Raw genomic sequence first — 110,846 nt, forward strand, 5'->3', positions numbered from 1 at the left:
CGCTGAACACCGGCAGCAGCCCTCCGCACGTGCTCAGCGGCAGGGACACCGGCTCGACGATCTCGTCGTTGAAGATGATCACATCGCCGATCAGCGGGGCCGGGCCGCTCTTCGCGGGGGCCTCGTCCCCCGCGTACGCGCCGGGGCAGCCGAGCAGCGCCGACGCCACCGCCGCCAGCCCCGCGACGACCGCGTGTCCGACCCGCATCACTCCCCCCGCCATGCCCATTGCCGGGCCCACCGGCGAGCCCACCGGCGCGCCGCTAGGCGGCCAGGCGCTCCTGCGACGTCGCGGCGGACTGCTCCCCGTCGCCCGTGCCATGCTGCGGACGCCCGCCCTCCATCATCCGGTCGATCATGGCGAGCGCGATCGCGGAGACGACGAAGGTCAGGTGGATCAGGGTTTTCCATATGAGCTCCCGGTCGGTGATGGTGGGTTTCGCGGCGTTGATGAAGATCTGGAGGAGATGGATGGAGGAGATGCCGATGATCGCCATGGCCAGCTTGACCTTCAGCACGTTGGCGTTGACGTGCGAGAGCCATTGGGGCTGGTCGGGATGTCCTTCGATGCGCAGCCGCGAGACGAACGTCTCGTAGCCGCCGATGATGACCATGATGAGCAGGTTCGAGATCATCACCACGTCCACGAGCCCGAGGACGATCAGCATGACGGTGGTCTCCGCGGGCGTGCCGCCGAAGCCCAGCTGGATCAGGTGGAGCAACTCCATCATGAAGCGCCAGACGTAGACGACCTGCGCGACGATCAGTCCCAGGTAGAGCGGCACCTGGATCCACCGGCTGAAGAACATGAAGTAGCCGACCCGTCGGAGCGGTGTCCGTGGCCCGGTCGGCGTCTCGGCCACGGACAGCTGCGCTACCCGCACTAGGACGTCAGGACGTTGATGTGCTGGATGTAGGTCTGGATGTCGACGAGCTGACGGTCGCTTGTGCCGAGCTCGTCGAGGATGAACGGCGGCGCGCCGGCGGCCAGCGCCAACGCGGCGGCGGCGGTCAGGACTCGGACCTTCAACGGAACTCCTTGCTGCGGCTCTTCGTGCACCCGCTGGTGGCGCGAACGGTTGGCTGGGACCGGGCGGCGTCCGGCGTGCGGCCGCCGCCCGTTACCGGTGTCGAGGGGTGGTCCCGTGCCGGAAGCCCGCGTGGTCAGGGAGCGAGGCAGTTCGTCGCGGGGAGCTCGGGCGGCGCGAGCAGGGACGCCGGGTCCATGGCGGCGGCCGGATCCACCACCCCGAGCGCGGCGTTGGGGGTCTCGGCCAGGCAGGCGAGGGTGACGACGGGATCGACGACGGCGTGTGCCGCAGGGGCGGAGAGCAGGGTCAGGCCGCCGGCGACGAGCGCGGTGACGGCGATCCGACGGGGGGCGCAACGCATGTGACCTCCTGGGTGACGGTGTTGGACAACCGTCGATTAGCTACCCAGAGTAATGGCTCGGTAACACTCCGTCTAAGAAAGTTGTTCGCGAGGCCGCGTTGACCCAGGCTCACCGGCGGGGGACAGCGGGTCCGCCATGATCCAGCGGTCCTGCGCGGCCATCACCTCGTCGGCGTGGTCGGCGGCCCACTCGCCGAACGCCTCGATCGGGCCCAGCAGCGTACGGCCCAGGTCGGTCAGCTCGTACTCCACCCTCGGCGGGGCCTCGGCGTAGGTGTGGCGCGTCACCAGCCCGTTGTACTCCAGGCGGCGCAGCGTCTCGGTCAGCACCTTGCTGCTGATGCCGCCGATCTCCGTACGCAGCCGTCCCGGCCGGCGCGGGCCGTGCCGCAGCGCCCACATGACGACCGCGTTCCACGTGTTGGCGAGCAGGTCGAAGGCCAGCCGGGTCTGGCAGTCGGCGAGGAACAACGCGGGCCTTCCGATAGGAACCGAATGGTGTGCGACGGACTTCCTACAGTCCTGCTGTCAAGTAAAGCCCCTCATTCGGAGGACGGAACATGCGGATCGGGATCCTGGGCGCGGGCAACATGGCGGACGCGCTGGGCACGCAGTGGGCGGCGGCGGGACACGAGGTGATGGTCAGCGGGCGGGACCCGGGCAGGAGCGCGGAGCGCGCGGCCCACATGACCGCCCAGGCAGCCGGGACGGGCGGCGTTCCGGCAGGGGGAGTTTCTGGAGAGGTGCGGAGTGGGAGTTTCGCGGAGGTGGCCGGGTTCGGGGACGTCGTGGTGGTGGCCGTCAGGGAGGCGGGGCTGGTCGACACGCTCCGGGCCGCCAGCCCGGCACTGCGCGGCAAGCCGCTCATCGACGTGACGAACGGCGCCGCGCCCGACCGGTATGACCCCACGCGTCCCCTCGCCCACCTGATCGCCGACCTCACCGGCGGGCATGTCGTGAAGGGCTTCAACCTGTGCCACGTGGACGTCTGGCGGCTCACGCCTCCGGTCTTCGACGGCCGCCCGCTGGCCGTACCCCTGTGCGGGGACGACCCGGCCGCCATGGACGCCGCGCGCACGCTGGTCGCCGACCTCGGCTGCACCCCCGTGAACGGCGGCGGCCTGGCGCGGGCGATGCAACTGGAGGCGACGGCGGCGTTCATGATCGGGCTGTGGTTCGGCGGCGCCGACGCCCAGGCCGTCCTGCCGCCTCTGCCCTCCTCGGGAGAGCACCAGCCGGCCTGATCGGGTACGACCGCTGATGTAGCGCGGATCGCGACCGGGGGCGGATGCGGCCACCGCCCGCCGGGCGGATCCTGAAGGCCTTTCGTCCTAGGTCAAAGGAGAGGCCAGTGGTCACCGAGGTCGCCAAGGGCAGCGGGTACGCCACCGCGTTCAAGGTCGTCACCGCGCTCAGCACGTTGTCGGTGCTCGTCCAGGCCGTGACAGCCGGGCAGCTGCTGAGCGGGGGAGCGGCGGGCGCGCACGGAATGGGCGCGACCGCGGTGCACGCGCTGGCGCTGGCCCAGCTCGTCGTCGCCGTCCTGCTGTGGCGACCGGCCCGGGGTCCGGGCTGGCCCGCGCTGGTCAGCCTGGTGATCCTGCTGCTCGGGTTCGTCCAGTCGATGCTGGGCGGGTCGGGGGCGGTGGCGGCGCACGTGCCGCTCGGGATGACGCTGTTCGGCCTCAGCGTCTGGCTCCTGGTCTGGTCCCTGCGCCGCTGACCCGACCGGGGACGGGCTACGGCCCCGGGGCCGGCAGACGGGGGCGCCGGTCCCGCGGCCGTACCGGCTGGCCGGTCGGCCGGTCGGCCGGGGCGGGGTTGGCCAGGATGGTCGCACAGGACGGGCGGTCGGCCCGGGGGCGGGGTCGGCCAGGACGATTGACTGGCCCGGGGCGGGCTCAGGACGGGTGGCGGGCCAGGTGGTCGGCGTGGCGGATCGGCTCGGGGAGGCGGTAGCGGGACGCCAGCCGCAGCACCTCGCCGGTGGCGGTGCCGAGTGAGATGCGGTGGCCCTGCGACACGTACACCGGCCTGACCCCGCGCCGCGTGCGCAGCGCCCGTCCCACGACGGCGCCCTCGTGGACGATCGGCGTCCAGGCGCCGCGTTCCTGGCCGGGAGGCTCGTGCGTCCCGACGAACGGGGTCTTGCCCACCCCCACCGACGGCAGCCCGGTCAGCACGCCCAGGTGGCAGGCCAGGCCGAAGCCGCGCGGATGGGCCAGCCCGTACCCGTCACAGACCAGCAGGTCGGGCGTCACCGTGAGCCGTTCGAGCGCCTCCACCAGCGCGGGCAGCTCTCTGAAGGCGAACAGGCCGGGCACGTAGGGGAAGGCCGCCTTCCCATGCGACACCGCCTGCTCCACCGGCTCCAGCGTCGCGCCGTCCAGCACGACCACCGCGGCCGTCACCTCGTCGTCGCCGTGATAGTGCACGTCCAGGCCCGCTACCAGCGCGAACGTATCGGGTCCCGTCAGCTCGACCTGCCCGCGGAGCCGGTCCTGGACGGCCTCCGCCTCGGCGACACTCGTGGGCCAAGAGTGAAGCTGATTCACACGCACCCGCCCTAAGGTATCTCCGTATGAGGGTGGATCCTGACGAGATCGTGGTGGCCGTCGGCCCCGGCCTGGTGGCGGACGCGGGGCTGCTCGCGGAGATCGCCGACCGCGAGTTCACCCGTCTCGGGGTGAGTGGCACGGTCGTGCACGCCCGCGACACCGCCCACCTGCTCTCGTCGGTACGGGAGCACGAGGTGGCGGTCGTCCTTCCCGGACCGGGGGAGGAGGCACGCTCATCACTCGGAGAGCCACTCGGCCCCTCGGTCGTGGTGTGGGTGGACATCGACCGGGTCGACGGGGCCACGCACATCCACGGGCGCGGGATCGCCGGCCTGGCCTGGGGAATCCGGCACGCCGTCCACCGGGCGCGTCACTCCGGCATCCGTCGCATCGCCTACGGCCCTTCGCCGGAACAGTGGGGCGACCTGTACCTCCCCACCATCAGCACCACTAGCTCGGCGGGCTCAGCGGGCACCGCCACCGCGGCCGTCGCCTTCAGCGTTGCGGCTACCGGTACCGACACCGTCGCAGACAGCGCGACCGCCGACACCAGGGCCGCCGACACTGCGGCCACCGGCGCTGCGTTTACTGGCACTGCGACCGCCGGCATCGCCGCTGCCAGCGCGGCCACCGGCATCGCCGCCCGCGCCTCCGACGGAGCGGTGCCGGTGGTGGCGTTGATTCACGGTGGCTATTGGCGTTCGATCTGGGCGGCCGACCTCATGGAGGAGCTCTGTGAGGATCTGGCCGGGCGTGGCTTCGCGGTGTGGAATCTCGAATACCGCCGCCCCGACCTGCACGGCTGGGCCGCGACCACCGCCGACATCGCCACCGGCCTGGCCACGCTGACCACCCTCCCGGCCCTGGTCGGCCAAGGGGCGGCGGTCGCGCTCGACCTGGATCGGATCGCCGTCGCCGGACACTCGGCCGGCGGGCAACTCGCGCTGCGGGCGGCGGCCGACGGATCGCGGATGGCGCTGGCCGTGTCCCTGGCGGGCGTGCTCGACCTCGTCCAGGGAGATCGCCGCAAACTCAGCGCCGGCGCGGTCGCCGCCGCCCTCGGCCAGACCTCGGCCCAGCCCGGCGACGAAGACCCCTATGCCGCCTCGTCCCCCCTCCACCGCCTCCCTCTCGGCACCCCGCAGCTCATCGTGCAAGGCCGGGACGACGATCTCGACCTGGTCGACTTCGCCCGCCGCCACGCCGCGCTGGCCCGGCAGATGGGCGACGACGTGACGTACCTGGAGCAACCGGGCGACCACTTCGACGTCATCACTTCCACCGCACCCATCTGGCACGCCACCGTCAAGGCCATCGCCGACGCCCTCGCCTAGACAGGTCCCGCGCGCCGCCGTACGAAGAGAAGATGGAGGTCACGATCGTCGGCGCCGGCCTCGTCGGCTGCCTGCTCGCCTGCTTCCTGGCCCGCCGCGGCCACCGCGTCACCCTGTACGAACGCCGCCCCGACCCCCGCGAGCACGGCCCCGACCAGGGCAGGTCGATCAACTTAGCCATCTCCGAGCGCGGCATCGACGCCCTGCGCCGCATCGGGCTCGACGGCAAGGTGCTGGGCGCGGCGCTCCCCATGGCGGGCCGGATGATGCACGCCCCCGACGGCGCCCTCACCTTCCAGCCCTACAGCGCCGACCGCACGCAGGCGATCAACTCGATCGGCCGCGCCGACCTCAACAGGGAGCTCCTGGACGCCGCCACCGCGTTGCCGGGCGTGGAGGTGCGCTTCGGGCACCGCCTGACCGGGCTGGACGAGCGGACGGGCACGCTGGAGTTCGCGCACGGGGAGCAGACCACGGCCCGGGTCGTGATCGGCGCGGACGGGGCCCGCAGCGCGGTCAGGGACCGGCTGCGACAGTTACCCGGGGTCAACTTCAGCCAGGACTACCTGGACTACGGCTACAAGGAGCTGACGATCCCGGCCAGGGACGGCGCGTTCGCCATGGACCCGGGCGCGCTGCACATCTGGCCCCGAGGCCGCTCCATGATGATCGCCCTGCCGAACCAGGACCGCTCGTTCACCTGCACCCTGTTCTGGCCGCACGGCACGCTCGACGCCCTGGACACCCCGGAGCGGATCAGGGCGTACTTCGCCGAGCACTACCGGGACGCGTTCGAGCTGATGCCCGGCCTCGTCCCGGCCTACCGGGCCAATCCGGTCGGGCATCTGGTCACCGTGCGCTGCTCGCCCTGGAACGTCAGCACCGGGCCCGTCGTGGTCGGGCTGGTCGGGGACGCCGCGCACGCCATCGTCCCCTTCTACGGGCAGGGCGCCAACTGCGGCTTCGAGGACTGCGTCGAGCTGGACCGGTGCCTGGACGAGGCGGGCGACGACTTCGCGCGGGCGCTGGCGCTGTTCGAGCGGCGCAAGACCGACACCGACGTGATCGCCCGGCTGGCGCTGGAGAACTTCGTGGAGATGCGCGACAGGGTCGGCTCGCGGGCGTTCCTGGCCGGCAAGCGCCTGGAGCACGCGCTGGAGCGGGTGCTGCCCGGCTATGTGTCCCGGTATGAGCTGGTGTCGTTCTCGACGACGCCGTACGCGCGAGTGGAGCGCCGCATCACCCGCCAGCGCCGGCTCGCGGCGGCCGGCGCCGCGCTGGTGGCGCTCGCCCTGGCGGCCCGCCTCGGCCGCGCCAGGCTCACGAAGCCCAAGCGGCGCCAACACGCGTAGCGGGGAGACACAGCGGGTGGCGGAGCGGCGGTGTCACGAAGCCCTGGCGGCGGGGGCGCGGGAGGTGACGAGGGCGGCGAAGCGGGTGGTCACCCGGTGCCAGATCGGCGTGGAGACCGGCTCGTCGGCCACCGCCCGCGCGTAGACCTCGGCCGGGTCGAACCCGTCGGCCTGCCACGTCAGCATGCGCTCGGGCACCACCTCGGGATGGAACTGCACCCCCCACGCCCGCTCGCCCACCCGGAACGCCTGGTACGGGCACGCCTCGGTCTCGGCCAGGTGGACGGCCCCGCCGGGCAGCCGGGTGACGGCGTCTTTATGGTGCTCGACGGCGGGCACCACCGGCGGCAGCCCGTGGAAGAGCGGGTCGGCGGCGGCCTCGGGCCTGATCGTGACCGGCAGGCTGCCGTTTTCCGGCGTGCCCGTGTCGCCGGTCACCTCGCCCCCGGCCACGTGGGCCAGCATCTGCCCGCCGAGGCAGATGCCCAGCAGCGGCACGCCGTCGTCCAGCGCCTGACCCATCAGCCGCCGGGCGTCGCGCAGCCACGGCGCCCGCTCGTCGTCGCCGGGCAGGTAGCCGCCACCGAGCATGATCATGGCGTCGTGGCCGAGGCGGTGGGGCAGGGGAGCGCCGTCGTGGGCGAGCACGACGTCGAGCCGGTGCCCGGCCTTCTCCAGCCAGCCGCCCACGCGGCCGGGACCTCCGCTCCTGCTGTTCTGGACGATGAGAATGTCAGCCAAGACAGGCCTCCGCCTGATGATCGGTCATGGTCATGGCAGGTTGGCCGCCCGCGCGACGTGGCGCAGCAGCAGGGCGGTGGTCACCGGGCCGACCCCGCCGGGCACGGGGGTGAGCGCGCCCGCCACCTCCGCGACCGCCGGGAAGTCGACGTCGCCGGTCAGGCCGCCCTCGTCGGTCGGGTTGGTGCCGACGTCGATCACCACCGCTCCCGGCGCGACGTGATCGGCCCCGATCAGCCCCGCCCGGCCCACTGCCGCGACCAGCACCTCGGCCTGGGCGGTGACGGCGGCCAGGTCGCGGGTGCGCGAGTGGCAGACGGTGACGGTGGCATGGCGGTCGAGCAGCAGGTGCGCCAGCGGCTTGCCGACCACCGTCGAGCGGCCGACCACCACGGCCCGCCGCCCCGCGAGCTCGACCTCGTAGTGGTCGAGCAGCGCCATCACGGCCGCCGCCGTCGCGGGCGGGAACGCGGGCAGCCCGGCGGCCAGCCGGCCGAGCGAGAGCGGGTTGGCCCCGTCGACGTCTTTACGCGGGTCGATGGCCGCGGCCAGCTCCTGGGCCGAGGCCCCTTCCGGCAGCGGCGTCTGCAGCATCACGCCGTGCACGCCGGCGTCGGCGCTCAGCCTGATCAGCGTCTCGCCGATCTGCTCGGGCGCGGCCTGCGGGCCCAGGTCGACCAGGTCGCAGGCGATGCCGACGGCGGCCGCCGCCTTGGCGATCGAGCGCACGTACCACAAACTCGCCTCGTCGGCCGTGGCCACGACGACGGCCAGGCGCGGCTGCGCGCCCGAGCCCGCCTCGGCCTGCGTCTGGGTCCTGATGGCGGCGGCCAGGTCCCGGCCGGTCAGCGTCTTCACGGCTTGATCTCCTCGCGTACCTCTGCGGTCACCCAGTCTGCCCTGGCCACGGCCGAGTCGACGCCGGACAGGCGGATGTTCAGCTCCGCGCGTAGCCGTTCGTCCTGTACGCCGCCCAGGTTGACCTCCACGTTGACCCGGCCCGTGGTGAGCGCGGCGCGGGCGGCCTCGGCGGCGGCGGCCACGTCGGTGACCACGTTGCGGTTGCAGATCGGCAGCATCAGCTCGCACAGCTCGATCACGCGCGCGGCGGCCTCGACGACCCTGGCGGGCGGCTCGGCGGCGCCGGCCAGCGCCCTGGCGATGGCGCCGCTGCGCTCCTCGCCCTTGGGCAGCCGGTAGGCGTCGGTGACCGCGGTGAACGCCGCGGCGTCCTCCTCGGCGAGCCTGAGCGAGCGCGCCCGCAGCGTGTCGGTCTCGGCGATCACGGCGACGACCGTCTCGGCGTGGGCGGTGTATTTCTCGCCGGTGGTGTAGCGGGCCACCATGCCGAGCAGGGCGGCGGCCTGCGCCGCGTGCAGGGCCGCCGTGGCGCCCCCGCCGGGCGCGGGCACCCGGTCGGCGAGTTCGGACAGGAAGTCGACGATCGTCAAGTCGCGCATGGCGGCATTCTGCCAGGCCGCCCGCGGCTCACTCGCGGTACATCGGCCGCGTGGCGTCCTCGGGCCCCTGATGCGGCGGCTGCGGCAGGTACGGAGACTGTGCCGGCGACTGGGCCGGCTCCCATGCTCCCGCGTATTCGGGCTGCGCCACGTACTCGGGGCGCTGCCTGGCCCGCCACCGCGACGGGAACATCGACGCGACCAGCAGCGCCACGCCGAGCAGCAGCTGCAGCCCCGAGTAGCTGAGCGTCAGGAAACCCGACGACAGCGAGGTGGGCAGCAGCTCGTTGGGGATCAGCCGGACGCTGGTCGTCATCTCCACGAACGGCAGGGCGCCGACGCCGGTGAACGCGAGCCCGCCGAGCAGCGAGGCCACGGGCGACAGGCGGGAGGCGATCAGGAACGCGAGCAGGATTCCCGTCGCGACGAGTGCCCCCAGCCCGATCCACGAGAGCCGGAACGACTGTGCGGCCTGGACGGACAGTTCGCCGACGCCGTACCAGAGCCCGGCGGCGACCAGGGGAGGGAGAAGCAGTCCTGCGACCACTCCCAGAGCGTGACGGGTACCGTTTGACATGACTCACCCCGTTTGTTTGGCTCTGTCCCAACCTACTCGCTGGGTCACTCCAGCGGGGGTGCCGGTCCGTAACCGGTCCTGAGTCCGGACATTTCTGAGAAATGTGTGAGAAGCCGGTCGTGGGTCTTTGCCGGGCCCACCCCCTTGGGCATCGTGGGCCGCATGAGATCCGCGATCCTGAAGACCGCACTCAGCGCTCTCGTCGTGGTCCTGCTCGGCAGTGTGCCGGCGCAGGCCGCCTCGAAGCCCGACACCTTCCCGCTGCCGAACGGGTTCCAGCCGGAGGGCATCGAGATCGGGCCGGGCCCCCACGCCTACTTCGGCTCACGCGCCACCGGCGACATCTACCGGGCCGACCTGCGCACCGGAAAGGGCTCCGTCGTCAGCAAGGGACCGGGAACGCCGTCGCTCGGGCTGAAGACCGACGGGCGCAGGCTGTTCGTGGCCGGAGGCAACGCCGGCAACGCGCGGGTGGTCGACCTGCGCACCGGACGGGTGCTCAAGTCGTACCAGTTCGCCACCGGGACGTCGTTCGTCAACGACGTCATCCTCGTCGGAGGCGCCGCCTACTTCACCGACTCCTCCAACGCGGTGCTGTACAAGCTGCGGCTCGGCCGGGGCGGCGCGCTGCCCGAGAACTTCACCACGATCCCGCTCACCGGCGCCATCCAGTACGGGACCGGCATCAACGCCAACGGCATCGCCCCGAGCCCCGACCGGCGTTCGCTGCTGATCGTGCAGTCGAACACGGGCAAGCTGTTCGAGGTGAACCCCTCCTCCGGCGCCACCACCGAGGTGAACCTGGGCGGGGAATCGCTGGTCAACGGCGACGGCCTGCTGCTGTCGGGCCGCACCCTGTACGCCGTGCTGAACCGCGACAACACGATCGCCGTCGTCGGCCTGTCGCGCGACGGCTCGTCAGGAAAGATCGTCAAGCGCCTGACCGACTCCAGGTTCGACATCCCCACGACGGTCGCCGCCTACGGCCACCGCCTCTACCTGCCCAACGCCCGCTTCAGCACCACGCCGACGCCGGACACGCCGTACGACGTGGTCGCCGTCAAACGCTGAACCGCTTTCACGTGAGGACGCGCCTGCCGGGGCGCGTCCTCACTTCTTGATCGTGTAGCGGTCGCCGTAGACCTTCCAGGTCAGCGGCGGCTTGAGGTCGAGGTTGCGGTTCTTCAGGAAGACCCGCTGCATCGTGTCGACCCGGGTCGTGTCCTCGTGGGCCTCCTCGGCCCGCATCGCCGCCTTGCGGGCGTCGAGGAACGCGTTCAGGTACGTCACCTCGTTCCCGCCACGCGCCGGCGGCCTGGCCTTGGCCATGGCCGTCTTCCTGATGCCGCCGAAGCTGAGCCGGTCGGCGCCGGGCCCGTGCATGACCATGGCGTCGTAGTAGACGAACTGGCCCAGCGCCCGCAGCCCGTCCTGCTTGGCCCGGCGGACGGCCGGGTCGAAGTAGACCCGGTCGCGCTCGTCGTTCTGGGCCCGTTGGAAGGCCGGATCCTTGGCCGCCCTGCGCCAGTCGGCGGGGAAGCGCGGGGCCAGGCCCTTCAGCGAGGCGGTGCCATTGACCCGGCGCAGCGCGGGCAGGTATTTCGCCAGCACGTTGCCGGGTTTGCGCCTGGTGTAGAGCTCGACCAGCTTCAGCATGTCGCCGGTGCCCGAGCAGAAGCCGATGATGCCGGCCGTGTAGCCGCGATCGTCCTTGATGTCCTCGATGTAGCCGTACTGGGCCTTCCAGTCGAGCGAGGAGTTCTCCGCGCTGGACACCAGCCGCATGGCGATGTCCTTCTTGTGCGCGCCGGCCAGGCCGGCCGCCGGGGCGGTGGCGGCGGGGCCGGCGGGGACGGTGCTCAGGGTGAGGGAGAGGGCCACGAGGGCGGCGGCGATCACGGAGGAGAAGCTACTCCACGGGGCGCAGGGCCGCGAGCTGCTGCTCGAACGGAACGACCTCTTCCTCGTCGTCCTGCTTGTCCCGCTTCGCACCGGGCGCGCGGTGCAGGAGCAGGCCGGCCAGCTCGTCGGCGGCGCGGCCGATGCGCTCGCCGAGCCCGTCGGTGAAGGCGTCGCGGCCGCCGCCCCAGTCCTCCGACGCCGCGTACACGGCGGTCGGGACGACCACCGCGCGCAAGTACGCGAACAGCGGCCGCAGCGCGTGCTCCAGCGCCAGCGAGTGCCGGGCGGTGCCGCCCGTGGCCGCGATGAGCACCGGCTTGCCCGTCAGCGCGGTGTTGTCCAGCACGTCGAAGAACGACTTGAACAGGCCGCTGTAGGAGCCGCTGAAGATCGGCGTGACCGCGATCAGCCCGTCGGCCTCCGTCACGGCCGCGATGGCCTCGCGCAGCCTGGCGTTCGGGAAGCCGGTGACGAAGTTGTTGGCGATGTCGACGGCCAGGTCACGCAGCTCGATCACGCGGACCTCGGCGCCGGTCGGGGCGCCGGTCTCGGTCCCGGTCCCCGTCTCGGCCCCCGTCTCGGCCCCGGTCTCGGTCGGGGTCTCCGCCGCCGTCCGGTGAATGACCGCCTCGGCCAGGCGGTCGGCGAGCAGGCGGGTGGAGGAGGGCTGGGTGAGCCCGGCCGTGACGACGGCGAGCTTCATGATGCTCCTTTCCGGAAATATCAGGATTCGAGGGCCGGGGCTAGGCGCCGACGGGCTCGGACGCGTCCTTGGCGGCGAGCAGGCGCGCGTGCGTCGGCGCGCCGGGCACCTCGGCCGGCCGGTTCTTGGCGAACTCCTTGCGCAGCACGGGCACGACCTCCTCGCCGAGCAGGTCGAGCTGCTCCAGTACGGTCTTCAGCGGCAGGCCCGCGTGGTCCATGAGGAACAGCTGGCGCTGGTAGTCGCCGAAGTACTCCCTGAACTCCAGGGTCCTGTCGATGACCTGCTGCGGGCTGCCCACCGTGAGCGGGGTCTCGGCCATGAACTCCTCCAGCGAGGGGCCGTGGCCGTAGACGGGGGCGACGTCGAAGTAGGGGCGGAACTCGCGTACCGCGTCCTGGGAGTTCTTGCGCATGAACACCTGGCCGCCCAGCCCGACCACGGCCTGCTCAGGGGTGCCGTGCCCGTAGTGGGCGTACCGCTGCCGGTAGAGGCTGATCAGGCGCATGAAGTGCTCCTTCGGCCAGAAGATGTTGTTGGCGAAGAAGCCGTCGCCGTAGTAGGCGGCCTGCTCGGCGATCTCGGGGCTGCGGATGGAGCCGTGCCAGACGAACGGCGGCACCCCGTCCAGCGGGCGCGGCGTGCTCGTGAAGCCCTGCAGCGGGGTGCGGAAGCGGCCCTCCCAGTCCACGACGTCCTCGCGCCAGAGCCGGTGCAGCAGCGCGTAGTTCTCGATGGCCAGCGGGATGCCCTGCCTGATGTCCTGGCCGAACCACGGGTAGACGGGCCCGGTGTTGCCCCGGCCCAGCATGAGGTCCACCCGGCCGTCGGCCAGGTGCTGCAGCATGGCGAAGTCCTCGGCGATCTTCACCGGGTCGTTGGTCGTGATCAGCGTCGTGGCGGTCGACAGCTGGAGGCGCTCCGTCCTGGCCGCGATGTACCCCAGCATGGTGGTGGGGGAGGACGGCACGAAGGGCGGGTTGTGGTGCTCGCCTGTCGCGAAGACGTCGAGCCCGACCTCTTCTGCCTTGAGCGCGATCGTCACCATCGCCTTGATCCGCTCGTGCTCGGCCGGGGTCCTGCCGGTGGTGGGGTCCGTGGTGACATCGCCCACGCTGAAGATGCCGAACTGCACTTTAGTCACCATCCATGACTGTTGAATCTTTGACGACTACGCTAGCGCCAAGGCGCGCCCAGGTATTCCATCATCGAGCACACCCGGCCCCGCAGGGCGGACTCGCGGTGAGCGGACGGCTTGGGGAGCAGGTGGGGCGGTCAGGAGTGGCGGGCGCGGAAGGCCGCCGCCTTGGCCCGGTTGCCGCAGCGGCGCATGTCGCACCATCGGCGCGTACGCCGATGCGAGGTGTCGAGGTAGAGCCGGGTGCAGGGAACGGCCTCGCACTCCCTGATCAGTGCCGCCTGCGGCCCGCCCAGCAGCTCGGCGGCCGAGCGGGCGGCGCTGGACAGCGCGGCGGACAGGTCGCCGCCGCGCTCCACGCCGTGCTCGCCGAGCAGCACGCTCGCCGGCGCGGGCGCGGCGAACCGGTTGAGCGTGCGCCGGTCGGCCGCCTCGAACGCCGCCCCCGTACGGGCCGCGGACGCCAGCCGGTAGATCGCCTCACGCAGCGCCACCGCCCCGGCCAGGTCGTCGTCACCGGCGGTGGGCGGGACGTCGAGCAGCCCGGCGGCGACCGTCCAGCGGGCCAGCTCCGCGGGCGTCGCCAGCAGGTCGACCCGCGCGCCCCGCCGGTCGCCGACGGTGCCGGCCAGGTCGAGCCCGAGGTTCCCGCTGACGAACGTGAAGTCCATGCCCCCATAGTAACCAGGTTGACAAGTTACTTCGGCGGCTGTCACGGTTAATAACCACTGTAGACGGTTACTTGAAGCAGGAGCAGTGGTGTGATGGCAGTGCCGACCGTGCCGACCGTGCCGACATCGACCGAAGGAGCGGGGCCGCGCCGGTACGGGCCCCGGCACCGCTGGGTCGTGCTGGCCGTGGGCGTCGGGGCGCAAGGCAGCTTCTCGGCGATGTTCTCCGGCATCCCGGTCACCGGCGTCTCGATGCGGGCGGGTTACCACCTGTCCACGGGGGCGCTCGGGCTGGCGCTGGCCTGTCTCGGGCTCGGCGTGGCCGTCTCCGACATCGTCTGGGGTCTGCTGACCGACCGGTTCGGCGACCGGCGCGTCCTGCTCACCGGCCTGACGTCCACCGGCGTCCTGCTGGTGGTGATGGCCACGGCCGTCACACCGGCGGACGGGGCCGGGACGGCGCTGCTGGCGGTGTGCCTGACGATCGCGGGCGCGCTCGGCGGCAGCGTCAACGGCGCGTCGGGGCGCGCGGTGATGACCTGGTTCGGGGAGGGGGAGCGGGGGTTCGCGATGAGCGTGCGCCAGACGGCGATCCCGGCGGGTGGCGCGGTCGGGGTGGCGCTGCTGCCGTGGCTGGCCCAGTCGTACGGCTTCCGCGCCGTCTACGCCGTTCCCGCCGCCTTCTGCCTGCTCGCCGCCGCGGCGACCTGGCGCTGGCTGCACGAACCCACTCCGCGGCCGGCCGTCCTGCCGACGACTACGACAGGACCGCGCGGCCCCTCGCCCGTTCCGCAGACCACCACCGGCCTGTCCGCCCCCGTGGCGGAGAGCGCCGTCCGGACGTCACGCGTTACGGAGAGCGCCGCCCGGACGTCGCCGGCTGCGGAGAGCGCCGTTCCGGCGTCACCCGTCGCGGAGGACCTGGGGCTCAGGTCGCCGTTGCGGCGCTGGGACGTGTGGCGGCTCGCGCTGGCCGGAGCCCTGCTCACCGTCCCCCAGTTCGCCGTGCTCACCTTCACCGCGATCTTCCTGCACGACGCCAAGGGCGCGGGCACGGCCCTGGCCGGCCTCACCGTGCTGATCGCCCAGCTGGGCGGCGGCGCGGTCCGCATCTGGACCGGCCGCCGCACCGACCGCGCGGAAGACAGCGCCTCCGCCCGCCGCGCCTGCCTGCGCCGCATCGGCGTCCTGGCCGGGATCGTGATGGCCGGGGCGGCGGTGCTCACCGACGCGCCCACCCCGATCACCGTCACCGCACTCGCCCTCGGCGGCCTGCTGGCCAACTCCTGGCACGGCGTCGCCTACACCGAGATCGCCGCCATGGCCGGCGCGGGCCGCGCGGGCACGGCCCTGGGCCTGATCGGGACCACGCTGTTCGCCATGGCCTTCCTCACCCCGCTGCTCATCCCCGTGGTGCTGGCCCACACCTCATGGGCCACGGTGTGGGGCCTGGCCGCGGCCGCCTCGCTCGCCGCCGTCCCCCTCGCGCCGGCCGCGTTCAGCGCGCGCCGGTCTCGCAGAGCGCGTTGATGTCGGCGGGGCCGAGGATCCGCTTGGGGGCGCCCCGCTCGGCCACCGTGATCATCGCCTGGCCGATCCGCTCGGTCGTGGTGATCCCCGCGCCGAACAGCCGCCGCAGCACCGGGTAGAACGGCCGCACCACCACGTAGGCCAGCCGGTAGAAGCGGGTGCGCGAGGTGACGCCGTACATCGGCTGGATGTAGCCGGGCCGGAACATGTACGCCTCCAGGGGCAGCTCCAGCAGGGCGTTCTCGGTCTCGCCCTTCACCCGCGCCCACATGGCCCGGCCGTGGGCGTCGGTGCCGACGCCGGACACGTACACGAACGTCGAGCCGGGATTGAGCCGCGCCAGCGTCCGGCCGGCCGACAGCGTGAAGTCGTACGTGATGCGCCGGTAGTCGCGCTCCTTCATGCCCGCCGACGAGACCCCGAGGCAGAAGAAGCACGCGTCGTAACCGCGCAGCTCGTCCTCGATCGCGGACAGGTCGAGCAGGTCGTCGTGGCGCAGCTCGCGCAGCTTGCCGTGGGTGACCCCCGTGACGGCCCTGCCGACCGTGAGCACGGCCGTGACCCGGTCGTCGAGCAGGCACTCCCTGAGCACCCCGCGCCCGACCATCCCGGTCGCCCCGAACAAGATCACTCGCATCTCGGCACCCCTCCAGAGCAAGCGTAAGGCGGCGCGGGATCAGGTGAGGTCACGCAGCGCTTCGCGCAGCCGGGCGCGGGCCAGCGCCGGGATGGACAGGCCGCGGGTGGAGATGCCGATCGCCCACTGCGTGCCGGGCACGACCGCGCCCGCGCAGGCCACGTCCTCCCTGAACTGCCCGTACTCCTCCACCACCTGGCCGGGGCGTAGGAGCGCCAGCTCCTCCTCGACGTCCTCGACGCTGGTGGGGGTGGCGGAGGTGAAGCGGCGCAGGCCGTACTCGGTGAGGATGCCCCGCCGGATGCGCGGCGGCAGCGACAGCAGCAGTGCCTTGCCGAGCGCGGTGGCGTGCGGGGCCGTCTCCAGGCCCGCCTGGAGGTCCTCCAGCCACGGCGAGCGCGGCCCCTCCGCCACGTCCACCACCACCAGCCGCGCGTCGGTGAGCTGCGCGAGGTAGGCGGTGTGGCCGGACTCTGCGGCGAGCTGCCGCAGCACCTCCGCCGCCCGAGGCGGGCGCTCGAACGCCTCCAGCATCTCGTGGAAGCGCTCGGCCACCTTCGAGCCGATCATGTAGTCGCCGTCGGGTCGCCGGTGCAGGTAGCCCTCGTAGCAGAGGGTGCGGACGAGATGGTAGGAGGTGGACAGGTTGAGGCCGCACCGGCGGGCTATCACCTTGACCGACAGCGGCCGGTCGGCCCGCGAGACCTCCTCCAGCACGCGCAGGGCGCGTGAGACGCTGCGGATCAGATCGCTTGGTTCATCGTCGGTCATCCTTCAAGCATGTTCGTCATTTGAAAAACGGACGCCTACCTCAGGCGGCACACCCGTCCGACGACGAGGTCATGCCGGAGATACCGCAGTAGGCCAGTCAGGCGCTGTCCGGGGTCTACGACCGGAACCTGCTACGGCTGCATGGCCTTGGTCCTGTGCACGGCCTGTAACAGCCCGACGGCCAGCAGCCCCGCCACCGTGGCCGAGCCGCCGTAGGAGACGAACGGCAGCGGCACGCCCACGACCGGCACGAGCCCCAGAGTCATGCCCACATTCATGAACGTCTGGCAGGCCAGCCACGACACCAGCGCCCCAGCCAGCACGGTCCCGTACGGCGACGCGCTGCGCCGCGCGATCGACAGCCCCCGCCACAGCAGCGCGAACACGGCCAGCACGATCAGTGCCGCGCCGGCGAACCCGAGCTCCTCGCCGGCCACGGTGAAGATGAAGTCGGTGTGCTGCTCGGGCACGAAATGCCCCGCCGTCTGCTCGCCGTTGAACAGCCCCTTACCGTAGAGGCCGCCGGAGCCGATCGCGATGCGCGCCTGGGCGGCGTTGTACCCGACGCCGCCCGGATCGGCCCCGGGGTTCGCCAGCACGAGCAGCCGCTGCACCTGGTACGGCCGTACCAGCCCGAACTGCCACGCCGCCACCGCCGCGCCCGCCGCCCCCAGAGCGAGCACCAGCAGCCACCGCTTGGGCGCCCCCGACACCAGCAGCGCCCCTGCCACCATGGCCGCGAACACCAGCATCGTGCCCAGGTCCGGCTGCAACGCGATCAGGGCGATGGGCACCGCGGCCAGCACCAGCGCCAGCAGCACCCCGCCGAACCCCGGCCGCCGCCGCCCGTCCAGCAGCTCACCCAGGGGAACGGCGAACGCCAGCGCCAGCGCCACCTTGGCGAACTCCGACGGCTGGAACTGCACCCCCGGCGCCAGCACGATCCACGAGTGGGCCCCGTTGACCCGCACCCCCAGCGGGCTCAGCACCCCGGCCAGCGACAGCAGCGCCAGCACGTACGCGAGCGGCACGTACGCCCGCAGCACCCGCAGATCCACCCGCGAGACCAGCCACATCAGCACCAGCCCGGCCCCGACGGAGACCGCCTGCCGCACCAGCAGCCCGTGGTCGCCCTCCATCCGGGTGGCCGACCACACCAGCAGCAGCCCGGTCCCGGACAGGGCGAGGGCCAGCAGCGTCAGCACCCGGTCGGGCGGGCCGAGCGACGCTGCCCACACCAGCGGCCGCCTGCCGGACATCGTGATCATTGCCGCTCCCTCAGCCCGAGAACGCCCTCCCAGATCTCGCGGGCGGCCGGGGCGGCGCCCTCCGCGCCCCTGCCGCCCTGGGACAGCACGACGACCACCGTGTACGCGGGGTCGGGGGCGAACGAGGCGAACCAGGAGGTGTCCCGGTGCCCGAACGACTCTGCCGTCCCCGTCTTCCCCGCCACGGCGATCTTCCCGAACGGGAAACCCCTGAACGCGCCTTCCGCGGTGCCTTCCCTGGGCACCTGGGCGAGGGCCTGCCGGATGAAGCGCAGAGTCCCGGGGGAGGCGGGCAGCCGGCCCGCCACCGGCGGCGTGATCGTGCGTGCCGTGGTGCCGTCGGGGCGCACGACGCGCAGGCCGACACGCGGGCTGTGCAGGGTGCCGCCGTTGGCCACGGCCGCGTACGCCCGCGCCAGCTGCAGCGGCGTGACCAGCACCCCGCCCTGCCCGATGGAGAAGTTGGCGGCGTCGCCGCCCCGCCACGCGCCGCCGCCCCGGCAGTTCTCCCCGGCGATGGTGGTCAGGTAGGCCGCCCGCGCCCGGTCGGCCAGCTCCGGGTAGCCCTTGACGGCCCGGCGGCAGCTCTCCGCGCGGGTGGCCCGCCAGTGCGCCTTCTTCGCGGCCGCGTCAGGCACCGCCCCGGCCGCCTCGCCGGGCAGGTCCACGCCGGTCGGCGCGCCGAAGCCGAACCCGCGGGCGGTCTCCTGCGGCACGCTGGAGCGGCGCTGCCACAGCTCGTCGGCCAGCCGGTAGAAGATCGTGTCGCACGACCGCACCAGCGCGCCGTGCATGGTCATCCGGCCCAGGTCGGCGCTGCCGAAGTTGCCGAAGGTACGGCCGCCGATCGGGTAGCCGGCCGGGCAGTCGTAGGTGGCGTCCAGCGCGTACCCGGCGGACGCGGCCGCCGCCACCGAGGCGACCTTCCACGTCGAGCCGGGCGCCCACTCACCCTGCACGGCCCGTGACAGCAGCGGCAGCGCCCGGTACTCCGCCGCCGTCACGCCGTCGGTCCACACGCCCGGGTCGTACGAGGGCCGCCCGGCCAGCGCGACCACCCGGCCCGTCATCGACTCCATGATCACGGCCGCGCCCGACGTGCCGCCCGTGGCCCGCAGCGCCCGGCCGAGCGCCCGCTCGGCGACGGCCTGGATCCGGGTGTCGATGCTGGTCACGAGCGTGTTCCCGGGGACGGGCGGCACCTCTCGGACGGTCCGCGTGACCCGGCCGGTGTTGTCCACGGCCACGTCCCTGCGCCCGGCCCGCCCGGCCAGTTCCCCGTCATAGACGCCTTCGAGCCCGTCGCGGCCCTCGGCGCCCTGCACGTAGCCGAGGGTGTGCGCGGCGGAGGCGCCGGACGGGTGCGCCCTGACCGGGCGCAGCTCCGTACGCACGCCGGGGAAGTCCTGCTGGCGCTCGCTGATCTGCAGCGCCGTCGGCACGCTCACGGCCTCGGCGACAGGGATCGGCTCGTACGGGGAGCCCGGCCAGCACGGGCGCGGCACCGAAGGCCCGCACAACCGCACCTTCTCCGCGATCTGCCGGTACGACCGCCCCAGCGCCTCGCCCAGCCGCGTCAGCACCTCCCGCCCGCCGTCCGGCTGATGGGCCAGCTCCACCGCGTTGACGGTGACCACCGGCCTGGTCCTGTTGGTCACCAGCGGGCGGCCCGCCACGTCGAGGATCGGGCCCCTGACCGCCGGCAGCGTCACGCTCCTGATCCGCACGTCGGCCGCCGCCCGCACGTACCGCTCGCCGCTGACCACCTGAAGGAACCACAGCCGTCCGAGCAGCGTGATCACCATGCCCGCGACGGCCAGCCGCAACACGAACAACCGCCCCCTAGACACGCCACACCACCCCTCCGGCCGGCCGACTGCCGGACGCGACCCGACACCCCTTGTCCGGCCGCCTTTCAGACACCACGCGACACCCCTCGCCCGGCCATCGTCCGCGTTCAGACATGGCGGGGCACCCTCTCGGCCGGATGCCGTCGAGCGAGCACCGCCCCGACGGCGACCCCGAGACCCACCGTCCAGGCCAGCGTCAGCGGCAGCCCGGCCACCACGGCGGGCCACGGCTCGTCCCCGAGCGCCACCGCGGCGGCGCTCTGCAGAAGCGGCCCCAGCACGGCCCCGGCCACCGCCGCCGGCAGCGGCCTGCGCTCGCGCCACCACCCCACCAGCAGCCCGGTGACCGACAGCGCCAGCGCCGCCCGCCCCACCGTGCCGTCGGCGGGCGGCGTCACGTCGGCGGCCAGCCCGGCGACCAGGCCCGCCGCACACCCCCAGACCGGCCCCCTGGCCACCGCCAGCCACACCACGGCCAGCGCCACCAGGTCAGGGCCGCCCCACGGCGACCGGTTGACCAGCAGCACCTGCAACAGCGGCGCCGCGAGCACCAACATCACCAGCCCCACGGCACACCTCTCCCTGCCGACGCGAGCGGCCACAGGGCCGCGCGCACGCGTAAGTGCGGAAGCGGCCACACCGCCGGGCGCACGCGTAAGTGCGGGAGCGACGCCCGTGCCGACCGCACGGCTCACCGCTCCGGTTCCGGCACGATGACCGTGACGAGACTGAGCGCGGAGAGTCGGGCGGCGGGGCGTACCAGCGCCGTGCGGGTGGCCGCGCCCGGCACCCGCTCGATCGCGGTGACCGCACCGACCAGCACCCCCGCCACGTACGGCCGCCCGCCGGCCGACCCCAGCGTCTCCACCTTGTCGCCGACCTGGAGTGGCGCGTCCGGGTCGAACAGGCTGAGCCGCAGCAGCCCCTCGCCCGGCAGCCCCGTCACCACCCCCAGCTCACCGCTTCCGGCCAGCCGCACCCCCACGGACGAGGCCGCGTCGGTGATCAGGGACACCGAGGCGGTGCCGGCCCCGGCCCAGGTGACCTTGCCGACCAGGCCGTCGGCGTTCAACACGGTCACGTCCCGCACGACCCCCGAGCCCGAGCCGACATCCACGGTGACCCGCGGCCCCCGCCCGAACCCCACGACATGCGCGGCCACCCCACGCGACGCGGAGACCCCGGAGATCGGACTGCTCACCGAACGGGCGCCCGCGGACACCAGCTCGGCCCGCAGCGCGGCGTTCTCCCGCTCCAGCTCCCGCAGCCGCCCGTCCCCGCCGAACGCCCTGGTCACCGTGCCGGCCGCGCTCTCCGCGCCCCCGTACACGGCCGCGCCCGCCGCCCGCAGCGACGTCAGCGGCACGAACCAGCGGTCGGTCACGACCAGCAGGACCGCGGTGCCGAGCAGGAGCAGGACGAACGTCCGCCTCACCGGCGTGACCAGTCGGGCAGCAGCACGTCACGCATGGCCTGGAACCGCTCGACGCAGCGGCCCGCGCCGAGCGCGACCGAGTACAGCGGCTTGTCCACCACCCGGATGGGCATGCCGGTGGCCTCACCCATGCGCTCGGCCAGGCCCCGTAACAAGGCGCCGCCGCCGGTCAGGACGATGCCGTTGTCCAGCAGGTCGCCGGCCAGCTCCGCCGGGCACTGGTCGAGCGTCGTCTGCACCGCGTCGATGATGGCCTGGACCTCGTTCTCGATGGCCTCGCTGATCTGCTCGGCGGTGATGGTCGCGGTTTTTGGCAGGCCGCTGACCAGGTCGCGCCCGCGTACGGGGGCGGAGGCACGCGGCTCCAGCGGGCGCGGAGCGGCGGCCGGCGCGGCGCTCCGGGGCTTCGGCCGGGACCGGAACGGGTTCCAGCCGCGCGGCGCGGGCGGCTCGGCGGCGTCCTCGTCCGGCACCTCGACCTGCGGCCCGTCCACCGGCAGCTCGCAGACGCCCACCCGGTGCCGGCCCTTCGGCTCGGGATCGGCGTCGCGGGCCGTCACGGGCGCCGGCCTGGCCATGCCGAGGTCGATCTTCAGCCGTTCGGCGGTGCGCTCGCCGAGCAGCAGCGCGTGCTCCTTCTTGATGTGGGTGATGATCGCCTCGTCCAGCTCGTCGCCGCCCACCCGCAGCGACTTGGCCACCACGACGCCGCTCATCGAGACGATGGCCACCTCCGTGGTGCCGCCGCCGATGTCGACGACCATGTTGCCGGTGGCCTCGCCGACCTTCAGCCCGGCGCCGATCGCCGCCGCCATCGGCTCCTCGATGATGTGCACCCTCCGCGCGCCCGCCTCGTACGCGGCCTCCTTGACCGCCCGCTGCTCGATCGAGGTGGTGCCGCTCGGGACCGCCACCACGATGCGGGGCTTGGCGAGGAACCTGCTGGGATGCGCCTTCTGGATGAACATGCGCAACATCCGCTCCGCCGCGTCCAGGTCCGCGATCACGCCGTCCTTGAGCGGCCTGATCGTGGCGATGTGCGGGGGAGTGCGGCCCATCATGCGCTTGGCCGGCCTGCCGACCGCGACGACGGTGTTCTTGTGCAGGTTGATCGCGATGACGGAGGGCTCGTTCAGCACGATGCCCTTCCTGCGGACGTACACGAGCGTGTTGGCCGTGCCGAGATCGACCGCTATGTCATGACCGAGAAGAGCCCATGCGAACGCCATACCGCACAGCCTTTCGACCGGGAAGGGCAGGGGGACACTACCCGCTGTGGCGCTGCCCTCCCCGATCTACCCACAAACGCGATAAATCCGTACCTGTGGTTATTTGCGCAGGTCAGCTTGGGTCGGGCACGTGCCGCGCGCCGGTCCGTACGGCGGCGCGCGGCTCCTCCCGCTGACGGGATGGGCTATCGCTCACCGCGCGGTGCGCCAGCTCTGCTCCTCCACCAGTTCGACGCTGCGCCAGCCGCTGCCGGTGCGGCGCATGCGGTGGTGGTAGTAGCCGCCCCCGTGCAGGAACCCTTCGGTACGGGCCGCGACCAGCTCGCGCGTCGGGGCCAGGGTGTCGGTGAACGGGGCGCTCACCCGGGCCTCGCCGTCCAGGAAGTCGATCCGCGCGGCGCCGATCAGGTGCAGGCGGGCCGGCCAGTGCGTCAGCACCTCGGCCAGCCAGACCTTGACCTCGTCCCGCGTGCCCTTGATGCCTCCCGACGAGCTGTAGTCGATCGACGCGTCCGGGGTGAACACCTCGTCGAGCAGGTCCCACTGACCGGAGTCGATCGCGAAGGTGTAGCGAGCCAGCAGGCCGGTGATCTCTAATCGGTCGGCGATCTCCTGAGTCTCCATGAGCTGATCGTCGCGCCAAGCGGCCCGGATGACCAGATCGTCCGCTCTTGCGAGCGATCACGAGGCCGGCGGGCGGATCCCGACGAGCTTGACGAGGAAGCGTTCGACCTGCTCCTCCAGCGGCGGCCATGGATGGTCGGGCTGGTGCAGGCGCATCGAGACGGCTCCGTGAACGGCCGCGCGCAGGTCGAGCGCGACGGTGGCGGCGTCGTCGGCGGGGGCGCGGCCGGCGTCCATGCAGCGCTGGACCGCGGCGGTGGTGCGCTCGGCCAGGTGCCGCTTGAACGGCATCTCGGCCCGCTCGTTGAGCGCGCTCTCGTGCAGCACCTTGTACAGGCCGGGATGCCGGTGCGCCCAGGCGCCCAGCACCAGAGTGCGCGCGCGGAGCCGGGCCACCGGGTCGCCCGACGCGGCCTCGGCGTCGTCGACGGCCCGGGTCAGCTCGTCGTGGCAGCGGTCGAGTACGGCGAGCACAAGGGCGTCGCGGTCGGCGAAGTGCAGGTAGACCGAGGTCGCGGCGCTGCCGACCGCGCGGGCCACGGCGCGCATCGACAGAGCCTCGTCGTCGCCGAGCTCGTCGAGCAGCCGGGTGGCGGCCTCGACGATGTCCTCCCGCAGCCGCTCGCCCTGGCCTCTCCGGTTGCGCCCGCGCGCCTGGCGGTCGCTCGACGCAGTGGTGCTCATACCCGGCATTGTATCCCGACACTCGTAGCGCTACAGTCGTAGCGCTACGGCCGTTCAGTCAAGGAGTGCGCATGCCCACCGTCGCGTCGAACAAGCAGACCGTCCTCGACTTCTACGAGGCCGCCTTCAACGAAAAGGACTTCGACACCGTCGCCAAGCTCGTCGGCGACGGCTACACCCAGCACAACCCGCTGATCGCCGACGGCGCCGACGGCCTCCAGGCGCGGCTGCGCCAGCTGAAGGAGACCTTCCCGGCGTTGCGGGTCGAGGTCAGACGCCTGCTCGCCGAGGACGATTACGTCGTCGGGCACGTGTACGCGGTCCGCGTGCCCGGACAGCGGGGCACGGCGATCATGGACATCTTCCGACTCAAGGACGGAAAGCTGGTCGAGCACTGGGACGTCATGCAGGAGATCCCGGCGGAGGCCCTGAACCGGAACGGGATGTTCTGACGGTGCCCTGTCTTGCTACCCGTGCCTGAGGCCGGTCAGCCGTGCGTCCGGGACCCGGACCGTGACCGGGGCGCAGGGGGCGCAGAAGTAGTCACGGCCGAACGCGAACTCCACGGCCCCCGGAGCCAGGTTGACCAGCAGCCGGTCGTTGTCCAGGCTCACGGTCCTCGGCACCTGCCCCTTGGGCATCAGCGGCCGCAACGCGGCGGCCAGTTGCCGCCGTCCGGCGGGGGTGAAGGCGGCGGGGACGAACAGGTCCCGCACCTCCAGCACCCGCCCCTCGGCCCGCCCGTAGGTGACGGCCCGGCCGACCTCGCCGGACAGTGCATAACGCACGGAAACGACCCCGGCATCGTTACGCACCACCGTGTAGCCCCCGGTCACGGCGCTGGTCGTCGGGGTGGTGGTGGGACCAGTCGCAGGGGTGGCCGTCGGGCCGGTAGCTGGGCCAGGGGCGCGTGAAGGATCCTCCCGGTGCCGCCGCAAGACCTCCTCGACGTGCGTGCGTACCGGAGCAACCAGCGCGGCCCCGGCCCGCGCCGCGTCGGGCCCGTCCGCGACCGCCGGGTAGGAGATCTCGACCGTGAGCCCCGGTGCCCGCGCCCGCCACGTCGCCGTCGTGATCGTGAGCGGCTCACCGGCCGGCGCCCTTCGCACCAACGGCGCCGCCGCGACCAGCAGCAGCACCGCGCCCGCGACCACGAGCACCCTGCGCCGCCCCGCCAGCAGCGGCCCCGCCACCACCCCCGCGACCGCGAACGGCCCCGCGACCAGCCCCAGCAGAAAGCCCGCCGGTGTGGCCAGCCCCGCCGCCACCCCCGCGACGACGGACGCGCCCCACACAGCCGCCCAGACCGCCCCCCGCCGCTCCCGCAGGTTCACCCTCATCAGCGACACGTAGATCAGCCCCGCGAGCAGCACCAGATAGGCCGCACACGTCAGGGTGTCGGCCACCGGCGCCACCAGAGACGGCACCGGAAACCCCAGCCCACCACCCGCCCCAAGCTCTCCACCCGTGCTGAGCCCACCGCCCCATCCGAGTCCGCCACTCGTGGCGAGTCCGCCACTCGTGGCGAGTTCGCCACCGGACCCGAGCTCGCCACTCGCGGCGAGTCCGCCACCCGACCCGAGCCCGTCGCCCGTGATGAGGCCGCGAGGCGACCCTGCTGCTCCCAGGGGGACCAACTGCACCAGCGCACCGGCCACCACCAGCGGCACCAACGCACCCGCCGTCGCCATGCCCGCGATCATCAAGCGCTCACGCCAGGAAGGCACGTGATCGCGCACCCGCTCCCGCCACGCCCGGTACCGTTCGGCCGCCTGCTCCCAGGTCTGCTCGTCCTCCAGATCCACGATCCTGGCGAACCTCGCCACCCCGACCTGCGAGTGCACGATGAACAGCAGCGCCGCGAACACCGGCACCACGAACACGGCGAACTCCACCGCCTGCGCCGCGGGCGAGATCCCCACCGGCTCCTCCCCGGTCACGACCCGCCCGATCACCCCGCCCACGGTCCAGGCCAGCGCGGTGGCCAGCGCCAGCGCCCCCACCAGCACCACGTAGGAGGAGGCGGGGAAGAGCCGGACGAGCTGCCCCCGTGCCGCGACGTAGACCAGCCCGGCCGCCGCCACCGCGAACACCGCCGCCATCGCCCACGACCACACCACCGCCGTCCCACCGAGCACCGGATCGGGCGGGGAGAGCAGCGCGAGCGCCCGCAGCATCACGGGCGTCTCGGCATCGAACGTCCGCCGCGTCAGCAGCGGGAAGCGCGACGTGACGGCCAGGCAGAAGTACGTCAGCGCGAGCGCGGCCCCCGCCACCAGCAGCGCCCACCGCCGGTCCGTGCGCACCGGATCCGGCGTGCCCGCCGCCGCCCTCCGCAGCGGCGGCACCAACTGCACCCCGACCGCGGCGAGCGCCAGCACCAGCGGCGGCAGGGCCACCTGTACGGGCTCGGCCACCAGCACCGCGCCCAGATCACCGAGGTACTCGGCGACCCAGGCCGGGTCCAGCGGCGCGGCCAGCAGCCGTTCCCGCATGCCGAGGTCGATGGCGACGACGGCCGCGTACACGACGGGCGCCACCGACGCCGAGATCCACGCCAGCACGAACGCCCGCCCCGGACGCCCCTCCACGGGTAAGCGGCGCCGCAGCATGCCCTCCACGTATCCGGCCGCGATGCTCCCCAGGATCACCGCCACCTGCGTGAAGTAGCTCAGAGACAGTGGCAGCCAGGCCATCAGGGGCTGCCGGTCCCGCACCAGCACGCTCCACACCACCGCCCACCCGGCCACCAGACACGGCAGCACCCAGGAGCGAGGGTGAAAGGCCAGACTGCGCACGAGCGTGGGAGGCCGCTTCGGGGACTCCTTCTTACGAGTGGCCGACCGGTCTTTGACCGCCGCCCCCTTGCGACCGGTGGCCGGTGTCCCCTTCCGGGTGGTAGCGGGCGCTTCCTTGGCGGGTGTCCCTTTTCGGGTGGTGGCGGGTGTCTTCTTGCCGGCGGGCGCCGGGACCTGTTCGCCGTCCGGAACGGACGATCCCTCGCTGACCGGGGCGGGCAGGAACCGGGTGGCGGCCATCGTGAGCAGCGCGGCCAGCAGGGCGGTCGCCATCCCCCACGAGGCCGCGTACCGGGCGTACTCCTCGAACGGTACGCCGTGCCCCCGCGCCCACAGCAGCACCGCCAGCACCCCGGCGGGCCCGCCCGCCAGCCCCCAGCACACGAGCAGCCCGACCCGCGACGCACCGAACCCCGACCACCGGAACGCCGCGTACGCCCCGAAAGTCAGCAACACGGCGTAGACCACCAGCGTCACCGCCGTGCCCGCCGCGAGCCCGCGCCCCAGCCCGGGGAAGACCAGCACGGACGCCACGGCCTGCCCAAGCAGGAAACCGCCGACGGGCGGGAGCGCGCACAGGCCGCAGACCCCGAGCGCGATGCCCGCGGCGGCGAGCAGGAAGGTGCGGGTCGTCTTCGCCACGCCCCGTCATGTGCCCGCCACGGAGCTCAGTGCGCATACCGGTGACCGGGAAGTGGCCACCAGGTGAGCGCTTCCGCCTATCGCCGACCCGAGTCGGCCCACGCCGAGCCGGCCTGCAAGACGAAGTCGGGCGAAAAAAACAGGGCCCCGGCTCATCAGCCGGGGCCCTGAAAGGTGGTGGACGATACTGGGATTGAACCAGTGACCTCTTCCGTGTCAGGGAAGCGCTCTCCCGCTGAGCTAATCGTCCTTGCAGAGGTGGCGACGGGATTTGAACCCGTGTGGACGGCTTTGCAGGCCGCTGCCTCGCCTCTCGGCCACGCCACCGAGCCGGAAGCTCCGAGCGGAAGACGGGATTCGAACCCGCGACCCTCACCTTGGCAAGGTGATGCTCTACCACTGAGCCACTTCCGCCTTCGCCCCGTTTCGCGGGGCGACGAGAGAACTCTAGCGAAAACTGGCCCAGTCCCCAAACTGGAATACGCGCGCCGAGGTCACGTGTGGCCGCCGTTGACGGTGATGCGCTGTCCGGTGACGAACGCGCCGCCCTCCGAGGCGAGGTACGCCACCGCCGCGGCCACGTCCTCGGGCGTGCCCATCCGGCCCAGCGGCACCTCCGCGAGGTAGCCGCTCTCGTCCAGCCCCGCGTGCCGCTCGACCGGGATCCAGCCGGGCGCGACCACGTTGACCGTGATCCCGTACGGGCCCAGCTCCTTGGCCCAGACCTCGGTGATCGCGTGCTGGGCGCCCTTGGCGGCGGTGTAAGCGGACATGCCGGGCAGTTTGCGGTCCACGATGTCGGAGCCGATCTGGATGACGCGCCCGCCGCCGCGTTCCCTCATGCCGGGCAGCACCGCCTGGACCAGCAGCGTCGGGCTCTTGACGAAGAAGGTGAGCTGGTCGAGGTGGTCCTGCCAGGTGAGCTCCGTGACCGGGACGGACGGTTGCGGGCCGGTCGCGTTGGCCACCAGGACCGACACGGGGCCGAGCCGTTCGGCGACGGCGGCGACCAGGCCGGCCACGGCGGACTCGTCGGTGACGTCGGCGGCGAACGTCTCGGCGGTGCCGCCGGCGGCGCGGATCGCGCCGGCCACCCGTTCGGCCCCGTCACGATCTTTGGAGTAGTTGACGGCGACGGCGAAACCGTCCGCGGCCAGCCGGCGGGCGATCACGGTGCCGAGGCCGCGCGAGGCGCCGGTCACGAGCGCGACATGAGACGTCATAGGACCCGACTGTAGCCAGCGGCGGGCCCCGGGCCGAGGGCGGTCCGTACGGGCAGGCTCCGGGTTCGGTGTCCGGGCGGGCTGCGTTCGGTATGGACGCGCGTGCGGGCGGGCCGGACAGGGTAAGGCGCGGACGTGGCTGAACACGATGTCATCGACCTGCTGGTGGCCCAGCACGGCCGGATCAGGGACCTGTTCGACGAAGTGGAGCGGGCGCCGGCGGACAAGGTCGGTGAGGCGTTCGACCGGCTGACGCGCCTCATGTCCGTCCACGAGACGGCCGAGGAGGAGATCGTCCACCCGTACGCGCGCAGGAAGCTCGACAACGGCCAGGGCGTCGTGGCCGACCGCCTGACCGAGGAGAACAGGGCCAAGCGCATGCTCGTCGCCCTGCACAAGGCCGGCGTGGACCATCCGCGCTTCTGGGACCGCCTGGCCGAGCTCCGCACCGCCGTGACCGCGCACGCGCGCAGCGAGGAGCGCTACGAGTTCGCCAGGCTGCGCGCCCGCACCTCCGTGGCGGAGCGCAGGGCCATGGCGGCGGCCGTACGGGCGGCGGAGTCGCTGGCGCCGTCACGCCCGCATCCCGGCACGGAGTCCCTGACCAGGAACCTGCTGATGGGCCCGCCCGCCGCGATCATGGACCGAGCGCGCGACCTGATCCGCAAGGCGCTGGGCAAACGCTGACGGCCCCAGACTAAAGCAGGTCAAAGCAGGTAAAAGCAGCACGACATCCTTCGACCGTGGGCGAAATGTCAACGTATTAGCGTGTTGAGCATGGAGTACATCGCTCGTGACGCCGACATCGCGCCCGTCGCCGCGCTGATCGCCGATCCCACGCGGGCGGCGATCCTGACGGCCCTGCTCGACGGTCGCGCCCTGGCGGCGGGGGAACTGGCCAGGATGGCCGGCGTGAGCGCGGCCACCGCCAGCGCCCATCTCGCCAGGCTGCTGGACGGCGGGCTGGTCGACGTCGTACGCCAGGGCCGCCACCGCTACTACCGCCTGTCCGGGCACGAGGTGGCCGAGGTGCTGGAGGTGCTGGCCAGGATCAGCGCCCGCCCCCCGGTACGCTCGCTGCGCCAGTCCCGGCAGGCCAGGCGGCTGGAGGAGGCCCGTACGTGCTACGACCACCTCGCGGGCCGAGCCGGCGTGGGCCTGCTCGACCGGCTCGTGGCGGGCGGCCACCTCGCGGGCGGCGACCTGACCGAGTCGGGGGAACGGCTGCTGGCGCGGCTGGGCGTGGACGTGGCGGGCGCGCGCGGATCCAGGCGGCGCTTCGCACCCGAATGCCTCGACTGGACCGAGCGCAGGGCGCACCTCGGCGGGGCGCTCGGCGCGGCGATCACGGAGGTGCTGTTCGAACGCGGGTGGTACCGGCGGGACAGCGTGCCCAGGGCCGTGACCCTCACAGAGGCGGGGGAGGAGGGGCTGGCGGAACTCTTCGGAAGTAAGGAGCTAACATCGGGTACGCCGGTTACCTGAGTGGGAGAGACGCAACATGGGCGACAACGGAGTCGTGAACGTCGGTCCTGAGCCGCTGAGCTTCGAGGACGTCATCAGGGTGGCCCGCCACGGGGCCCCCGTCCAGCTCACCGACGACGCCATCGCCGCCGTCGCGGCGGCCCGCCAGCGGGTGGACGAGCTGGCCGAGAGCCCCACGCCCGCGTACGGCATCTCGACCGGGTTCGGGGCCCTGGCCACCCGCCACATCGACCCCGCGCTGCGCACCCAGCTCCAGCGCTCGCTGGTGCGCTCCCACGCGGCCGGCAACGGCCCCGAGGTGGAGACCGAGGTGGTGCGCGCGCTCATGCTGCTGCGCCTGCACACCCTGGCCACCGGCCACACGGGCATCAGGCCGACCACGGCCAAGACCCTGGCCGCGCTGATCAGCTCGGGCATCACGCCGATCGTGCACGAGTACGGCAGCCTCGGCTGCTCCGGCGACCTGGCCCCGCTGGCGCACGTGGCGCTCACCCTCATGGGCGAGGGCGTCGTACGGGACGCCTCGGGGACCGTGCGACCGGCGGCCGAGGCGCTCAAGCAGGCCAGGATCGAGCCGGTCGAGCTGGCCGTCAAGGAGGGCCTGGCGCTGATCAACGGCACGGACGGCATGCTCGGCATGCTCATCCTGGCCATCGACGACCTCACCAGGCTCGTCAGGACCGCCGACGTGAGCGCCGCGATGAGCGTGGAGGCCCTGCTCGGCACCGACCGCGTGTTCGCCCCCGAGTTGCAGGCGCTGCGGCCGCACCCGGGCCTCGCGCTCTCCGCCGCCAACATGACCAAGGTCCTGCGCGACTCGGGCGTCATGGCCAGCCACCGCGACCCGGACAACTGCACGCGCGTGCAGGACGCGTACTCGCTGCGCTGCGCCCCCCAGGTCGCCGGGGCGGCCCGCGACACGATCGCGCACGCCGCCACCGTGGCCGGCTGGGAGCTGGCCAGCGCCGTCGACAACCCGGCCGTGCTGGACGACGGGCGGGTGGAGTCCAACGGCAACTTCCACGGCGCGCCCGTCGCGTACGTGCTGGACTTCCTCGCCGTCGTGGCCGCCGACCTGGCCTCCATGTCCGAACGCCGGACGGACCGCTTCCTGGACGTCGCCCGCAACCACGGGTTGCCCGCGTTCCTGGCCGACGACCCGGGCGTGGACTCCGGCCACATGATCGCCCAGTACACCCAGGCGGCCATCGTCTCGGAGCTGAAGCGGCTGGCCGTGCCCGCCAGCGTCGACTCCATCCCCAGCTCGGCCATGCAGGAGGACCACGTCTCCATGGGCTGGTCGGCCGCGCGCAAGCTGCGCAGGTCCGTGGACGGGCTGACCAGGGTGCTGGCCGTGGAGGTGCTCACCGCCGCCCGCGCCCTCGACCTGCGCGCGCCGCTGGAGCCGGCGCCCGCGACGGCGGCCGTGGTCAGGGCGCTGCGCGAGACCGTGCCCGCGCCGGGCCCCGACCGCTTCCTGGCCCCGGAGATCGAGTCGGCCGTGCGGCTGGTGGCCGATGGCGGCGTCGTCGCGGCGGCCGAGTCGGTCACGGGCCCGCTCGCCTGAGTGGCCGCCGATCTGCCGGGCCCGTCTCCTAGCGGCCCGGCAGGGCCACGATCAGGTCCACCTCCAGCACCAGGCCCGGCAGGAACAGCTTCGACACCTCCACCGTCGTGCTGGCCGGGGGCGTGCCGGTGATGTACTTCCGGCGCACCCGCCCGAGCGCGGCCCTGTCCTCCATGTCCGTCAGGTACGTCCGGATGAACGCCACGTCCTCGAACGTCGCCCCCTGATCGGCCAGGATGCGGGCGATGACCTGGAAGACGTACTCGGCCTGGACCTCCATGGAGCCGGGCCCGACCACCTCGCCCCGCTCGTCGAAGGCCGCCTGCCCGGAGACGTAGAGGGTGTCGCCGGCCCGGACGGCGTGCGAGTAGAAGCCGTTCGTGGCGGGAATCGTGGGCAGGTTCAGCGGCACGGCCCGCCGCCCAGGACGCTCAGGGGAAGGCTCGTCGACGGGGTCCCCGCCGACGTGGACCGCGATGGCTGTCAGGTCGCGCCCGCCCAGCCCGGCGGCCCGTGCTTCCTGCAGCCTGGCCCTCGCGGACGCGGCCATCGAGGCACCCTCCCAGGCCGCCAGCTCCAGGTCCTTGGTGGCGTGCCCGAGCGAGTACCTGGTCTCCTCCGCCGGGGTCCGCAGCCGCTCGGCCATCGCGCCGAGCGGGGTGCCCGCCAGCACGTCGAGCAGCGCGCCACGGTCCACGCCGTGCGCCCGCCCGTACGCGAGCGTCTCCGCCACCAGCACCTGCGCGGGCACGAGCGCGCTCATGACGGCGAGCTTCATGGCCGCGCCTGACCCCAGCGGCCCGGTCTCGCGTACGGAGCCGAACACCGACAGCACCTCGCGGCATCCCGCCACGTCACCGCCGGCCAGCATCGTCAGACCGCCCTCCGCGGCCGGCCCCACGCTGCCCAGCACCGGCGCGTCCACCAGCCCCACCTCCGGCGGGAGCAGCGCGCGCAGCGCGTGCACCGCCTCGGGGCCGATCGTGGACATCTCCACCACCGTCGCGCCGGGCCGCAGCCCCGGCAGCGCCGCCATCAGCACCTCGCGCACCGCCGCGGGATCGCTGAGCATGGTGATGACCAGCTCGGCCCCCTCGACCGCGTCGGCCACCGCCACGCCGTCCGCGCGCCGCCACGTCGTCACCTTGTGCCCGGCCACCATGAGCCGCCGCGCCATCGGGACGCCCATGCGTCCCTGCCCGAGAAATGCGATCTGTCCGAGAAATGCAGTCACGTGCCTCAGTGAACCCCGTCGCGAGGTATTCCACCACCGACTAGATTGCATACCAGCCATGCCTGACACGAATGCCTTTGACACCGCGGCGCTGCACCTGTTCGACGAGGTCGCGCGGAGCGGCTCGTTCACCGCCGCCGCCGAGCTGCTCGGATACACCCAGTCCGCGGTCTCCCGCCGCGTGGCCGCGCTGGAGCGCGCCGCCGGCGGGCCGCTGTTCGAGCGCCTGGCCCGGGGCGTGCGCCTCACGCCCGCCGGCGCGGCGCTGCACCGGCACGCCGTGGCCGTGCTCGACCGGCTCGACCGCGCGGGGGAGGAGCTGGCCGCCATCCACGGCGGGCGCGGCGGCACGCTGCGGGTGGGCGCGTTCGCCACGGCCAACGTCGACCTGGTGCCGGGCACGTTCAAGCGGTTCGCGAGCCGTAACCCGCGCGTGGAGCTGCGGCTGACGGAGGGGCTCAGCGCCCGCCTGATGGACCGGCTGCACGCGGGCGCCCTCGACGTGGCCGTCATCAGCGACTATCCGGCCGGCCTGCCGGCGGGAGACGCGACCACCGTGCCGCTGATCGAGGACCGGCTGTTCGTCGCCCTGCCCGCCGGGCACCGGCTGGCCGCCGAGCCGGAGGTGGACCTGTGCGACCTGGCCACCGAGACCTGGATCGAGGCCGCGCCGCGCGGCCAGCCGACGCTGCTGGTGACGGCGTGCGCGGCGGCCGGCTTCACGCCGCGCAGCGGGCTGCGGGTGGCCGAATGGTCGGGCAAGTTCGGGTTCGTCGCCGCGGGGCTCGGGGTGACGCTGGTGCCGGAGCTCGCGGCGCGGGCCGTACCGCCGGATCTGGTGCTCAAACCGCTGAAGGGTACGGCGCCCGTACGGAAGGTCTACGCGGCCCTGCCCGATCCGCCACTGCCCGCCGCGCTGGAGCTGGTCCGGATGCTGGGACAATGGAAGACGTGTACGACGGTTTCGCCTACTTAGGTCACATGCTCGCCACCGGGTTGCGCGACGTGACCTCAGACCTCGCCGCGCTCGACAGCGAGGGCTGGTGGGCCGTCGTCGTCGACTACGAGGGCAAGGTGACGTGCGCCCGGTTCGACCGGGTGCGCCGCGCACCCCTGCCCACTCCCGCCGCCCCCTGGCGTGGCCCCCGCCCCGACCAGTGGCGCAGTTCCCTCGACCGGGCCGGCTACGAGCGCGGCGTGCGCGCCATCAGGGACTACATCGAGCAGGGCGAGGTCTACCAGGCCAACCTCTGCCGGGTCCTGCGCGCGCCCGTCCCGCACGACGCCGACCCGCTCGCGCTGGCCGCCCGGCTCGCCGAAGCCCACCCGGCGTCGTACGCGGCCGTGATCCAGGTCCCCGGCCTCAGCGTGGTCTCGGCCTCGCCGGAGCTGTACCTGTCGCGCGACGGCGACGTCATCGAGTCCGGGCCCATCAAGGGCACGGCCGAGACCGTGGACGACCTGCTCGAAAAGGACTACGCCGAAAACGTCATGATCGTCGACCTCGTGCGCAACGACCTCGGCCGGGTCGCGGCCGTCGGCTCCGTCGAGGTGCCGTCGTTGTGCGCGGTCGAGGAATACCCGGGGATGGTCCATCTCGTCTCCACCGTGCGCGCCCGGCTCGCGCAGGGGGCGGGCTGGCCCGAGCTCTTCGCCGCGACTTTCCCGCCCGGATCTGTCACGGGCGCGCCGAAGTCGTCGGCTCTGCGCATCATCAATGAGCTCGAACCGGTCCCCCGGGGCCCGTACTGTGGGGCCGTGGGCTGGGTCGACGCCGACCGAGGCAGGGCGGCGCTGGCCGTAGGCATCAGGACATTCTGGATCTCGCCCTCGGCCGACGGGCAGGACGAGCTCCGGTTCGGCACGGGAGCGGGCATCACCTGGGGCAGCGACCCCGGGCGCGAGTGGTTCGAGACCGAGCTCAAAGCAGCCAGGCTGATCGCGCTGGCATCCACAGGAGGAATCTGAATGAACATCCCTGTCTGGGTCAACGGGCAAGTGATCGACCCCGGGAAGGCCACCGTCTCGGTGTTCGACCACGGGCTCATGGTCGGCGACGGCGTCTTCGAGACGATCAAGATCGTTGACGGCAAGTCGTTCGCGCTCACCCGCCACCTCGACCGGCTCACGCTCTCCGCCCAGCGCATGGACCTGCCCGACCCCGACGTCGAGGCCATCGCCGACGGCATCGACCGGCTCCTGGCCGTCGCGCCCGCCTGGTCCCTCGGGCGCATCCGCGTCACCTACACCAGCGGCCCGGGCCCGCTCGGCTCCGACCGCGGCGACCAGGGCACCACCTCCGTCGTCATCGTGGACGAGCAGAAGCCGTTCCCCGAGACGGCCAACGTCGCCGTCGTCCCGTGGCCGCGCAACGAGCGCGGCGCCCTGTCCGGCGTCAAGAGCACCTCCTACGGCGACAACGCCAAGGCGCTGCTGCACGCGAAGCGGCGCGGCGGCGGCGAGGCCATCTTCGGCAACCTGGCCGGCAACCTGTGCGAGGGCACCGGCTCCAACATCTTCATCGTCCGCGACGGCCGCCTGCTCACGCCCACCCTCGGCTCCGGCTGCCTGGCCGGCGTCACCCGGGCGCTGGTGCTCGAATGGTGCGGGGGCGAGGAGGTGGACGTGCCGCTCCAGGCCCTGTACGAGGCCGAGGAGGCGTTCCTCACCTCCACCACCCGCGACGTCCAGCCGATCAAGCTGGTCGACGACACCGAGCTGCCCGCCGCGCCCGGCCCGATCACGACCAAGGCCATGCAGGTCTTCGCCGAGCGCTCGGCCGCCGACCTCAACCCCTGACCCGCGACCACCGTGGGCCCTGCACCGGGCCCACGGTTGCTGCGTCAGTACGTCTTCTGCGTCTGAACGTTGAAGTCGTCCATCTTGACCTCCGCGGCCGGATCGGTCAGCGGATCGGTGATCTTCAGAACGTCCAGCCCCTCCAGGATGTCACTGGAGTAGATGTAGCCGTTGTAGTAGTACGCCGACCACGAGCCCGCGATGCCCCCTTCCGGGTGCGGGCCGCGCTCGAAGAACCCGATCTCCTTCGGCGCGGACGAGTCGGTGAAGTCCCAGATCGACACGCCGCCCTGATACCACGCCTGCACCATGATGTCCTTGCCCTTCACGGGCACCAGGGAGCCGTTGTGGGCCACGCAGTTCTCGTCCTCCTGCTGCGCCCTCGGGATCTTGAAGTAGCCGCGCTTCTCCAGCTTGCCGTCGACCAGGTCGTACACGGCGTTCGCGCCCTTGGTGGCCGGGGTGTTGTCGTCGCAGGTGGCCTGGCCGCCGCCGCCCAGCTCGTCGCTGAACACGACCTTCGTCCCGTCGTTGTTGAACGTCGCCGAGTGCCAGATCTGGAAGTTCTCGGTGTCGGTGAGCTGCTGGAGCACCTTCGGCTTGACCGGGTCGGCGATGTCGAGCAGCACGCCGTCACCGAAGCAGGCGGCCGCGGCCAGCTTCTTCTCCGGGTACGCGGTGATGTCGTGGCAGCCGGAGGCGAACTCGGAGTGCTGCCGGTCCGGGAAGATGTCCGGCTTCGCGATGACTTTTGCCTTCTCCGGGGACTTCATGGGAACTTCCACGATCTGGATGAGTTCGTGGGGGGCGGGGCAGGTCTCCGAGTCCGGTTCCGGGCCCGGCGACGAGACGTACACGTAGAGGCTCTCCCCGGCGGGGACCATCGTGTGGGTGTGGGAGCCGCACTCGGTCTGGACCGCGCCGACGTACTCAGGGCTCTTCTTGTCGCTGATGTCGAAGATGCGCAGGCCCTCCCACTTGCGCTGGCCTTCGCCCGAGTCGCACTCCGGGCCGCCGCGCGGCTCGTCGATCGACAGGATCAGCAGGTTCTCGTGCACCGTCACGTCGTTCTGCTGCGCCGGGCAGGCCACCTGGCTGACGACCTCCGGCTTCTCCGGGTCGCTGATGTCGTAGATCGCGAAACCGCCGAAGTTCCCGACATAGGCGTAGTCGCCCTGGAAGGCCAGATCGGTGTTGAAGTCGGCCTCCCCGTCGAACGGGGCCGCCCGCGGGATGTGGGCGACGTGCTCGACGTTCGCGCTCGTCATCACGTCACCCGTGGGCAACGCGGCGGGCGTGCTAGCCGGAGCGCTGCTCTCCTGCGGACTGGCGGACGTCGGCGTACCGGCCGCGGGTGGCTCCGCGGCGCAGGCGGAGGCCATTAACAGCGCCGTGCACAGCAACGCTCCGCGCAATGTGGCAGAGATCAACGCGCATCCCCTTTGTCTCGTAGCTCACTATGGAAGCTATGTCAGCAGGTTCGAGGCCGCGTACGGTAATCATCACAGTTATGGCGACATTTGCGCTTACTGCGTGCACACCGGAGCCACCTCGGCCCGCCGGGCCGTCACCCATAGGTACGCAGGCGCCGGTCATCGTGCCCGGCAGCCCCGGCGTTCCGGCCCGTACGGCCACACCGGGGGAGCGCGTCGGGCAGACCCCGGCCGCCACGGTCGCCTCGGACGTGCGCTTCGCGGAGGGGATGATCCCGCACCACCGGCAGGCGCTGGAGATGACCGCACTGGTGGAGGCGCGGACGACGACGCCGGCCATTCGCTCGTTCGCCCGCCAGATCGCCGCCGCCCAGACCCCGGAGATCAAGGCCATGACCACCTGGCTACGCGAACTGGGCCGCGACGCCCCCGCCGGGCACGCGCACACGATGGACCCCGGCTACGGCATGGCCACCCGGGAGCAGCTGAACGCGCTGGGCGCCGCCCAGGGAGGAGTCTTCGACCGCATGTTCCTGCAGCTCATGACCAGGCACCACGAGGGGGCGGTGAAGATGGCGGGGGAGGAACTGGCCGGGGGCCGCGACCAGCGCATGCGGCTGCTGGCCAAGGACGTCTACTCGGGGCAGAGCATCGAGATCGCCCGCATGCGCGAGGTCCTGCAATCCCTCCCGGCCTAGCGCTCGCTCATGAGAAGGGTGCTATGGCCTCGCTCAGGACGGCCACAACATATTGGTCAACTCAGCATCGAGATCCATGTAGTCGGTCTCACGCCCGGCCGGCACTTTCTCGTACGTACGGTGCAGGAACTCCGTCAGCGGGGCCAGCGGCACCTCGAACAGAGCCTGCCCGAACGGGGACGTCAAGCTGATGTGCAAGGTGCGCTCGCCGTCGGCACGTGCGGGCCACACCTGCACATCGCCGTCGCCGACACGCCTCACGATGCCCACGGTCAGCAACTCGCGGGCGAAGATCCACTCGACCGGTTCGTCGTTCCCTACGTGGAAGGCCATGCGGATGGCGTAAGGGTCGTCGGCTGTGTAACTCAGTCCGGCGAGCAGGGGGACGGTCGTACGGTCGGGGACCACAAGCCGAAGGCCAAGCTCGGCGGAGACGGTGGTGCTGTTCATCGTCAGCCAAACCTTTTCGTCGTAGGTCCCCTCTTCGGGGCTTTCACTGCTCTGACGGACTTCGTCGCGAGCTATGACGCGGAACGAAGAAACCTGTAGGAAAGATTCCGCTTCCAGGGCCTTCTGTAACGCACATCACAGCTGGACATTTAGGCATCTACCAGGCTAAACGGCATCAATCGGGTCGTATTTGCAAGGGTTTTGCGTGCTGTGGAGCCTGCCCCGGACGCGCCGCCCATGAACGTTTCTCACCAAAGATCGTGGCCGATGTCTTCCGGGACACGACGATGGTATGCCACCCGCCCGCCGTGCCGATGGGCAACCGCCGCGTTTCACCCGAATCCCTCTGACCCGACACCCTGAGCTACCCCTCCTTGATCGTCCGCCCCCCTATTGGTTTCGCCGTGGGCCCCGGAGTGCGGTATGGTTTTCCACGTCGGCACCGCAAGGCACCGACAGGGCGGGCGATTAGCTCAGCGGGAGAGCGCTTCGTTCACACCGAAGAGGTCACTGGTTCGATCCCAGTATCGCCCACCACAGGTCAAGGGCCACATCCCACCACCCGGGAGTGGCCCTTTTGATCTTTGTGCAGCAGCATTGTGCAGCAGTCCCTACGAGCCCAGGCTGTCCCCCAGACGCCTGAGAGCCATCCTGGTGGCCTCGCTCGGCACCTCGCTGTAGATGTCCATGGTTACAGCGATCTTGCTGTGGCGGAGGATCTGCATCGCCACCCGCGGGTGCACGTCGAGGGCGACTAGCAGTGAGGCGCACGTGCGGCGGGTGTCGTGAACCTTGATCGGTGGTACGCCGGCGCGCCGGCATGCAGCGTGGAAGTGCCGGTTGAAGTTGCGCGGCTCGTACGGCGTGCCGTGCTTGGTCGTCACGACCAGGGCGCCACTGCCCCACGCTTCGCCCGCCGTCGACTTGTCGGCCGCCTGCTGGTCGGCCCGGTCCTTCAACGCCAGCACGCACACGTCCGGGATCGGCAACACGGCCGCAGACCCAGGGGTCTTGGTCTCCCGGTGATGCAGCTGTCGGCCGACGCGTTGCAGCTGCCAGGCAATCGTGATTTGCCCGCCGTCCAGATCCACGTCATCCCAAGTGAGCCCGAGCGCTTCACCGCGGCGCAGGCCGAGCACCAAGATCAGGACATAGACGACGAACAGTGGATCGCGAGCCTGGCGGGCACTCTCCAGGAACTGGCGGGCTTCCTCGGCCGACCACCAGGTGCGCTTGTGCTTGCGCGGGGTGGGCAGGCGGACCGCACCGGCCACGTTCTTGGAGATGATCTCTTCAGCGATGGCGATGCTGAGCGCGGCCCGTAGCGTGTCGCGAACATCCTTGATCGTGCGTTCAGACAGCAGGCTCTTGCAGCACTTGCCCAGGGCGCAGCAGCGCGGCGTTGACCTTGCCGCGTCCTTGCCCAGGGCGCAGCATTGGCAGGTGCGGCGCAGCACGTTGAGCCATTCCCGGACATGCTTGACGGTCAGCTTGTCCACCCGTCGTTGACCGAGCCCGGGGATCAGGTAGAGCCGGGTGAACGTCTCGTACCGGGCGTAGGTGGCGGGGGAGAGGTTGGGCTCGACCACCTCGCGCAGCCAGTAGAGCAAGAAGATAGCCAAGGTGGGAGCGTTGACGGCCACCGGCCCCTTGTCCACTGCCGCCTTGAGTTCTCGCCACGCCTTACGCGTCTCGTCGTAGGTCTTGCGCTTGACATACTTGCGTTTTCTGACGCCCTCCGGGGTGGTCACCCAGACGAAGGCGCGGTAGCCGTCCGCGACGGGGTAGATAGATCCTTCTCCGTTGCCTCGCCGGCTCACATCACTCCCCTTCTGCGATCTTGTTGACGTAGTCGTCCACCCACTGCGGCAGAATGCGGCGGTGCCGGCCGTCCTTGACGCTGCGGATCTGGCCGGACAGCACCAAGAACTTGGTCTTGGTCAGGCCAAAGCCGAGCATCTCGGCGACCTCTGCCGTGCTGTGCCATCGCTTGATGATCACACTCATGAGCACATCTCCTTTCGAGCGGCAGAACCTGGTGGCGCGTTCATGGCCGCGGTGGCCAGCAGCGATTCGCCCGGGGTGTAGCCCTGGCCGGCGAAGCTCCAGTGCGCGAGCACGAGCGTGGATTCGTCGGCCAGCTCGGGGCGGGTGTCGAGGAGTTGGGCGCGGCGGTAGTCAGCGCGTTCGGCGCGGATCGCGCCGAGGGTGGTGGAGTAGGCGCGTGAGCGGGTGGAGAAGTGGCCGCGAAAGCCGAGCATGTGCGCCCACTTGCGCAGGCGCAGCCCGATCAGCTCCGGGTGCGTGTCGGGGTTGCCGAGACTCCAGGCGGTGCGGATCAGGCGTGCGGCGTGCTGGCTGGCGCCGTGCTCGTGCAGCCGCGGCAGGTCGTGCGGCCGGATTCGGCGGTCGAGGGTGCCGGACGCCTCAGCGCTCTTGGTCGCGTACTTGGCGATGTAGGCGGCCACCGCGTGCTCTGACAGCTGCCCGTCGAGGTCACCGGCAGCGAGGGGTTTGACGTCGACCTGGCGGCCCCAGACCAGCTCTCGGGTTGCCTGCCCAAGATCAGGCGCGCTCAGCTGTACCGCGGCGGCGGCCGAGCGGATCGCAGCGTCGAGCAGGCCGAGCGTGGCCCACGACGGCGGCTCGACCACGTCGGCCGGATCGTCGGTGCGGCCGTCGAGGCGGATGACGGCGTGGAAGTGCACGACGCCGCGGGCTTGGTATTCGGCCACCTTGGCGAAGGAGACGCGCACGGCCTTGTTGAACGCCGTCTGGGTCCGGCCTGTGGCGGCGGCCAGGTGTCGGCGGAGGTAGATGGTGAAGCGGCGCCACAGTTCGCCGGCGTGTGCGTTCCACAGCACGTGGCCGACGTAGTCGTAGGCGTCGGGGTCGAGCGGTTGGCCGAGGCGGGAATCGTCGCCCTTGTGGCGTTCGAAGCAGGCCGGTCCGGTCCGGCGTGGGTGGCAGACGCGGCGGGTGCCGTTCTTGTCCGGGCCTCGGTGCACCGGCCCGAAGGAGGGGGCGGTCAGGGTGGCGAAGACGCGGGGGTGTGTGCGTACGCCGGCCGGTACGCCTTTCTCGTTGCCGAGCAGGCCGGCGCGGATCAGGTGGTAGGTGTCGCGCCGGTACAGCTCGGCGCAGGAGGGGCAGCGGGAGGCGCGGCGGTTGCCGCAGCGGATCAGTAGCTGCCCGTGCGGTTCGCGGCCGGTGCTGTAGTGGGACAGGATCTCGCCGGAGGCCGCGTTCAGGGTGACGGTTTCGCCGGTCAGCCGGACAGGTTCGACGCAGCCGCCCAAGCGGTGTACTTGTTCGAGCCAGCGGGACAGGTCGTGGCCTGAGCGGCGGGCCAGGTCGCGGATGACCGGCCCGACCGACTCAGCCAGCAGCGCCGGGCCGGTCACTGCCCGGCCGCTCCCGCTCCACCCCCCGCGCAGCAGACGAGGTGGTTGGTGCCTGTGCCGGACGTGTGCCACAGCGCCAGCGTGTTCACCTGGTGATCCTCCTTACCTCGACGATCTCGGCGGATGTCCGGCAGGCGACGCATTGCCGTTCGGCGGGCAGGCGCTGCCCGCACGGGATGAGCCGACGCCGGCCGTTGGCCTTGACCTCGACCGCGACCGGGCGTTGGCAGCGGGCGCCTTGTGCGGAGGTGATCTGCCGGTGCACACTCCACGGCTGGTCCTTGGCCTGGTCGGTGTAGGTTTCGGTGACCTTCACCCGGTAGCGGCTCACCGGCCGGTGACGGTCGCGCCGGTACGGCCGCACACCTCGCACGGCCGCCAGCCCCGGATACAGCGCACGTCGAACACCGAGCCGCGCACCCAGCCGGTGCCCCGGCAATCGGAGCACCTCGCGGTCTGGGCCAGTGCGTCGTTGATGACAGCAGTCATCGAGCGCAGCCGCGGCAGAAGAGGGACGTGCGGTAATTGATCGTCTTGCAGCGGGGGCAGCGCCAGGTGCCGGGCGTGTTCGGCGGCAGCGGTGGCGGTGCGGGGCTCACAGCCCGGCCACCTCTCCCGGGCGCAGTTCGTCACCGCTCAGACGGCCTCGGCCCTTGCAGCGCACACACTGGATGGTGTGGACGCGGCCCCGCTGACGGCCCGAGCCGCCGCAGCGCAGACAGGGCATGCTGGTTGGCTGGTTGTGCTTCATACTGGAATCTCCTTTGCTTGACACCCAGGTGAAGGAGGCGCGCCCTCCGGGACGGCGGATGCCGGCCAGCTGAGCCGTTCCGTGGGCGCGCACCCCGGTTATCTCTTGCAGCGCGTTCGGCGCTGCTACCACTCGATAGCGGCGTTGATCTCGGCGGACGACGAATTGCGGCGCACCGCTTCGAGAACGGCGTAACACCGTTCCTGCTCCTGTCGAGAGCCCCCTCTCAGGGCTTTATCCATCTCGCGGACCGCTGTCCGGATTCGCTGTACCTGATCTTTCCGTACCACGTGTGATCACCTCCGCTTGCTCGTCCTGGCGGCTACGACGGCTAGAAAGGCACCCAGAACGAATATCGACAGGCTGGGCAGCCCACCTGCACGCCATGTCTGCCTATGAACAGAGCGTCGAAACAGGCGAACGGCGCACGATGTGAGCAGTCGCGACAGCTCACCTGCACAGTTCCGGTGTGTAGGCTGGACATCAGCTCGCGATTTCCCGGCATGCCGCAGCGTGCTTTTCCGCCATTCCCGGGTGGCCGACCATCTTCATGTCGCGACCGCCGCAGCGGTAAGAACCCCAGCCGCTCATCCGGGTATCCAACTCCCAAGTCACGACTTCTCCACCCGCCGTGCGGAATCTACGGAGATCTTTCATCGGCGCGCCTTTCTCAATCAGAAGTCACACTTCGGGCACTTGCCGGTACGGACGTAGAGCCAGCCACGGCACAGCGAGCAGCGGCGAGGTTTCCGGCTTTTCACGGCAGGTCCTTTGCGTCCGTGAGAGCTTCGTCTCGGGCTTGGAGACTGTTCATGGCCTCGTGGTATGCCTGCCGATGGGCTTGGGTCAGGCTGTAGCCCAGTCCGCGCAGTTCACGGACGCGGCCGTCGTAATCCACGACATGGTTCCTCCGTTCCGGTCAGTCGGTGTGGTTGTCGATGCCGATGCCGTTGCAGTCCCGGCATGAGCGGGACTCGGCGTCGATGCCCGTGCCGTTGCAGGTACAGCAGGCATACGACTTGAGCGGGACAACGCGCCTGTTTCTCGCCATCGTGGTTCACCTCCTCTTCGGTGATCGGTCTTCCATGAGCCGCCCTCCGCCAGCGGTGGGCGGCCGGATGCAAAACCGATTACCGGGACGGGAGAATCCCGAATCCATTGCAGGTGGTGCACGTGCGTCCTTCGTGAACGTAGCCCTTACCGATCTTCCAGACGCGGTGCTCGCGCCGGCCGACGCCTCCGCACTTGGAGCAGCCCAACGGCTTGGCGATGCCCTTATTGAGTCGTCCCACGGCTTTCACCTCTCTTCCGATTCGTGGTGTTGTTTACCGGCGGCTGCTATCGGGTGCCGTTGCCGAGGCAGCGGCCACAGCGCACGTAGGTTCCGCCTGCGTGGAATCCGCCTTTCCCCTTGCACCATCTGCACGGCTTCTCATCGCCGGACGATGCGGAACGCCGATGTTTTCCGGTCATGTTCGCCACCTCCTATTGCTCTGATATCGGATTTCTTGTTGTGCCGGTTCCGTTGCAGGTACGGCACAGCCAGAACCGCTGTACCTTCCACGACAGGAACCAGCGCCTTTTGACCTCCATACGATGGAGGAGTTTGCGGCCTCCGCACGATCGGCACACCGGCGCCGTTACCGCAGGGGCCGAAGGGTGCGCCATTTAGAACCGCCTCCCACCCCTGCACGTCGGGCAGTCGCGGCGAGCCTCGATGACCTGGAGTTTCCCTTTGCGCATCGTGGAGCGCAGTTCGCCGACCTTGCCATAGCCGCGGCAGGTGCGGCATTGTCCGCTTCTGGGCATGACGTTTCCTTTCGACTGTTCATGTCGTGCGTGAGAGAACTGATCGAGAAGTAGGCGGCTGTCAGCCGTTCAGCACGGCCGACAGGAAAAGCGCGAGACTGTCAGCGGCGCCGGTCACGTAACCGAGTACGCCGTTCACGGACGCTGCCGCGGCCTGCGGACGGGTGAACAGGTAGAACGCTGCGAACGCCAGTAGCGTGAGCGGAAGCAGTTTGCGGCGCAGCATCAGCACTCACCTGCGCTGACCGCGCCGGCGTAGCTCATCAGCGCCTCGTAGTCGCGACGGTCCTGGCTACTGATGGCCAGCACCTCGTAGCTGAGCGGGCCGAACTCGCGCACCGCCTTGTAGTGGTCGTCGCCGCTCGCCGCCGAGCCGAGCAGCGCGGCCACCCGGTCCACCACGGCACGCTCCTGTTCGTCGCTGTCGCCCTTGGCGTGCAGCAGGATCGAACGGCCGAAGCTCGGCACCGGAACCTTCGGGTTGTCGACCAGAAACTGCGCCAGGTCGCGCAGGCCCGCAATGAACTCGCTGCGAACGGTTGAATCAGTGGTCATCATCGGTGGTGTTCTCCCTTGCTCTCCTCCGAAAAGATCGGGACTGGCTTTCCATGAGCCGCCCACCCGGGGAAGAGGTGGGCGGCAGTATGCAGAGTCAGTTCCACGAGCCGTCCGCAGATTTAGTAGGTGTAGGTGCCGTTCTCGATGCCGGTCTTGATCTGCTCGAAGTCGGGGTCAGTGAGGCGGCGAGTTTCGTCGGCGAACTCGGCCAGCCTCTGGCCCGGCTTCAGATCGAAGTACTTCTTGAGAACCGAGACACCCTTGCGTCCACTCATTGCGATTTCCTTCCTTCTTGCGGCACTCCATCGGCCGCTTCATTGCGTGACTTACTCCGTTGACTCCAAGTGACGGGCCAGAGCGGCAGCCAATTCGGGGGCCACGTGCATCCGCGTCCGCAACGTGTCTGCCGTGACCGGCCGGTCATGTTTGGCTTCGTGCTCGTCGGCCAGGCGCCGGGCGTAGGCGACCAGCGCGGGCGGCAGCGACGGATCGACTACTTCAGCGGCGGCGGGTTCGGTCGGGGCTTGCTCCACTGCCGCAGGCGCCGGACGTTGGATCAGCTCATCGACACGGTCCGAGTGGGGAAGCTGCGCCGGTCGTAGCTGAGTGCTCGCGGGTGTAACGGTCGAGTCTTCCCAGACCAGGCCCGTTTCCTCGACGGCTTCCCGCGGTACCGTCTTACCGGACCCGGCCCGTCGTTCGATCATGGACATGGCGATCAGGAACGCGCTGGCAGGCGTGGCCGCCAGGATCCAGCCCCACGCGCTGGAAGGTGCTTCGGCCAAGTTCGCCGCCAACGTCAGCACGATGCCGCCCGCCAGCACCAGCGACGGCCACGACACCAGCCCGCGACGGCGCCGGCCGGTGCGCTTGTCCCGCTGGATCTCCCGCGCGGCCATCACACACACCAGGTCGATACACACCGCCACCGCCCACGAGCGCCAGCCATGCTGACCATAGGTTCGCGCCAGACTGGAGATGTGATCGAACGAGCCGACCGCCGCGATCATCGCCAGCACCGTCACCGGCCCCGAATCGGCCAGCAGAGCACGCAACCGTCCCACCGCTCATCACCTCCTCGTTACTGCCACGCACGGCAGGCGCAGCCCGGCCGTGTACACCAGCCCTCCGCGTTCGCCCAGATCGGCCCATAAATCGCCCAGCCGCCCGGCTTAGCTCCGCCCGTATGCACCGCTCGCTGATGACCGCAGCGTGTGCAGGGCTTCTCCAGCTCGTGCATCTGCGACAGATCCATGCATCGCGCCATCACCGAGCCCTTCGTGATCGCCCTTAAACACGGCTCCCGCAAAACGCGACACGGCCCGCACCGGCAATCAATCCGCTTTGCCGTCGAACAGATCTTTCGCGTAAGCCTGAATAGCTTCCTTTCTCTCAGCCGCAGTGGCGTTTCGCTCAGCCGCTTCCAGAACAGCCCACGCCCGCGCATGCTCAACCTTTGAGCCCCGCGTATAAGTACGGCGCACTTCCACGTGAGCGTTCTTGAGCCTCTCCACTTGCGCTTTTCTCATCATGCCGCTTTCTCCCATCGCGATTAATTCCTTCACCTCGTTCGAGCCGCTTTGGGCATGCCTCAGGTAAGGACCTGGCGCGATCAGGGCTCACGCCCGGCCCGACATGACCCGCAGGCGCTAGACGGGAAGGTCCTCAAGGTCGGGTTCGGCGAACTCCTCGACATCCGCCGCGTCCAGCTCCCCGCCACCGGCCACCGCGAGGGCGGGCCCTCCGGTCAGTACCGACCATGACGGCGTCATGTGCGCGTACTGCTCGGCCGCGGCTTCTGCGTCTTCCTCGCGCACATGCACCGACCGCGCGTGATGCCAGCGGCTATCGGCGCCCATCACCACCGCCGTACCCGGCCGACTCGCCGGGATCTGCCGGGCAGCAGCTACCGCGCGGCGGTCCATATCGCCCAGGCACATCTTGGCCGTCTCGTCATCGTTGACCATGTGGCACACCCGGCCGGTCAGCTGCGCCCGCAACGCGGTCACACCCTTGCCCAGGTCCGAGCCCACCCGCTGACCACACACGAACAGGTAGATGCCGAACGCCCGCCCCAGCTGCGCAATCCGCAGCAGCCGCGTGGCGACCGCTGCCACCTCTTCCTTCTCGTTGTCCGGATCAGCCATCAAGAACAGCTCGGCCATCTCATCCACGAACACCACGATCGGGACCGGCCGCACCTCGGCCGGCAGCCGCGGATGCCAGATGTTCTTGACCCGATGCTGGCGGCACAGCGCCATCCGGTCCTTGATGATGCCGACCAGATCGGCCAGCAGCCGCGCACACTCACCCCGTTCGGTGGCCAGCGCCGACAACCGCGCCTGGTACGGAGTGAACTCCACCCCGCCCTTCAAGTCGAAGCCCACCAGCGCCACCGGCTGCGGAGCCAAGCCCACAATCAGCGCGTTGGCCAGGTTCGACTTGCCCGACTGCGTCGCGCCCACGTTCAGCCAGTGCGGCACCGTCCGGAAATCGATCACGAAGCCCGTCCCGGTGTCCAAAAGCCCGACCCGCACCCGCAACAGATCCTCGGCCAGCACCGGCAGCGCGGTCACCGTGTCCAGCGGATCCACCAGCGTCGCCGCCAGCGTCACCCGGCCCGGCTGCCACGACAGCAGCCGCACACTGTGCACCCGCCACGCATGCGCCAGCGCTTCCAGCGCGTCCTCGTAATCGTCGGGCGTCTGCCCGTCATGCAGCCGCACCGACACCTGAAAACCCAACGGGGTCGGCCGGACCACACCGAGCCGCGGAGCCTTCTCCACCAGCGCCCGATGCAGCTTACGACGCTGCTTGATCATCAGACCCTGCATCAGCCGCCACCGCCCATCTCCTTGAGCGCCTGCTGGAAACCTTCCTCATCCCAGCCGCAGAAGTACGCCATCACGTGCCGCTTCTGCTGCTCCGACAGCGCATCCAGAATCTGGGACATCTCCGCGTTGCTGAGCCTGCGTCCCTTGGCCGGCGCCATCACTCGGCCCCCCACCCGGGCAAGCCCGGCACCCGCCAGCGCCAGCGACGCACCCGCTTCGACAGCCCGCACCCCGACGCCACCGCCCGCCACGTCCCGTAGATCGTCACGACCTTGACCGGGAACCCGAGCACGTACCAGAACGACACCGGCGCACACCGGCGCCACACCCACCGGCCCACACCCATACCGAGCAGGCCCACGCCCGCCCACAACAGGAAATCCCGCATACTAGAACCGTCTCCCTTCCACTACCAGGTGACTGGAGACCCCGGAACGGCCCGCGCCGCCAAGCATGCGGCCGTTCCGGGACCCGACAACCATCACGCCGCGCCCGACACCGCCACGTAGTGGCAATACGCGCACAACCACACGATCCGGTTGCGCGTAGCGTCGAACTGCTCGGCCAGGTTGCGCCGGGCCCCGCACTCCACGCACCGCGCCCTGCCGCCCATCAGGCGGCCTTACCCGTCTCAGGCCGCACCGCCTCACAGCGGAACCCCATGCCCGAACGGCCGTTCATCTGCCAGAAGAAGCAGACCAGCCCCACCGGACGAACCCGACTCCCCAGCTGAATCTGCGGGAAGTCCACCGACGGGAACGTCACCGTGATCACCGGGTTACGCCGGTCATCGTTCGGCATCGGCAGCAGCGGCAGCGTGTACAAGTCACGCCCCTCCGCATCCTTCTTCACCTCACCCGTAGCCCGATCCACGATCTTCGGCTCAGCCTCACCCGCCACCGTGAAAGACATGGACGACGCATCCACCGGAATGTTGCGCATCCGCTGCACCCCCTCTGATCGCTTACCCTCTAGTCGTCTTCTCGTCTAGAGGAGTTACTACATGTATAGAGGAGCAAGGAAGATGTGTCAACACTTAGTGGGCAGGCAGTTCATACGAGAGCTGGTAGGCATCACCCGACATGATGGTGTCGCACACCTCGACGGGGCGTGCTTCCAGGTCATAGGCCGTTCTGATCAACCGGAACACTGGAGTCCCCGGCCCCAGGGCGAGGAGCTGCGCCTCTTCCGAGGTTGGCATTCGAGTAGACACGTCCTCAACGAAGCGATCAAGAACACGCCCCTGTTCTTCAATGCGCGCGTAGATCCCTCCAGGCCCAGGGTTGGCATCCATGATCCGCGTTCCGCGGGCGAGCTCAATAGGGATGTACGAGGTAGCTGTTTCGACAGGGCGTCCATCAAGCGAGTACCGACGCGCTCGGGCGACAACCATCTCGCCGCCCCTCACCTTCAGGCGTTTGGCGACGTCATCAGGTGCAGGCACTTCACTGATCTGGATCCGGTCAACAGTGGCCGTTGCCCCCACAGTCTCAGACTCTGCGAGGAACGCCGCTTTGCCGTCCTTCCGGTGCCGGCGGGCGAAACGATCCGACGCCAACCTCTTGACCGGCGGCCGAGCCCGCACGAAGACGCCTCGGCCATGCTCGGCGACGGCAAGACCTTCGGACTTCAGCTCTTGCACCGCCTGGCGAACGGTCATCCGGGCAACGCCGTAGTGCTCCATCAGCTCTGCTTCAGATGGCAGCTTCTGGCCCGCCTCCAAGCGCCCCGCGCGGATGGCCGTACGGAGATGATCGGCAATCTGGCGAAACACCGCTCGATCACTGGTTGGATCGACGTGGCGATCTAGCAGGTCACCAGTGCCCATGCCCAACTCCTCAAGTCGTCCGTACATCTACTAGCGTTAACTCTATCTACTGGGAGGTTGCAGATGAGCGTGGAAGACCGCCGTCACTCCGTGAGCGTGGCAGGCGTAGTCGTCGATCGTCGAGGACAGGTCCTGCTGACGAAACGTGCTGACAACGGAGAGTGGCAAGCCCCTGGCGGAGTGCTGGAGCTTGGCGAAGGCATCCACGAGGGTCTGCGTCGTGAAGTCCTTGAGGAGACCGGCCTTGAGGTTGAGCCTGAAGCATTGACTGGCGTCTACAAAAATATACCGAGAGGTATTATCGCTCTCGTATTCCGTTGCAAACCTATTGGTGGCAAACTGCAGGAAACTGACGAGGTGACCGCGTTTCGTTGGATTGCGCCAAATGAAGTAAGAAAACTTGCTACCGAAGCTTTCGCCGTGCGAATTCTAGATGCACTGGACGACGGGGCTCCAGCCATCCGTGAACATGACGGTACACAACTTATATGAACCTGCATTTACCTTCGTCAATGGTTCGAACCGCTTGCAGGCTTGCTAAGCCCCTACGTATTGGGCTGCACCGCTGTGTCTCCATCAGCTCCGGCAAGCTTCCGATGTGCCTCGGCGAGGCGATTTACTGCGGAGGCAAGCGCGAGGATGGCAAAAACCTTCGCCATCTCCGGATTCTCCTTGGCTATAGCCATCGCGCGATCTTCATGACGGCCAGGACTGTGCATCTGAGCTCTCCTCGTCGTTGTACGCCCGCATGAGCCAGCCCAACTCCTCAACGATGACACACGGCTCGCTACTGTCCAGGCTTCAGTACAACGTCGGCCCTTGTTACAACTTTCCTCACGTCTTCAAGCCCGCCGCTGCGCGGCGGGCACACCGTGATCACGGCAAGAGGCTTGTGCTGGACGTTCCCCGCAACGATGAAGATCGAAAAAATGGCCGGCATGCAGACGCAGGACTTCCACCAGGGTTCGGGGGAGGAACGTCGGAGCTAGGACGGTGTTGCAGCACGGAGGCTCACCTGACCTCCACCAGCTCGGAATGATGACTACCAGGAAGGACCAAGCGTCAGCCTGCCCAGCCCATCACCACCAGCCCCGCATTGCAGGCACGCACCCCGCCGCGAAGGACAGTCGATCAGGCAGCCCAGCCCCTGCGCGCTCGCTCGCGGCGGGCTGCGGCCTTGGGGGCCGGTCCCGCCGCGGCGGCGCGCGTGCCGCAAGCGGCACCACCCAGGTAGTGATGGCCCAGGTACGGCTTGACCGCATCGCTTTCCTCCCAGGTCTTTCACCAACCCAGCGCCCCCAGTGAAGGCCACGGCACGCCACCCGCACGGCTCAACAAGCCCACGACGAAGATGGCGAAAGCCCTCACACTCGTAGGCGCCGATCAAGGTGAAGCGGCGAATGCGCGACCGCGGGGAAGGTGAAAAGAAAGGAATGGGGCTCCGCCCCAAACCCCGGCCCTCCTCGGAGATGGCCAGGATCGTGCAAATGTACAGGTTGGGCGGATGTTCCCCGTGGTCATCTCCTCGTCGGCCACCACAAGGGAGACCAGACCCGCCGCTCCAGGGCAAGCCGCCGGCTGCGGGCAGGGCAACCAGCGCGCGTGGAAGCTCACCGGGATACATGTACACGCGAACGGCAGCTTGCCCTGGCGCGTCCGGCCCGGTATGGCTACGCCTGCCCGACGAGGAGATGACCACGGCGCTTCAGCACCCCTGTGTGGGACCCCGCCACTAAACCCACGCGCAGCGCGTCAGTTCACGTGGCAACGTCGGTGTTCATCGATTAGGTAACAACGTAGACACGCATGGAAAAATTCAGCCATAATAGTTTGTCGTCGTAAACTCGAACATGATGTGGTGACTTATTTGGAGTTGAACTTTTGGGCCGGACTGGCTCTATCAATACCCATTGGTATCGCGATCAACCTCACAACTCCTTGGCTTCAACGTCAAATAGCACGTCGAAGTGGGCGCGTTGCAGAGAGGCGCCGCAAAGAGCAGCTGAAAGAGCAGGCCTTTGCTGTAGAACTGCGAAGTAATCCGACTCTATATCAAAGCTTTCTCCATCTCTCTCTTGTAAGAGCGCTCACGTTATTCGCTATATCGATCCTAGCTGTCACGATACCCTACCCCTTGACCGACTTGTTTCAACTTGGAACGTATATAACAGGTCTTGTGCCACTAACTCCACTGGATATCATTATCCACGAGCGCACATTGAATGTTGTGGGCGTAGTCGTTGCCAACGTCTCAGTCGTTCTCCTGCTCAATACCGGCAGACGAGCACGCCGTATTGCGAAAAGCATGCTCGGCGAGATTAAGCTCGTCGATCCGATGCTTTTTGAAGAAAACTCACATGCGGACGTTAACCATAAGGACCAGACGGAGGGGTAGGCCTGCCCGATGAGGAGATAGCCACAGACTTACGCCGCTCCGTACTGCTGGTGCCTGCTTTGCGCAAAAGGTCAGACCTTGACCATGCCCTTGGTGGCCGTGGCATTGTGACTACTACGACCGAAGAGGAGATGAAGAAGGTGTCCCGATCCACTCCTTTTGTCTCGTCAAAAGGGAGGCTGTTCCGTCAAAGCAGTATTGTCAGACGTGCCACTCGATATACCTTTCCGGTACTCCTCGTATTCTTCGGCATACATCTCTTGAAGCGCGCTGTAAGCCTCGTCGTATTCTTGAAACAGCGGGCTGGCTGGGATCTTCTCGCTTCTTAGATTGGCGCCTAAGGTATTCAGTGCGACAGTACATATGGAAAGTCCAACGCCATCAGGACTCTGTCTATTAACCGGTGCAAGGCCGGCGATGTCGCCCAGTATCTCAACCGCGCGCAGAAGACGCTTCCGTGTGGGAGCATCTTTGATGCTATATATGTGCCCCGCAATAGACCGAAGGTCTCGATGATAATCGGGATCATTCTGTGCGACGTAGGATCGATCCATCGACATCATTCGTCGTTCAAAAGTGCTGGCCATCTCCAGAAAAAGATCCTTGGCAGCAAGGGCTGCTGCGTGAGACCGTTCGCCAACTTGATCTCTTCTGCGACGCATACTTTCCACTGCTTGCCCAGCAAGGACAATTGCCCCTCCGACGACGGTCCCGACAAGTGCAGCCCAATCCATTTAGCTCTCCTGATGTGCATCGAAAGTTCCGACAACAGCAGACCATACCTGTAGCTGGAAGCTGCGTGCGCCGACTCAAGCAGTCTACGGATACACACACCAGAATGACCGTTTGCGATCTCCATGAGACGCGCGAACCGCAGCTCTCAGCTGGAATGAAGCATCCCCCAAACAAGGCCCGCCACGTAACAAATCGCAATCCGGCTCTATGATTCGTTCTGATTCATTTGCCTGGACTTCTTTGGTGACGTTGTTTGAGCTGCGACCTTGAGGTGTAAATTGAACTCCGACGGCAGCGTCACGGGAACACTGCCGTGTTCGGCCAACTTCTTAATTGCCTCAGTATATTCCTCCAGTAGCTTCGTATCCGTGCCATCTATGTCGGCCTCAAGACATGAGATAGCTGTCGGTAATGCGAGCACCAGGAGGTGGCAGCACCAATACAGAGAAAAATCCGTGCGATAATTTAGGTGGTTAACGGAGTTAAAATCCATCGCCGAATTTTGTAGATCGCCACCCTGAGGATGGCTCCAGGCGCGACGCGCCGCTTCACCGACAGAGAAATGTACCGCGCGCGAAGTGGCCGAGTAGAGGAAATCATACAGCCTGCTATTTCCGGTTTGGGCAGCCACCCATGCCGTTGGAGGCAATGCCGAGTCCTCGGCGTTTGGCCACCCGAGTACCTTGCTAAGCTCCTTTAGGGCAGCCTCGCTGCGCATTTTTCTTTCGAAACTGTACTTGACGAATTTGGCCGGAAACCCCAACCTGGTCATAGCCTTTTTACCGCTATACTGCTGCTGTGCGATGACATCGCGAGCGCCATCCCTCACCGCCATGGCAAGCACGAGACGTTTCGCTATTTGTGCATCAAGCATTTCGAGATACGACAACCAGAAGAAGTCTTCACACGCCGGGCGTATGAATGGCGCGCTTACATGTCCCAGCCCTGTCCGCGCCAAGGTAATTGCCGCCTTGATGCCGTCTACTTGCCGATTTACGCAAAAAGCGGCGGCCATCTTCCTTGGGTCGTCTGTGCCATCTCTCCAGGTGATATCTAGATATGGCCGCATGAAAACAAGGGCTTTTTCCACCAGCTCCTCAGCAGCGCCAACCAATGACTCCGTACCTGTGGCTGGTCTCTTCGGCGGGTCCAGGGGTGCAGTGGTCATAGTGCTACTATTGCGCGCGATCATCGCCTTTGGCTACCGAGATTCTCACTCGGGCAAACCGACACGATTACGACAAAGGTGCCGAAATGGGGCAGGATTACACAAGCGCCTAAAGCCGAGGCATGAGATGGGTCGGACCCAACACGACCCGCCAGACGTGCAGCAGCAAAGTGCAGCAACCATACCGGCCGGCAACGATGCTCGACGATCCCCACGAGTCGCCTGGCTACTGCTCTGACCATGAACGACCTTCATGCCACAAGTTCACACCGAAGAGGTCACTGGTTCGATCCCAGTATCGCCCACCACGAAGATGCAGGTGAGAAGGGGTTTCGGAGTCACTCCGAGGCCCCTCTTCCGTGTCTGGGGAGTCGATGGGAGCCAATCGGGGAGCCGTCTCACCCGGACTCGCTACCCGTGTCGGCTGTCGCCGAAGATGGCGTTCATGGTGTGGGCGCCCTTCGTGATCACGGGTCTGAGCTGATGCCGGTAGACCGCTTCCGTGACGCTGGTGCCCGCGTGCCCGACGAGATCGGCGATGGCCTCGATGGGCACGCCCTGGTTGCTCATGATGGAGACGAACGAGTGACGCAGCTCACGGGGTGTCCAGTTGGTTCCGATCTTCGCGTCCTTGGTGATCTTGCGGAAGACCCGCCGGACGTTGGCGGCGTCCAGGGGAGTGCCGACGCTCGTGCAGAACACCAGATTGTGATCTTGCCATGCCTCGCCTGCCCTGAACTTGTGAGCTACTTGGCGGGTGTGATGTTGCCGGGTGGTCGACGCCGAGCACCCGTTCGCAGTCGGCCAGCGTGGCCTCGTACAGTGGGATGGCCCGGCTCAGATCCCCCGCCTCCTGATACGGTCTCGGGGAACAACGGAGCAGCCAATAGCGGTAGGGGCAGACGGCATGTCATCGTAGTGACGACACATCTGTCATCACTTTGACGACACCCGGAGCTGCGTGCCCATGAAGCCTGCCTAAGACCTGACCAGCTCGTACGACGCACGTCGCTTCCTGCGCGAGGAGAGCCCGAACACGCGCTTCGTCCCATCCGGATACGCCACTCACAACGCTGGCGACATCACCAACGTCCACAACTTGACCAGCCCGTACCGCTCCAAGGACGGCCCCCGGCCCTCCGGCGATGAAGCCCTGGCCGCCCTGACCCTGCTCGCCGAGCTGCGCGACTGGCTGACCGAGGTCGAACCCGACCTGATCGACGCTACCCGCCAGGCCGGGGTCACCTGGGAGGAGCTCGCGCCTGTGCTGCGCGTGGCCGACCGCCGCGCCGCTCAAAGACGGCGCGCTCCCCGTAGCCCGAGGGCTCTCTGACTCACGATAACGCCCCTTTTCAAGGGTCAAACACCTGGTCTGAATGGGGCTCCTGACCAGGCTCGGAACGGCTTACCACTATTGGCTGTTCGATTGTTCCCCGAGGCCGGTTGAGGAATGTCGGACGGTGACGGTCCGATCCCGGGATGACCCGCAAACATCGAGAGCCACTTGATGAGCCCACTGCGAACCGCCCTCAGACCTGCTGCAGCCCGATCACCCGCAGCATGTCGAGCGCGGTCGCTTCCGGGGACCCCGGTTCGGCCGAGTACACGAGCACGGTTTGGTGGCCGTCCGGGAGCAGCATGACGTCGGAGTCGAGCGAGATCGTGCCCAGGCTGGGGTGCTTGATGGTCTTGGTCGCGGTACGCCACGGGGAGGACCGTCCCTCCCGCCAGAGCTCGTCGAACCGCGGGCTGCCCCGACGTAGGTCCGCGATCAGCTGGATCAGGTCGGGGTCGCCGGGGTATCGGGCCTGTGCGGCACGCAGCGTGCCGACCGAGGCGTGGGCGGCCGCGTCGTCCTCCTCCGCCTGCGCGGCGACCTGGCAGCGGCTGCTGCCGAGGAAACGTTGCCAGATGAGGTTGCGCCGCCCCGGCGGCCAGGCGGACATATCGCCTTGGAGCGCCGCCCCGAGGGGGTTCCAGGCCAGGACGTCTCCCTTGGCCGACAGCACCAGCACGGGGAGGTCCGCCATGCGGTCCAGCAGCCGGAGCACGCTCGGCCGTACGACCATCGCGATCCGCCCCGCCTCGGGCGGCTCGTGGCCTGCGAGCCGGAACAGCAGGTCGCGGTCGTCGTCGTCGAGCCGCAGGGCCTGAGCCAACGCGGCGATGACCTGACGGGAAGGACGAGGTCCGCGCCCTTGCTCCAGCCGGACCACATAGTCGACACTCAGACCCGCGAGCATGGCCAGTTCCTCTCGGCGCAGACCCGGCACCTGGCGACGCGTTCCAGCCGGCAGTCCGACGTCGTGCGGTCGTACCCGAGCCCGGGACGTGCGGAGGATTTCGGCGAGTTCTGCACGGTTCACCCCTCAACTATGCCTCACACCCGGCCTCGGCCCGGGTGGTACGGCCGGTCCTAGGCCACACCGGTCCTGGTGTGCCCCGGGCGCGCTCGGCGAGGATCTGCTCCATGACAGAACCGAAGACAGTGGCGTTGGTCACCGGAGCAAACAAGGGGCTGGGCCGGGAGACCGTCCGTCAACTGGCCGGAAAGGGGTGGCAGGTCTTCCTGGCGGCGCGGGACCGCGAGCGCGGCAGCCGAGCCGCCGAGGAGCTGGCGAAGGAGGGCGCCGAGGTGGAGTTCGTCGAGCTCGACGTCACCTCGGACGAGTCAGTAGCGGCGGCTGTGAAGGCCGTCTCCGAGCGGGTGGATCAACTGGACGTGCTCGTCAACAACGCCGGCGTCGGCGGCCCGATGCTGAGTCCGGCCGACATGGACGCCGACGCCCTCCGCGTGCTGTATGAGGTGAACGTGTTCGGCCAGGTGCGGGTCACCCACGCGTTCCTGCCGTTGCTCCACAGGTCGCAGCAACCCCGTATCGTCATGGTGTCCAGCTCTCTCGCCTCGCTGGCATACGCCGGTGACTCCGCCCGCCCCGAGTACGGCTTTCTGAGCCTGGACTACGCCTCGTCGAAGGCGGCGCTCAACATGATCGTCTCCCAGTACGCCCGGGCGCTGCCTGGATTCCAGGTCAACGCCGCGGACCCGGGCAACCCCGCCACTGATATGAACCATCACACGGGTGTCCACACCGTCACGGAGGGAGCCGCCGCGATCATCAAGTTGGCCACGTCGGACCCCGGCGGGCCGACGGCAGGCTTCTTCGGCAGTGATGGCCCCGTTCCATGGTAGGAGTGAAAATGACCAAGATCCTGACGATCGGACTGCACCCGAGCGCGATCGACTACACCGGATTTCCCGGCCTTGACGAGGCGACGCTCACCGCACGGATCGAGCAGGGCAACGCGGCTCTGCGCGCGGCGGGCCTCGACGCGGTGCCGTGCATGGTCGGCACCGACCCGGACGAGGCAGAAAAGACCGTCCGTGACCGGTTGCCGGAGGGGCCCTTCGACGTGGTCATGATCGGAGGTGGCGTGCGCATGGTCCCTGAGCACACCCTCCTGTTCGAACGGCTGATCAACGTTCTGGCGGCGACGACTCCCGGAATTCGTTTCTGCTTCAACACCTCACCGGAAACAACGATCGACGCCATTCGACGTTGGGTTTGACCTCGCTGCGCGAGGGAGACCGTTCTCGTACATCGTCATCGCTTCGAGGAACAGCCGGCGGCTGGTCGGCCGTCAACGGCTCGAGCGCCCGGTGCCAGGCCGGGGCGCCAGATCCCGGTCAGCTCGCCGACCATCGGGCTCACCATGGCCGGGGCGAGCTCTTCTCAATCAGATCCATTTCACCGGCAACGCCGGCCGCCTCCTCTCGATGGACATCACTGTTGGAGCACCATGACCCATCACATGATCGGCTGCGTGCCGATCAACGATCAGGCCGAAACGCTGGAAGGCACTCTCCAGGCCCCTCGTGGCCTGCCGGGCGGGGCGGGCTACCGCATTCCTGTCCCCGGCTTGCACCGGCCACCAGGCACGCTCCCCGGGTCCGCACGTGGTTGAGCGACGCACCGGCTCGCCGGTTCCGGCCGGCCGGGAGTCGTCCCCGCGCGTCGGCGACTATCGCATCGACCCCGACAGGTCCACGATCCGGTTCAGGACCCGCGCCCTGTTCGGGGTGCTTCCGGTACGCGGAACGTTCACGATCGGAGAGGGCGTGATCAGCGTCCGGAGCCCGCTGGACGACTCGGTCGTCGTGGTGGAGGTCCCCGCGGGCAGCTTCGCCAGCGGGCTGCGGATACGCGACCGGCACGTGCGTGCGGCGGACTTCCTCGATGTGGACACTCATCCGACGATGTTCTTCCGAGGTGGGCCGCCCGGTCAGGCGGGAGCGCCAACGGTGCTGCACGGGAACCTGACCGTGCGCGGCGTCAGTCAACCGCTCAGCCTGGTCCTCGGCTCCGCAACGAGCAACGACACCCTCCTGATGGCCGGCGCCACGGTCACGATCGACCGCTACGCATTCGGCCTGACGAAAGGCCGGGGAATGGCCGCCAGGCATTTGAGGATCGCGATCGAGGTCGTCGCCACCCGCATCACCTGACAGGGCGCTCTCCGGGGAGTGGACCGCGGCCCTTATGTGGGCTGACACCCCCAAGCCAACGGCTCATGTACGTGATAATCGACTCTTATCACGTACATGAGCGATCATGACGGCGCGGCGACCAGGACAACCCCTTGCCGGGACGGTGCGCGACTCCGGCACGTTATCCGGTACATCGCCGCCGGCGTGGCGCGGCGGCTGGCATGAGCGCCGCGCCGAAGGTCGCCGCCCTTCGCGGCGGGCACGTCACCCTCGCTGCGGCCGGGCCGCCGACGCCTTCCTCGCCACTCCGCGCACGGCCAACCCGAACACTCACCGCGCCTACGCCTCGGCCATCGACCGCGTCATCGCCCTGCTCGGCCACGACCGGCCGCTGGCGGACGTCGCCGACACCGAGATCAGCGCCGAGCTCGCCGAGCTCTGGGACGGATGCGCGCCGGCGACCTGGAACCGCAACCGCGCCGCCGTCACCTCCTGGCTGACCTGGTGCCAGACCAAGAAGCACTGGACCGCCCCGTCGGTCCCGGCCGAGGCCGAACGCCGCAAGGAGACCGCCGACGAGACCCGCGCCGTGGCCAAGACCACCATCCACCGGCTCCTCTCACGCCGCGACATCCCGCTGCGCGAGAAGACGCTCTGGCGCATGCTGTACGAGACCGCCGCCCGCGCCGCGGAGATCCTGGCGCTGCGCCGATGCGGGCGCTGTTCGAGGTGTTGTGCGGCCCGCTGGCGCAGCCGGTGACGCCCGGAGTGCGGTTCGGCCGCTGTCGAACGGTCTCCTTCGACGGCTGCAGCTCACTGAAGGTGCCCGATACCGGCCGGAACCGGGCCTGGCTGGATCGGCTGGCCCATGGCGGCTATCCCCAGCTGGAGCTGATGACCCTGGTGGAGACCGGCACCCGGGCGATGATCGGCGCTGCCTTCGGCTCCACCGCCCTAGGCGAGACCGACTACGCCAGGCGGCTACTGCACCTGCTGCGGCCGGACATGCTGGTGCTGTGGGACAAGGGCTTCGACGGCAACGACTTCCTCGCCGCGGTGACGGGCACTGGAGCCCAGGTCCTGGGCCGGTTGCGCAGCGCAGCCGGTACGGTGCTCGCGGCGCCCGCCGGCGCCGCGTCCCAGTCCAGCGCTCACGCCGCCGGCATGGCCGGTGGGGCGCACGCGTTCTATTGTGCTGCGGCTGTGGGTGAGGCCGGCCGCGGATCTCCAGGTCGCCCGTGCGCCGTCGAGGGGCCGCCCACCTGCGCGACCTATCATGCCGGGCATGGCTACCGAAGACCGTGACCAGCCCGTTCTCGACGAGGAGCAGGTGAATCGTCTGGCTCGCTACGGCCGGCCGGAGGAGGTCCAGGAGGGGCAGAACCTGTACGCCTCCGGTGACAGTGCCTATGACTTCTTCCTGTTGCGGACGGCGACCGTCGACATCTTCAGGGACGCCACGGCGGTCGAGCCGGAACACCTGGTCCACCGTCGGAATCCGGGGGAGTTCCTCGGCGAGCTGAATCTGCTCACCGGTCAGCAGGTCTATCTGACGGCCCGGGTCGCGGGAGCCGGGACGGTGGTGCGGATCACGGCAGCGGAGTTGCGCCGGGTTCTCGCCGAGCAGGTCGACATCGCGGACGTGCTGATCGAGACGTTCCGGGCGCGGCGTGATCTGTTGCGAGCGTCGGCCGGCAGTGCGCTGGAAGTGGTCGGCAGGCCGGATGCGGCCGAGACGCTTCGGCTGCGTACGTTCGTGACGCAGATGCTGTTGCCGCATGCGTGGCTCGACCCGGAGTCGCTGTCCGGTCGTGCGCTGATGAGATCGATCGGGGCTTCCACGGACGATCTGCCGGTCGCGGTGGCGGGTGGGACGGTGTTGCGCCGCGCCACTCCGGGGACGGTGGCCGAGGCGCTCGGTCTGACCTATCACCCTGCGGCGTGCGTCCCGGATCTGGTGGTGGTCGGCGCCGGGCCGGCCGGGCTCGCCGCGGCCGTCTACGGCGCCTCCGAAGGGCTGGCCACCGTGCTGCTGGACGGCAGCGGGCTGGGCGGGCAGGCCGCGACGAGTGCCCGGATCGAGAACTATCTGGGTTTCCCGCAGGGTGTCAGTGGTGAGGAGCTGACCCGGCTGGCGATGATCCAAGCGCTCAAGTTCGGGGTGCAGATCTTCTCGCCGTGCAAGGTCTCAGGGCTGGATCTGTCGGAGGAGCGGAGGCCGGTGGTGGTGCTCGCCGACGGGTCCCGGATCGAGACCTCCACGGTGATCGCGGCGACCGGGGCACACTATCGGCGCCTCGGCATCCCGCGGTGGGCGGATTTCGAGGAGAGTGGCTGCATCCGCTATGCGGCGACGGAGCTGGAGGTGCGCCGGTACGAGTCTCAGCCGGTGGTCGTGGTCGGTGGCGCCAACTCGGCCGGGCAGGCGGCTCTGTCGCTGGCCGCTCATGGCTGCACGGTGAATCTGGTGGTGCGTTCCGGTGACCTGGGAGCGAAGATGTCGGCGTACCTGGCCAATCGCATCCTGGCCGACTCGCGGATCCGCGTCTGGACCGGCAGCACGGTACGGCAGCTCGGCGGGGACGAAGCGCTCACGTCGGTCGTCATCGCGAGTGGCGATGGCCGCTCGCAACGGCTGGATTGCCGGGGGCTGTTCTGCTTCATCGGGGCGGCGCCGGCGTCGGAGTGGATGGAGGGCGTCGCCAAGGACGCACGCGGCTTCGTCCTCACCGACAGCCGGCTGCCCGGGGGCACCCACGACGCCCCGCTGCCGTTCCAGACCAGCGCATCCCATGTCTTCGCCGTGGGAGACCTCCGCTCAGGCTCGACCAAGCGCGTGGCCACGGCGGTCGGCGAAGGAGCGGGCGCCGTGTCCTCCGTCCACACGGTCCTCGGCGGCTGAAGCGGCCTCACCAGCGCCCGGCTGGACCTTCAGGCGTCACTCCAGCGGGGGAAGGTGGCCGCCTGCCCCACGAGCAGGCCGTCCTGCACCAGGTTCCACATCGTGACGTCCTCGATCCAGAACCGGCGGCCGGACTTGGCGATGCGCCGGCCGCGGTAGCCGGTCGCGTAACCCTTCCCGTGCACGGCGTCCAGGAGTCGCTGCCGGTCCTCGCGCCGGTCCGGCTCCGCCGAGAACCGGGACGGAAGGCCCACGAACTCGGCCCAGTCGTACTCGAAGCAGCGTTGGGCGGTGAGGTTGGCGTAGGTGAAGCGAGGGTCGTCCGCCCCGTCATGGGCCAGGACGCCGAAGGGCGCGTCCTCGTACAGCCAGCGTGCGGTGGCGTCGGGGCCTGCCAGCGGGGTGCCGACGAAGCGCAGATGGCAGGCCGCGAGCAGGGTGAAAAAGCGGTCATTCACCCCGAAACCTTACTTAGTCCCAGATGTCGCCGGCGCGCAGGGCTCTGCCCGGGTCAACGGAGACGTACAGGTGAAGGTCATGCATCTCTAGCGATTTGGTCAAACTCATACGTTGTGTCCCTTTATGTGCACCATATACCTGCTTGGGCGACCTACGCTGAGTGTTTGCTGCGGCTGCCGCGGAAGGGGACAGCCGCAATGAGGAGGAGACGAAGTGTCACCGCTTCCAGGTCCACACTCCATCCGGGCGCGTTACACCGCGGCCGCGGCCGGATTCTCGCTGATCATCATGGGAGTGCTCGGAGTGACGGTGGACCTCGCCACCCGCTACCGGATCCAGGAGAACACCTTCAGCCAGGCCGAACGGGTGGCGAGTCAGTGGAGTGCGGCGGCGCGCAGCGGAGTGGTGCCACGAAGGATCCCCGCCGACCCTCCCGCCGACCTCGTCCAGATCGTGAACTCTCGCCAGCGCGTACTGAACGCCAGCGGGAGGGCCTCCACGACCGTTCCGCTCAGCCGGCTCCGGCCTCCGCCCAACAACCGGTTCCAGCGGCGCATCGAATGCGGGGGAGCGGGGTCGTGCGTGTTGCTGAAGGCCATCCGGCTGACCCCGGACACCGACTCGGGCGTCGTCTACGCCGGCATCCGGGAGCCTGACCTGCTGGCCACCCACCGCCTCGACTACCTCGTCGTCGCGGGCATCGGCCTGATCACCGCCGTCGTGGCCTGGATGGCCTGGATGCTGGTGGGGCGTACGCTGCGGCCTGTCGAGGCCATCAGGGCCCGGATCTCCGAGATCACGGTGAGCGACCTGAGCCTGCGCGTCCCCGTGCCGCCCGGTCGTGACGAGCTCACCCAGCTGGCCACCACGGTCAACCACACGCTCGGCCAGCTGGAGAGTGCGGTGGAGGAGCAGCGCCGGTTCGCCTCCACGACCTCCCACGAGCTGCGCACCCCCATCACCGGGCTGCGCATGCAACTGGAGGAGTCGCTGCACTATCCCGACGACGTGGACGCCCACGAGACCATTCGGACGGCGCTGGCGACCACCGGCCGGCTGGAGGCGATCGTCAACGACCTCCTGCAGCTGGCCCGCCTCCGGGCCGCCGATCCGGTGCCCCCGGAGGAGATCGACGTCGGCGAACTGGTCGCCGCCGAGGTGAACGCGCAGCACCGCCGCTTGCCGGCGAAGGTGCACGCACCGGCAGGACTGCGCATCCGCGGCTCCCGGATGCAGCTGATCCGCGTGATGGACAACCTGCTCACCAATGCCCAGCGGCACGCGGAGAGCTCCGTCGAGATCACCGTCGCACCGGTCGACGACGGGGTCGCGGTCACGGTGGCCGACGACGGGCCCGGCATCCCGCCCGCGCACCGCGAGCGGGTCTTCGAACGCTTCGTCCGCCTCGACGACGGCCGCCGCCGCGATCCCGGCGGCAGCGGGCTCGGCCTGGCCATCTCGCGTGACATCGCCCGCGCCCATCACGGCACCCTGCGGGTCGCGGACTCACAGCGTGGGGCCACGTTCGTGTTGTGGCTGCCCCTCATGGACGCGTTCCGCTGAGACGGTGATCCTCGGTGGTCGAGGCTCCGGGTTGCGTTCGGCGGGGGCAGGAGCCGGCTCTGAGTGCCACAAGAAAGCGAAAAATCATGACATATCGCCTCGAAGCCGGGCGGCCATCCATGCGACCGTGCAGGTGTGGAGGTGGTGGTGATGACCACGATGCCGCAAGCGTTCACACAGGCCGCGAGGAGACACGGAGTGCCGGAGAGCGTCCTGCTCGCCGTCTCCTACATGGAATCGCGCTGGGACTGTAACGGTGGCAAGCCCAGTACGGCCGCCGGGTTCGGCCCCATGCACCTCACCGACGGTGACGCGCCCGGCACCTCGCGGCGCCACCCCATCGACCCCTCCCAGCAGGCGGGGCAGGACGGTGGGTCCCTGCACACCCTGGAGCGGGCCGCCGAGCTGACCGGGCAGAGCGTGGAGCGCCTGCGCACGGACCCGGCCGCCAACGTCGACGGCGGCGCGGCGCTGCTCGCCGAGTATCAGCGCGCCCTGGGCGCCCCGCCGAGCGCCGACCCCGCCGAGTGGTACGGCGCGGTGGCGCGCTACTCGGGCGCCACCGACGAGGAGACCGCGGCGGGCTTCGCCGACGAGGTGTACGAGGTCATCCACGAGGGCGCCACCCGGCTGACCGACATCGGCACGGAGATGACGCTGCCGTCCTCCCCGGAGGTGCGCCCGTCCCGCTTCTGGCTGACCAGGCTGAACCTGCCGCATCTGGCCCGCAGCGACGAGGTGGAGTGCCCCGCAGGGCTCTCCTGTGAGTGGATCCCGGCGCCCTACGTCGAACTGCCGAACGGCAAGTACGGCAACCACGACAAGGCCGACCGGCCCACCAGCCAGACGATCCACTACATCGTCATCCACGACACCGAGGAGCTGTACGACAAGACGCTCGACATCGTCAGAGACCCGAAGGAAGCCAGCTGGCACTACACGCTGCGCTCGCACGACGGGCACCTCGCCCAGCACGTACGCACCAAGGACGTGGCCTGGCACGCCAGGAACTGGTACATGAATCCCAAGGCGATCGGCCTGGAGCACGAGGGCTTCCTCGCCGCCGGCGGCACCTGGTACACCGAGGCGATGTACCGCACGTCCGCCAAGCTCGTGCGCTACCTGGCCGACAGGTTCGGGGTCCCGCTGGATCGCGCCCACATCCTCGGCCATGACAACGTGCCCGGCCTGGTGCCGGAGTCGTTTGAGACCATGCACGAAGACCCGGGCCCGTACTGGGACTGGGCCCACTTCTTCGACCTGCTGGGGGCTCCGCTGCGCCCTGACGGCGATGCCGGAACGGCCACGGTCATGATCCTGCCGGACTACGACCGCAACCGCCCGCACTACATCGGCTGCGACGAGGCCCACCCCGCCGCCACCTGCCCGGCGCACGGGTCGGCCTCGATCTGGCTGCACACCGAGCCGCGCGAGGATTCGCCCCTCGTCAAGGACATCGGCAAGCACCCGACGGGAGACTCCACGTTCAGCGTGTACGACCACGCCGCCCGTGCCGTCACCGGGCAGCGCTACGTCGTCGCCGAGCGGCGAGGCGACTGGACCGCCATCTGGTACCTGGGGCAGAAGGCGTGGTTCCACAACCCGGCCTCCGCTCCCGTCGCCGTGCCCAGCCGGGCCCGGATGGTGAAGCCCCGGCCGGGGCTGGCCTCGGTCCCCCTGTACGGCCGCGCGTACCCGGAGGCGTCGGCCTTCCCCGCGGGCGTGGAGGTGCAGCCGCTGGCCCCGCTGCAGTACACGTTCCCGGCCGGGCAGTCGTACACGATCGGCCTGACCACGACCGGCGAGTACTACAAGGCGAACACCTTCGACACCACGCAACATGTGGTGGTCCGGGGCGCCGACGAGTACCACCAGATCCAGTTCGGCCACCGCGTCATGTTCGTCAGGAACGAGGACGTCGTGGTGAGCGAGGCGTGAGGCCCGCGGTCACCGGTGGGCGAGGCCCTCGCCCACCGGTGACCGACGGGAGAGACCCTCGCGGGTGCGGCGAAGGAGCTCGAGAACGCGGTGTTCGAGCTCGTGGCCGGTGCCGAGCAGCCGGTTGCAGTGCAGGTGGACATGGCTGCGGCACACCTCGGGAGCTGGCCGGTCGGACGGCAGGGCCAGGCGGCGGGCGGCGAGCAAGGACGCCAGAGCCCGGTCGTCCGGGGTCGTGCCGGGATCACCGAGGAGCCGGCGCAGCTCCCGGGAGCGCTCGCGGTACTCCAGGCCGCCCTGCGGTGACGGCGTGACGATGTCACGGTAGAAGCGCCTGCGTCGCTCGGCGTCGAGTCCCAGGCCGTCGAGCAGGTCGTCGACGCTGAGCGCGGCCACGGTGACCGGGTCGTAGGGGAAACCCCGGCTTCTGGAAAGCGCGAGCAGGCCGGCGACGGCCCGGCTGTCGGCGATGAACACCTCCTCGGCGGCCGGCATGTGGTCCACGCCGCCGTACCGCTCGATCTCACGCTCGTAGGTGTCGAAGGCGAAGGTCCCGCACGTGCCCGCGGAGACCAGATCGGCCGCCCAGTCGCAGACGTGGCGCATGAGCGGGCCCAGCAGCGTGGCGGGTTCGCCGTGGAAGCGGACGCGCAGGTGCGGGTCGGGGTCGCGGTAGCGCAGGAAGAACCAGCCGTCGGCCAGCCCCGCCCCGGTGACGAACTGGGCGAAGGGGCCGAGCGCGTCGACGATCAGCTCGTCCTCGAAGCGGCGAGGGCCGTACAGCTTGAGGTAGAGCCAGTCGCTGCCGGGCGGCCGCACCCGCGTCCCTGCGGGCACGACGCCGCGGCGCGGGCGCCGCTCCGGAACGGTTTGCCGCTCCCGGAGCGCGAGCGGCACCACCACCTCGCTGAGGTGGGCGCCCTCGGGGCCCGGCAGCCAGGCGTGATCGGGATGGGGCAGGGCCTCCTGGAGCAGAACGGGGCGTCCCGCCGGCTCCGCGCACAACAGTTCGGCCTGCTCGGCGTCGTCCAGGTCGAGCAGCAGCCGGTTGTCGCCGCCGGCCAGGTAGACATGGCGGGGCACGCCGTGCGCCCGGCGCCAGGCGGCCAGGCCGGCCGGGTCGCGCAGGGTCGCGGGATCGACCCGCCAGCGGGCCAGGGACAGGACGATGCCGTCCCGCTGGACACGGGGCAGGAACGGAAGGCCGGCGGCCGGTCCCCAGCCGAACGAGGTGAAGACGCACCGGCCGTCGCGGGCCACGTCCAGCAGGAACCGGGCCGCGGCAGGCGCGTGCGCCGGGTTGAGCATGTGGCACTGGGTCGCGATGACCTCCATGTCGCGTGCGGGCCACCGGACGGTGAAGCGGCCGTCGCGCAGGCCCACGACCAGCTCGCCGGTCGGAACGATCCACTCCTGCGCGATGCCGGTGGCGGGGCCGAAACGGATCTCGTGGCGGTGACCGCACCGGCGGACGGCGACGTTGCCGGAACGGGCGCGCGCCGGTGAGTAGACCACCTCGGCGAGGAGGCGGCCGGGCGCGTGCCGGGATTCGGCCTCCGCCGCCTGCGCCATCGCGGTCTTCGCCGGGGCCCCGAGCAGGTCGGCGAAGCGTCCGAGGGTGCGCCCGGCCGCGTTCGCGCCCAGGTTCGGCCCCACGACGAGCAGGAAGTCGCCCCTGTCGACGGCCTCGGCGCCGGCCGCCGCGACCAGGACCGCGAGGTCGAGCGTCGGCGGGGCGGACGCGGCCGCAGGCGTCCACGTCTGGAGGCGTTCCAGGAGGTCGTCGTCGAGTTCGACGACGGACAGCCGGTCCCGGCAGGCGTTCGCGGCCAGGTCGAGCAGCAGCCGGTCCCGGGACGCGTTCGCGGCCAGGCCGGACGGCGGCCGGTGCCGGGCGGCCGGCGCGGGAGCCCCGCCGCCGTCCACGGGGTTCCCCAGCCCGAAGTCCGGATCCACCAGCTCCAGCAGCGGGACCTCCCGGCCCGCGCCGTAGCGGGCTTCGAACGCGCGGCGGTAGGCGTCGAGGTGCGGCGGCCCCGCCGGGTACGGGCTCAGCCGCAGCAGCAACTCGGCCGCCACCGCCGCCTTGGCGCCGATGCGCCGGCTCAGCCCGGTGCCGGACAGCGGCAGCGCGAGGTCCGTCTGGAGGAGGTTGCGCGGGTCGGTGGCGGGTGCGATCGTGCCGACCCGGTCGAGCAGGCCCGGCCACGTCCTGGCGCGGTCGTCGAGCGGACAGGCGTCCCACTCTCTCATGGCCTCGCGCAGGCCCGCGAGGGCCGCCGCGACAGGGTGGCCGGCGAGCCGTTCCCGCAGGTGGCCGAGAGGGTCGCCGGTGAGCGGTGGCCGCAGGTCGTGGTGCAGGAACCCCTGCCGGATCAGCTCCTCGACCAGCTCGTCCGCCTTCTCCGGCGTGGCGCCGGGCAGCGTGCCGAGTGCTGCGGCGATCTCCGCACGCGAGACGGGAGTACCGGTCAGGGCCAGCGTCCGCCGCACCGCCGTGGTGGCACGCACGGAGGCCGGACGGCCGGTGCCGCCTGCCGGGAACGCCCGCCCGGCCCGGATCAGCACGCACGGGTCGGCCACCAGCCGCAGGCCTGCCCGGACCTCAGGATCGGCTTCGAGCCGCGCGACCAGGTCCGTCAGCCAGCCCATGTCAGGCCGGGTACGGGTGCGCGGCGCCTCCTTGGCCAGGGCGAGGTCGGTGCAGCGGCCCCAATCCGCCAGGGCGACCCCGGCGAACAGGCCGAACGGGGTCGGCCGCGTGCTCATCCGGATGAGGTAACGCAGCAGTTTGCGGCCGATCTTGCGCGCCTTGGGGTGTTCGGGCGGCGTTCGCGCCAGCGCGGCGGCCAGATCGGTGCTCGCCACCTGGACGGCCGCCGCCACCGCCGGGGCGCCGGGCGTCAGGCAGGCCGGATCCCCCGGCAGGCCCGCTGTCGCCGCGGCGCCGACGGGCAGCAGCGGGGCGCGCACCAGCGCCCAGTCCAGCGGCGCGTACAGACTCTTCATGACAGGAGGAAGAGCCGATCCCAGGCCGGTTCCACGTCGGTCGCGGCGGCCAGCAGCACCAGGGCGACGCCCGCCGCGCCGTCCAGGAGCCCGGCCCGGTCCACGGGGTGGTCCTGCGGCTCCAGCGAGGCGTACGCGAGCGGCCGCTCCGGCTGGTAGGCGGCCAGCAGCTCGTCGACGAGGTCGGCCGCCGCGTCGCGGAACAGGCCGGTGTCGTGGGTGAAGCGGAGCACGACCTGTAGCAGGCCGCTGACGCCGTGGCAGAACGTGGGGGAGGGGATCGCGCGCAGCCGCGCCGGGCGGCGCAGCACGGCGTCCATGGCCTCCAGCGCCGGCTCGGCGAACCCGTAGTCGTCCAGCGCCTGCGCCGCCAGCCACAGGGCGCGCGCGACCCCGGGCGTCCCGTAGCACCACGCGGTGCGGGTGGACGCGGACCGGCCGGGCCTTCCCTCGCCTGTCAGCGGCACGATCGCGGGCCAGCCGGCCCCCCACTCGTCCCGGACCCGCCGGCCGAGCAGCCAGCGGGCGATGCGTTCGACGGCCTCCGCCTGGCCCGGCACCTCGATGCCCGCGCGCAGGGCGAGCGACAGCAGGGCGAGCGGTCCTGGGATGCCGTGCGCGAGGCCGCAGTCGAGAGCGCCGTGCGGATGCAGCCGCGCCGTCGTCTCGTCGCCCAGCAGGTGGGCGGGGGTCGTCCAGGCGGGCGGCTCCTGCTGTCTGGCGAGCGTCACGAGCCCGCGCAGGATCTCCGGCAGGACCTCGTGCGGGTCGTGCGTGAGCAGGTAGGCGCCTGTCCCGCCGGCTCCGGAGATCAGGTCGAACGCGGTGACGGGGCCCGGCTCGCGCGCCCCGGTGAGCCGCGCGCCGGCGGCCGCCGCCCGGGGCGCCAGCGCGTCGTCCAGCGCGGCGAGCATCCGCCGGTACCGCGTGCCGCCGCGGCTCAGCGACACGGCGGCGAACGCCAGGCCGCTCAAGCCGCCGAACAGGCCAGGCGACGCCGCGTCCACGCCTTCCGCGGCCGCCGTGAGGAACCGGTGGCCTGCCGCGTCCCAGCCTTCGCCGGGCAGGCACGCGTCCAGATAGGCGCAGGTCACCGCGAGGCCCGCGTCGCCGTCCGCCACCGCGTAGGGCCTGCGGGCCAGCGTCGCGGGGAACCGGGTCTGTTCGATGGACGCGGCGAGCGCCGCCGCCACCCGTCCCTGGTCGGTCACCCGCGCGGCGACGTCGCGGGCGACGCGCAGGGCCGACGCCTGCCGGCCTGGGTCGAGCACGCTGCGCCAGGCGGCCTCACGCCGCGCCGCGGGCCCGGACGTGACGGTGCTCACCGGCCCTCACCGCAGAAAGCGTCGCAGGTCACGCAGCTGCCGCAGTTGGTGGGGCCGACGCAGGTCTCGTAGCACGTTCCGCAGTTGGTGGGGCAGGTCTCGCAGGTCGGCTGGCAGGTGCCCGGCGTCACGCAGTCGCCGCCGCCCGCCGCGGTCGGCTCAGGACAGCCGTGCTCGCGCGAGTCGGTCAGGCCCGGGATGCAGCTGCCGCTCCTCGGCGGGCCGAGCCTGATGTCGAGGTCGAACTCGTCGAGGGCGCGCGCCGTACGGGTTCTGGTGAACTCCACCATCGCGTCGCGGCGCAGGACCACCCGGGTGGCCTCCTCGCCTCGGAACGGCTCCTCGTGGCGGCCGACCGTGGTCATGTCGATGACGTCGCCGGTGTGGAACTCCGCGTAGTAGTCCAGTTCGCGGGTGAAGTACAGCCGCCGATGATCCGGCTTGTCGCTGTCCCCGAGAAAACCGGTCATGCGCAGAACCGCCGTCGGCGCCTGCGCCGGATCGGGCCGGAACTTCTCCACGATCGGGTCCTGTGACCTGGTGGCACTCAGTGGTGCCTGCTCGTCCTCGTCTGGCATCGCCTGCGCTCCTTGACGTCCGCGGTTGCCGGGAGGCGGGGCCGCGGCCCCGCCCTTCTGTGGTCAGCCTTCGAGCAGGGCGCTCAGGCGGCGTCCTGATTCCTCGACCATCGACCGCACCACCTCGGCGGACGCCTGCTCCGGCCGGTCGGGCACGTGCCTCGCGGCCACGGTGGAGTGGAACAGTGCCAGGCTCGTGTAGACGTGGCTCATCGTGAGGGCACGATCGCGCCCTTGTCGCTCAACGCTCTCAGATCATCCTCGGAGAGCTGACTGTCGACGATCTCGGTCTCGGAGATGCGCAGGACCATCGGGCCCTCGATGCGCTGCCCCATCGGTACCCCCTCATCGAGCTCATCGGATCGATGTATCTCCTGCTCGGAGTCAGGCAAGCGAGAACCATGGGCTTCTCCAAGGTTCTTCCGTACGGCAGCCGGCTACTTCCGCCGAGCCTGCTCGCGAAGGGCGTGGATGAGAGCCGTGACGTGGGGCCGGTCGTCGCGGCTGATCGCGGCGACGCCGAGGTGCCGGGCCGGTGCCGGCGGCTTGATCGGGACGGTGCTCAGGCCGGGGAGCTCCGGCGTGAGCGCGATGGAGGGGATCAGGGAGATGCCCACACCTGCGGCGACGAGCGAGCGGGCGAAGAAGTAGTCGGTGGTGGTGCCGCGTACGTCCGGGTCGAAGCCGGCCCGGTCCGCGTAGCGGCGCAGGTACGCCTCGGTCTTCAGACAGCCGAGCACCCAGGGCTCGGCCGCCAGCTCGGCGAGGTCGAGCGCGTCGCGGCCGGCGAGGCGATGCCCGTACGGCAGGACCACGTGCAGCGGGTCCTCCATGAGCGGTGTCCACTCCAGGCTGGAGCCGAGGCCCGCCCCGGCGGGGAGCGGGCCGTCGAAGTGGTAGGCGAGGGCGAGGTCCACGGCGCCCTGGCGGACGAGCGGCAGGGTGTGCTCGGGCTCGCCCTCCCTGACGTGGAGCACGGTGCGGGGATGGGCCGCCATGAACCGGGCGAGAGCGGCGGGCAGCAGGAGCCTGCCGCCGCTGGTGAAGGTGGCGACCGTGAGCTGGAGACGGCCGGTGCTGAGCTCGGTGACCTGCTGACGCGCGTGTTCGAGCTCCGCGGTGACGGTTTCCGCGGCGCCGAGCATGATGTGGCCGGCCTGGGTGAGGGTGACGCCGCGGGTGCTGCGGGCGACGACCTCGGCGCCGAGGCTGCGCTCCAGGGCGGCCACCTGCTGGGAGACGGCCGAGGGAGTGAGACGCAGAGCCGTGGCCGCCCGGTTGAAGCTGCCGTGCTCCGCCACCGCCCGCAGGACGCGGAGCCGCTGCACATCGATCAACAGTTTTCCTTAATACGCATCCAGTAAGTCAGGACTTCTGCTGATGACGGTATGGCCTCAGGATCGGGGCGTGCAAAGAATCTGCGTCATCGGCGGCAGCCGGTACTTCGGAAAGATCCTGGTGGAGCGCCTGCTGGCCGCGGGCAACCGGGTCACGGTGATCAACCGCGGCTCGACGCCGCCGCCCGCCGGCGTCGAGCACCTCGTCGCCGACAGGAACGACGAGGCCGCCCTGACGGCCGCGCTCGGGTCCCGCGCCTTCGACGTCGTGGTGGACCAGGTCTGCTACACGCCGGTGCAGGCCGCCATCGCCGCCCGCGCCTTCGCCGGCCGTACCCGGCGCTACGTCATGACCTCCACGATCGAGGTCTACGACCCCGCCACCGCGGCGCTGCCGGCGGTGCCGCAGGACACGCCGGTGCCGGAGGAGATCGTGGACCCGGCCGCCTGGCAGGTGGCCGTGGACCTGCCCTGGAACGACGACGCGTACCTGGAGGCGCACTACGCCGAGGGCAAGCGGCAGGCGGAGGCCGTCTTCGCCCGCGCCGGCGGCTTCGCGTTCGCCAGTGTGCGCAGCGCCCATGTGCTCGGCGGCGGCGCGCAGGAGTTCACCGGCAGGCTGGCGTACTACGTCGGGCGCATCGTTGTGGGCGAGGAGATCACCGTGCACGCGCAGGCGCTGCCCACAGTTTTCATCCATTACCAGGAGCTGGCGGACCTGCTGGTGTGGGCCACCACGGCCGGCTTCACCGGTCCGGTCAACGCCTGCTCCGACGGCCCGCTCGACGTACACCGCCTCGTCGCGATCATCGCCGCGCGGGCCGGCCGGGAGCCCGTGCTCAGGACCGTCGCCGCGGGGGAGCGGGCTTCGGCGTTCTCCTTCGACCGCCATTACGCCATGAGCAACGCGCGCGCGAAGGCGCTGGGCTTCTCCTTCGGCCACACCGACGACTGGCTGCCGGGGGCCGTCGCGGAAACGCTCATCAGCCAGCCGTCACCCACCGTGAGGAACTGAGCCGTCATGCGGTACCGCACTATCGCCCACACCGCCGTCGGCGCCGTCGGCCTGGGCGCCATGCCGCTGTCCATCGAGCACCGCCCGGACGAGGCGCGGGCCATCGCCACCGTCCATGCCGCACTCGAAGCCGGCGTCACGCTCATCGACACCGCCGACAGCTACCACTGGCACGCCGGCGAGACCGGACACAACGAGTCGCTGATCGCCCGCGCCCTCGCCCGCTACGGCGGCGACACCTCCGGCGTCCTGGTGGCCACCAAGGGCGGGCGCGGGCGCCCCGGCGACGGCAGCTGGACCGTCACCGGAACCCCCGCCCACCTCAAGCGGGCTGCCGAGGACTCCGCCAAGCGTCTGGGCGTGGACGCGATCGGCCTGTACCAGTTGCACAAGCCGGACCCGGCCGTGCCCTGGGCGGAGTCCGTCGGCGCGCTGCGCGACCTGCTCGACGCCGGAACGATCCGCGCGGCGGGCATCTCCAACGTCACCACCGCCCAGATCCGTCAGGCGCGGCAGATCCTCGGTGACGGACTCGTCTCCGTGCAGAACCAGTACTCACCCGCCGTCCGTGACAGCGAGCCGGAGCTGCGGCTGTGCACCGAGACGGGCCTGGCCTTCCTGCCGTGGAGCCCTCTCGGCGGCATCTCCCGCAGCGCCCTCGACGGCCCCTCCGGCCCCGCCTCCGCCGGCACCGCCTTCCACCGCGTCGCGGCCGAGCGCGACGTCAGCCCCCAGCAGATCGTCCTGGCCTGGCTGCTCGCCCGCTCTCCTGCGGTGATCCCGGTACCGGGCGCCAGTCGTCCGCGCTCCATCACCGACTCGGCCGCGGCCGCGGACCTCACGCTGAGCGCGGAGGAGCTGGCGCTGCTGGAGAACGCCCCACTGGGCTGAGAGAGGCCGCACGACCACCTGCTGGCCTCCCGATCAAGGCCTTATGGGCGTCGATCATCCAGTACGTGATCGCCCTCTCCGGCCGCTCCCCGCGAGCCGTAAGCCGGGCCGAACACGACCAGCAGCGCCAGATCCTCCGTGATGTCCGTGAAGCGGTGTTCCTCACCTGCCGGGACGAAGATCACCGCGCCGGGGCCGACCTCCTCGTCCCCGCTCGGTGTCGTGATCCTGGCCCGGCCCGCGGTCACCACATAGATCTCGTCCTCGGTGTGCGGGCTCTGGGTGTCGACCCCGCCTGCCGGAATGCAGTACGTACCGACGGACAGGTCCGGCACCTTGAGCTGCTCGACCCAGTCGTTGGCGGCCCCGGCAGCCGGCCGCGCCCACTGTCCCGCTCCTTTGATGATCCGCATGGCGGCGACCCTACGGCATGCTCCTGACGCCGGCCGGAGCGGCCGGTGGGTTACGCGCTGGGTGCGGCCGCAGTTCGCGGAAGCAGCAGCATCAGTGCGGCGGCCAGCACATAGAGCACGATCCCGACCGGCAGTACGGCCGCGAAGGCGTCGCCGAACCCCTGTAACGGGGCGGCGTGGTCGTCCAGGGTGGTGAAGAAGAGGGTGCCCAAGGCGGCCACGCCGGCGGCGCCGCCGATCTGGGTCACCGTCGAGAGCACCCCACCGGCCGCGCCGGCGTCCTTGCCCGGGATGCCGGCCAGGATGACATTGACCAGGATCGGCGCGGCCAGGCCCAGCCCGAGACCGCCGACGAACAGTGCCGCCGCGAGCATCCAGTATCCGGGGCTCTGACCGTCGCGGACGGCGAACCACAGCAGCGCCTGCGACGCGGCCAGGGCCAGCGATCCGGTCACCAGCAGCGCCCGGCCCGCTCTGGCCGCCATGGCGACGCCGAGGCCGGAGGTGAGGATGGACCCGATCGCGTAGGGCAGGATCACCAGACCGGTCTCCCAGGCGGTGCGTCCGGTGCCGGTCTGCAGGTAGATCGACAGCGTCAGGAAGAACGCGCCGATGGCGCCGAAGAAGAACAGCGAGGCCGCCAGCCCCGCGCCGAAGCTGCGCACCCGCAGCAGCGCCGGGTCGAGCACGGGCTGCCCGCCACGCCGCGTGACCGTACGCTCGTAGGCGAGGAACCCGCACAGCGCCAGCACTCCGGTGGCCAGCAGCGCGAAACCCCACCACGGCCAGCCCCAGTCGTGACCCTGGACCAGGGGCAGCAGCACCAGCACCACACTCGACGTCAGCAGTGCCGCGCCGGCGACATCAGGCGCCGTCCGGTGCCGCCGCATGGATTCCGGCAGGACGCGGGACCCGAGGACGAGCGCGACGGCCGCGATCGGCACGTTCACCCAGAAGATGGTCCGCCAGCTCAGGCCGAGCAGGTCCGCGTCGACCAGGAACCCGCCCATCAGCGGCCCGGCCACCGCGGCCAGCCCTTGGACGGCCCCGTACGCGCCGAACGCCTTGGCCAGCTCCGCCGGGTGGAACGAGGACCGGATGATCCCGAACACCTGCGGGACCATCAGGCCGCCGGCCAGGCCCTGCAGCACACGCGTGCCGATCAGCATCGACGGGCCCGTCGCCAGGGCGCACGCCGCGGACGCGACGGCGAAGACCGCCAGGCTGGCCAGGAACATCCGCCGCCGGCCGTAGTCGTCGCCGATCCTGCCGCCGATGATCAGACCGGACCCCAGCGCGATGACGTACCCGGCCAGCATCCACTGCACCTGGGCCTGGCTCGCGTGGAGTTCGGCCGCGATCGCCGGCGCGGCGACCGTGACGATCGTGGCGTCCAGCAGGTCCATGAACGAGGCGAACAGCACCACGAGCAGGGCGATCCCGGCGGCCCTGCCGGCCAGCGCACCTGATCGGGATTCCTCGCGGGAGACGGGGTTGGAAGTGGTGTTTGAGCTCATGCGCCACACCGTGACAGCAGTCGCGGACACCGAATGACCGCCATTCGCCCACAATGGAGGCCATGGCCACCACGTCCTCCCGCCTGCTCAGGCTGCTGTCCCTACTCGGGGCCCGCTCGAACTGGTCCGGCCAGGACCTCGCCGGCAGACTCGGCATCAGCACCCGCACCCTGCGCCGTGACGTGGAGAGCCTGCGCGAGCTGGGTTACCCGGTCCAGGCCCTGATGGGTCCTGACGGCGGCTACCGGCTCGGCGCGGGCGGCCGGCTGCCTCCGCTGCTGCTCGACGACGAGCAGGCGGTCGCCGTCGCCATAGCCCTCCAGACCGCGCCGGCCAGCGTGGCCGGCCTCGACGACGCCGCCGCCCGCGCCCTGACCAGCATCAGGCAGGTCATGCCCGCCCACCTTCGCGCCGAGGTCGACGCGATGCACCTGACCGCCATCCGCAACTTCTGGGAGTTCCCCGCGCCACCCATCGACTCGGGCACGCTCAAGGCCGTCGGCTTCGCCGTCCGCAACGGGCACGTGCTGCGCTTCGACTACTGCGCTCCCGGCAGCCACCCCCCTCACCCGGGCGACCCCGGCTTCACCCCGCCGCTACGGGTCGAACCCCACCACCTCCTCATGTGGGCCGGGCGCTGGTACCTCGTCGCCTACACCCCGGCCACCGACGCCTGGGGCGTCTACCGGGTGGACCGTATCCACGCCTACGCACCCACCGGGACCCCGTTCCAGCGCCGCGAACTGCCCGAACCCAACGTGGCCCACTACGTGATGACCAGCCACGACAGAGGCGACACCCCCGCTCCGTGGCCGTGCCTCGGCACCGTCCTGATGGAGCTGCCACCCGACGTCGTCGCCCGATGGGCGCCCGGCGGCTCCGTCATCGAGTACGTCACCCCCACGCGGACCCGCATCACCCTCGGCGCATGGTCGTGGGCCGGGATCGCCGGCCTGCTCGCCACCTTCGACGCCGACATCACCGACATAGAGCCGGACGAACTGAAGGACGCCTGCCGCACCCTCGCCCGGCGCTACCGGCACGCCGCCGGGTAGCCGCCGGTCCGCTTGACCCGCACATCGGTCAGAGGGTGTGGACGTCCGTGATTCGCCGGACATACCCGGAACATACTCGGGCTCCTTAGCATCGCTCCACGCAGTATGCGGACGTCTCTCCGCCTACGGCCGGCCGTAGAGTCCAGATCTTCGTTGTAACCGGGACTGAGACCTCGATCAGGAAGGAAATAGTGCGCATGGCAGGAAAGTGGTGGAAGGCCCGTCCGTCCATCTACCGGCAGCTGCGTGACGGTGCTGCGGAACTGCTCGATGAGGGCGGCAGCCCGGAGACGGTGTGGATGCCGGGCGCGCGGGACGGCGTGCTGATCTACCACTGGAACGGGCGGGCCGACGAGGAGGAGCTGCGGCGGCTGTCCGTGGCGATCGACACGCTCAAGCCCGCCGCCGTGCGCGAGGCGATCGGGGAGGCCCGGATCATCTCGCTGGTGGACGCTCTGCTGGCGGACGTCAGCTCCGCCAACCTGGACCACGACGCGGTCTACGAGCTCGGGTACGCGCTGGCCACCGACTCGGACGAGCGCGAGGCCGTCAAGCTGGGGATCGCGCTGCTGGGGTTGTTCGACGCCGAGAACCATCGCGACGAGCTCATGACGTTCGGGCGGCACGACGAGTTCACCTTGTTCGCGATGATCGCCCTGCGCAACACCGACGGGGACGCGACCGCCGACCTGTGGGCCCTGGCCAGGCAGGTACGCGGGTGGGGGCGGATCCACCTGGTGGAACACCTGGCGCAGGCGTCCGATCCGGCTGTGCGCGAGTGGATCGTCCGTCAGGGTTTCCGCAACGACGTGGCGACCGCCTACCTCGCCGGGACCGCCGCCGGGGCCGGCGACCTCGCGGGCCTGCTCGCCGGTACGCCGGACGACGAGCTGCTGGAGGCGGCGGGCGAGCTCCTGGCGGCGCTCACCGAGGAGGACGGGCCGGTCGTCGGCATGCCGGGCTACCAGGAGGGGCGGCGGGCGGCCGAGCTGTACCTCGGCCACATCGAGGCCCGTACCGATGGGGCCGGTGGAGCCGCTTCCGGTGGGGACGATTCTGCTGCGAGGCTTGGTGCGGGGGAATTGCGGCATTTTCTGGACGTTCATGCCCTGCGCGGGTACGCCGCCGAGCACTGGCCCGAGTTGCTGCCACGGTGTACGGACATCCTGGCCCGCCCGATCTGGGCCGAGCTGGCGCCCGCCGCGCTGGCCGGGGCGGACGACGACTCCGCGTTCGGCCGTGCCGTACGGGTGTGCGAGCTGCTGGGCATCCCGACCGCCAGCGCCCTGCGGGCACGGCTGCGCGCCGATCCGTACGGTGAGGCGCACTGGTACGCCCTGATGCGGCAGGCGACACAGCGGGACGTGGACGAGATCCTCACCCTGGCCGCCGAGATCCTCCCGCTGACCGAGATCGCCTCAGGACCGGGGCAGGTCGGCCCGGCCCGCCGCCCCCACCGGGCCCTCGACATGGTCCTGCAGAGCCTGGACGCCTGGCCGGGACACGGCTGGCCGCTGATCGAGGCGGGCCTGGCCAGCCCTGTCGTCCGCAACCGCAACCTGGCCATCCGCGCCCTGGCCGCCTGGGACCACGCCACCTTGCCGCAGGAGGCCCGTACCGCCGTGGCGGCGGCCCTGCGCGCGGAACCGGACGCCGGCGTACGGGAGCGCCTGGAACGCCTGCACGAGGGAGGCGCACAGTCCATCGCCCAGCACTGACACCGTCGGAGCCGGTGGAGGTGGGCCGTCCGAGGAAGAAGGGCGTCCGTGGAAAGCCGGGACGTCCGCCGCACCGAGGCCCCCGACGGAGGCCCGGTGAAGGCCAGGCCGGTCAGGTTTCGGCGAGGGCGTCCACCGGGGTCGCCTGGGCCGCGCGCCGGCCGGGCAGGACCGAGGCGAGGATGCCGGCGACGACGGCCACGGCCGTGATCCCGAGCGTCTGCGGCACCGACATGGAGAACTGGATGTTCTCCATGTTCAGCTCGGCCCCGACCGCGTACGCGCCGATCCAGCCGAAGAACGCCCCGGCGGCGACGCCGATGACCGCGCCGGCCAGGCTGAGCAGCATCGCCTCGATGGCGAGCATCCAGCGCAGCTGCCGGCGCTGCAGCCCGAGGGCGCGCAGCAGCGCCGACTCGCGGGTACGTTCGAGCACCGACAGGCCGAGCGTGTTGCCCACGCCGACGAGCGCGATCAGCACCGCCACCGCGAGCAGCATGGTGGACATGGCCAGCAGCCGGTCCAGGGCCGTGTGGTAGACGAGCTTGGCCGTCAGCCCGCCGCCGACCTCCGCGCCGGTGAGGGGCTCGGCCACGGTACGCAGTTGTGAGCGCAGCGCCGTGATGTCGGCCCCCGGCCGGGCCTTGGCCCAGACCGCGCCGAGCGGCGCGTCGGCGTCGAGGGCCGCGAGCACGGAGGGCGCGACGACCAGGCCGTCGGTGGGGGCCAGGGGGTCGCCGCGCACCGGCAGGGTGACCGATCCCGACCGGCCGGTGACGGTGAGGCGGGTGCCGTTTTTGATGCCGGCGTCTTCGAGCAGGTACGGGTCGGCGAGTACGGCCTCGGTGGTGATCGGCGGGCGCGGCGCCCACAAGGTGGTCAGCGCGCCGGCGTCGGGACCCTGTGCCAGGACACGCTTCGTGCTCCCGCCGGCCTTGATGGCGACCCGCGTCGACCGTACCCCCTTGGCGTCGGTGATCCCGGCGATCGCGGCGACGTCGCCGACGGTGCCGGCCGGCAGCGGGCCGGTGAGCATCGACACGGTGACGTCGATCGGGAAACGCGCGTCGAGATTGTCGTCGGCCGTCGCCTTCATGCTCTCCGCGCCGACCTGGAGGGCGACGACCAGCCCGACCGCGAGCATCAGCGCGGCGCCGGTCGCGGCCGCCCTGCCCGGGTTGCGCAGCGTGTTGTCGGTGGCCAGCCGCGCGGTCGGGCCGGTGCGACGCAGCGTGGAGCCCAGGCCGCGCAGCAGCGGCGGCAGGTACGACCCGGTCGCGGCGAGCAGCCCGACGGCGCACACGAACGACCCGCCGATGAAGAACGCCAGCGCGAACAGCGTGCCGGTGGAACCCAGCCCGATCCCGGCCAGCCCGAGGACGACCAGGGCCGGCGGCACCGCCCGGCGGACGAACGAGGCCCGGCGCCCGATCGCGTCCCCGGCGACCGTACGGAGCGCCTCCAGCGGAGCGATCATGGCCGCCCGCCGCGCCGGCAGCAACACCGACAGCACCGCGATCACGACTCCCACGACGGCGACGGCGGCCACCTGCCCGGCCGGGACGCTGAGCGCCTGGTCCAGCACGACCGCGACCACGGCCGAGAGCGCCACGCCGAGCCCGACGCCGAGCAGCGACCCGATGACGCCGATCGCGGTCGCCTCGACGAGCAGCGCGCGCCGGATGTGGTCGCGCCGGCCGCCGACCGCCCGGAGCAGCCCGATCTGCCGGCGCCGCTGCGCGACCAGGATGAGGAACGTGTTCACGATCATGATGCTCCCGACCAGCAGCGCGACCGCGCCGAACACCAGCAGGAGCAGCTGGAAGACGTACACGCCCTGAGTCCGCTGCGAGATGAGGCGCTGGACCATCCCCGCGGACGTCTCCACCCGGGCGCCGCCTCCGGTCACCGCCTCGACCCGTTCGGCGAGCTGACTCTGGGAGAGCGTGCCGTCGCCGATGACGAGGATCTCCGTCTGCTCCGACGTGCGGATCGAGTCCACAGCGGTGTAGTAGGAGGGGGCGACGAAGGAGTTGAGCGTCAGCCCCGACAGCAGCGAGTCGCCCTGATGGGTGAGCCCGGTGACGGTCAGCGTCGCGGACGTGTTCTTGTCGGTGATCGTGATCCGGTCGCCGACGCCCAGGTTGAGCTGCCGCGCGGTGACGTTGCCGAGGGCGATGTCGTCGGGCCCGGCCGGCCAGCGTCCTTCGGCCAGGTCGGTCCAGCGCAGCTTCGGGTTGTCCGGGAGCGACTGCTGCTGCATCCAGTCGGACGAGCCGCTCACCCAGCCGCGGGACAGGAAGCCGAGGTCCGCCGAGGCGACCCCGGCCGCCTTCTCGACCTGGGCGACCAGGCGGGCCTGCGCGGCCCGGTCGTCGGTGCGGACGGTGACCACGACGTCCGTCTCGGAGACCCGGGCGATGATGGTGCGTTCGAACGTCTTCGTCTCGCCGGCCAGCACGGTCACCGAGGCGGTGAGGTAGCCGACACTGATCATGATCGCGACGATGACGGCGACCACGCGGCGCGGGTTGTGCCGCAACTCGGCGAGCGCGTTGCGGGCCATGGGAAAGCGGGTCCGGCGGCCGGTGATCATGCGGCCAGCCTCCGCATCGCGCCCAGGACCGCGTCCGCGGTGGGCTCGCGCAGCTCGTCCACGATCAGGCCGTCGCTGAGCAGCAGCGCCCGGTCGGCGTAGGAGGCGGCGATCGGGTCGTGGGTCACCATCACGATCGTCTGGCCCAGCTCACGGCAGGAGCGGCGCAGGAAGCTCAGCAGGGTCGCCGCGGTGTGGGAGTCGAGTGCGCCGGTCGGCTCGTCGGCGAAGACCACCTCAGGCCCCGTGACCAGGGCACGCGCGATGGCGACCCGCTGCTGCTGCCCGCCGGACAGCTCGGCGGGACGGTGGCCGAGACGGTCGCCGATGGCCAGCGAGCCGACGACGGAGGCGAGCCGGGCGGGATCCGCCCGGCGGCCCGCGAGATCCAGCGGCAGCAGGATGTTCTGCTCCGCCGTCAGCGTCGGCAGCAGGTTGAACGACTGGAACACGAAACCGACCCGGTCCCGCCGGACCCGGGTCAGCTCCCGGTCGCCGAGCACGGAGATGTCCTGGCCGCCGATGTACGCCTGGCCGCCGGTGGGCCGGTCGAGCCCGGCCAGGCAGTGCATGAACGTGGACTTGCCTGAACCGGACGGGCCCATGACGGCGGTGAACGTCGCCCGCCCGAAGTCGGCCGTGACACCCCGCAGCGCCGGCACGGCGGTGTCGCCGGTGCCGTACGTCTTCGTGAGGTCCCGTGCGGCGGCCGCCGCGGTCGTGTCCCGCGGCCCTGAACGGTCCACGGCGGAGCTGTGTGCGGTCATGAGTGCCCTGTCTGTCGCTGGTGATTCGGTTGCCGGGTGCCCAACGTAGGCAGCCGCGGGCGGAAGCGAATCTGTCCACGGTCTGGACTTCGGAACGGGCTCTGCGACCGTGGTCGTAGGGCGAAAGCGCGCAGGTCGTAGGGTGATGGCGCCGGGAACGCGGTGCGGTCCTGTGCGGACGCGGGCAGCTGTGGGCGGACGCTGAGGGACGCGCGAAGGCGGGGGAGAACGTGGGGGACGCTGGGCCACACGGGCGCGCGCGGGGACGCGGGCCGGGGTCAGCGGCGGTCGGGTGTGGCCAGGCCGGTCTCGAAGGCGAAGAGCACCAGCGCGACCCGGTCGCGGCACCCCAGTTTCGCCAGCAGGTTGCCGACGTGGGTCTTCACCGTGCCCTCGGCCATGTGCAGCCGGGCCGCGATCTCGGCGTTGGTGGCCCCGGAGGCGATCGCGCCGAGCACCTCGCCCTCCCGGGGCGTGATCAGCGCGAGGCGTTCGTCGTCGGCGGCGGGCCCGCCCGGCAAGCGGTCGGCGAAGTGGGCGATCAGCCGCCGGGTCGCGGACGGCGCGACGACCGAGCCGCCGGCGGCGACGCCGCGCACCGCCGCCAGCAGCTCCTCCTGGCGGGCGTCCTTGAGCATGAACCCGGCCGCGCCCGCGCGCAGGGCCGCGAAGACGTACTCGTCCAGGTCGAACGTGGTCAGGATGAGCACCCGCGCCGGATGCCCGAGCCGGGTCAGCCGCCTGGTGGCCTCGACGCCGTCCATGACCGGCATCCGTACGTCCATCAGCACCACGTCGGCGGCGACGCCGCGCAGCCTCGTGACCGCTTCCGCGCCGTCACCGGCCTCGCCCACCACGGTCAGGTCGTCCTGCGACTCGATCATCATCCGCAGCCCGGCGCGGACGAGCCGCTGGTCGTCGACGAGGAACAGACTGAGCGTCATCCGGCCGCCGATCCCGTCGCCCGGGGCGCCGGCAGGACCGCGTACACCTCGAAGCCGCCGCCCGCGCGCGGCCCCGCCGTCAGGGTGCCGTCGTGCAGCTGAACCCGTTCGCGCATCGCCACCAGCCCCGTGCCGCGGCCGCCCGGCTCCACGGCGCCGCCGCGGCCGTCGTCGCGCACACGCACGGTGACCTCGCGCCCGGTGACGGTGATGGCGACCTGCGCGCGGGCGGCCGGGCCGGCGTGGCGGAGCACGTTCGTCAGGCTCTCCTGGACGATCCGGTAGACCGTCAGCCCGGCCAGCGGGCCCACGGCGCCCCGGTCGCCCTGGACGTGGAGCAGGGCCCGGTCGTCGAGGCGGGCCACCAGGTCCGCGACGTCGTCGAGACCGACGGCGGGACGGTAGTCGGCGGCCGGCCTCGGCTCGTGCCTGCGCAGCATCGCCACCACCCGGCGCAGCTCGTCGAGCGCCTCCCTGGAGGTGTCGGCGATCACCGTGAGGATCTCCTGCGACCGGTGCGGTTGGCGGGCCACCATCGCCCGGCCGCCCTCGGCCTGCACGGCGATGACGGCCAGCGAGTGTGCCACGAGGTCGTGGATCTCGCGGGCCACCTCGTGGCGTTCGTCGTCGGCGGCGCGGCGGATCGCCCGCTCCCGCTCGGCCATCGCGGACCGCTGCCGCTCGGCTCGTTCGTGCTCCTGCCGCTCTCGCAGCTCCTCGCGTTCGCGGGCCCGCCGGCCGACGACGAACGCGGCGACGACGACGGCGCCGTGGCCGGCGATCGAGGTCACCCAGCTCCCCAAGGACGGCGCTTCGAGATGGACGCTCAGCCACCGGGCCGGCCCGATCACCGCTCCGGCCAGCGCGACCGCGAGCGCGGCCCTGGCCGCCGCGACCGTCGCCCAGCGGGCCAGGCTGTGCACGACGACCGGCACGGCCACCACCGCCACCGTCGCGTCCCTCAGCACCACGACGTGGAGCGCGGCGGCGACGCACATCGTGATCAGCGCCGTCCACGGGCAGGCCCGGCGCAGCACCAGCGGGACGCACATCGCCACGGCGATCGCCGCGTGGGGCAGGTGCGGCAGGATGACGACACCGGTAACGGCCAGTCCGACGGCGAGCTGAGCATCACGGAGCAGCCGTCCGACGGGATGGGTGTCCAGCGGCAGCCGGACGGCCGGACGGATGCCGCGCAGCAGGCGGGCGGCCGGATGGGCACGGCGCAGCAGGCGGGTGGCCGGGTGGGATTCACGCGGTGGCCGGGTGGCGGTGGAGTGGTGCGGAGCAGGCATGGCGCCTCCCACCGTAGACGGGACCGGCGCCGTTGCCATCCGACCACGGTCGCAGATCGCCCCAGCCTCTCGTCTGACTCAGGCGGCGCTTCTGGCCAGGAACGGCAGGATGACGTCGGCCATCTCGTCGGGCACCTCCTCGGCGTCCACCAGCATCGCCCGGTAGATCGACAACATCGCGCGGATACCGCCGGGCATGGAGTAGGTGCGCACGTACTCTTCGAGGGCATCGGGAGTGGCCGAGTCGGGGTGGGTGCGCTCGTTCTTGATCATGTACGTGATCAGCTCGCGCTCGTGCCCCGAGATCAGCATCTCGGGCACGTCGGGCTGGAAGTAGAAGCCCAGATGCCACAGGTGCATGCCACCGGCGACGTTCTCCGGGGTGAGCGCGGTGTGCTCCTCGAAGCCGAACCCGGGGAACAGCGCCTCGGCGAAGACGAGGGCCAGGACGCGCTCGCGGTGCCGGGCGGCGAGCTGGTAGCCGATCACCGCACCCCAGTCCTCGCCCGCCACGGCGTACCTCTCGTGCCCGAGGTGAGCCATGAGTTCGGCGACGTCCTCGCTCATCGTCACGGAGTCGTAGCCGCCGGCGGGGCGGGCCGAGTCGCCGAGGCCGCGCAGGTCAGGTACGACGACGGTGTGGTGAGGCGTGAGCCGCTTGAGCAGGTGGCGCCAGTGGTAGCCGGTCTTGGGCACGCCGTGCAGCAGCACCACGGCCGGGCCTGAACCGGCCGTCCGGTAGTGCAGGCTCGTTCCGTTGACGCCGGCCCGGCCTGTGCGGACCGGCCTGCCGTCGTGTTCGTACATCATGGGTTTTCTCAGCCTTTCTGGATCAGTTGATACAGTTTGCGGGCAGGAAAAATCAGTCGAGGGCGGTCAGCGCGACCTCCACGAGGGGTTCGAGGGCGCGGGCGTCCGGCGTGATCTTCGAGGAGACCAGCAGCCCGTTGAGGAAGGTGACGAGGAAGGCGGCCAGCGTGCCGGGGTCGTGGCGGGCCGCGACCCCGCCTCGCTCCGCCGCGGCGCTCAGCACCTCGGTCAGCGCCCGCCGGCTGGCGTCCTGCATGTCGCGGATGACGCGCCGGATCGACGGATCCTCGGGCAGGCGCTCGCACGCGGCGTTGACCGCCAGGCAGCCCTGGCCCCCGTTGCCCACGGCGATCCGGACCCGCTCCACCAGCATCGCGCGGATCGCCGAACGGGCATCCTTGCCCTCGGCCAGGTCGCGCAGGGCGACCGCGGCCAGGGTGGTGCGGTAGTGCTCCAGCGCCGCGCGGTAGAGGCCGTCCTTGTCGCCGAACGCCGCGTACAGCGAGCCCTGGCCGATGCCCAGGCGGCTGGTCAGGTCGCGCAGCGAGGTCGCCTCGTAGCCGCGCGTCCAGAACAACTCCATCGCCCGGCTCACCGCCGCCTCGGTGTCGAACTCCCGCGTTCTCGCCATGCCCTCACCGTAACACCTTTCTGGATCAATCGATCCACAATGCGTGCCGGCGGTGTTCCCGTGGCATGGGCCCGTGGCATGGGGAGGGGGCCGCACCGGCGGCTGGTGCGGCCCCCTCGGTCTTCCGGTTCTGGCGGAATCTGTGGTGAGGCGAGATGGCCGTGATACGGCCCGGCTCGACTCGGTTCGGTTGCTCGTTCTGTCGGTTGGTCGGTTCGGTCGATCGGTTCGGCTTGCTGGATCGATCGGTTCGGCCGGCACGGACGGCCGGGTTCAACCGGCCTGTCTGGTCAGCCGATCCGATCGGCTCGGTTCGGTGGGTTTGGTCGGATTGGTCCGGCTTGGTGCGGCTCGGACGGTCGTCGGCTTGGCTTGGTGTGGTTACTCGGCGTCGATCGGCAGATCAGCCGCCTCCGCCGCCACCTCCACCACCGCCTCCGCCTCCGCCGCCGCCTCCACCGCCGCCGCCTCCACCACCGCCGCCTCCACCACCACCACCACCGCCGCCTCCGCCGATGTTCTGGTTGCTGATGTCGATGTTGGCGCCGCCTCCGCCGCCTCCACCTCCACCGCCACCGCCACCTCCGCCGCCTCCGCCGCCACCTCCGTGGCCGCGGGCCCGGCACCTGGCCGGGTTCCGGTGGAATCGGCAGGGATGCTGCGTCGTGAGGGTCTCCGTGGACGTCGTGCGCTGGGCCGTGGGCTCTGCTGCTGCGGGCGGAGCCGATGCCGCCACGGGGACGACGAGAGCCGAGGCCGCCATGGCGGCGGCCGCGAGGATGTTCTTGGCGCTGTTCATGCCAGTTCACCTCCGCTGAGGCTGGCGTTGGGGGGCCACTCGGGTCCTGTATCGGGACGCCGGTTCTCGGCCCGGACTTGATGTCCACGCTAGGACGCCGCTCGGGCCGGGCTGATCCAACGGCGGCAAAGGCTCGGCACCCCTAATTTTGAACGGCGGGAACGGCCGGCGCGGTGTGGTGAGGATCGTAAGAAACGGGATCATCGGCGCCAAAAAGCAGACCAACGACGGCCGCCGTACGTAGCGGGATGCCGATGACGGGCGCACGATGCATCGCGTCCTGAGGAGAAGTCGGTAAAGGGCCGCGGACGCCTCCGCCGGGCCCGGAACCCGCGCGGCGGCGGGCACACGGGGCAGGCCGGTCCGGGCGCGCTTTACGACCTGAACGCGGCGGTAGAGCAAGGGGCCCGCCCCGGTTGCGGTTCCATGACCGTCGCGCCCGCCGGAGAAGAGCGCCGCTGCGCTCGGTAGCGCTTGGCGACCAGCGGGTAGCCCGGGCGGGCGCGGGCGGCGGGCGGTATCGACCGATATGGGAACGGTCCATTCTCTCGCGGAATCGTCAATATGATCGTTTCCCGCATATCGCCCATCGCAGGAGGATGTGTCGTGCGTATCCCCTCAGTGCTGGCAGCCGCCGCGTTAACCGTCGCCGTCGTCTCCCAGCCGGCCCACGCGGCGGCGCCCGCCGTCGTGTTCACCAAGATCTACTACGACTCGCCCGGCTCGCCGGACTTCGGCGCGAACAGCAGCCTGAACGGAGAGTACGCCCAGCTCAAGAATCGGACGAAGAAGGCCGTCAGCCTCAAGGGATGGACCCTGCGGGACGAGACGAGGCGGTCCGACCACGTCTACACCTTCGGCGCCTTCACTCTCGGGGCGGGCAAGACGGTGACCGTGCGGACCGGCAAGGGCAGGGACACCCGCACCACGCGCTACTGGAACAGGAGCGGGGGAACCTACGCCTACATCTGGAACCAGACCGCGGACACGGGCTACCTGCGCAACGCGTCCGGCAGACTGATCGACCTGCTCCTACGACTCCTCGCGGGCCGACTACAAGATCTGCTGAGCGTGAACGCAGGAGAGCGGCCCGCCGGGTCCCGGGTCAGTGACGCCGCGACCGCCACCGGCTGAGGAAGCGCCGGGCCTTCTCCTGGGTGTGGGGGTCGCGGGCCATCCGCTTGACCTTCTCGACGTTCTGCCTGCCTTTGGGGCTGCGCAGGTACGCGCGCACCCGTTCCATGACCGTTGCCATGGGTGCCCACTACCCAGCCGTTCCCGATGGAAGCCCTCGGCGCCCGAGAGATCTGGTTCGGGCAGCTAGGACGGGGATGTTCGCTCCGTCCCCTGGGCGGCGGGGGAGACGAGGGGTGGCGTCTCCGTGAGCGGGTCCGTGTGCGGGCGGGGTTGCGGGGGCACCTGGTCGACGATGGTCTGGATCGCCGCCTTCCGCCGTTCGATGCCCGCCCCGTCGATGCTGATCTGCCGCCTGCGTCGGATCCTGTCGTCAGTCACGCTGGGTAGCGTATTGAGACGGCCGCCAACTGTGGGTCACGAGAGGCTCATCAATGGTTGGTCCCCGTCCCAGTCCCCGCCTCTGTTCCCGTCCCGGTGCCGCCGGGGGTCTCGCCGCACGTCGACCCGGGGGCGTACGCGAGGACGTGGTCGCGCAGCATGTCGCCCGACCGGGGATCGTTCCGCTCGAACGCCTCCACCAGCGCCTCATGGTCGCGAGCGTTCTCCTGCGGCCGCATCCGGAACAGCCGGATCGACAGATGCGTCCACACCTCGACGCCCAGTGACTCCCACACCGACAGCAGCACGGCGTTGCCCGCCGCCGCCACGATCTCCCGATGGAAGTCGACCCCGTGCCGCACCTGGTCGGTGAGCGACCCGCCGGCGGCGGCCTCCTGGAGGCGGCGCAGCTGCCGGCGCAGCGCGTGCACGTCAGGACTTCCGAGGCGGACGGCCGTCTCCTCAAGGCTCGCCCGCACCTGGTAGACCTCGCGCAGGTCGGCCTCGGTGATGCCGCGCACCTGGGCGCCCCTGTTGGGCGAGGACTCGATCAGCCGCAGCGCCTCCAGCTCGCGCAGCGCCTCGCGTACGGGGGCCTGGCTGACGCCGAGCTCGGCGGCCACCCGCCGCTCGACGATGCGGTCGCCCGGCGCGTAACGGCCGCTGATCAGCCCGTCCACGACCGCCTGCCGAATCTGGTCGCGTAGTGGAGCCCGCACAACCGGTTTCACGGGCGAAATCCTACCCCTCAACACATCGGATGATCGATCATAGGGTGTAATGGTATACATGGAGACAGACTGGGACCCCCAAGAGACGGCCGAGTGGCTTGAGTCGCTGGAGGCCGTACGGCGCCAGGCAGGCCCCGAGCGGGCCGAGTTCCTGTTGCGGCGGCTGGCCACGAGCGGCCGCTATCTCAACACCGTTCCCACCGAGGACGAGCCCGCCTACCCGGGCGACCTCGCGCTGGAACAGCGGATCGCGGCATACGACCGGTGGAACGCCGCCGCGATGATCACCCGAGGGAGCAAGCTCGGCCTCGGCGGCCACCTGGCCACCTACGCCTCGGCCGCGTGGCTCTACGAGGTCGGCTTCAACCACTTCTTCCACGGTGGCCACGACCAGGTCTACTTCCAGGGTCACGCCTCGCCCGGCATCTACGCCCGCGCCTTCCTTGAGGGCCGGCTGAGCGAGGAGCGGCTGGACCTGTTCCGGCGGGAGCCTGAGGGCGGCCTGCCGTCCTACCCGCACCCGCGGGCCATGCCGGACTTCTGGCAGTTCCCCACCGTGTCCATGGGGCTCGGGCCGCTCAACGCGGTCTACCAGGCCCGGTTCAACCGCTACCTGCACAACCGCGGCATCAAGGACACCTCGGCCTCTCACGTGTGGGCCTTCCTCGGCGACGGCGAGATGGACGAGCCCGAGTCCACGGCCGCCCTCACCCTGGCCGCCCGCGAAGGGCTGGACAACCTCACCTTCGTGATCAACTGCAACCTGCAGCGGTTGGACGGCCCCGTACGCGGCAACACCCGCATCGTCCAGGAGCTCGAAAGCGTCTTCCGCGGCGCGGGCTGGAACGTCGTCAAGGCGCTGTGGGGGCGCGACTGGGACGACCTGCTGCGCTCCGACGAACTGGTGGCCAGGCTGGCGGAGACACCGGACGGGCAGTTCCAGACGTTCGCCGCCTCCTCCGGCGACTACATCAGGCAGCGGCTGTTCCACGGGCTGGAGGTGCCTCACTCCGACGAGGAGCTGCGCCGCATCGTCAGCGGCTCGCGGGCCGGCCACGAGCCGCGCAAGGTGTACGCCGCCTACCGCCGCGCCCTGGAGCACCAGGGCGTCCCGACGGTGATCCTCGTCCAGACGGTCAAGGGCTGGACGCTCGGCGCGGGCGTGGAGTCGCGCAACGCCAACCACCAGATGAAGAAGCTCACCCAGGACGAGTTCCGCGCCATGCGCGACCGGCTCGACCTGCCCGTGAGCGACGCGGAGCTGGCCGGTGACCTGCCGCCGTACCTGCACCCGGGTCCCGGCTCGCCGGAGGTCGAGTACGCGCTCGAACGCTGGCGCGCGCTCGGCGGCCCCCTTCCCGGCCGGACGGTCACGCACCACCCGCTGCCGGATCCGGACGAGCGGCACTTCAGCCGGCTCGCCAAGGGCTCGGCCCAGCCGATCGCCACCACGATGGCGTTCGTCCGCCTGGTCAAGGACCTGATGCGGGAGCCGGAGACGGGACGGCGGTGGGTGCCGATCGTGCCCGACGAGGCCAGGACGTTCGGCATGGAGTCGCTGTTCCCCACGGCCAAGATCTACTCGCCGCTCGGCCAGCGGTACGACGCGGTGGACCGGGAGCTGCTGCTGTCGTACACGGAGGCGGCCGACGGGCAGATCCTGCTGGAGGGCATCACCGAGGCGGGGTCGATGGCGTCGTTCACGGCGGCGGCGTCGAGCTACGCCACCCACGGCGAGCCGATGATCCCGTTCTACATCTTCTACTCGATGTTCGGCTGGCAGCGCACGGGCGACCAGATGTGGGCGCTGGCCGACCAGCTCGGCAGGGGGTTCCTCGTCGGGGCCACGGCGGGACGCACCACGATGACGGGCGAGGGGCTGCAGCACGCGGACGGGCACTCCCAGCTGCTCGCCTCCGCCAACCCCGCCTGCCTGGCCTACGACCCGGCGTTCGCGTACGAGGTGGGCGTGATCGTGCGGGACGGGCTCAGGCGGATGTACGGCCCGGCGGCCGAGGACGTGTTCTACTACCTGACCGTCTACAACGAGCCGATGCCGCAGCCCGCGATGCCGGACGGTGCCGAGGAGGGCATACTCAAGGGCATCTACCGTTACCGCGAGGGCGGCGGGCAGGCCCACCTGCTGGCCAGCGGCACCGCGATCCACTGGGCGCTGGAGGCGCAGCGGCTGCTGGAGGAGGAGTACGGGCTGGGCGTGGACGTCTGGTCGGTCACCTCGTGGAGCGAGCTGCGCCGCGACGCGATGACCGCCACCGGCGTGCCCTACCTGCGCCAGGCCATGGCCGGCACGCAGGGGCCCGTGATCGCCGTCAGCGACTGGATGCGGGCCGTGCCCGACCAGATCGCCCCCTTCGTCCAGCGGCCGTGGACCTCGCTCGGCACCGACGGCTTCGGGCTGTCGGGCACGCGTGAGTCCGTACGCAAGCACTTCGGCGTCGATCCGCGCTCGATCGCGGACGCCGTGCTGAAGGCGGTGGAGGAGGCCGAGGGCTGAGACGCAGGCGGGGGCCGGACATAGGGGGCCGGAGATCGGGTTTCGCGGTCGCGGGGGGTGCCCGTGACTCGGTCGCTTGACCGTGTCAGAGGGAGTCGGCAATGATCATCGCCGAGTCGTACTTCCCTCAGAAAGGGCACCACGTGCGCTTGTTATCGGCAAGACGCGCGGCACTGGCCGCGACCCTGACCGCCGCCACCCTCACCGGCGGCGTCATCGCCGCCCCGGCCCCCGCTTCAGCCGCGGCCCAGCTCATCGCGAACGGCACCTTCGACACCACCACCGCCCCCTGGGCCGCCCTCGGGCAGACCACCGTCACGCTCGAACAGCAAGCCATGCGGATCCAGGTCCGGCAGAACGTGGCCAACCCCTGGGACGCGATGGTGGCCTCGCCCACCGCCGCCGCCCTGAACCCGGGCAAGAGCTACACCCTCTCCTTCGACGCGTACTCCACCGCCGCCTTCACCGCCAAGGCCACGGTCCAGTACACCGCCACCCCGAGCAGCAACCAGTCGCTGGCCACGGACGTGCCGCTGACCACGACGAGCAAGCGCTACACCTTCCCGTTCACGGCCGCCCAGGCGGGCGCCACCGCGGCCGAGGTGACCTTCCAGCTCGGCGGTTCCGGCGGCACGCCGGTCGTCCGCTTCGACAACGTCTCGCTGATGGAGACGCAGACGACCCGCCCGACCGCGCTGTACGTCAACCCGAAGTCGAACCCGGCCCGCTGGGCCTCCGAGAACGACGGCAGGCCCGAGAGCGGGCCCATCATGGACGCCATCGGCAGCAAGCCGATCTTCGACTGGTTCGGCAACTGGTTCCCCGACATCACCAAGGCCGTGGACACGTACGTGGGCGCCGCGCAGGCCGCGGACAAGCTGCCGATGCTGGTGGCCTACAACATCCCCAACCGCGACGCCTGCGCGCTGTTCTCGGGCGGAGGCGCGGGCGACGCCGCCGGCTACCACGCCTGGATCACCGACTTCGCCAAGGCGATCGGCAACCGCCACGCCATCGTGGTGCTGGAGCCGGACGCGATCGCCGCCGCCCCGTGCGTGGCGGACCTGAACCCGCCGAAGAACCCCGACGACCAGTACCGGATGTTGCTGGACGCCACCCAGGTGCTGAGCACGCACGCGCCGAACACGTGGGTGTACCTCGACGCGGCCAACGCCACCTGGCGGACGCCGAGTTTCATGGCGGACAAGCTGGTGGAGTCGGGTGTCGCCAACACGCGCGGCTTTTCGGTAAACGTATCCAATTACCTCACCACCGCCGACAGCGAGCAGTACGCGGTCGCGGTCAACGGCCTCCTGTCCGGCACGGTGGGCGCGAAGAAGTACGTGATCGACACGAGCAGGAACGGCAAGGGCCCGTACGAGGACGACACCCCCGGCGACAACTGGTGCAACCCGCCGGACCGCAAGCTCGGCACTCCTCCGGTGCGGCAGACGAGCGGGGCCGAGTACCTGTTCTGGGTCAAGGTGCCGGGTGACTCCGACGGGGAGTGCGGGTTCATCGACGACATCCCCGCCGGCAGTTTCGACCCCAGGCTGGCCATGTCCCTGATCACCGGGGAGTCCTGACATGAGTGGAGAACGAGTGTCCGGCTGGAGGGCGTGCGCGGCGGGCATGACCGTCGGCACACTGCTGGCCGCGGGCCTGATGACCACCCCGGCGGCCGCGGCCGCGGATCCCGCCGCCTACTACGTCGACAGCGTCTCCGGGCGCGACACCGCCGACGGCACCTCCGAGGCGACCGCCTGGCGCACGCTGGCCAAGGCCGGCGCGGCAGACCTGACCCCCGGCTCCAAGCTGCTGCTGCGCCGCGGATCGTCGTGGTCGGAGCAACTGGTGGTCTCCAAGTCCGGGGACGCGGACGACCCCATCACCGTGGACGCCTACGGCACCGGCGCCAGGCCCATCATCAAGGCCGGCCCCGCCTACTCGTGCGTCCTGCTCTCCGGCGACTACATCGAGCTGCTGAACGTGCAGGTCGGCGTCAAGGGCGCGCAGCGCTGCCTGTGGTCGGGGGTGACGGTCGAGGGCGACCACAACTTCCTCAAGAACAACTACTTCACCGGCTCCTCGGCGGGCGTCTACATCGACGAGCCGGCCCGCTACACCTCGATCAACGCCAACGACTTCGTCGACAACAACGTCATGAGCGTCAACACCGACGCCGAGGAGATGGGGGAGGAGTACGCCGACGACGACGCCGGAGCCTTCGCCATCCTGGTGCACGGCGACGACTCCGAGATCTCCTGGAACGACATCAGGGGCTCGATCGCGCAGAGCTACGACTACGTCTGGGACGGCGCGGCCGTCGAGATCTTCAAGGGCTCGCGCACCTGGGTGCACCACAACACCTCGGTGGACAACGACACCTTCACCGAACTCGGCACCGACAGGGAGCCGACGGGCGAGACCAAGGACCCGGACGGCGTCTCGGACAACGTGTTCGAGTACAACGAGATCTACGGCACGCGCACCAGAGGAGGGCTCGTCACCCGGGGGCCGTTCAAGGAGACCCCGGACCGGCCGGTGGACGTGAACGGCCCCGTGCTGCGCACCATCTTCAGGAACAACTCGGTCAACCTGCCCAACGAGGATGCCGAGGGCGTGGTCTGCGACTCCAACTGCACGAACGAGCACCTGACCATGACCCAGAACGCCATCTACGCCGCCAAGAAGAGCGCCTACGGGCCCGGCATCACCGGGGCCGCGAACTCCTACAACGTGCTGGAAGGCACGCAGTACCAGCTCGGCGACGACGGCGTCGGCAACGTCTTCGAAGACCCCAAGTTCGACCCGGCCCGCCCGCTCCAGCTGCTTCCCGGCAGCAGGGCGATCGGGCTGGGCCGCCAGGCGTACGGGGAGATCGCGCTGAACGGCGTCGCGATCGGCTCGGACGGCGGCATCGAGGCCGGCGCCTACGAGTACGTGCCGGCCAGGTAGCCGCGGGCGGCCGGGAGGGCCTGACCCCTCCCGGCCGTTCCCGGCCATTACCCGGGCAGCGGCGGGTGATACCTGCGCCAGGCCGGCTCCGGTGTCTCCCCGTCCGCGCCGGCGCGGTAGGCGGGCAGGCGCACGGTGAACGTGGCGCCGCCGCCCGGCCGCCCGTCCGCGGTGATCGTGCCGTCGTGACCGTCCACGACCTCCCGTACGAGCGCCAGCCCCAGCCCGAACCGGGCGCCCTCGAACCGGGTGAACAGCCGTTCGGCGTCCCGGGGATCCAGGCCCGCGCCGTCGTCCCTGACCGTGAGCAGCACCGAGGCGGGGCCGCTCGACAGGGTCAGCCAGACGTGCCCGCCCGGTCCCGTGTGGCTCAGCGCGTTGTCCAGCAGCGCCGACAGCACCCGGCGCAGCGCCGACTCAACCCCGCGCACGACCGGCTCGCCGGGCCCGTCGCAGCGCACCTCGACGGCCACCCGCTGCAGCGTGGCCCTGGCGTTCTCGGCCGCGGCCAGCTCGGCGGCCAGCACGGCCAGGTCAACCGGGCCGAACGGGCCGCGCAGCTGCTTGAACCTGGCCGCCCGCAGCAGGTCCTCGACCACCTCGCCGAGCTGCCTGGTGCCGTCGACGAGCTGGTCCACCTCGTCGATGAGCAGGATGGGGTCGGTGCCGCCACGCATGCGGCGCGACAGCAACTGCGCGCGGGTGTGCAGCCGGGTCAGCGGGGAGCGCAGCTCGTGGCTGACGTCGGCGGCGAAGCGCCGCTGGCGGGCCAGCGCCTCGCCCAGCGGGGCGATCGCGCGGCGGGAGACCACCTGGCCGACCAGCAACGCGGCCAGCAGGCCCGCCACCTCGGCCCCGAGCAGCGTGCGCAGCAGCCGATCCCGTTCCGCGGCCTGGTAGCGCAGGTCCATGGCGGCCTGGACGATCGTGCCGCCGCGCGCGCGGGTGTGGATCAGGTAGTCGCGCCCGCCCGCGGTCACCCGCGTCAGCGCCGGCCCCGCGCCGAGTGCCGCCCGCACGGGAAGGACCGCGGGCGCGCCGGGGGAGCTGAGCACGGTGCCGTCGGCGCGCACCTCGTACAGCCACACGCAGGGCGGCGGGTGGGCGACGGGGGAGCTCCGGGCCGCGGCGGCCAGCTCGCGCCCGGCCGAGGCGCTCTGGCCGTGCAGCATGACGCAGTAGACCAGCACGCCGCCCAGCGCCAGCATCACGGAGATCGCGCCGGCCACCTGCACGGTGATGCGGCGGCGGGCCCGCACGAGCAGCCGCCGGTTGGGGTCGCGCCTCCTGGGCCGGTCGCCGCCGGCCGCCCTGGGGCGGCCCGGCGCGGTGACGCTCATAAGTCACCCAGGCGGTAGCCCACACCTCGCACGGTGCGCACGACGTCCGAGCCGAGCTTGTTGCGCAGGTAGTAGACGTAGGTGTCCACGATCGACTCCTTGCTCGCGCCGTCGAAGACCCGCTGGCGCAGCGACCTGCGGGTGTGCACCTGCCGCGGGCGGGCGGCCAGCGCGCTGAGCAGCTTGCACTCCTGCCCCGACAGCGTCACCTGCTCCCCGCTGGGCAGCCGGACGATGTGGGACTCGGCGTCCAGCCAGCCCGCGCCGAGTGGCAGGAGCATGGCCTGGTCGAGGTTGCGCCGGCTGAGCGCGCGCACCCTGGCGAGCAGCTCGTCGATCTCGAACGGCTTGACGAGATAGTCTTCGGCGCCCGCGTCCAGCCCGTCGACCCGGTCGGAGACCGAGCCGAACGCGGTCAGCAGCAGCACCGGCGCGGTGACCGCCTGCCGCCGCAGCCGGCGCAGCAGGTCGAGGCCGTCGAGCGCGGGCAGGCCGCGGTCGACGATGAGCACGTCGTACGCGCGGCTCAGCCCCAGATGCAGCCCTCGCTGCCCCTCCAGCGCCACGTCGACCGTGTAGCCCTGTTCGGTGAACAGGCCGGCCAGCATGTTTCCCAGCTCGCGGTCGTCCTCGACGAGCAGCAGCCGACGGGAGGGCAGGTCGGCCGCGCCCGGTGTCCCAGCCACGGCACAACCGTTTCACCACCGCCCGGCATTTTCCAGGTCCACTGGTTCAATCGGACCACAGAGCGGCCCCTACCTCGGCGATCACGATGAATTGGACCGGACGTCGGCCGTCGCGGGCACGGGCGGCGCGACCGTGGCGCTCCGCTCCAGGCGCTCGGGCAGGGCCAGCTTGTAGAGCGGCAGCGCGCCCGCGGTGGTCAGCACGGCCACGAGCACGAGCATGGAGAACAGCTCCTGCGTGATCATGCCCTGGGCCAGGCCGATGTTGATGAAGATGAGGATCATCAGGCCGCGGGCGTTCATGAGCGCCCCCACCGCGTACGCCTCCCGCCGGCCGAACCCGATCCAGCGCATCGCCAGCGAGCAGCCGAAGTACTTCCCGCAGAACCCGGCCAGCAGGATCAGCCCGAACGCCAGCAGCATCGAGCCGCCCGCGATACCGCCGAGCTGCGTGTTCAGCCCGGAGAAGGTGAAGAACGTGGGCAGCAGCAGGGTTGAGACGATCTCCATCATGCGGCCGTGCAGCACCTCGCGGAACTTGGGGTCGCGCGGCATCGCCAGGCCCGCGAAGAAGCCGCCGAAGACCGCGTACACGCCGATCCAGTCCGTCATCCAGCCGGCCGTGAGCGGGACGAGGATGACGACGTACACGCCGGTGGGGCCGAGCCGGCCGGTGCGCGCCACGCTCCGGCCCAGGGGGCGCAGCATGGGGGCGACCACCTTGAGCATGACGACGGCGAACGCCGCGGTCAGGCCGATGGTGAGCAGCGCGCTCGAGGTGCCCGTGCCCAGGTGCATGGCCGACAGGACGGCCAGCAGGCACCAGGCCAGGGCGTCGTCGATGGAGGCGGCCAGCAGGGTGAGCCGGCCGATGGGGGTGTTCTCCAGGCCGCGCTCGTACAGGATCCTGGCCAGCATCGGGAAGGCGGTCAGCGACAGCGCGCCCCCGACGAACAGCGCGAACTGGAAGGGCGACACGTCGGGACGCGACAGCAGGCTGTGCAGCAGCAGGCCGGCGCCGAAGCCGAGCAGCAGTGAGGGGACGATCCCCGACGTGGCCAGCACGGCCGCCTTGCGCACCTCGCCGGGCGTCCTGGAGGTGTGGTCGATCCCGGCCCCGACCAGGAACATGTAGAGGGTCAGGCCGATCGTGCTGAGCACGTACAGGATCGGGCGCACCTCCGGCGGGAAGAGGGCGGCCTGGGCCTCGGGGAACAGCCAGCCGAACAGCGTCGGCCCGAGCAGCACGCCGGCGACCATCTCGCCGAGCACACGCGGCTGCATCACCAGGAGCGCCAGCCGCCCGCACACCGCCGCGGTGATGAGCAGGACGACCAGGGCGGGCATGACCTTCAGGACGAGCGCGAGGTTCGCGTCAGGAGCCGCGACGGTGGTCAGAGCCAGGACGGGCATACGGGTTCTCCTCTGCAGAGGCGAAGTGGCGTTCGCACAGCCGCTGCCGGCGCGCGTCCCAGACCATGTAGGCGCCGAGGACGAGCTGCGTCAGGCCGCGCCAGACGTCCTCCCAGCGGTCGCGTACGCGCAGGTACGCCAGCGCCGGACCGGGACGGTGCCGGGCGCCGAGCGGGGTGAGCAGGCAGGGGCCGCGGCTGGGCAGGGATCGGGTGTGGGACACGGAGGAGTCCAGGACGTAACGGGCCAGGACCTCCCGCGCCACCACCCGCATGGCGATCGGCGCCAGCCGCCAGGCCGGGCACGGCCGGTTGGCCGCGATGCCGAACGGGATGTGGTTGAGCTCCTTGACCGGCCGGTCGGCGCGGTCCGGGTCGAACCTGCCCGGATCGAACCGGTCCGGGTCGGCGAAGCCGGCGCGGTGGAACGCCGGATAGTCGAAGCAGAGCACCGAGCCGGCCGGGATCGTGGTGCGCTCGTCGAGCTCGATGTCGCCGGTGGTGACGCGGTGGGCGATGCCGAACAGCGGGTAGAGCCGCAGCGTCTCGGCCATCACCTGGTCGAGGTAGCCGTCGTCGCCCGCGCGCGCCCGCTCCTGCGCCTGCGGATGCTGGGCGAGCACCAGCAGCAGGTGCGCCATGGCCTCCGACAGCTGCACGACGGCGGTGTTGAAGAAGGCCCCTTGCAGGTAGTACGCCTGCTGCGTGGGCGACAGGCCCGCAGGGAGCGGCACCCGTACCCGGCCGAGCCGGTCGAGGAGGTAGGCGGTCAGGCGCAGGCGGCGGCGCATGTGCCGCAGGCCCGTGCACTTGAGCGAGCTGACGACGTCGTTCGCGTTGGCCGCGATCAGGTCGCGGGCGCGGCGCGGGCAGGGCTCGGCGAAGACGAGCTCGTACGCGAACTCCGCCCACAGCGGCATCATCAGGTCCCGCAGCCGGACCAGGCCGCGCACGTCCGCCAGGGCCCTGGCCGCGCAGCGGCGGGCCAGCTCCTCGGCCCCGGCGCGCGGCACCGCGAGCAGGGCGCGGGTCACGCGTGCCACGGCCTCGTACCGCTCGCCCGCCTCCAGGTGCTCCTGGTGCATCTCGGGGCCGGGCGCCAGCCAGTACCAGAACAGGTCCGACAGCGCCGCCCCCTCGCTGCGCCCGCCGGCGGCCGGATGCGCGTAGATCTCCCTGAACCGCTCGACCCCGATCAGGTCGCCCGGCACCGTGATGCCCTCCTCGCCGTTGATCCGGGCGAACACACGGCCCCGCAGCGCCACGATCCGGCTCGCCATCCACCCTGGGGTGGTTGGTACGACGCTCACCTTGGGACCGGGGCGGTGCGGCGGGCGAAGAAGGCCCGCAGCGGCTCGACGTGCACCTCGGCGGAGTTCCACTCGTTCTCCAGGTTCTCCGTGATGTGGTGGGCGGCCACGGGCTCGCCGGGGAAGTGGTGGCGCACGACCGGATGCAGGTAGTGGCCCTCGTGCGCCCTGGCGGCGTCGCTCTGGGCGATGCGGCCGACCGCGATGTCGAACGGGTCGTACGCGTCGTGGTGGGGACCGTACTCCAGGGTGATCGCGAAGTGGCCGCGGTCGCCGACCGGCGGGCCCTGGAGGTCGAACGGGACCTCCTCCAGATAGCGGGCCCCGCCCGCGCCGTCCAGCACGATCATGTCGGCCAGCAGGCCGAACTGCTGCCACAGGGCCGAGGTGCGGTTGATCCGCTCGACGACCGCCGCCGCGAGCGCGGCCGGGTCCGCGGGCAGCTCCCTGGCCGGCCAGGGGACGTCGTGGTAGCGGGACTCCATGATGCGGTGCAGGGCGCGGGCGCCGTACCTGAAGCCGTGGATGAAGCCGCTGGTGCCGCGCCGGAAGTCGCGCGACTGGGTCAGGGTGCCGGCGAAGTAGAGGTCCGGGACGCTGACCGACTCGTACGCGGGCGTCAGCGCCGGGAACCTGCCGTCGATCACCAGCTCGGGGCGGCAGCCCGCGGCGAAGATCGAGACGTCGAAGCGGAAGCCGGTGCACACGATCACCCGGTCGTACGGGATGTCCTTGGTGACCTCGTTGACCCGGGCGAAGGCCACCGTCGCCAGATACGTGCCGTCCGCCTGCCGCTCCACCCGCCTGACGTCGCCGTCGAGCAGGGCGTTCTGCGACTTGAGCTGGTAGGTGTCCAGGAGGCCGTTGTTGATCGCCCGCAGATGCCCGACGTAGTGGGTGCGCCACGCCATGCGCAGCGAGTGGGGGCCCGCCACGTGAATGACCGCGGCCGTCTCGATCAGGTTGTCGGCCGTCTCGAAGCCCGAGTTGCCCTTGCCGATGATGAGCACGCGTTTGCCGATGTAGTCGGCCGGGTCGGTCGAGGCTTCCGCGTAGGTGTCGGCCGTCTCGATGCCCGGAATGGGCGGGATGTTGGGCTTCGTCACGCCGGCCGCCACGATGACCCGCGCGGCCTCGTACGTGGTGCCGTCCTCGACCGTCACCAGGAACTTCTCCGGCCGCTCTATGCGCACCACGCGGGAGTCGTAGGAGACGCGCAGGCCGCGCGCCCGCGCGAAGTCGCCGAGGTAGCGGACCAGGTCGTCGGCGGCGGGGAAGTAGCGGTTGCTGTAGCGGGTGAACAGCAGCTCGGGGTCGTCGGAGAGCAGCGAGTTCCAGTCCATCCGCAGGTTGAGCTCGGGGTCGTCCCAGCCGGTGTGCTTCTTGTTGATCGAGATGAGCGTGCGGTGGCGGGGGAAGGTGCGGAAGAAGCGGCCGGGGGCCTCGCTCGCTTCGAGGATCAGGTAGTCACGGCCGGCTTCGTGCAGGAAGTGGCCGAGCTGAAGGCCGGCGGGGCCGGCGCCGATCACCAGGTAGTCCAGGGAGTTGTCCGGCACTGACGCCTCCGTTGCGACGTAAGTGATTGAAAGGGCAACCTCAGTGTGGGCGGGTGATTATCAGAGATTGCTCAGAGACGCCGGAGGGACCTGCCCGATTGCTCAGGGGGCACTTGTGCCGTACTGGGCGAGCAGGGCCCGTTTGTCGGGCTTGCCGCTGGTGGCCACCGGCGCGCCGGGGACCATCGTGATCGTCTTGGGCACGCTGTCCTCGCCGAGCTCCGCGCGTACGAGCTCGCACAGCGCGGCCGGATCCGGCACCGGTCCCGGCGCGGGCACCACGAACGCGTGCACGGCCTCCCCGGTGCCCTCGTCCGGTGCGCCCGCCACATACGCCTCGGCCACGCCGGGATGGCCGGTCAGCACGCGCTCGATCGGGCCCGCGTACACCACCATCGCGTTGACCATGATCACGTCGCGGGTGCGGCCCGCCAGGTGCAGGTAGCCGTCCGCGTCCACGTGGCCGAGGTCGCGCGTGCGCAGCCAGCCGTCCCGCAGCGTGTCGCGGGTCTCCTGCTCGTCGCCCCAGTAGCCCGCCATGACGTACGGGCTGCGTACATGCACCTCGCCCGTCCGCCCCGGCGGCAGCTCCAGGCCGTCCTCGTCGCGCACGCTCAGCTCGACCCCCGGATGCGGGCGCCCGACCGGGGCCACGACGCCGGCGGCGATGTGCTCGGGGGTGAGCATGGCGACGTTGCCCGCCTCGGTCTGCCCGTACCCCTGGTAGACGACCGGGCCGAGCCGCTCGGCCGCCTCCGCCAGCCGGCGCGGGCCGATCGGCGAGCCCGACACCATCAGCGCACGCAGGCTGGACACGTCCGCCGTGTCCACCAGCTCCAGCATCGCCGCCAGGCGCGGCACGGTGATGATCGAGCCGGTGATCCGGTAGCGCTCGATCGCGTACGGGAACAGCGGCCGCCCGTCGTCCTCGGGGATGACCGCCGTGCCCCCGCCCAGCAGGCACGGGGCCAGGAACTCCAGCACCACCATGCTCGCGAGCGTGCCGAACAGGAGATAACGCTCGAACCCCCGCGCGAGGGCCGCCGCCATCGGGCCCCAGACGCGCGGCTGCCAGGCCCAGTGCTCGGTGAGCGCGCGGTAGGTGATCGCGCAGCCCTTGGGGCGGCCGGTGCTCCCACTGGTGAAGGTCAGCGCCGCCACGTCATCCGCCCGCGCCACCACGACCGGTGGCGCGGTCGTACGGACAGGATGGGCCAGCAGGTCCGTCGCCCCGGGCACGGGGCCGAGCGAGAGCGGCGTCCCGGTGCGGAGAAGCCGTGGCGTCGCCGTCTCCGGGTCCACGATGACGGCGTCCACCCCCATGCCGAGCACGTGGTCGAGCTGCCCAGGCGGGTACCCGGGGCGGATGCCGACGACCCGGCACCCCAGGACGTGCGCGGCCATGTGGGCGGCGAACGCCTCCGGCGTCACCTCGGTCCTGACGGCGACCGCCCGGCCGGGGCCCAGCCCGGCCTCGCGCAGCGCGTCCGCCAGCCGCCGGATCAGCTCCAGCAGCTCGCCGCGCGTGACGGTCCTGGCTCCGTGCTCGAACGCCGGCGTCGCGGGGGCGGCCCCCAGCGCGTCGAGCAGGGCGGTCGGGAAGAGCATGCTCGGCTCCTCATCACAACAGTGGCCTATTGCCCAATGTCGTCATATAACGGGATTCACATCAGAGGCGGATCAGAGACGAGCCTGACGTGAAGGTCATCGGCGCCGGATTCGGCCGCACGGGCACCAGATCCCTGCAGGCGGCACTCGAACTCCTGGGCTTCGGGCCCTGCTACCACATGGCGACCGTCATCGCCGAGCCGTACCGGGTGCGGCAGTGGCTCGACGTCGGCGAGGGCCGCTCCCGCGACTGGGACGCGGTGTTCGCCGGGTTCCGGTCCGCCGTCGACTGGCCCGCCGCCGCGTACTGGCGCGAACTGGCCGCCCACCACCCCGACGCCAAGGTCATCCTCACCGTCCGCGACCCCGGCCGCTGGTACGACAGCGTCAGCGAGACCATCTTCCGCGCCTTCCTGGAGCAGCGCCGCCCGCCGCCGCACCGCCGGATGATCAGCCGCCTGGTGGCCTGGCGGGCCCCGGACTTCGCCCTCTTCCCGCGCATGACCAGGGCGACCTTCGTCGACCCCGTCTTCGACGGCCGCCTCGACGACCGTGACCACGTCATCGAGGTGTTCGAACGGCACATCGCCGAGGTGAAGGCCACGATCCCCGCCGAGCGGCTGCTGGTGTTCGAGGCGGGGGACGGATGGGGGCCGCTGTGCGCGTTCCTCGGGGTGCCGGTGCCGGCGGAGCCGTACCCACGGGTCAACGAACGAGCGGCTTTCCGCCGCAAACGCCCCCGCCGCCTGGCCCGCCTGATCCTCCGCGGCCGCTGACGCCGCCTGTCCCGGGCCGAGCCCCGCAGGACCGATGACGCCTGTCAAGACAGCGTCCACTCGCCCTTCTGCTCGGCGAACCCGCTGTCCAGCGCGAACTGGAACTTCGCCGGCACCGCGCCCTCCGGCACCTCGAACACGATCATCCCCATGCGCGAGTCGCCCGCGTTGATCGTCGCGCTGCCGCCGAAGCTCTGGCCCTCGCGGACCGCGTAGACGGTGGAGCGGTACTGCCGGCCCTGGGTGTCGATGAGCCAGGCGCCGTTCGACGGCGCGTCGCCGTAGACGGCCTGGCTGGTGTTGGCGATCGTGACCTGGACGGCGACCAGCTTGGCGCCCGCCTTCGGCTTGAGCAGGTCGGAGGCCGGGGTGGCCGCGGCGACCAGCTGGTTCACGGTCACGCTCATCTGCAGGCCGGGAGTACGACCCGCCAACGTCACCGCCTCACCGACCGCGACCGGCCCTCGCCCCGTCTGCCCGACCGAGCCCTGTCCCGCCGGGCCGGTGGCCGGATCGGTCGTGTCCTGCGCGGGTGGGTCCCCGAGCGGCTCGCGGGACGGCATGACCATAGTCGCACCGTCGGCCACCGGGCCCCCGCCGGTGTCCGTCAGCACCATCGCCACGGCCGCGCCCCCGCTGAGAAGCAGCAACGGGACACCGACCGCGAGCAGCACGATCAACGCCACATTGGACGAGAGCGGCGACGACGGCTGAACGTGAGGCTGCTGCCACGGAGGACCATACGAGCTCTGCGGCGGTCGCGCAGGACCATATGAGCCATGCGGCGCTCGCGCAGGACCATAGGGGCCATGCGGCGGTCGCGCGGGGCCGAACGGGCCTTGCGGCGGCTGGGGCGGAAAGGCCATGTCGGGGCTCCTGGTCGAAGACGGCAGTATGGGGACGTTCCAGGAGCGAGTCCGGTTGACTGGATCTTCGCCGGAGCAGCCGGTGCCGCCTCAGGCGGTGTCGCGGGTGGCGAGCAGGGCGTCGATGCGGGCGCGGGTCAGGGGACGGGCGAGCATCGAACGGAGTCTGGACCGGGCCCTGGAGCGGTTCTCCGCGGACTCCCGCGACGACATCGCCCGGTTCGCGTAGATCTCCAGCAGATGGCCATGCTCCGCGATGGCCATGGAGAAGTCGGCCGGTTCGGCGAGCACACCGGGGCCGCCCTCATCCCGGTAGGCCCGCCACGCCTGTGCCGCGTCGGGGTGCGGAAGGTCGGCCAGGATCTTCGCCAGCTCCCAGGCCGGCCGCGCCGACCCACAGTTCTCCCAGTCCAGCACCACCACACCGCCGTCCAGGGCCCGCCGCACGTTCTCCACGTTGACGTCCCGATGGCACGTCTCCAGTGAGGTCGTGTCAGGCGGAACGACAAGGGCGTCCAACGCGATCAGCTCAGGCAGCAGCCGCTCCAAAGCACCCACCCACCCCCATTCAGCCTCCCCACCGGCCTCCAGCCCCACATCAGCACCCGGCCCGGGGTCTGTGCCGGGTCCGGGATCCGCGGCCGGATGTGCGCCCGCTTCCCGGGCCGCGTCGGTGGCGGCCTTCAGCAGGGACTCCCAGCGGGTGCGGCCGAGGGGTTCGGCGAACCAGGGGATGACGGGGCCTTCTGCGGGGTGTCCGATTCGGTGCAGGTGGGCCGTCACCGCGCCGAGCTCCCGCCCCGTGACCACGTCCCCCTCTGCCAGGTCCACCCATGCGTACACCCGGAACCCCTCGTGCAGCACCGCTCCTCGCGTCGTCACCCGCGGCTCCGGCAGCCGGATGCCCGCTTTCGCCGCCGCCCGCTGGAAGGCGAGGTCGGCGCGTACCTCGTGCTCCTCGACGGGCACCAGCAGTTCCTTGACCGCCCACGTGCCGGCGTCGGTGTCGAGTCGCCAGATCCGGCCCAGTTCGCCGCGCGCCGCGTACACCGGGGGCCGCAGCGGCCGGCCCAGGTCGTACGCCGATGCCACGGCCGCGGACCACGTTTCGGTCGGGGCATCAGGGGATTCGGACATGGTGACTCCTGGTTTGGGGGATGGGGTCCATCGTAGGGTGGCGGCAGCTCGCGGCAGGCTCCGAGGAGGCGTCCATGAGCGAGAGCGCGTTCGAACTCGTACGCCGCCACAAGAGCCGTGAGACGACGGCGACCGAGACGGTGCGCGAGACGCTGGACCGGCTTGAGGAGCTGTACGCCCGGATCGGCGCGGTGGCCGCGATCGACCGTGAACGCAGCCTGGTCGAGGCGGCACAGGCGGACCGGCGGCTGCGCGCGGGCCGGGGCCGGATCCTGGAGGGCGTGCCGGTCACGGTCAAGGACTGGATCGACGTGGCGGGCTGGCCGGTCACGGGCGCGACGAGCACCCTGAGTGGCAGCCCGGGGCGCCGGCCCGCCGCAGACGCCACGGCGGTCGCCCGGTTGCGCGCGGCGGGCGCGATCGTGGTGGCGATCAGCGCGGCGATGGCCGACAACCGCCTGTACGGCGTCACCAGGAACCCGGCCGCCCCGGACCGCGCACCCGGCGGCTCGTCCACCGGTACGGCGGCGCTGGTGGCGGCCGGTGCCGTACCGCTCGGGCTGGGCAGCGACTCCGGCGGCAGCATCCGGCTGCCGGCCGCGTGGTGCGGGATCGCCGGGCTCAAGCCCACGTTCGGACGGGTGCCGCTGACCGGCCACTTCCCCCGCTGCGGCGCCCTGGAGGACGGCAGGACCGTCATCGGCCCCCTGACAGGCGGGGTACGCGACCTCATCACCGCCCTCGCGGTGATCGCCGGCCCCGACGGCCTGGACGCCGGCGTCGCCCCCGTCCCTCTCGGCGACCCGGCGGCAGTGAACCTGAGAGGGCTGCGCGTGGGCACCATCGCCGTCCCCGGACGCGTGGTGGGAGAGGGGGCGCAGGATGCCTTGACAGCGGCTCCCGGACCCGTGGCGGCGGCGGTCGGGGCGCTGGTGGAGGCCGGGGCCGTGGTGGTGGAGGAGCCGGTGGCCGACCTGCGCGAAGAAGCGCTGGAGCTGACCCGCCGCCACTGGGGCCGGGCGGCGTTGTCGGGGGCGGAGCACGTGCAGGTGCTGTGGGACTGGGACCGTTTCCGCAGGCGGGTGCTGGCCGCCACCGCCCACCTTGACCTGCTCGTCATCCCGGCCGCGCCCACGCCGCCCCCGCCCTGGCGCGAGTCCGAGGAGTCGGACTACATCTGGACGCTGCCGTGGAGCCTGACCGGCGCACCGGCGGTCGTCGTGCCGGCCGGCACGCAGGCGGGCAGGGCGGGCGCGGTGCAGATCGTGGCGCGCCCCTGGGAGGACCACGTCGCCCTGGCGGCGGCCCTGTGCGTGGAGGCCGCAACCCTCGCGGCCTCGCGGAAGCCATAACGGCGCAACGACCGCACCCGCCGTGCCGGCGGGGCCCCTCACATCCGCCGGACCCGCCGCACCCCCGGCCGGACGCGTCCCCTAGGGTGCGGTGGATGAGTGGACGTGGAGTACTTGTCACGGGAGCGTCAAGGGGCATCGGCCGGGCCGTCGCGGCGGCCTTCGCCGCGGCGGGAGACCGGGTCGCGATCCATCATCGCGACTCCGCCAAGGAGGCCGACAGCCTGCTCGCCGAGCTGCCCGGGCACGGCCACGCGGTCGTCAGGGCCGACCTCGCCGACCCCGAGGGCGTCAGGAGCATGGCGGACGAGGCCGCGGCGGCGCTGGGCGGCGGGATCGACGTCCTGGTGAACAACGCGGGCGTCTACCTGCACCACCCCATCACCGAGCTGTCGTACGAGGAGTGGCAGGACGCCTGGCGCCGCACGCTGGACGTGAACCTGGTGGGCGCGGCCAACCTGACCTGGTGCGCGCTGCGGCACATGCAGGACGGCGGGCGGATCGTCAACGTCTCCTCGCGCGGAGCCTTCCGCGGCGAGCCCGACAGCCCGGCGTACGGCGCGAGCAAGGCGGGCATGAACGCGCTGGCTCAGTCGCTGGCCATCGCCCTGGCCCCGCGCGGCATCGCGGTGGCGACCGTGGCGCCGGGGTTCGTCGAGACGGACATGGTGAGCGAGCACCTCAAGGGCCCGGGCGGCGCCGCCATCAGGGCGCAGAGCCCGTTCGGCCGGGTCGCGCGGCCGGAGGAGATCGCCGCGGCGGTGCTCTACCTGGCCTCCCCGGCGGCGGAATGGGCGAGCGGGACGGTGCTCGACCTCAACGGCGCCTCCTACTTCCGCTGATCCCAACACATCCCGCTATGCCGTGATCTGCCGGAAATAGCGGGCTATTGTGACCCTCAGGGCACTTCGGGAACTCGTTCAGAGGGAGACGGTGTGGCCAAGGGCTGCGGATACGCGTTGGTGTCGGTCGTGTTCGTCGTCACGGTCCTGGCCGGCACCCTCCTCGTGTACATGACGAGCGGCCCCGCCGCCACGGTCGCCGCCGTCCTGCTCGCCGTGATCGGCCTGTGCGGAGTGGTCGTCGTCCACGACCTGCGGCGCCGCAGGTCGGCGGCGGCCGAGGAGCGCATCCTGCTGGCCAGGGAACGCGAGCACGTCAAGCGCACCGTCGACCTCGTCACCGACCCCGGCCTGAGCGAGCAGGAACGACTGGTCGTCATCGACTCCTTCATCCCCAGGCTCGGGCAGGCCGCCTCGCGCGCCGCCTACCGCGACCGGTTCGTGCTGGTGCCGGAGTTGTCGCCGCCCGCCAGGGCCCTGCTGGAACGCGGCAGAAGGGCGGTCATGTCCGTCTATACCTCGCAGGTCATGTACCAGCGGCTGCTGGACGGGCTGGCCAACGAGGTGCTGCTGCCCCGGCAGATCTGGGAGATCGCCATGCTGCTGCGGATCCAGACCCAGTTGCGGCACGAGCAGGAGCGCGCCATGCGCGGCGTCGTGACGCCCGAGCTGCGGGCCGTGCTGGAGCCGCAGCAGGAGGCGCTGCGCCGCTCGGTGGCGTCCGTGACGGCCCGGATCGAGGGTCTGGAACGGTACGCCCGCCGGGTCCAGGAGGCCGACGCGGCGCTCAGGGCGCAGGCGGCGCTGGCCGACAACGACAAGTACCGGGCGCTGCTGGCGCACACCGACGACGCCGACGGGATGCGCGAACTGGAGGCGCACGGCGACGCGCTGGAGCAGACGCTGGCCAAGAGCGTGCGCGAGGCCATCGAGGCCGGTCGGACGCTCTCACTCCGACCGGCCGCCCCCTGACCCCCTGACCCCCTGACTGACCTACGCTGACACCCTGACCTACGCGGAGAGCCGGCGCTCCAGCAGCAGCGCCCCCCGACCGGCCAGCAGCGTACGGCACCACCCGCGCAGATCCGCCGGCTTCGGCCCGGACACCGCGCCCGAGTCCAGCAGCACGGCCCAGTCGAGCAGCGACTCGGCCAGCATGAGCGGCACCCCCTGCCGCTCGTGCACCTCGGCCGCCGCCTCGAAGTGCGCGGCCGCCCTGGCCGGCTCGCCCATCGCCAGGCACAGGTGGGCCAGGTAGTGGTGCCCGCAGTGGTGGGCCACCGTTCCGTGCCCGAACGTCTCGCCGTCGGCGGCCAGCGCGTCGTACAGCGTCGCGGCCAGCTCGGACCGGCCCAGCCGCGCGGCGGCCACGGCGAGGTTGTCGAGGGCGGGCCTGTGGGCCATGTTGCGCGGCGGCGTGGCGCCCCCGTAGGCGAGGATGCGGTCCAGCAGCGGGCCGGCCTCCTCGTCGTCGAGCTCGCACAGGTAACGCAGCACCGCGTGCACCGGGTCGGCCCGCGGCGCCTGGCCGGCCTTGCGCAGCCGGTCGCGCAGCTCCCACAGCCGTCCCTGCAGCCGCCGGATCTCGGCGATCTGCTCGGAGTAGAAGGCCATCGCGTCCAGGCGGTAGCCGATCCGCGAACCCAGCCGCAGCGCCGACTCGGCCTCCGACTCGGCCTGGGCCAGGTCGCCCTGCATGAGAGTCAGGCCGGCTTTGGAGTAGCCGATCAGCCAGGTGAGCTGGGGCTGCCCGAGCCGGCGCGCCAGCTCCTCCGCCCGGTCGAGCAGCAGGGCGGCCTTGGCCGCGTCGCCGCCGTCGAGGACCGGGGGAGTGCGCTGCATGTACGCGTGGAACAGCACCAGGTCGTCACCCGTCCTGCGGGCCGCCTCCAGCATCTCGTCACCGTCGCGGTGGCGCTGGTGCAGCGGGTCGGCCGGGATGATGGTCAGGCTGCGCATGCCCAGCACACCGGCCAGCGTGCGCGGGTCGCCGGACTTGCGGGCCAGCGCGACCGCCTCGTCGCTCAGCGCGAAGCGCCGCTCCCCGTCGGGCGCCCAGATGAGCTCGGAGGCGAGCTGGGCGGCCAGCAGCGCCCTGGTGCTGACGTCGGTGGAGTCGACCACCTTGCGCGCCTCGGTCAGCAGCTCGATCCGCTGCCGGTCGGGCGCGGGCGAGATGCTGGAGGCCCGGTTGCCGCTGAGCGCCGCGGTGACGACCAGGTCGTGCCGCTCGCACTCGCGGGCCAGCCGCGCCGCGTCGAGCAGCGTCCGCCTGGCCTCGGGGTGCCCGGCCAGCCACATCGCCCGGCCGCAGTCGACCAGCAGCCCGGCCCGGCGTTCCACGGTGCCACCGGGGGAGTCGTGCAGCAGGTCGAGCGCCCGCTGGTACCAGGTGACCGCCTCGCGGTGCGCCAGTCCGGCCAGCGCGTGCTGCGCCGCGAGCACGGCCGCGTCCGCCGCCGCGCTCACCCGGGCCGGGTCGCTGCCGTGCTCGGCGGCGGCCAGCAGGTGCGTGGCCACCACGTACGGCCGCGACCGCATCGCCTGCGGGTCCGTCTGAGACAGCGCGTCGGCCACCCGGCCGTGCAGGAGAGCGGCGCGCGGCGCCGACAGCGTGGAGTAGAGGGCGTTCCTGGTCAGCTCGTGGGAGAAGTGGCAGGACCCGTTGTCCAGCATGGTCACCAGGCCCGCGCCCATCGCCTCCTCGGCCGCGGCCACGAAGCGCGCCTCGTCCAGGCCGAGCCCGTGACGCAGCTCGGCCGAGGACATGCGCTCGCCGACGGCCAGCAGGCTGACCAGGTCTCTGGCGTCGGGATGCAGCTGCGACAGCCGGGCCAGCACCATCCGGATGACCGAGTCGGGCACGGCCAGCGCGTCCAGGTCCTTGCCCGCGGCCAGCTCCCTGATCACCTCGCTGATGAGGAACGCGTTGCCGCCGGTGATCCGGTGCAGCACCGCGGCGTCGCCGGCGGCGCGGGCCTCCGTCAGCGCGTGGGAGACCTCGTCGGGCCCGAACGCGGGCACCGGGACGACGCGGGCGTCGGCGGTCAGCTTGTGCAGCTCCGGCATGGCCGACTCGACCGGCACCGGCCGCGACATCGCGAGGATCAGCAGCGGCAGCGCGTCGGCGTCCCACATGAGGGCGTTGAGCATCTGCAGCGACTCCAGCGTGGCCCACTGCAGGTCGTCGACGACCAGCAGCACGGGCCGTACGGTGGCCAGGCGCTCGATCAGCGTGCGGGCCGCGGCCAGCAGATGGTAGCGCTCGGAGACGGGCTCGGTGGCCGGCGGCACCTCCAGCGACAGCGGCGGCGCGGCCAGCGACGGCGCCAGCCGCACGAGCTGGCCGCACTGCTGGTCGATCCCGGCCCGCAGCAGCAGTGCCGGCGAGGTGCGGGCCAGCCGCTCGACCGCTCCGGCGATCGGCTCGTACGCCTTGCGCGCCGGGTCCGTGCACCGCCCCGCGAGCACCGTGAACTGCCGCTTGAGCGCCCGCCTGGCCACCTCGGAGGCCAGCCGCGTCTTGCCCACCCCCGGCTCGCCCTGCAGCAGCACCAGGTTGCCGCCGAACTCGGCCGCCGCCAGCTCCGCGTCCAGCGTCCGCAGCTGCTCCTCCCGGCCCACGAACGGCAGCCCCCGCTCGTCCAGCCACGGCGCCAGCCCGGCGCCGAGGTGGTGGTCGGCGCTCTGCCAGTGCAGCTCGTAGGTGTGCATCGGCTCGCGCAGCCCCTTGCCGGGCAGCCGTCCGAGATCCTTGAACTCGTGCCGGCTGCGCCCCTGGGCCAGCCGCCGCACCAGGTCGGTGCAGAGCACCTGCCCGCCCTCGGCCACCGCGACCAGCCGGGCCGCCTCCACCGTCGGCAGCCCGCTCACGTCATCGTGACCCCAGCACACGTCGCCGGCGGCCAGCGCCGCCCTGATCGAGATCTTCTCCTGGGCCCGCTCGTTCTCGTCGGCCACGGCCTGCTGCACCGCGATGATCGCGTCGAGCCCGGCCGTGGCCGAGTCGAACACCGCCATCAGCCCGTCGCCCAGGCTCTTGGTGAACGACGACCCGCTGGCCGTCACCACCGAGCGCAGCAGCTCGTACAGGCGGCGGAAGACGACGTTGGCCCGCTCTTCGCCGAGCCTGATCCGCAACGCGGTGGAACTGACCACGTCGGTGAACAGGATGGTCGCGGTGGTGAGCGTGCCCGGCTCGTGCGCGCGGTCGGCGGTCACTAGTGCGGCCCTTTCCGCCCCTGGGCGGGCGCTCGTAGCGTGCGGCGGACCGTGCGGCGGATCGCGCGGGTCTTCACCGCGGTGCCGGAGCGCCTGATCCGCCACGCGCGGGCCAGCTCCGGAGGGATCCTGAACGCCGCCTGCCCGCCGGAATGGCGGTCGATCAGGGCGACCACGATGTGCCGCCCGGACTTGCGTACCAGCCAGCGAACCACAGAGTCCACCGGGCGGGCCAGCCACGTGCCCCTGTTAGCTTCTCGGGCCAGCCGGAACAGCGCCGTGAACCACCAGGCCGGCGGGGGC

The 110,846-nt window shown here is 70.9% G+C and carries 114 protein-coding genes, 4 tRNA genes and 2 pseudogenes (2 of these 120 cut by a window edge); 38 read left to right on the plus strand and 82 right to left on the minus strand.

The annotated features are described in order from the left end of the window. The 5 genes from AB0C27_RS30685 to AB0C27_RS30705 all read right to left on the minus strand — a co-directional run. Nucleotides 1-208, minus strand: the 5' portion of a protein-coding gene (locus AB0C27_RS30685; RefSeq protein WP_357850739.1) for a hypothetical protein. Its footprint begins 53 nt before the window's first position; 208 of the gene's 261 nt are visible here — the first part of the coding sequence; the start codon lies at nucleotides 206-208; its stop codon lies off the left edge, out of view. A 55-nt stretch (nucleotides 209-263) separates the two neighbouring features. Next, nucleotides 264-863, minus strand: coding sequence for a TIGR00645 family protein (locus AB0C27_RS30690; protein WP_357850742.1), 600 nt, complete (start codon nucleotides 861-863; stop codon nucleotides 264-266). Nucleotides 864-883: 20 nt separating this feature from the next. Next, entirely contained in the window at nucleotides 884-1,030 is a 147-nt protein-coding gene (locus tag AB0C27_RS30695) for a hypothetical protein (protein WP_357850745.1), read from the minus strand. A 134-nt stretch (nucleotides 1,031-1,164) separates the two neighbouring features. After that, complete coding sequence (locus tag AB0C27_RS30700) at nucleotides 1,165-1,392, minus strand: hypothetical protein (RefSeq protein ID WP_357850748.1); 228 nt, start codon at nucleotides 1,390-1,392, stop codon at nucleotides 1,165-1,167. Between the two features lie 72 nt (nucleotides 1,393-1,464). Next, entirely contained in the window at nucleotides 1,465-1,863 is a 399-nt protein-coding gene (locus tag AB0C27_RS30705) for a helix-turn-helix domain-containing protein (RefSeq protein WP_357850751.1), read from the minus strand. An 89-nt stretch (nucleotides 1,864-1,952) separates the two neighbouring features. Between AB0C27_RS30705 and AB0C27_RS30710 the strand changes: the two genes are divergently transcribed. Together AB0C27_RS30710 and AB0C27_RS30715 are read left to right on the plus strand one after the other, a co-directional pair. Beyond that, nucleotides 1,953-2,636: an NAD(P)-binding domain-containing protein gene (locus AB0C27_RS30710; RefSeq protein WP_357850753.1), complete on the plus strand. Its 684-nt coding sequence runs from the start codon at nucleotides 1,953-1,955 to the stop codon at nucleotides 2,634-2,636. 107 nt (nucleotides 2,637-2,743) lie between these two features. Further along, a complete protein-coding gene (locus tag AB0C27_RS30715; RefSeq protein ID WP_357850756.1) occupies nucleotides 2,744-3,115 on the plus strand; it encodes a hypothetical protein in 372 nt (123 codons plus the stop codon). Between the two features lie 178 nt (nucleotides 3,116-3,293). Here the strand turns inward: AB0C27_RS30715 and AB0C27_RS30720 are convergent, their stop codons facing one another. Further along, nucleotides 3,294-3,953, minus strand: a complete 660-nt coding sequence (locus AB0C27_RS30720) for an endonuclease V (RefSeq protein WP_357850759.1) — start codon at nucleotides 3,951-3,953, stop codon at nucleotides 3,294-3,296. A gap of 20 nt (nucleotides 3,954-3,973) precedes the next feature. Here AB0C27_RS30720 and AB0C27_RS30725 point away from each other — a divergent pair, with 20 nt between their 5' ends. After that, on the plus strand, nucleotides 3,974-5,284 hold the full coding sequence (locus AB0C27_RS30725; RefSeq protein WP_357850762.1) for an alpha/beta hydrolase: 1,311 nt from the start codon (nucleotides 3,974-3,976) through the stop codon (nucleotides 5,282-5,284). Next, nucleotides 5,242-6,636 (plus strand): NAD(P)/FAD-dependent oxidoreductase, encoded by a 1,395-nt coding sequence (locus tag AB0C27_RS30730; RefSeq protein ID WP_357851401.1) that lies wholly within the window; start codon nucleotides 5,242-5,244, stop codon nucleotides 6,634-6,636. Before AB0C27_RS30725 ends, AB0C27_RS30730 begins: the two co-directional genes overlap by 43 nt. Before the next feature lie 33 nt (nucleotides 6,637-6,669). Here AB0C27_RS30730 and AB0C27_RS30735 read toward each other — a convergent pair whose 3' ends face one another. Genes AB0C27_RS30735 through AB0C27_RS30750 form a run of 4 tightly spaced genes read right to left on the minus strand, consistent with a single transcriptional unit; the run spans nucleotide 6,670 to nucleotide 9,384 of the window. Further along, nucleotides 6,670-7,377, minus strand: coding sequence for a type 1 glutamine amidotransferase (locus AB0C27_RS30735; protein ID WP_357850765.1), 708 nt, complete (start codon nucleotides 7,375-7,377; stop codon nucleotides 6,670-6,672). Between the two features lie 30 nt (nucleotides 7,378-7,407). Next, complete coding sequence (locus AB0C27_RS30740) at nucleotides 7,408-8,235, minus strand: bifunctional 5,10-methylenetetrahydrofolate dehydrogenase/5,10-methenyltetrahydrofolate cyclohydrolase (protein WP_357850768.1); 828 nt, start codon at nucleotides 8,233-8,235, stop codon at nucleotides 7,408-7,410. Beyond that, complete coding sequence (locus tag AB0C27_RS30745) at nucleotides 8,232-8,837, minus strand: cyclodeaminase/cyclohydrolase family protein (RefSeq protein ID WP_357850771.1); 606 nt, start codon at nucleotides 8,835-8,837, stop codon at nucleotides 8,232-8,234. The genes AB0C27_RS30740 and AB0C27_RS30745 overlap by 4 nt, the downstream gene beginning before the upstream one ends. 28 nt (nucleotides 8,838-8,865) lie before the next feature. Continuing rightward, nucleotides 8,866-9,384, minus strand: coding sequence for a hypothetical protein (locus AB0C27_RS30750; RefSeq protein ID WP_357850772.1), 519 nt, complete (start codon nucleotides 9,382-9,384; stop codon nucleotides 8,866-8,868). A 192-nt stretch (nucleotides 9,385-9,576) separates the two neighbouring features. Here AB0C27_RS30750 and AB0C27_RS30755 point away from each other — a divergent pair, with 192 nt between their 5' ends. Continuing rightward, nucleotides 9,577-10,485 carry a superoxide dismutase gene (locus tag AB0C27_RS30755; protein WP_357850775.1) on the plus strand — a complete coding sequence of 303 codons (909 nt, stop codon included), beginning with the start codon at nucleotides 9,577-9,579 and terminating at the stop codon, nucleotides 10,483-10,485. Nucleotides 10,486-10,524: 39 nt separating this feature from the next. On the opposite strand, the gene AB0C27_RS30760 is transcribed toward AB0C27_RS30755, so the two are convergent. The 4 genes from AB0C27_RS30760 to AB0C27_RS30775 form a co-directional block, all read right to left on the minus strand. Continuing rightward, nucleotides 10,525-11,313 carry a chitosanase gene (locus tag AB0C27_RS30760; RefSeq protein ID WP_357850778.1) on the minus strand — a complete coding sequence of 263 codons (789 nt, stop codon included), beginning with the start codon at nucleotides 11,311-11,313 and terminating at the stop codon, nucleotides 10,525-10,527. A gap of 10 nt (nucleotides 11,314-11,323) precedes the next feature. After that, entirely contained in the window at nucleotides 11,324-12,019 is a 696-nt protein-coding gene (locus AB0C27_RS30765) for an FMN reductase (protein ID WP_357850781.1), read from the minus strand. Nucleotides 12,020-12,059: 40 nt separating this feature from the next. Then, nucleotides 12,060-13,154, minus strand: a complete 1,095-nt coding sequence (locus AB0C27_RS30770) for an LLM class flavin-dependent oxidoreductase (protein ID WP_357850784.1) — start codon at nucleotides 13,152-13,154, stop codon at nucleotides 12,060-12,062. A 140-nt stretch (nucleotides 13,155-13,294) separates the two neighbouring features. Then, nucleotides 13,295-13,828: an ABATE domain-containing protein gene (locus tag AB0C27_RS30775; RefSeq protein ID WP_357850787.1), complete on the minus strand. Its 534-nt coding sequence runs from the start codon at nucleotides 13,826-13,828 to the stop codon at nucleotides 13,295-13,297. Nucleotides 13,829-13,921: 93 nt separating this feature from the next. Between AB0C27_RS30775 and AB0C27_RS30780 the strand changes: the two genes are divergently transcribed. Then, nucleotides 13,922-15,358, plus strand: a complete 1,437-nt coding sequence (locus AB0C27_RS30780) for an MFS transporter (RefSeq protein WP_357850790.1) — start codon at nucleotides 13,922-13,924, stop codon at nucleotides 15,356-15,358. Here the strand turns inward: AB0C27_RS30780 and AB0C27_RS30785 are convergent. The 9 genes from AB0C27_RS30785 to AB0C27_RS30825 form a co-directional block, all read right to left on the minus strand. Next, a complete protein-coding gene (locus tag AB0C27_RS30785) occupies nucleotides 15,327-15,995 on the minus strand; it encodes an epimerase (protein ID WP_357850793.1) in 669 nt (222 codons plus the stop codon). The two genes, AB0C27_RS30780 and AB0C27_RS30785, sit on opposite strands and share 32 nt — an antisense overlap. Nucleotides 15,996-16,034: 39 nt before the next feature. Beyond that, the gene (locus tag AB0C27_RS30790) at nucleotides 16,035-16,766 is read right to left on the minus strand and encodes a helix-turn-helix domain-containing protein (RefSeq protein ID WP_357850796.1); all 732 of its coding nucleotides are present in this window, start codon (nucleotides 16,764-16,766) and stop codon (nucleotides 16,035-16,037) included. 131 nt (nucleotides 16,767-16,897) lie between these two features. Next, a complete protein-coding gene (gene rodA, locus AB0C27_RS30795; RefSeq protein ID WP_357850799.1) occupies nucleotides 16,898-18,034 on the minus strand; it encodes a rod shape-determining protein RodA in 1,137 nt (378 codons plus the stop codon). Beyond that, the gene (locus tag AB0C27_RS30800) at nucleotides 18,031-19,884 is read right to left on the minus strand and encodes a penicillin-binding transpeptidase domain-containing protein (RefSeq protein WP_357850802.1); all 1,854 of its coding nucleotides are present in this window, start codon (nucleotides 19,882-19,884) and stop codon (nucleotides 18,031-18,033) included. Before AB0C27_RS30800 ends, rodA begins: the two co-directional genes overlap by 4 nt. Nucleotides 19,885-19,991: 107 nt before the next feature. Further along, complete coding sequence (locus tag AB0C27_RS30805; protein ID WP_357850805.1) at nucleotides 19,992-20,453, minus strand: hypothetical protein; 462 nt, start codon at nucleotides 20,451-20,453, stop codon at nucleotides 19,992-19,994. A 122-nt stretch (nucleotides 20,454-20,575) separates the two neighbouring features. Continuing rightward, on the minus strand, nucleotides 20,576-21,319 hold the full coding sequence (gene mreC, locus AB0C27_RS30810) for a rod shape-determining protein MreC (protein ID WP_357850807.1): 744 nt from the start codon (nucleotides 21,317-21,319) through the stop codon (nucleotides 20,576-20,578). Then, complete coding sequence (locus tag AB0C27_RS30815; protein ID WP_357850810.1) at nucleotides 21,316-22,548, minus strand: rod shape-determining protein; 1,233 nt, start codon at nucleotides 22,546-22,548, stop codon at nucleotides 21,316-21,318. The genes mreC and AB0C27_RS30815 overlap by 4 nt, the downstream gene beginning before the upstream one ends. Before the next feature lie 192 nt (nucleotides 22,549-22,740). Continuing rightward, nucleotides 22,741-23,172 carry a nuclear transport factor 2 family protein gene (locus AB0C27_RS30820; protein WP_357850813.1) on the minus strand — a complete coding sequence of 144 codons (432 nt, stop codon included), beginning with the start codon at nucleotides 23,170-23,172 and terminating at the stop codon, nucleotides 22,741-22,743. 57 nt (nucleotides 23,173-23,229) lie between these two features. Further along, the gene (locus AB0C27_RS30825; RefSeq protein WP_357850816.1) at nucleotides 23,230-23,856 is read right to left on the minus strand and encodes a TetR/AcrR family transcriptional regulator; all 627 of its coding nucleotides are present in this window, start codon (nucleotides 23,854-23,856) and stop codon (nucleotides 23,230-23,232) included. Between the two features lie 71 nt (nucleotides 23,857-23,927). Between AB0C27_RS30825 and AB0C27_RS30830 the strand changes: the two genes are divergently transcribed. Continuing rightward, the gene (locus AB0C27_RS30830) at nucleotides 23,928-24,308 is read left to right on the plus strand and encodes an ester cyclase (RefSeq protein ID WP_357850819.1); all 381 of its coding nucleotides are present in this window, start codon (nucleotides 23,928-23,930) and stop codon (nucleotides 24,306-24,308) included. A 15-nt stretch (nucleotides 24,309-24,323) separates the two neighbouring features. On the opposite strand, the gene AB0C27_RS30835 is transcribed toward AB0C27_RS30830, so the two are convergent. The 5 genes from AB0C27_RS30835 to AB0C27_RS30855 all read right to left on the minus strand — a co-directional run bounded on the left by AB0C27_RS30835 (nucleotide 24,324) and on the right by AB0C27_RS30855 (nucleotide 28,519). Then, complete coding sequence (locus AB0C27_RS30835; RefSeq protein WP_357850822.1) at nucleotides 24,324-27,296, minus strand: hypothetical protein; 2,973 nt, start codon at nucleotides 27,294-27,296, stop codon at nucleotides 24,324-24,326. Between the two features lie 175 nt (nucleotides 27,297-27,471). Then, nucleotides 27,472-27,546 (minus strand) — tRNA-Val (locus AB0C27_RS30840). A gap of 6 nt (nucleotides 27,547-27,552) precedes the next feature. Beyond that, nucleotides 27,553-27,623 (minus strand) — tRNA-Cys (locus AB0C27_RS30845). 15 nt (nucleotides 27,624-27,638) lie between these two features. Further along, nucleotides 27,639-27,710 (minus strand) — tRNA-Gly (locus tag AB0C27_RS30850). Between the two features lie 80 nt (nucleotides 27,711-27,790). Next, a complete protein-coding gene (locus AB0C27_RS30855; RefSeq protein ID WP_357850825.1) occupies nucleotides 27,791-28,519 on the minus strand; it encodes an SDR family oxidoreductase in 729 nt (242 codons plus the stop codon). A 135-nt stretch (nucleotides 28,520-28,654) separates the two neighbouring features. Between AB0C27_RS30855 and AB0C27_RS30860 the strand changes: the two genes are divergently transcribed. The 3 genes from AB0C27_RS30860 (at nucleotide 28,655) to hutH (ending at nucleotide 31,571) form a co-directional block, all read left to right on the plus strand. Next, on the plus strand, nucleotides 28,655-29,206 hold the full coding sequence (locus tag AB0C27_RS30860) for a hemerythrin domain-containing protein (protein ID WP_357850828.1): 552 nt from the start codon (nucleotides 28,655-28,657) through the stop codon (nucleotides 29,204-29,206). 90 nt (nucleotides 29,207-29,296) lie between these two features. Beyond that, a complete protein-coding gene (locus AB0C27_RS30865; protein ID WP_357850831.1) occupies nucleotides 29,297-30,004 on the plus strand; it encodes a winged helix-turn-helix domain-containing protein in 708 nt (235 codons plus the stop codon). Nucleotides 30,005-30,020: 16 nt separating this feature from the next. Next, nucleotides 30,021-31,571 carry a histidine ammonia-lyase gene (gene hutH, locus AB0C27_RS30870; RefSeq protein ID WP_357850834.1) on the plus strand — a complete coding sequence of 517 codons (1,551 nt, stop codon included), beginning with the start codon at nucleotides 30,021-30,023 and terminating at the stop codon, nucleotides 31,569-31,571. Nucleotides 31,572-31,599: 28 nt separating this feature from the next. On the opposite strand, the gene AB0C27_RS30875 is transcribed toward hutH, so the two are convergent. Next, nucleotides 31,600-32,805 (minus strand): Rid family hydrolase, encoded by a 1,206-nt coding sequence (locus AB0C27_RS30875; RefSeq protein ID WP_357850837.1) that lies wholly within the window; start codon nucleotides 32,803-32,805, stop codon nucleotides 31,600-31,602. 58 nt (nucleotides 32,806-32,863) lie between these two features. Between AB0C27_RS30875 and AB0C27_RS30880 the strand changes: the two genes are divergently transcribed. Genes AB0C27_RS30880 through AB0C27_RS30890 form a run of 3 tightly spaced genes read left to right on the plus strand, consistent with a single transcriptional unit; the run spans nucleotide 32,864 to nucleotide 35,604 of the window. Then, nucleotides 32,864-33,781, plus strand: coding sequence for a LysR family transcriptional regulator (locus AB0C27_RS30880; protein WP_357850839.1), 918 nt, complete (start codon nucleotides 32,864-32,866; stop codon nucleotides 33,779-33,781). Next, complete coding sequence (locus tag AB0C27_RS30885; protein WP_357850842.1) at nucleotides 33,748-34,773, plus strand: chorismate-binding protein; 1,026 nt, start codon at nucleotides 33,748-33,750, stop codon at nucleotides 34,771-34,773. Before AB0C27_RS30880 ends, AB0C27_RS30885 begins: the two co-directional genes overlap by 34 nt. Further along, nucleotides 34,774-35,604: an aminotransferase class IV gene (locus AB0C27_RS30890; protein ID WP_357850845.1), complete on the plus strand. Its 831-nt coding sequence runs from the start codon at nucleotides 34,774-34,776 to the stop codon at nucleotides 35,602-35,604. 44 nt (nucleotides 35,605-35,648) lie between these two features. On the opposite strand, the gene AB0C27_RS30895 is transcribed toward AB0C27_RS30890, so the two are convergent. Next, nucleotides 35,649-36,872, minus strand: coding sequence for a hypothetical protein (locus AB0C27_RS30895; protein WP_357850848.1), 1,224 nt, complete (start codon nucleotides 36,870-36,872; stop codon nucleotides 35,649-35,651). Between the two features lie 329 nt (nucleotides 36,873-37,201). On the opposite strand from AB0C27_RS30895, the gene AB0C27_RS30900 reads away from it, so the two are divergent. Further along, a complete protein-coding gene (locus tag AB0C27_RS30900) occupies nucleotides 37,202-37,735 on the plus strand; it encodes a DUF305 domain-containing protein (RefSeq protein ID WP_357850851.1) in 534 nt (177 codons plus the stop codon). A gap of 33 nt (nucleotides 37,736-37,768) precedes the next feature. Here AB0C27_RS30900 and AB0C27_RS30905 read toward each other — a convergent pair whose 3' ends face one another. Then, entirely contained in the window at nucleotides 37,769-38,185 is a 417-nt protein-coding gene (locus tag AB0C27_RS30905) for an SsgA family sporulation/cell division regulator (protein WP_103958541.1), read from the minus strand. Between the two features lie 462 nt (nucleotides 38,186-38,647). On the opposite strand from AB0C27_RS30905, the gene AB0C27_RS30910 reads away from it, so the two are divergent. Beyond that, a tRNA-Val gene (locus tag AB0C27_RS30910) sits at nucleotides 38,648-38,722 on the plus strand. 74 nt (nucleotides 38,723-38,796) lie between these two features. On the opposite strand, the gene AB0C27_RS30915 is transcribed toward AB0C27_RS30910, so the two are convergent. The 17 genes from AB0C27_RS30915 to AB0C27_RS30995 all read right to left on the minus strand — a co-directional run bounded on the left by AB0C27_RS30915 (nucleotide 38,797) and on the right by AB0C27_RS30995 (nucleotide 49,369). After that, a complete protein-coding gene (locus AB0C27_RS30915) occupies nucleotides 38,797-40,005 on the minus strand; it encodes a site-specific integrase (RefSeq protein WP_357850854.1) in 1,209 nt (402 codons plus the stop codon). A 1-nt stretch (nucleotide 40,006) separates the two neighbouring features. After that, on the minus strand, nucleotides 40,007-40,192 hold the full coding sequence (locus tag AB0C27_RS30920) for an excisionase family DNA-binding protein (RefSeq protein ID WP_357850858.1): 186 nt from the start codon (nucleotides 40,190-40,192) through the stop codon (nucleotides 40,007-40,009). Then, nucleotides 40,189-41,589, minus strand: coding sequence for a replication initiator (locus AB0C27_RS30925; RefSeq protein ID WP_357850861.1), 1,401 nt, complete (start codon nucleotides 41,587-41,589; stop codon nucleotides 40,189-40,191). Before AB0C27_RS30925 ends, AB0C27_RS30920 begins: the two co-directional genes overlap by 4 nt. An 85-nt stretch (nucleotides 41,590-41,674) precedes the next feature. Next, the gene (locus AB0C27_RS30930) at nucleotides 41,675-41,905 is read right to left on the minus strand and encodes a hypothetical protein (RefSeq protein WP_357850864.1); all 231 of its coding nucleotides are present in this window, start codon (nucleotides 41,903-41,905) and stop codon (nucleotides 41,675-41,677) included. Nucleotides 41,906-41,916: 11 nt separating this feature from the next. Beyond that, nucleotides 41,917-42,078: a hypothetical protein gene (locus AB0C27_RS30935; protein WP_357850866.1), complete on the minus strand. Its 162-nt coding sequence runs from the start codon at nucleotides 42,076-42,078 to the stop codon at nucleotides 41,917-41,919. Between the two features lie 1,181 nt (nucleotides 42,079-43,259). Further along, entirely contained in the window at nucleotides 43,260-43,391 is a 132-nt protein-coding gene (locus AB0C27_RS30940; RefSeq protein ID WP_357850869.1) for a hypothetical protein, read from the minus strand. Nucleotides 43,392-44,210: 819 nt separating this feature from the next. Further along, nucleotides 44,211-44,375, minus strand: coding sequence for a hypothetical protein (locus tag AB0C27_RS30945; RefSeq protein ID WP_357850872.1), 165 nt, complete (start codon nucleotides 44,373-44,375; stop codon nucleotides 44,211-44,213). Beyond that, complete coding sequence (locus tag AB0C27_RS30950) at nucleotides 44,375-44,707, minus strand: hypothetical protein (RefSeq protein ID WP_357850875.1); 333 nt, start codon at nucleotides 44,705-44,707, stop codon at nucleotides 44,375-44,377. The genes AB0C27_RS30945 and AB0C27_RS30950 overlap by 1 nt, the downstream gene beginning before the upstream one ends. A 119-nt stretch (nucleotides 44,708-44,826) precedes the next feature. Beyond that, on the minus strand, nucleotides 44,827-44,982 hold the full coding sequence (locus AB0C27_RS30955; RefSeq protein WP_357850878.1) for a hypothetical protein: 156 nt from the start codon (nucleotides 44,980-44,982) through the stop codon (nucleotides 44,827-44,829). A 51-nt stretch (nucleotides 44,983-45,033) separates the two neighbouring features. Beyond that, nucleotides 45,034-45,771 (minus strand): DUF2637 domain-containing protein, encoded by a 738-nt coding sequence (locus AB0C27_RS30960; RefSeq protein ID WP_357850881.1) that lies wholly within the window; start codon nucleotides 45,769-45,771, stop codon nucleotides 45,034-45,036. A 270-nt stretch (nucleotides 45,772-46,041) separates the two neighbouring features. Continuing rightward, nucleotides 46,042-46,272 (minus strand): hypothetical protein, encoded by a 231-nt coding sequence (locus AB0C27_RS30965; RefSeq protein ID WP_357850883.1) that lies wholly within the window; start codon nucleotides 46,270-46,272, stop codon nucleotides 46,042-46,044. An 84-nt stretch (nucleotides 46,273-46,356) separates the two neighbouring features. Beyond that, a complete protein-coding gene (locus AB0C27_RS30970) occupies nucleotides 46,357-47,529 on the minus strand; it encodes an FtsK/SpoIIIE domain-containing protein (protein WP_357850886.1) in 1,173 nt (390 codons plus the stop codon). An 11-nt stretch (nucleotides 47,530-47,540) separates the two neighbouring features. Continuing rightward, a complete protein-coding gene (locus tag AB0C27_RS30975; RefSeq protein WP_357850889.1) occupies nucleotides 47,541-47,699 on the minus strand; it encodes a hypothetical protein in 159 nt (52 codons plus the stop codon). Then, nucleotides 47,699-47,929: a hypothetical protein gene (locus AB0C27_RS30980; protein ID WP_357850892.1), complete on the minus strand. Its 231-nt coding sequence runs from the start codon at nucleotides 47,927-47,929 to the stop codon at nucleotides 47,699-47,701. Before AB0C27_RS30980 ends, AB0C27_RS30975 begins: the two co-directional genes overlap by 1 nt. A 93-nt stretch (nucleotides 47,930-48,022) precedes the next feature. After that, a complete protein-coding gene (locus AB0C27_RS30985; protein WP_357850895.1) occupies nucleotides 48,023-48,154 on the minus strand; it encodes a hypothetical protein in 132 nt (43 codons plus the stop codon). Then, the gene (locus tag AB0C27_RS30990; protein ID WP_357850896.1) at nucleotides 48,154-48,483 is read right to left on the minus strand and encodes a hypothetical protein; all 330 of its coding nucleotides are present in this window, start codon (nucleotides 48,481-48,483) and stop codon (nucleotides 48,154-48,156) included. The genes AB0C27_RS30985 and AB0C27_RS30990 overlap by 1 nt, the downstream gene beginning before the upstream one ends. Before the next feature lie 94 nt (nucleotides 48,484-48,577). Then, nucleotides 48,578-49,369 carry a GntR family transcriptional regulator gene (locus AB0C27_RS30995; protein ID WP_357850899.1) on the minus strand — a complete coding sequence of 264 codons (792 nt, stop codon included), beginning with the start codon at nucleotides 49,367-49,369 and terminating at the stop codon, nucleotides 48,578-48,580. A gap of 63 nt (nucleotides 49,370-49,432) precedes the next feature. Here AB0C27_RS30995 and AB0C27_RS31000 point away from each other — a divergent pair, with 63 nt between their 5' ends. Both AB0C27_RS31000 and AB0C27_RS31005 read left to right on the plus strand, forming a co-directional pair. Next, complete coding sequence (locus AB0C27_RS31000) at nucleotides 49,433-49,861, plus strand: NUDIX hydrolase (protein WP_357850901.1); 429 nt, start codon at nucleotides 49,433-49,435, stop codon at nucleotides 49,859-49,861. Nucleotides 49,862-51,227: 1,366 nt separating this feature from the next. Further along, entirely contained in the window at nucleotides 51,228-51,764 is a 537-nt protein-coding gene (locus AB0C27_RS31005; RefSeq protein ID WP_357850904.1) for a hypothetical protein, read from the plus strand. Nucleotides 51,765-51,931: 167 nt separating this feature from the next. Here the strand turns inward: AB0C27_RS31005 and AB0C27_RS31010 are convergent, their stop codons facing one another. From AB0C27_RS31010 to AB0C27_RS31025, 4 genes and pseudogenes are all read right to left on the minus strand, one after another. Then, complete coding sequence (locus AB0C27_RS31010; protein WP_357850906.1) at nucleotides 51,932-52,498, minus strand: hypothetical protein; 567 nt, start codon at nucleotides 52,496-52,498, stop codon at nucleotides 51,932-51,934. A gap of 206 nt (nucleotides 52,499-52,704) precedes the next feature. After that, complete coding sequence (locus tag AB0C27_RS31015; RefSeq protein WP_357850909.1) at nucleotides 52,705-53,667, minus strand: DUF5677 domain-containing protein; 963 nt, start codon at nucleotides 53,665-53,667, stop codon at nucleotides 52,705-52,707. Nucleotides 53,668-54,078: 411 nt separating this feature from the next. Beyond that, nucleotides 54,079-54,384, minus strand: a pseudogene (locus AB0C27_RS31020) (tyrosine-type recombinase/integrase); the annotation flags it as partial. Nucleotides 54,385-54,448: 64 nt separating this feature from the next. After that, nucleotides 54,449-54,550: pseudogene (locus AB0C27_RS31025) on the minus strand (hypothetical protein); the annotation flags it as partial. Between the two features lie 216 nt (nucleotides 54,551-54,766). Between AB0C27_RS31025 and AB0C27_RS31030 the strand changes: the two are divergent. Then, a complete protein-coding gene (locus tag AB0C27_RS31030; RefSeq protein WP_357850912.1) occupies nucleotides 54,767-55,000 on the plus strand; it encodes a hypothetical protein in 234 nt (77 codons plus the stop codon). A gap of 196 nt (nucleotides 55,001-55,196) precedes the next feature. On the opposite strand, the gene AB0C27_RS31035 is transcribed toward AB0C27_RS31030, so the two are convergent. Then, nucleotides 55,197-56,033, minus strand: coding sequence for a helix-turn-helix transcriptional regulator (locus AB0C27_RS31035; RefSeq protein WP_357850915.1), 837 nt, complete (start codon nucleotides 56,031-56,033; stop codon nucleotides 55,197-55,199). Nucleotides 56,034-56,137: 104 nt separating this feature from the next. Here AB0C27_RS31035 and AB0C27_RS31040 point away from each other — a divergent pair, with 104 nt between their 5' ends. The 6 genes from AB0C27_RS31040 to AB0C27_RS31065 all read left to right on the plus strand — a co-directional run bounded on the left by AB0C27_RS31040 (nucleotide 56,138) and on the right by AB0C27_RS31065 (nucleotide 61,058). After that, nucleotides 56,138-56,860 (plus strand): SDR family oxidoreductase, encoded by a 723-nt coding sequence (locus AB0C27_RS31040; protein WP_357850917.1) that lies wholly within the window; start codon nucleotides 56,138-56,140, stop codon nucleotides 56,858-56,860. An 8-nt stretch (nucleotides 56,861-56,868) separates the two neighbouring features. Further along, nucleotides 56,869-57,237: a hypothetical protein gene (locus tag AB0C27_RS31045; RefSeq protein WP_326642252.1), complete on the plus strand. Its 369-nt coding sequence runs from the start codon at nucleotides 56,869-56,871 to the stop codon at nucleotides 57,235-57,237. A 388-nt stretch (nucleotides 57,238-57,625) separates the two neighbouring features. After that, nucleotides 57,626-58,174, plus strand: a complete 549-nt coding sequence (locus AB0C27_RS31050) for a YceI family protein (protein ID WP_357850920.1) — start codon at nucleotides 57,626-57,628, stop codon at nucleotides 58,172-58,174. A 106-nt stretch (nucleotides 58,175-58,280) separates the two neighbouring features. Next, on the plus strand, nucleotides 58,281-58,916 hold the full coding sequence (locus AB0C27_RS31055; protein WP_357850923.1) for a hypothetical protein: 636 nt from the start codon (nucleotides 58,281-58,283) through the stop codon (nucleotides 58,914-58,916). Next, complete coding sequence (locus AB0C27_RS31060) at nucleotides 58,868-59,461, plus strand: hypothetical protein (RefSeq protein ID WP_357850926.1); 594 nt, start codon at nucleotides 58,868-58,870, stop codon at nucleotides 59,459-59,461. The genes AB0C27_RS31055 and AB0C27_RS31060 overlap by 49 nt, the downstream gene beginning before the upstream one ends. Next, a complete protein-coding gene (locus AB0C27_RS31065; RefSeq protein ID WP_357850929.1) occupies nucleotides 59,442-61,058 on the plus strand; it encodes an FAD-dependent oxidoreductase in 1,617 nt (538 codons plus the stop codon). The genes AB0C27_RS31060 and AB0C27_RS31065 overlap by 20 nt, the downstream gene beginning before the upstream one ends. A 29-nt stretch (nucleotides 61,059-61,087) precedes the next feature. Here the strand turns inward: AB0C27_RS31065 and AB0C27_RS31070 are convergent, their stop codons facing one another. Then, the gene (locus AB0C27_RS31070; protein ID WP_357850932.1) at nucleotides 61,088-61,516 is read right to left on the minus strand and encodes an MEKHLA domain-containing protein; all 429 of its coding nucleotides are present in this window, start codon (nucleotides 61,514-61,516) and stop codon (nucleotides 61,088-61,090) included. Nucleotides 61,517-61,730: 214 nt separating this feature from the next. On the opposite strand from AB0C27_RS31070, the gene AB0C27_RS31075 reads away from it, so the two are divergent. Next, nucleotides 61,731-63,080: a HAMP domain-containing sensor histidine kinase gene (locus tag AB0C27_RS31075; protein ID WP_357850934.1), complete on the plus strand. Its 1,350-nt coding sequence runs from the start codon at nucleotides 61,731-61,733 to the stop codon at nucleotides 63,078-63,080. 198 nt (nucleotides 63,081-63,278) lie between these two features. Next, nucleotides 63,279-65,018 carry a peptidoglycan recognition family protein gene (locus tag AB0C27_RS31080; protein WP_357850937.1) on the plus strand — a complete coding sequence of 580 codons (1,740 nt, stop codon included), beginning with the start codon at nucleotides 63,279-63,281 and terminating at the stop codon, nucleotides 65,016-65,018. A gap of 9 nt (nucleotides 65,019-65,027) precedes the next feature. Here the strand turns inward: AB0C27_RS31080 and AB0C27_RS31085 are convergent, their stop codons facing one another. From AB0C27_RS31085 to AB0C27_RS31110, 6 genes are all read right to left on the minus strand, one after another. Beyond that, a complete protein-coding gene (locus tag AB0C27_RS31085) occupies nucleotides 65,028-68,027 on the minus strand; it encodes a lantibiotic dehydratase (protein WP_357850940.1) in 3,000 nt (999 codons plus the stop codon). Next, nucleotides 68,024-69,352: a lanthionine synthetase C family protein gene (locus tag AB0C27_RS31090; RefSeq protein ID WP_357850943.1), complete on the minus strand. Its 1,329-nt coding sequence runs from the start codon at nucleotides 69,350-69,352 to the stop codon at nucleotides 68,024-68,026. Before AB0C27_RS31090 ends, AB0C27_RS31085 begins: the two co-directional genes overlap by 4 nt. Next, entirely contained in the window at nucleotides 69,349-69,930 is a 582-nt protein-coding gene (locus AB0C27_RS31095; RefSeq protein ID WP_357850946.1) for a hypothetical protein, read from the minus strand. Before AB0C27_RS31095 ends, AB0C27_RS31090 begins: the two co-directional genes overlap by 4 nt. Before the next feature lie 63 nt (nucleotides 69,931-69,993). Continuing rightward, on the minus strand, nucleotides 69,994-70,143 hold the full coding sequence (locus AB0C27_RS31100; protein WP_357850949.1) for a hypothetical protein: 150 nt from the start codon (nucleotides 70,141-70,143) through the stop codon (nucleotides 69,994-69,996). After that, the gene (locus AB0C27_RS31105; protein WP_357850951.1) at nucleotides 70,140-70,265 is read right to left on the minus strand and encodes a hypothetical protein; all 126 of its coding nucleotides are present in this window, start codon (nucleotides 70,263-70,265) and stop codon (nucleotides 70,140-70,142) included. Before AB0C27_RS31105 ends, AB0C27_RS31100 begins: the two co-directional genes overlap by 4 nt. Nucleotides 70,266-70,367: 102 nt before the next feature. Further along, on the minus strand, nucleotides 70,368-71,258 hold the full coding sequence (locus tag AB0C27_RS31110; RefSeq protein WP_357851404.1) for a LysR substrate-binding domain-containing protein: 891 nt from the start codon (nucleotides 71,256-71,258) through the stop codon (nucleotides 70,368-70,370). 79 nt (nucleotides 71,259-71,337) lie between these two features. On the opposite strand from AB0C27_RS31110, the gene AB0C27_RS31115 reads away from it, so the two are divergent. Next, on the plus strand, nucleotides 71,338-72,282 hold the full coding sequence (locus AB0C27_RS31115; RefSeq protein ID WP_357850954.1) for an NAD-dependent epimerase/dehydratase family protein: 945 nt from the start codon (nucleotides 71,338-71,340) through the stop codon (nucleotides 72,280-72,282). 6 nt (nucleotides 72,283-72,288) lie between these two features. Continuing rightward, on the plus strand, nucleotides 72,289-73,173 hold the full coding sequence (locus AB0C27_RS31120) for an aldo/keto reductase (RefSeq protein WP_357850956.1): 885 nt from the start codon (nucleotides 72,289-72,291) through the stop codon (nucleotides 73,171-73,173). Nucleotides 73,174-73,214: 41 nt separating this feature from the next. Here the strand turns inward: AB0C27_RS31120 and AB0C27_RS31125 are convergent, their stop codons facing one another. Both AB0C27_RS31125 and AB0C27_RS31130 read right to left on the minus strand, forming a co-directional pair. Beyond that, the gene (locus tag AB0C27_RS31125; RefSeq protein ID WP_357850959.1) at nucleotides 73,215-73,586 is read right to left on the minus strand and encodes a cupin domain-containing protein; all 372 of its coding nucleotides are present in this window, start codon (nucleotides 73,584-73,586) and stop codon (nucleotides 73,215-73,217) included. Nucleotides 73,587-73,636: 50 nt separating this feature from the next. Beyond that, on the minus strand, nucleotides 73,637-75,103 hold the full coding sequence (locus AB0C27_RS31130; protein WP_357850962.1) for an MFS transporter: 1,467 nt from the start codon (nucleotides 75,101-75,103) through the stop codon (nucleotides 73,637-73,639). A gap of 62 nt (nucleotides 75,104-75,165) precedes the next feature. Between AB0C27_RS31130 and AB0C27_RS31135 the strand changes: the two genes are divergently transcribed. Together AB0C27_RS31135 and AB0C27_RS31140 are read left to right on the plus strand one after the other, a co-directional pair. Continuing rightward, entirely contained in the window at nucleotides 75,166-76,158 is a 993-nt protein-coding gene (locus AB0C27_RS31135; protein WP_357850964.1) for a WYL domain-containing protein, read from the plus strand. A gap of 197 nt (nucleotides 76,159-76,355) precedes the next feature. Beyond that, a complete protein-coding gene (locus tag AB0C27_RS31140; protein WP_357850967.1) occupies nucleotides 76,356-77,876 on the plus strand; it encodes a hypothetical protein in 1,521 nt (506 codons plus the stop codon). A gap of 112 nt (nucleotides 77,877-77,988) precedes the next feature. Here the strand turns inward: AB0C27_RS31140 and AB0C27_RS31145 are convergent, their stop codons facing one another. The 7 genes from AB0C27_RS31145 to AB0C27_RS31175 form a co-directional block, all read right to left on the minus strand. After that, a complete protein-coding gene (locus AB0C27_RS31145) occupies nucleotides 77,989-80,472 on the minus strand; it encodes an FtsX-like permease family protein (RefSeq protein WP_357850969.1) in 2,484 nt (827 codons plus the stop codon). Continuing rightward, nucleotides 80,469-81,239 (minus strand): ABC transporter ATP-binding protein, encoded by a 771-nt coding sequence (locus AB0C27_RS31150; RefSeq protein ID WP_357850972.1) that lies wholly within the window; start codon nucleotides 81,237-81,239, stop codon nucleotides 80,469-80,471. Before AB0C27_RS31150 ends, AB0C27_RS31145 begins: the two co-directional genes overlap by 4 nt. A 278-nt stretch (nucleotides 81,240-81,517) precedes the next feature. Continuing rightward, entirely contained in the window at nucleotides 81,518-82,183 is a 666-nt protein-coding gene (locus tag AB0C27_RS31155; RefSeq protein ID WP_357850974.1) for a response regulator transcription factor, read from the minus strand. Beyond that, complete coding sequence (locus AB0C27_RS31160; protein WP_357850977.1) at nucleotides 82,180-83,478, minus strand: sensor histidine kinase; 1,299 nt, start codon at nucleotides 83,476-83,478, stop codon at nucleotides 82,180-82,182. The genes AB0C27_RS31155 and AB0C27_RS31160 overlap by 4 nt, the downstream gene beginning before the upstream one ends. A 78-nt stretch (nucleotides 83,479-83,556) precedes the next feature. Continuing rightward, nucleotides 83,557-84,288 carry an alpha/beta fold hydrolase gene (locus AB0C27_RS31165; protein ID WP_357850980.1) on the minus strand — a complete coding sequence of 244 codons (732 nt, stop codon included), beginning with the start codon at nucleotides 84,286-84,288 and terminating at the stop codon, nucleotides 83,557-83,559. Between the two features lie 52 nt (nucleotides 84,289-84,340). Further along, nucleotides 84,341-84,919 carry a helix-turn-helix domain-containing protein gene (locus AB0C27_RS31170; protein ID WP_357850983.1) on the minus strand — a complete coding sequence of 193 codons (579 nt, stop codon included), beginning with the start codon at nucleotides 84,917-84,919 and terminating at the stop codon, nucleotides 84,341-84,343. A gap of 381 nt (nucleotides 84,920-85,300) precedes the next feature. Continuing rightward, complete coding sequence (locus tag AB0C27_RS31175; RefSeq protein ID WP_357850986.1) at nucleotides 85,301-85,522, minus strand: hypothetical protein; 222 nt, start codon at nucleotides 85,520-85,522, stop codon at nucleotides 85,301-85,303. Nucleotides 85,523-86,324: 802 nt separating this feature from the next. Between AB0C27_RS31175 and AB0C27_RS31180 the strand changes: the two genes are divergently transcribed. Continuing rightward, nucleotides 86,325-86,852 carry a lamin tail domain-containing protein gene (locus AB0C27_RS31180; protein ID WP_357850989.1) on the plus strand — a complete coding sequence of 176 codons (528 nt, stop codon included), beginning with the start codon at nucleotides 86,325-86,327 and terminating at the stop codon, nucleotides 86,850-86,852. Here the strand turns inward: AB0C27_RS31180 and AB0C27_RS31185 are convergent. The 3 genes from AB0C27_RS31185 to AB0C27_RS31195 all read right to left on the minus strand — a co-directional run bounded on the left by AB0C27_RS31185 (nucleotide 86,824) and on the right by AB0C27_RS31195 (nucleotide 87,964). Next, nucleotides 86,824-86,973 (minus strand): hypothetical protein, encoded by a 150-nt coding sequence (locus AB0C27_RS31185; RefSeq protein WP_357850991.1) that lies wholly within the window; start codon nucleotides 86,971-86,973, stop codon nucleotides 86,824-86,826. The two genes, AB0C27_RS31180 and AB0C27_RS31185, sit on opposite strands and share 29 nt — an antisense overlap. A gap of 65 nt (nucleotides 86,974-87,038) precedes the next feature. Next, nucleotides 87,039-87,233 carry a hypothetical protein gene (locus tag AB0C27_RS31190; protein ID WP_357850994.1) on the minus strand — a complete coding sequence of 65 codons (195 nt, stop codon included), beginning with the start codon at nucleotides 87,231-87,233 and terminating at the stop codon, nucleotides 87,039-87,041. Nucleotides 87,234-87,283: 50 nt separating this feature from the next. Beyond that, nucleotides 87,284-87,964 carry a GntR family transcriptional regulator gene (locus tag AB0C27_RS31195; RefSeq protein ID WP_357850997.1) on the minus strand — a complete coding sequence of 227 codons (681 nt, stop codon included), beginning with the start codon at nucleotides 87,962-87,964 and terminating at the stop codon, nucleotides 87,284-87,286. A 49-nt stretch (nucleotides 87,965-88,013) separates the two neighbouring features. Between AB0C27_RS31195 and aceE the strand changes: the two genes are divergently transcribed. The 3 genes from aceE (at nucleotide 88,014) to AB0C27_RS31210 (ending at nucleotide 93,437) form a co-directional block, all read left to right on the plus strand. Continuing rightward, nucleotides 88,014-90,479, plus strand: a complete 2,466-nt coding sequence (gene aceE / locus AB0C27_RS31200) for a pyruvate dehydrogenase (acetyl-transferring), homodimeric type (protein WP_357851000.1) — start codon at nucleotides 88,014-88,016, stop codon at nucleotides 90,477-90,479. 101 nt (nucleotides 90,480-90,580) lie between these two features. Beyond that, nucleotides 90,581-92,065: a glycoside hydrolase family 6 protein gene (locus tag AB0C27_RS31205; RefSeq protein WP_357851003.1), complete on the plus strand. Its 1,485-nt coding sequence runs from the start codon at nucleotides 90,581-90,583 to the stop codon at nucleotides 92,063-92,065. 1 nt (nucleotide 92,066) lies between these two features. After that, complete coding sequence (locus AB0C27_RS31210) at nucleotides 92,067-93,437, plus strand: hypothetical protein (RefSeq protein ID WP_357851005.1); 1,371 nt, start codon at nucleotides 92,067-92,069, stop codon at nucleotides 93,435-93,437. 47 nt (nucleotides 93,438-93,484) lie between these two features. Here AB0C27_RS31210 and AB0C27_RS31215 read toward each other — a convergent pair whose 3' ends face one another. The 6 genes from AB0C27_RS31215 to AB0C27_RS31240 form a co-directional block, all read right to left on the minus strand. After that, nucleotides 93,485-94,777: a HAMP domain-containing sensor histidine kinase gene (locus AB0C27_RS31215; RefSeq protein ID WP_357851008.1), complete on the minus strand. Its 1,293-nt coding sequence runs from the start codon at nucleotides 94,775-94,777 to the stop codon at nucleotides 93,485-93,487. Continuing rightward, on the minus strand, nucleotides 94,774-95,463 hold the full coding sequence (locus AB0C27_RS31220; RefSeq protein ID WP_357851010.1) for a response regulator transcription factor: 690 nt from the start codon (nucleotides 95,461-95,463) through the stop codon (nucleotides 94,774-94,776). Before AB0C27_RS31220 ends, AB0C27_RS31215 begins: the two co-directional genes overlap by 4 nt. Before the next feature lie 81 nt (nucleotides 95,464-95,544). Continuing rightward, complete coding sequence (locus AB0C27_RS31225; protein ID WP_357851014.1) at nucleotides 95,545-96,876, minus strand: cation:proton antiporter; 1,332 nt, start codon at nucleotides 96,874-96,876, stop codon at nucleotides 95,545-95,547. Continuing rightward, nucleotides 96,839-98,155 (minus strand): cytochrome P450, encoded by a 1,317-nt coding sequence (locus AB0C27_RS31230; protein WP_357851017.1) that lies wholly within the window; start codon nucleotides 98,153-98,155, stop codon nucleotides 96,839-96,841. Before AB0C27_RS31230 ends, AB0C27_RS31225 begins: the two co-directional genes overlap by 38 nt. Before the next feature lie 26 nt (nucleotides 98,156-98,181). Continuing rightward, on the minus strand, nucleotides 98,182-99,741 hold the full coding sequence (locus AB0C27_RS31235) for an NAD(P)-binding domain-containing protein (protein ID WP_357851020.1): 1,560 nt from the start codon (nucleotides 99,739-99,741) through the stop codon (nucleotides 98,182-98,184). Nucleotides 99,742-99,843: 102 nt separating this feature from the next. Continuing rightward, a complete protein-coding gene (locus AB0C27_RS31240; protein WP_357851022.1) occupies nucleotides 99,844-101,349 on the minus strand; it encodes an AMP-binding protein in 1,506 nt (501 codons plus the stop codon). Between the two features lie 89 nt (nucleotides 101,350-101,438). Between AB0C27_RS31240 and AB0C27_RS31245 the strand changes: the two genes are divergently transcribed. Beyond that, nucleotides 101,439-102,125 carry a sulfotransferase family protein gene (locus tag AB0C27_RS31245; RefSeq protein ID WP_357851025.1) on the plus strand — a complete coding sequence of 229 codons (687 nt, stop codon included), beginning with the start codon at nucleotides 101,439-101,441 and terminating at the stop codon, nucleotides 102,123-102,125. Nucleotides 102,126-102,169: 44 nt separating this feature from the next. Here AB0C27_RS31245 and AB0C27_RS31250 read toward each other — a convergent pair whose 3' ends face one another. Both AB0C27_RS31250 and AB0C27_RS31255 read right to left on the minus strand, forming a co-directional pair. Beyond that, nucleotides 102,170-102,799, minus strand: coding sequence for a DUF4352 domain-containing protein (locus AB0C27_RS31250; RefSeq protein WP_357851407.1), 630 nt, complete (start codon nucleotides 102,797-102,799; stop codon nucleotides 102,170-102,172). Nucleotides 102,800-103,081: 282 nt separating this feature from the next. Next, complete coding sequence (locus AB0C27_RS31255; RefSeq protein WP_357851028.1) at nucleotides 103,082-104,128, minus strand: phosphotransferase; 1,047 nt, start codon at nucleotides 104,126-104,128, stop codon at nucleotides 103,082-103,084. 74 nt (nucleotides 104,129-104,202) lie between these two features. On the opposite strand from AB0C27_RS31255, the gene AB0C27_RS31260 reads away from it, so the two are divergent. From AB0C27_RS31260 to AB0C27_RS31270, 3 genes are all read left to right on the plus strand, one after another. Further along, a complete protein-coding gene (locus tag AB0C27_RS31260) occupies nucleotides 104,203-105,480 on the plus strand; it encodes an amidase (RefSeq protein WP_357851031.1) in 1,278 nt (425 codons plus the stop codon). Between the two features lie 95 nt (nucleotides 105,481-105,575). Then, nucleotides 105,576-106,322, plus strand: coding sequence for an SDR family oxidoreductase (locus AB0C27_RS31265; RefSeq protein WP_357851034.1), 747 nt, complete (start codon nucleotides 105,576-105,578; stop codon nucleotides 106,320-106,322). A 93-nt stretch (nucleotides 106,323-106,415) separates the two neighbouring features. Then, nucleotides 106,416-107,294, plus strand: coding sequence for a hypothetical protein (locus tag AB0C27_RS31270; protein WP_357851037.1), 879 nt, complete (start codon nucleotides 106,416-106,418; stop codon nucleotides 107,292-107,294). 39 nt (nucleotides 107,295-107,333) lie between these two features. Here AB0C27_RS31270 and AB0C27_RS31275 read toward each other — a convergent pair whose 3' ends face one another. After that, nucleotides 107,334-110,543: an AAA family ATPase gene (locus tag AB0C27_RS31275; RefSeq protein ID WP_357851039.1), complete on the minus strand. Its 3,210-nt coding sequence runs from the start codon at nucleotides 110,541-110,543 to the stop codon at nucleotides 107,334-107,336. Continuing rightward, nucleotides 110,543-110,846 carry the end of an oxygenase MpaB family protein gene (locus AB0C27_RS31280; protein WP_357851042.1) on the minus strand. The gene runs 980 nt beyond the window's last position, so the window shows 304 of its 1,284 coding nt (coding positions 981-1,284); its start codon lies off the right edge, out of view; it ends in the stop codon at nucleotides 110,543-110,545. Before AB0C27_RS31280 ends, AB0C27_RS31275 begins: the two co-directional genes overlap by 1 nt.

Origin of the sequence: Nonomuraea sp. NPDC048882 (genome assembly GCF_040649755.1) — a bacterium.
Classification (GTDB): domain Bacteria; phylum Actinomycetota; class Actinomycetes; order Streptosporangiales; family Streptosporangiaceae; genus Nonomuraea; species Nonomuraea maheshkhaliensis.

Excerpts from the sequence above, each read along its gene's own strand:
- AB0C27_RS31060 (WP_357850926.1), top strand. The coding sequence starts at position 58,868 with ATGCGGGCGCTGTTCGAGGTGTTGTGCGGCCCGCTGGCGCAGCCGGTG.
- AB0C27_RS30990 (WP_357850896.1), bottom strand. The coding sequence starts at position 48,483 with ATGCGCAACATTCCGGTGGATGCGTCGTCCATGTCTTTCACGGTGGCG.
- AB0C27_RS31055 (WP_357850923.1), top strand. The coding sequence starts at position 58,281 with ATGACGGCGCGGCGACCAGGACAACCCCTTGCCGGGACGGTGCGCGAC.
- AB0C27_RS30710 (WP_357850753.1), top strand. The coding sequence starts at position 1,953 with ATGCGGATCGGGATCCTGGGCGCGGGCAACATGGCGGACGCGCTGGGC.
- AB0C27_RS30945 (WP_357850872.1), bottom strand. The coding sequence starts at position 44,375 with ATGCTGCGCCGCAAACTGCTTCCGCTCACGCTACTGGCGTTCGCAGCG.
- AB0C27_RS31215 (WP_357851008.1), bottom strand. The coding sequence starts at position 94,777 with ATGAGCGTCACCGCGCCGGGCCGCCCCAGGGCGGCCGGCGGCGACCGG.
- AB0C27_RS30780 (WP_357850790.1), top strand. The coding sequence starts at position 13,922 with ATGGCAGTGCCGACCGTGCCGACCGTGCCGACATCGACCGAAGGAGCG.
- AB0C27_RS30920 (WP_357850858.1), bottom strand. The coding sequence starts at position 40,192 with ATGAGTGTGATCATCAAGCGATGGCACAGCACGGCAGAGGTCGCCGAG.
- AB0C27_RS31150 (WP_357850972.1), bottom strand. The coding sequence starts at position 81,239 with ATGACCGCACACAGCTCCGCCGTGGACCGTTCAGGGCCGCGGGACACG.
- AB0C27_RS31040 (WP_357850917.1), top strand. The coding sequence starts at position 56,138 with ATGACAGAACCGAAGACAGTGGCGTTGGTCACCGGAGCAAACAAGGGG.
- AB0C27_RS30820 (WP_357850813.1), bottom strand. The coding sequence starts at position 23,172 with ATGGAGACTCAGGAGATCGCCGACCGATTAGAGATCACCGGCCTGCTG.
- AB0C27_RS31170 (WP_357850983.1), bottom strand. The coding sequence starts at position 84,919 with ATGGCGAGAACGCGGGAGTTCGACACCGAGGCGGCGGTGAGCCGGGCG.
- AB0C27_RS30775 (WP_357850787.1), bottom strand. The coding sequence starts at position 13,828 with ATGGACTTCACGTTCGTCAGCGGGAACCTCGGGCTCGACCTGGCCGGC.
- AB0C27_RS31100 (WP_357850949.1), bottom strand. The coding sequence starts at position 70,143 with ATGAGCCACGTCTACACGAGCCTGGCACTGTTCCACTCCACCGTGGCC.
- AB0C27_RS30970 (WP_357850886.1), bottom strand. The coding sequence starts at position 47,529 with ATGATCAAGCAGCGTCGTAAGCTGCATCGGGCGCTGGTGGAGAAGGCT.
- AB0C27_RS31010 (WP_357850906.1), bottom strand. The coding sequence starts at position 52,498 with ATGGATTGGGCTGCACTTGTCGGGACCGTCGTCGGAGGGGCAATTGTC.
- AB0C27_RS30885 (WP_357850842.1), top strand. The coding sequence starts at position 33,748 with ATGGAAGACGTGTACGACGGTTTCGCCTACTTAGGTCACATGCTCGCC.
- AB0C27_RS30790 (WP_357850796.1), bottom strand. The coding sequence starts at position 16,766 with ATGACCGACGATGAACCAAGCGATCTGATCCGCAGCGTCTCACGCGCC.
- aceE (WP_357851000.1), top strand. The coding sequence starts at position 88,014 with ATGGTATACATGGAGACAGACTGGGACCCCCAAGAGACGGCCGAGTGG.
- AB0C27_RS31085 (WP_357850940.1), bottom strand. The coding sequence starts at position 68,027 with ATGAAGAGTCTGTACGCGCCGCTGGACTGGGCGCTGGTGCGCGCCCCG.
- AB0C27_RS30890 (WP_357850845.1), top strand. The coding sequence starts at position 34,774 with ATGAACATCCCTGTCTGGGTCAACGGGCAAGTGATCGACCCCGGGAAG.
- AB0C27_RS31125 (WP_357850959.1), bottom strand. The coding sequence starts at position 73,586 with ATGCGGATCATCAAAGGAGCGGGACAGTGGGCGCGGCCGGCTGCCGGG.
- AB0C27_RS30995 (WP_357850899.1), bottom strand. The coding sequence starts at position 49,369 with ATGGGCACTGGTGACCTGCTAGATCGCCACGTCGATCCAACCAGTGAT.
- AB0C27_RS30830 (WP_357850819.1), top strand. The coding sequence starts at position 23,928 with ATGCCCACCGTCGCGTCGAACAAGCAGACCGTCCTCGACTTCTACGAG.
- AB0C27_RS31065 (WP_357850929.1), top strand. The coding sequence starts at position 59,442 with ATGGCTACCGAAGACCGTGACCAGCCCGTTCTCGACGAGGAGCAGGTG.
- AB0C27_RS30725 (WP_357850762.1), top strand. The coding sequence starts at position 3,974 with ATGAGGGTGGATCCTGACGAGATCGTGGTGGCCGTCGGCCCCGGCCTG.
- AB0C27_RS31140 (WP_357850967.1), top strand. The coding sequence starts at position 76,356 with ATGGCAGGAAAGTGGTGGAAGGCCCGTCCGTCCATCTACCGGCAGCTG.
- AB0C27_RS30950 (WP_357850875.1), bottom strand. The coding sequence starts at position 44,707 with ATGATGACCACTGATTCAACCGTTCGCAGCGAGTTCATTGCGGGCCTG.
- AB0C27_RS30905 (WP_103958541.1), bottom strand. The coding sequence starts at position 38,185 with ATGAACAGCACCACCGTCTCCGCCGAGCTTGGCCTTCGGCTTGTGGTC.
- rodA (WP_357850799.1), bottom strand. The coding sequence starts at position 18,034 with ATGATCACGATGTCCGGCAGGCGGCCGCTGGTGTGGGCAGCGTCGCTC.
- AB0C27_RS30880 (WP_357850839.1), top strand. The coding sequence starts at position 32,864 with ATGCCTGACACGAATGCCTTTGACACCGCGGCGCTGCACCTGTTCGAC.
- AB0C27_RS31120 (WP_357850956.1), top strand. The coding sequence starts at position 72,289 with ATGCGGTACCGCACTATCGCCCACACCGCCGTCGGCGCCGTCGGCCTG.
- AB0C27_RS31255 (WP_357851028.1), bottom strand. The coding sequence starts at position 104,128 with ATGTCCGAATCCCCTGATGCCCCGACCGAAACGTGGTCCGCGGCCGTG.
- AB0C27_RS31145 (WP_357850969.1), bottom strand. The coding sequence starts at position 80,472 with ATGATCACCGGCCGCCGGACCCGCTTTCCCATGGCCCGCAACGCGCTC.
- AB0C27_RS30955 (WP_357850878.1), bottom strand. The coding sequence starts at position 44,982 with ATGAGTGGACGCAAGGGTGTCTCGGTTCTCAAGAAGTACTTCGATCTG.
- AB0C27_RS30935 (WP_357850866.1), bottom strand. The coding sequence starts at position 42,078 with ATGACTGCTGTCATCAACGACGCACTGGCCCAGACCGCGAGGTGCTCC.
- AB0C27_RS31135 (WP_357850964.1), top strand. The coding sequence starts at position 75,166 with ATGGCCACCACGTCCTCCCGCCTGCTCAGGCTGCTGTCCCTACTCGGG.
- AB0C27_RS30765 (WP_357850781.1), bottom strand. The coding sequence starts at position 12,019 with ATGAAGCTCGCCGTCGTCACGGCCGGGCTCACCCAGCCCTCCTCCACC.
- AB0C27_RS31095 (WP_357850946.1), bottom strand. The coding sequence starts at position 69,930 with ATGCCAGACGAGGACGAGCAGGCACCACTGAGTGCCACCAGGTCACAG.
- AB0C27_RS31155 (WP_357850974.1), bottom strand. The coding sequence starts at position 82,183 with ATGACGCTCAGTCTGTTCCTCGTCGACGACCAGCGGCTCGTCCGCGCC.
- AB0C27_RS30825 (WP_357850816.1), bottom strand. The coding sequence starts at position 23,856 with ATGAGCACCACTGCGTCGAGCGACCGCCAGGCGCGCGGGCGCAACCGG.
- AB0C27_RS30700 (WP_357850748.1), bottom strand. The coding sequence starts at position 1,392 with ATGCGTTGCGCCCCCCGTCGGATCGCCGTCACCGCGCTCGTCGCCGGC.
- AB0C27_RS30815 (WP_357850810.1), bottom strand. The coding sequence starts at position 22,548 with ATGGCGTTCGCATGGGCTCTTCTCGGTCATGACATAGCGGTCGATCTC.
- AB0C27_RS31240 (WP_357851022.1), bottom strand. The coding sequence starts at position 101,349 with ATGCTCTTCCCGACCGCCCTGCTCGACGCGCTGGGGGCCGCCCCCGCG.
- AB0C27_RS31045 (WP_326642252.1), top strand. The coding sequence starts at position 56,869 with ATGACCAAGATCCTGACGATCGGACTGCACCCGAGCGCGATCGACTAC.
- AB0C27_RS31160 (WP_357850977.1), bottom strand. The coding sequence starts at position 83,478 with ATGCCTGCTCCGCACCACTCCACCGCCACCCGGCCACCGCGTGAATCC.
- AB0C27_RS31265 (WP_357851034.1), top strand. The coding sequence starts at position 105,576 with ATGAGTGGACGTGGAGTACTTGTCACGGGAGCGTCAAGGGGCATCGGC.
- AB0C27_RS31225 (WP_357851014.1), bottom strand. The coding sequence starts at position 96,876 with ATGCCCGTCCTGGCTCTGACCACCGTCGCGGCTCCTGACGCGAACCTC.
- AB0C27_RS31000 (WP_357850901.1), top strand. The coding sequence starts at position 49,433 with ATGAGCGTGGAAGACCGCCGTCACTCCGTGAGCGTGGCAGGCGTAGTC.
- AB0C27_RS30865 (WP_357850831.1), top strand. The coding sequence starts at position 29,297 with ATGGAGTACATCGCTCGTGACGCCGACATCGCGCCCGTCGCCGCGCTG.
- AB0C27_RS31105 (WP_357850951.1), bottom strand. The coding sequence starts at position 70,265 with ATGGGGCAGCGCATCGAGGGCCCGATGGTCCTGCGCATCTCCGAGACC.
- AB0C27_RS31130 (WP_357850962.1), bottom strand. The coding sequence starts at position 75,103 with ATGAGCTCAAACACCACTTCCAACCCCGTCTCCCGCGAGGAATCCCGA.
- AB0C27_RS31185 (WP_357850991.1), bottom strand. The coding sequence starts at position 86,973 with ATGGCAACGGTCATGGAACGGGTGCGCGCGTACCTGCGCAGCCCCAAA.
- AB0C27_RS30985 (WP_357850895.1), bottom strand. The coding sequence starts at position 48,154 with ATGGGCGGCAGGGCGCGGTGCGTGGAGTGCGGGGCCCGGCGCAACCTG.
- AB0C27_RS31165 (WP_357850980.1), bottom strand. The coding sequence starts at position 84,288 with ATGATGTACGAACACGACGGCAGGCCGGTCCGCACAGGCCGGGCCGGC.
- AB0C27_RS30975 (WP_357850889.1), bottom strand. The coding sequence starts at position 47,699 with ATGGCGCCGGCCAAGGGACGCAGGCTCAGCAACGCGGAGATGTCCCAG.
- AB0C27_RS30895 (WP_357850848.1), bottom strand. The coding sequence starts at position 36,872 with ATGACGAGCGCGAACGTCGAGCACGTCGCCCACATCCCGCGGGCGGCC.
- AB0C27_RS30980 (WP_357850892.1), bottom strand. The coding sequence starts at position 47,929 with ATGCGGGATTTCCTGTTGTGGGCGGGCGTGGGCCTGCTCGGTATGGGT.
- AB0C27_RS31205 (WP_357851003.1), top strand. The coding sequence starts at position 90,581 with ATGATCATCGCCGAGTCGTACTTCCCTCAGAAAGGGCACCACGTGCGC.
- AB0C27_RS30755 (WP_357850775.1), top strand. The coding sequence starts at position 9,577 with ATGAGATCCGCGATCCTGAAGACCGCACTCAGCGCTCTCGTCGTGGTC.
- AB0C27_RS31260 (WP_357851031.1), top strand. The coding sequence starts at position 104,203 with ATGAGCGAGAGCGCGTTCGAACTCGTACGCCGCCACAAGAGCCGTGAG.
- AB0C27_RS30855 (WP_357850825.1), bottom strand. The coding sequence starts at position 28,519 with ATGACGTCTCATGTCGCGCTCGTGACCGGCGCCTCGCGCGGCCTCGGC.
- AB0C27_RS31015 (WP_357850909.1), bottom strand. The coding sequence starts at position 53,667 with ATGACCACTGCACCCCTGGACCCGCCGAAGAGACCAGCCACAGGTACG.
- AB0C27_RS30785 (WP_357850793.1), bottom strand. The coding sequence starts at position 15,995 with ATGCGAGTGATCTTGTTCGGGGCGACCGGGATGGTCGGGCGCGGGGTG.
- AB0C27_RS31210 (WP_357851005.1), top strand. The coding sequence starts at position 92,067 with ATGAGTGGAGAACGAGTGTCCGGCTGGAGGGCGTGCGCGGCGGGCATG.
- hutH (WP_357850834.1), top strand. The coding sequence starts at position 30,021 with ATGGGCGACAACGGAGTCGTGAACGTCGGTCCTGAGCCGCTGAGCTTC.
- AB0C27_RS31230 (WP_357851017.1), bottom strand. The coding sequence starts at position 98,155 with ATGGCGAGCCGGATCGTGGCGCTGCGGGGCCGTGTGTTCGCCCGGATC.
- AB0C27_RS30745 (WP_357850771.1), bottom strand. The coding sequence starts at position 8,837 with ATGCGCGACTTGACGATCGTCGACTTCCTGTCCGAACTCGCCGACCGG.
- AB0C27_RS30940 (WP_357850869.1), bottom strand. The coding sequence starts at position 43,391 with ATGGCGAGAAACAGGCGCGTTGTCCCGCTCAAGTCGTATGCCTGCTGT.